106 protein-coding genes, 3 tRNA genes and 2 pseudogenes (1 of these 111 only partly in view) are annotated in these 113,927 nt (G+C 67.8%); 59 read left to right on the top strand and 52 right to left on the bottom strand.

Annotated elements, in window-relative coordinates:
• Positions 1–71 carry the 5' end (the start) of an oligoribonuclease gene (gene orn / locus HGB39_RS21440; RefSeq protein ID WP_005570251.1) on the bottom strand. Its footprint begins 529 nt before the window's first position, so 71 of the gene's 600 nt are visible here — the first part of the coding sequence; the start codon lies at positions 69–71; the stop codon falls past the left edge of the window.
• 85 nt (positions 72–156) lie between these two features.
• On the opposite strand from orn, the gene HGB39_RS21445 reads away from it, so the two are divergent.
• Complete coding sequence (locus HGB39_RS21445) at positions 157–1,893, top strand: helicase HerA-like domain-containing protein (RefSeq protein WP_064080152.1); 1,737 nt, start codon at positions 157–159, stop codon at positions 1,891–1,893.
• A 63-nt stretch (positions 1,894–1,956) separates the two neighbouring features.
• Here HGB39_RS21445 and cmrA read toward each other — a convergent pair whose 3' ends face one another.
• The 3 genes from cmrA to HGB39_RS21460 are packed head-to-tail and all read right to left on the bottom strand — an operon-like array spanning position 1,957 to position 5,350.
• Positions 1,957–2,760 (bottom strand): mycolate reductase, encoded by an 804-nt coding sequence (gene cmrA / locus HGB39_RS21450; RefSeq protein WP_005570268.1) that lies wholly within the window; start codon positions 2,758–2,760, stop codon positions 1,957–1,959.
• Positions 2,761–2,778: 18 nt separating this feature from the next.
• Complete coding sequence (locus HGB39_RS21455; protein ID WP_005570269.1) at positions 2,779–4,803, bottom strand: NADPH-dependent 2,4-dienoyl-CoA reductase; 2,025 nt, start codon at positions 4,801–4,803, stop codon at positions 2,779–2,781.
• Positions 4,804–4,816: 13 nt separating this feature from the next.
• The gene (locus HGB39_RS21460) at positions 4,817–5,350 is read right to left on the bottom strand and encodes a PadR family transcriptional regulator (protein WP_037206011.1); all 534 of its coding nucleotides are present in this window, start codon (positions 5,348–5,350) and stop codon (positions 4,817–4,819) included.
• Between the two features lie 126 nt (positions 5,351–5,476).
• Between HGB39_RS21460 and HGB39_RS21465 the strand changes: the two genes are divergently transcribed.
• Complete coding sequence (locus HGB39_RS21465; RefSeq protein ID WP_005570271.1) at positions 5,477–6,802, top strand: MFS transporter; 1,326 nt, start codon at positions 5,477–5,479, stop codon at positions 6,800–6,802.
• Here HGB39_RS21465 and HGB39_RS21470 read toward each other — a convergent pair.
• From HGB39_RS21470 to HGB39_RS21480, 3 genes are all read right to left on the bottom strand, one after another.
• Entirely contained in the window at positions 6,799–7,377 is a 579-nt protein-coding gene (locus HGB39_RS21470; RefSeq protein ID WP_005261984.1) for a hypothetical protein, read from the bottom strand. The two genes, HGB39_RS21465 and HGB39_RS21470, sit on opposite strands and share 4 nt — an antisense overlap.
• 77 nt (positions 7,378–7,454) lie before the next feature.
• The gene (locus tag HGB39_RS21475; protein WP_005570272.1) at positions 7,455–8,306 is read right to left on the bottom strand and encodes an alpha/beta fold hydrolase; all 852 of its coding nucleotides are present in this window, start codon (positions 8,304–8,306) and stop codon (positions 7,455–7,457) included.
• 26 nt (positions 8,307–8,332) lie between these two features.
• Positions 8,333–9,040 carry a TetR family transcriptional regulator gene (locus HGB39_RS21480; protein WP_005570274.1) on the bottom strand — a complete coding sequence of 236 codons (708 nt, stop codon included), beginning with the start codon at positions 9,038–9,040 and terminating at the stop codon, positions 8,333–8,335.
• Between the two features lie 118 nt (positions 9,041–9,158).
• Between HGB39_RS21480 and HGB39_RS21485 the strand changes: the two genes are divergently transcribed.
• Genes HGB39_RS21485 through HGB39_RS21495 form a run of 3 tightly spaced genes read left to right on the top strand, consistent with a single transcriptional unit; the run spans position 9,159 to position 11,696 of the window.
• On the top strand, positions 9,159–10,268 hold the full coding sequence (locus tag HGB39_RS21485) for a ferredoxin reductase (RefSeq protein ID WP_043791696.1): 1,110 nt from the start codon (positions 9,159–9,161) through the stop codon (positions 10,266–10,268).
• 33 nt (positions 10,269–10,301) lie between these two features.
• A complete protein-coding gene (locus tag HGB39_RS21490) occupies positions 10,302–11,474 on the top strand; it encodes a fatty acid desaturase family protein (protein ID WP_043791709.1) in 1,173 nt (390 codons plus the stop codon).
• A gap of 12 nt (positions 11,475–11,486) precedes the next feature.
• Positions 11,487–11,696, top strand: a complete 210-nt coding sequence (locus HGB39_RS21495) for a hypothetical protein (protein ID WP_005248259.1) — start codon at positions 11,487–11,489, stop codon at positions 11,694–11,696.
• A 55-nt stretch (positions 11,697–11,751) separates the two neighbouring features.
• Here HGB39_RS21495 and gdhA read toward each other — a convergent pair whose 3' ends face one another.
• Together gdhA and HGB39_RS21505 are read right to left on the bottom strand one after the other, a co-directional pair.
• Positions 11,752–13,095 carry an NADP-specific glutamate dehydrogenase gene (gene gdhA, locus HGB39_RS21500; RefSeq protein WP_005570280.1) on the bottom strand — a complete coding sequence of 448 codons (1,344 nt, stop codon included), beginning with the start codon at positions 13,093–13,095 and terminating at the stop codon, positions 11,752–11,754.
• Positions 13,096–13,195: 100 nt separating this feature from the next.
• Complete coding sequence (locus HGB39_RS21505; protein ID WP_005570282.1) at positions 13,196–13,699, bottom strand: winged helix-turn-helix transcriptional regulator; 504 nt, start codon at positions 13,697–13,699, stop codon at positions 13,196–13,198.
• A gap of 86 nt (positions 13,700–13,785) precedes the next feature.
• Between HGB39_RS21505 and HGB39_RS21510 the strand changes: the two genes are divergently transcribed.
• The 3 genes from HGB39_RS21510 (at position 13,786) to HGB39_RS21520 (ending at position 16,282) form a co-directional block, all read left to right on the top strand.
• The gene (locus tag HGB39_RS21510) at positions 13,786–14,502 is read left to right on the top strand and encodes an SDR family oxidoreductase (protein ID WP_005570284.1); all 717 of its coding nucleotides are present in this window, start codon (positions 13,786–13,788) and stop codon (positions 14,500–14,502) included.
• A complete protein-coding gene (locus HGB39_RS21515) occupies positions 14,502–15,062 on the top strand; it encodes a PaaI family thioesterase (RefSeq protein WP_005570286.1) in 561 nt (186 codons plus the stop codon). The genes HGB39_RS21510 and HGB39_RS21515 overlap by 1 nt, the downstream gene beginning before the upstream one ends.
• Positions 15,063–15,457: 395 nt before the next feature.
• A complete protein-coding gene (locus tag HGB39_RS21520; RefSeq protein ID WP_005261975.1) occupies positions 15,458–16,282 on the top strand; it encodes an alpha/beta fold hydrolase in 825 nt (274 codons plus the stop codon).
• Positions 16,283–16,352: 70 nt separating this feature from the next.
• Here the strand turns inward: HGB39_RS21520 and HGB39_RS21525 are convergent.
• Positions 16,353–16,425, bottom strand: a tRNA-Arg gene (locus HGB39_RS21525).
• Between the two features lie 57 nt (positions 16,426–16,482).
• Positions 16,483–16,860, bottom strand: a complete 378-nt coding sequence (locus HGB39_RS21530) for a DUF4345 domain-containing protein (RefSeq protein WP_005264310.1) — start codon at positions 16,858–16,860, stop codon at positions 16,483–16,485.
• A 104-nt stretch (positions 16,861–16,964) separates the two neighbouring features.
• On the opposite strand from HGB39_RS21530, the gene HGB39_RS21535 reads away from it, so the two are divergent.
• The 7 genes from HGB39_RS21535 (at position 16,965) to HGB39_RS21565 (ending at position 27,942) form a co-directional block, all read left to right on the top strand.
• Positions 16,965–18,995, top strand: coding sequence for a bifunctional copper resistance protein CopD/cytochrome c oxidase assembly protein (locus HGB39_RS21535; protein ID WP_005570288.1), 2,031 nt, complete (start codon positions 16,965–16,967; stop codon positions 18,993–18,995).
• Between the two features lie 168 nt (positions 18,996–19,163).
• Entirely contained in the window at positions 19,164–19,592 is a 429-nt protein-coding gene (locus HGB39_RS21540; protein WP_005570290.1) for a single-stranded DNA-binding protein, read from the top strand.
• 133 nt (positions 19,593–19,725) lie between these two features.
• A complete protein-coding gene (gene ettA / locus HGB39_RS21545) occupies positions 19,726–21,405 on the top strand; it encodes an energy-dependent translational throttle protein EttA (RefSeq protein ID WP_005264313.1) in 1,680 nt (559 codons plus the stop codon).
• Position 21,406: 1 nt separating this feature from the next.
• Positions 21,407–21,832 carry an acyl-CoA thioesterase gene (locus tag HGB39_RS21550; protein WP_037207361.1) on the top strand — a complete coding sequence of 142 codons (426 nt, stop codon included), beginning with the start codon at positions 21,407–21,409 and terminating at the stop codon, positions 21,830–21,832.
• 107 nt (positions 21,833–21,939) lie between these two features.
• Positions 21,940–26,841: an NAD-glutamate dehydrogenase gene (locus HGB39_RS21555; RefSeq protein ID WP_005570292.1), complete on the top strand. Its 4,902-nt coding sequence runs from the start codon at positions 21,940–21,942 to the stop codon at positions 26,839–26,841.
• A complete protein-coding gene (locus HGB39_RS21560) occupies positions 26,838–27,263 on the top strand; it encodes an acyl-CoA thioesterase (RefSeq protein ID WP_005264316.1) in 426 nt (141 codons plus the stop codon). The genes HGB39_RS21555 and HGB39_RS21560 overlap by 4 nt, the downstream gene beginning before the upstream one ends.
• The gene (locus HGB39_RS21565; RefSeq protein ID WP_005570295.1) at positions 27,256–27,942 is read left to right on the top strand and encodes a DUF8010 domain-containing protein; all 687 of its coding nucleotides are present in this window, start codon (positions 27,256–27,258) and stop codon (positions 27,940–27,942) included. The genes HGB39_RS21560 and HGB39_RS21565 overlap by 8 nt, the downstream gene beginning before the upstream one ends.
• A gap of 7 nt (positions 27,943–27,949) precedes the next feature.
• Here the strand turns inward: HGB39_RS21565 and HGB39_RS21570 are convergent, their stop codons facing one another.
• The 3 genes from HGB39_RS21570 to HGB39_RS21580 all read right to left on the bottom strand — a co-directional run bounded on the left by HGB39_RS21570 (position 27,950) and on the right by HGB39_RS21580 (position 30,907).
• Positions 27,950–28,861, bottom strand: a complete 912-nt coding sequence (locus HGB39_RS21570; RefSeq protein WP_005570297.1) for a DMT family transporter — start codon at positions 28,859–28,861, stop codon at positions 27,950–27,952.
• Positions 28,849–30,444: a glycoside hydrolase family 13 protein gene (locus HGB39_RS21575; protein WP_005570298.1), complete on the bottom strand. Its 1,596-nt coding sequence runs from the start codon at positions 30,442–30,444 to the stop codon at positions 28,849–28,851. Before HGB39_RS21575 ends, HGB39_RS21570 begins: the two co-directional genes overlap by 13 nt.
• Before the next feature lie 67 nt (positions 30,445–30,511).
• Positions 30,512–30,907 (bottom strand): globin, encoded by a 396-nt coding sequence (locus HGB39_RS21580; RefSeq protein WP_005264320.1) that lies wholly within the window; start codon positions 30,905–30,907, stop codon positions 30,512–30,514.
• 140 nt (positions 30,908–31,047) lie between these two features.
• On the opposite strand from HGB39_RS21580, the gene HGB39_RS21585 reads away from it, so the two are divergent.
• From HGB39_RS21585 to HGB39_RS21595, 3 genes are all read left to right on the top strand, one after another.
• Positions 31,048–31,719 carry an HNH endonuclease gene (locus tag HGB39_RS21585; RefSeq protein ID WP_164709521.1) on the top strand — a complete coding sequence of 224 codons (672 nt, stop codon included), beginning with the start codon at positions 31,048–31,050 and terminating at the stop codon, positions 31,717–31,719.
• A 75-nt stretch (positions 31,720–31,794) separates the two neighbouring features.
• Positions 31,795–32,055 (top strand): aa3-type cytochrome oxidase subunit CtaJ, encoded by a 261-nt coding sequence (gene ctaJ, locus HGB39_RS38900; protein WP_005248217.1) that lies wholly within the window; start codon positions 31,795–31,797, stop codon positions 32,053–32,055.
• On the top strand, positions 32,042–32,521 hold the full coding sequence (locus HGB39_RS21595; RefSeq protein WP_005264322.1) for a DUF5130 family protein: 480 nt from the start codon (positions 32,042–32,044) through the stop codon (positions 32,519–32,521). The genes ctaJ and HGB39_RS21595 overlap by 14 nt, the downstream gene beginning before the upstream one ends.
• 73 nt (positions 32,522–32,594) lie before the next feature.
• Here HGB39_RS21595 and HGB39_RS21600 read toward each other — a convergent pair whose 3' ends face one another.
• Complete coding sequence (locus HGB39_RS21600) at positions 32,595–33,011, bottom strand: SRPBCC family protein (protein ID WP_005264323.1); 417 nt, start codon at positions 33,009–33,011, stop codon at positions 32,595–32,597.
• Between the two features lie 99 nt (positions 33,012–33,110).
• On the opposite strand from HGB39_RS21600, the gene HGB39_RS38905 reads away from it, so the two are divergent.
• The gene (locus HGB39_RS38905) at positions 33,111–33,917 is read left to right on the top strand and encodes a helix-turn-helix domain-containing protein (RefSeq protein WP_248949722.1); all 807 of its coding nucleotides are present in this window, start codon (positions 33,111–33,113) and stop codon (positions 33,915–33,917) included.
• 37 nt (positions 33,918–33,954) lie between these two features.
• Positions 33,955–35,181, top strand: a complete 1,227-nt coding sequence (gene dinB / locus HGB39_RS21610) for a DNA polymerase IV (RefSeq protein ID WP_133984504.1) — start codon at positions 33,955–33,957, stop codon at positions 35,179–35,181.
• Between the two features lie 21 nt (positions 35,182–35,202).
• Here the strand turns inward: dinB and pepN are convergent, their stop codons facing one another.
• Positions 35,203–37,782 (bottom strand): aminopeptidase N, encoded by a 2,580-nt coding sequence (gene pepN, locus HGB39_RS21615; RefSeq protein ID WP_064080459.1) that lies wholly within the window; start codon positions 37,780–37,782, stop codon positions 35,203–35,205.
• A 93-nt stretch (positions 37,783–37,875) separates the two neighbouring features.
• Positions 37,876–39,111, bottom strand: coding sequence for an NAD(P)/FAD-dependent oxidoreductase (locus tag HGB39_RS21620; RefSeq protein WP_005570668.1), 1,236 nt, complete (start codon positions 39,109–39,111; stop codon positions 37,876–37,878).
• A 127-nt stretch (positions 39,112–39,238) separates the two neighbouring features.
• Between HGB39_RS21620 and HGB39_RS21625 the strand changes: the two genes are divergently transcribed.
• Positions 39,239–39,868, top strand: coding sequence for a DsbA family protein (locus HGB39_RS21625; RefSeq protein ID WP_037207372.1), 630 nt, complete (start codon positions 39,239–39,241; stop codon positions 39,866–39,868).
• Between the two features lie 18 nt (positions 39,869–39,886).
• Here the strand turns inward: HGB39_RS21625 and HGB39_RS21630 are convergent, their stop codons facing one another.
• Positions 39,887–40,861, bottom strand: coding sequence for a M48 family metallopeptidase (locus tag HGB39_RS21630; protein WP_043792007.1), 975 nt, complete (start codon positions 40,859–40,861; stop codon positions 39,887–39,889).
• 67 nt (positions 40,862–40,928) lie between these two features.
• Here HGB39_RS21630 and HGB39_RS21635 point away from each other — a divergent pair, with 67 nt between their 5' ends.
• Both HGB39_RS21635 and HGB39_RS21640 read left to right on the top strand, forming a co-directional pair.
• Positions 40,929–41,402: a ribose-5-phosphate isomerase gene (locus HGB39_RS21635; RefSeq protein ID WP_005248193.1), complete on the top strand. Its 474-nt coding sequence runs from the start codon at positions 40,929–40,931 to the stop codon at positions 41,400–41,402.
• A gap of 6 nt (positions 41,403–41,408) precedes the next feature.
• On the top strand, positions 41,409–42,206 hold the full coding sequence (locus HGB39_RS21640; protein WP_005570671.1) for an Fpg/Nei family DNA glycosylase: 798 nt from the start codon (positions 41,409–41,411) through the stop codon (positions 42,204–42,206).
• A gap of 7 nt (positions 42,207–42,213) precedes the next feature.
• Here HGB39_RS21640 and HGB39_RS21645 read toward each other — a convergent pair whose 3' ends face one another.
• Both HGB39_RS21645 and HGB39_RS21650 read right to left on the bottom strand, forming a co-directional pair.
• The gene (locus HGB39_RS21645; protein WP_005570672.1) at positions 42,214–43,032 is read right to left on the bottom strand and encodes a hypothetical protein; all 819 of its coding nucleotides are present in this window, start codon (positions 43,030–43,032) and stop codon (positions 42,214–42,216) included.
• A 254-nt stretch (positions 43,033–43,286) separates the two neighbouring features.
• Positions 43,287–43,360 (bottom strand) — tRNA-Gly (locus tag HGB39_RS21650).
• Between the two features lie 139 nt (positions 43,361–43,499).
• Here HGB39_RS21650 and HGB39_RS21655 point away from each other — a divergent pair.
• The 8 genes from HGB39_RS21655 (at position 43,500) to HGB39_RS21690 (ending at position 51,519) form a co-directional block, all read left to right on the top strand.
• Positions 43,500–43,576: transfer RNA gene (locus HGB39_RS21655), tRNA-Pro, on the top strand.
• A 59-nt stretch (positions 43,577–43,635) separates the two neighbouring features.
• Positions 43,636–45,030, top strand: a complete 1,395-nt coding sequence (gene tig, locus HGB39_RS21660; protein ID WP_005264332.1) for a trigger factor — start codon at positions 43,636–43,638, stop codon at positions 45,028–45,030.
• Positions 45,031–45,214: 184 nt separating this feature from the next.
• Positions 45,215–45,802 (top strand): ATP-dependent Clp protease proteolytic subunit, encoded by a 588-nt coding sequence (locus HGB39_RS21665; protein WP_005264333.1) that lies wholly within the window; start codon positions 45,215–45,217, stop codon positions 45,800–45,802.
• A gap of 48 nt (positions 45,803–45,850) precedes the next feature.
• Positions 45,851–46,513: an ATP-dependent Clp protease proteolytic subunit gene (locus tag HGB39_RS21670; protein WP_005264334.1), complete on the top strand. Its 663-nt coding sequence runs from the start codon at positions 45,851–45,853 to the stop codon at positions 46,511–46,513.
• A gap of 240 nt (positions 46,514–46,753) precedes the next feature.
• Positions 46,754–48,034: an ATP-dependent Clp protease ATP-binding subunit ClpX gene (gene clpX, locus HGB39_RS21675; RefSeq protein ID WP_005248181.1), complete on the top strand. Its 1,281-nt coding sequence runs from the start codon at positions 46,754–46,756 to the stop codon at positions 48,032–48,034.
• A 68-nt stretch (positions 48,035–48,102) separates the two neighbouring features.
• Entirely contained in the window at positions 48,103–48,543 is a 441-nt protein-coding gene (aroQ, locus tag HGB39_RS21680; RefSeq protein WP_005248177.1) for a type II 3-dehydroquinate dehydratase, read from the top strand.
• A 7-nt stretch (positions 48,544–48,550) separates the two neighbouring features.
• Positions 48,551–50,485 carry a bifunctional sugar phosphate isomerase/epimerase/4-hydroxyphenylpyruvate dioxygenase family protein gene (locus HGB39_RS21685; RefSeq protein ID WP_005570673.1) on the top strand — a complete coding sequence of 645 codons (1,935 nt, stop codon included), beginning with the start codon at positions 48,551–48,553 and terminating at the stop codon, positions 50,483–50,485.
• Between the two features lie 260 nt (positions 50,486–50,745).
• Complete coding sequence (locus HGB39_RS21690) at positions 50,746–51,519, top strand: M23 family metallopeptidase (protein WP_005570674.1); 774 nt, start codon at positions 50,746–50,748, stop codon at positions 51,517–51,519.
• Between the two features lie 27 nt (positions 51,520–51,546).
• On the opposite strand, the gene HGB39_RS21695 is transcribed toward HGB39_RS21690, so the two are convergent.
• On the bottom strand, positions 51,547–52,560 hold the full coding sequence (locus tag HGB39_RS21695; protein WP_005570675.1) for a LacI family DNA-binding transcriptional regulator: 1,014 nt from the start codon (positions 52,558–52,560) through the stop codon (positions 51,547–51,549).
• Positions 52,561–52,632: 72 nt separating this feature from the next.
• Between HGB39_RS21695 and HGB39_RS21700 the strand changes: the two genes are divergently transcribed.
• Positions 52,633–53,826: a phytanoyl-CoA dioxygenase family protein gene (locus HGB39_RS21700; RefSeq protein WP_005570678.1), complete on the top strand. Its 1,194-nt coding sequence runs from the start codon at positions 52,633–52,635 to the stop codon at positions 53,824–53,826.
• Positions 53,827–53,896: 70 nt separating this feature from the next.
• Positions 53,897–54,763 carry a sugar phosphate isomerase/epimerase family protein gene (locus HGB39_RS21705; protein ID WP_043792009.1) on the top strand — a complete coding sequence of 289 codons (867 nt, stop codon included), beginning with the start codon at positions 53,897–53,899 and terminating at the stop codon, positions 54,761–54,763.
• A gap of 44 nt (positions 54,764–54,807) precedes the next feature.
• On the opposite strand, the gene HGB39_RS21710 is transcribed toward HGB39_RS21705, so the two are convergent.
• Complete coding sequence (locus HGB39_RS21710; RefSeq protein ID WP_081276553.1) at positions 54,808–55,860, bottom strand: LacI family DNA-binding transcriptional regulator; 1,053 nt, start codon at positions 55,858–55,860, stop codon at positions 54,808–54,810.
• A 239-nt stretch (positions 55,861–56,099) separates the two neighbouring features.
• Between HGB39_RS21710 and HGB39_RS21715 the strand changes: the two genes are divergently transcribed.
• A complete protein-coding gene (locus tag HGB39_RS21715; RefSeq protein WP_005570683.1) occupies positions 56,100–57,569 on the top strand; it encodes a sugar porter family MFS transporter in 1,470 nt (489 codons plus the stop codon).
• Positions 57,570–57,895: 326 nt separating this feature from the next.
• On the opposite strand, the gene HGB39_RS21720 is transcribed toward HGB39_RS21715, so the two are convergent.
• From HGB39_RS21720 to iolC, 10 genes are all read right to left on the bottom strand, one after another.
• On the bottom strand, positions 57,896–58,897 hold the full coding sequence (locus HGB39_RS21720; protein ID WP_005570685.1) for an ROK family protein: 1,002 nt from the start codon (positions 58,895–58,897) through the stop codon (positions 57,896–57,898).
• Positions 58,894–60,279 carry an NAD(P)/FAD-dependent oxidoreductase gene (locus HGB39_RS21725; RefSeq protein WP_005570687.1) on the bottom strand — a complete coding sequence of 462 codons (1,386 nt, stop codon included), beginning with the start codon at positions 60,277–60,279 and terminating at the stop codon, positions 58,894–58,896. Before HGB39_RS21725 ends, HGB39_RS21720 begins: the two co-directional genes overlap by 4 nt.
• 66 nt (positions 60,280–60,345) lie before the next feature.
• A complete protein-coding gene (locus tag HGB39_RS21730) occupies positions 60,346–61,851 on the bottom strand; it encodes a CoA-acylating methylmalonate-semialdehyde dehydrogenase (protein WP_168442939.1) in 1,506 nt (501 codons plus the stop codon).
• Positions 61,852–61,862: 11 nt separating this feature from the next.
• Positions 61,863–62,735: a sugar phosphate isomerase/epimerase family protein gene (locus tag HGB39_RS21735; protein WP_005562833.1), complete on the bottom strand. Its 873-nt coding sequence runs from the start codon at positions 62,733–62,735 to the stop codon at positions 61,863–61,865.
• A 5-nt stretch (positions 62,736–62,740) separates the two neighbouring features.
• A complete protein-coding gene (locus HGB39_RS21740; RefSeq protein WP_005562834.1) occupies positions 62,741–63,808 on the bottom strand; it encodes a Gfo/Idh/MocA family protein in 1,068 nt (355 codons plus the stop codon).
• 26 nt (positions 63,809–63,834) lie between these two features.
• Positions 63,835–64,740: a sugar phosphate isomerase/epimerase family protein gene (locus HGB39_RS21745; RefSeq protein WP_005261336.1), complete on the bottom strand. Its 906-nt coding sequence runs from the start codon at positions 64,738–64,740 to the stop codon at positions 63,835–63,837.
• 35 nt (positions 64,741–64,775) lie between these two features.
• On the bottom strand, positions 64,776–66,734 hold the full coding sequence (iolD, locus tag HGB39_RS21750; RefSeq protein WP_081276552.1) for a 3D-(3,5/4)-trihydroxycyclohexane-1,2-dione acylhydrolase (decyclizing): 1,959 nt from the start codon (positions 66,732–66,734) through the stop codon (positions 64,776–64,778).
• Positions 66,731–67,627 (bottom strand): 5-deoxy-glucuronate isomerase, encoded by an 897-nt coding sequence (iolB, locus tag HGB39_RS21755; RefSeq protein ID WP_005562839.1) that lies wholly within the window; start codon positions 67,625–67,627, stop codon positions 66,731–66,733. The genes iolD and iolB overlap by 4 nt, the downstream gene beginning before the upstream one ends.
• A 21-nt stretch (positions 67,628–67,648) precedes the next feature.
• Complete coding sequence (locus tag HGB39_RS21760; protein WP_005562841.1) at positions 67,649–68,548, bottom strand: Cgl0159 family (beta/alpha)8-fold protein; 900 nt, start codon at positions 68,546–68,548, stop codon at positions 67,649–67,651.
• Entirely contained in the window at positions 68,541–69,530 is a 990-nt protein-coding gene (gene iolC / locus HGB39_RS21765) for a 5-dehydro-2-deoxygluconokinase (RefSeq protein WP_005562843.1), read from the bottom strand. Before iolC ends, HGB39_RS21760 begins: the two co-directional genes overlap by 8 nt.
• A 202-nt stretch (positions 69,531–69,732) precedes the next feature.
• Between iolC and HGB39_RS21770 the strand changes: the two genes are divergently transcribed.
• The 5 genes from HGB39_RS21770 (at position 69,733) to HGB39_RS21790 (ending at position 75,074) form a co-directional block, all read left to right on the top strand.
• Entirely contained in the window at positions 69,733–70,470 is a 738-nt protein-coding gene (locus tag HGB39_RS21770; RefSeq protein WP_005261331.1) for a GntR family transcriptional regulator, read from the top strand.
• Between the two features lie 31 nt (positions 70,471–70,501).
• Positions 70,502–71,863 carry an MFS transporter gene (locus HGB39_RS21775; RefSeq protein ID WP_005562845.1) on the top strand — a complete coding sequence of 454 codons (1,362 nt, stop codon included), beginning with the start codon at positions 70,502–70,504 and terminating at the stop codon, positions 71,861–71,863.
• A 188-nt stretch (positions 71,864–72,051) separates the two neighbouring features.
• Positions 72,052–73,050, top strand: coding sequence for a substrate-binding domain-containing protein (locus HGB39_RS21780; protein ID WP_005261329.1), 999 nt, complete (start codon positions 72,052–72,054; stop codon positions 73,048–73,050).
• 145 nt (positions 73,051–73,195) lie between these two features.
• A complete protein-coding gene (locus HGB39_RS21785; RefSeq protein WP_005261328.1) occupies positions 73,196–74,254 on the top strand; it encodes an ABC transporter permease in 1,059 nt (352 codons plus the stop codon).
• Positions 74,255–74,258: 4 nt separating this feature from the next.
• Positions 74,259–75,074, top strand: coding sequence for an ATP-binding cassette domain-containing protein (locus tag HGB39_RS21790; RefSeq protein WP_005261327.1), 816 nt, complete (start codon positions 74,259–74,261; stop codon positions 75,072–75,074).
• A 59-nt stretch (positions 75,075–75,133) separates the two neighbouring features.
• Here HGB39_RS21790 and HGB39_RS21795 read toward each other — a convergent pair whose 3' ends face one another.
• Positions 75,134–76,534 carry an MFS transporter gene (locus HGB39_RS21795; RefSeq protein ID WP_005562847.1) on the bottom strand — a complete coding sequence of 467 codons (1,401 nt, stop codon included), beginning with the start codon at positions 76,532–76,534 and terminating at the stop codon, positions 75,134–75,136.
• A gap of 122 nt (positions 76,535–76,656) precedes the next feature.
• The gene (locus tag HGB39_RS21800) at positions 76,657–77,334 is read right to left on the bottom strand and encodes a TetR/AcrR family transcriptional regulator (RefSeq protein WP_005562849.1); all 678 of its coding nucleotides are present in this window, start codon (positions 77,332–77,334) and stop codon (positions 76,657–76,659) included.
• A 110-nt stretch (positions 77,335–77,444) separates the two neighbouring features.
• Between HGB39_RS21800 and HGB39_RS21805 the strand changes: the two genes are divergently transcribed.
• Together HGB39_RS21805 and HGB39_RS21810 are read left to right on the top strand one after the other, a co-directional pair.
• A complete protein-coding gene (locus HGB39_RS21805) occupies positions 77,445–78,359 on the top strand; it encodes a shikimate dehydrogenase (RefSeq protein ID WP_005562852.1) in 915 nt (304 codons plus the stop codon).
• A gap of 87 nt (positions 78,360–78,446) precedes the next feature.
• The gene (locus HGB39_RS21810; RefSeq protein ID WP_005562854.1) at positions 78,447–78,938 is read left to right on the top strand and encodes a metallophosphoesterase family protein; all 492 of its coding nucleotides are present in this window, start codon (positions 78,447–78,449) and stop codon (positions 78,936–78,938) included.
• A gap of 109 nt (positions 78,939–79,047) precedes the next feature.
• On the opposite strand, the gene HGB39_RS21815 is transcribed toward HGB39_RS21810, so the two are convergent.
• From HGB39_RS21815 to pcaH, 6 genes are read right to left on the bottom strand one after another with little or no spacing between them, the layout of a single operon-like run.
• Positions 79,048–80,259, bottom strand: a complete 1,212-nt coding sequence (locus tag HGB39_RS21815; protein ID WP_064080461.1) for an acetyl-CoA C-acetyltransferase — start codon at positions 80,257–80,259, stop codon at positions 79,048–79,050.
• Positions 80,260–80,295: 36 nt separating this feature from the next.
• Entirely contained in the window at positions 80,296–81,093 is a 798-nt protein-coding gene (locus HGB39_RS21820; protein WP_005261320.1) for an IclR family transcriptional regulator, read from the bottom strand.
• Positions 81,090–82,292 carry a bifunctional 3-oxoadipate enol-lactonase/4-carboxymuconolactone decarboxylase PcaDC gene (gene pcaDC / locus HGB39_RS21825; RefSeq protein ID WP_005261319.1) on the bottom strand — a complete coding sequence of 401 codons (1,203 nt, stop codon included), beginning with the start codon at positions 82,290–82,292 and terminating at the stop codon, positions 81,090–81,092. The genes HGB39_RS21820 and pcaDC overlap by 4 nt, the downstream gene beginning before the upstream one ends.
• Complete coding sequence (gene pcaB / locus HGB39_RS21830; protein WP_054247719.1) at positions 82,289–83,641, bottom strand: 3-carboxy-cis,cis-muconate cycloisomerase; 1,353 nt, start codon at positions 83,639–83,641, stop codon at positions 82,289–82,291. Before pcaB ends, pcaDC begins: the two co-directional genes overlap by 4 nt.
• Positions 83,642–83,669: 28 nt before the next feature.
• Entirely contained in the window at positions 83,670–84,311 is a 642-nt protein-coding gene (gene pcaG / locus HGB39_RS21835) for a protocatechuate 3,4-dioxygenase subunit alpha (protein WP_005261317.1), read from the bottom strand.
• Entirely contained in the window at positions 84,311–85,024 is a 714-nt protein-coding gene (pcaH, locus tag HGB39_RS21840; protein WP_005570064.1) for a protocatechuate 3,4-dioxygenase subunit beta, read from the bottom strand. Before pcaH ends, pcaG begins: the two co-directional genes overlap by 1 nt.
• Positions 85,025–85,176: 152 nt before the next feature.
• Here pcaH and HGB39_RS21845 point away from each other — a divergent pair, with 152 nt between their 5' ends.
• Together HGB39_RS21845 and HGB39_RS21850 are read left to right on the top strand one after the other, a co-directional pair.
• Positions 85,177–85,926 (top strand): CoA transferase subunit A, encoded by a 750-nt coding sequence (locus HGB39_RS21845; RefSeq protein WP_005248111.1) that lies wholly within the window; start codon positions 85,177–85,179, stop codon positions 85,924–85,926.
• The gene (locus HGB39_RS21850; RefSeq protein WP_005570063.1) at positions 85,923–86,564 is read left to right on the top strand and encodes a 3-oxoacid CoA-transferase subunit B; all 642 of its coding nucleotides are present in this window, start codon (positions 85,923–85,925) and stop codon (positions 86,562–86,564) included. The genes HGB39_RS21845 and HGB39_RS21850 overlap by 4 nt, the downstream gene beginning before the upstream one ends.
• Positions 86,565–86,574: 10 nt before the next feature.
• Here the strand turns inward: HGB39_RS21850 and HGB39_RS21855 are convergent.
• A pseudogene (locus HGB39_RS21855) lies at positions 86,575–86,691 on the bottom strand (formate dehydrogenase accessory sulfurtransferase FdhD); the annotation flags it as partial.
• A gap of 192 nt (positions 86,692–86,883) precedes the next feature.
• Here HGB39_RS21855 and HGB39_RS21860 point away from each other — a divergent pair.
• Genes HGB39_RS21860 through HGB39_RS21870 form a run of 3 tightly spaced genes read left to right on the top strand, consistent with a single transcriptional unit; the run spans position 86,884 to position 90,672 of the window.
• The gene (locus HGB39_RS21860; RefSeq protein WP_064080463.1) at positions 86,884–87,510 is read left to right on the top strand and encodes a GNAT family N-acetyltransferase; all 627 of its coding nucleotides are present in this window, start codon (positions 86,884–86,886) and stop codon (positions 87,508–87,510) included.
• A gap of 57 nt (positions 87,511–87,567) precedes the next feature.
• A complete protein-coding gene (locus HGB39_RS21865; protein WP_005570060.1) occupies positions 87,568–88,575 on the top strand; it encodes an iron-siderophore ABC transporter substrate-binding protein in 1,008 nt (335 codons plus the stop codon).
• 48 nt (positions 88,576–88,623) lie between these two features.
• Positions 88,624–90,672 (top strand): S9 family peptidase, encoded by a 2,049-nt coding sequence (locus HGB39_RS21870; protein WP_167117316.1) that lies wholly within the window; start codon positions 88,624–88,626, stop codon positions 90,670–90,672.
• A gap of 37 nt (positions 90,673–90,709) precedes the next feature.
• Here the strand turns inward: HGB39_RS21870 and HGB39_RS21875 are convergent, their stop codons facing one another.
• The 3 genes from HGB39_RS21875 to HGB39_RS21885 all read right to left on the bottom strand — a co-directional run bounded on the left by HGB39_RS21875 (position 90,710) and on the right by HGB39_RS21885 (position 91,789).
• On the bottom strand, positions 90,710–90,970 hold the full coding sequence (locus HGB39_RS21875; RefSeq protein ID WP_005567603.1) for a WhiB family transcriptional regulator: 261 nt from the start codon (positions 90,968–90,970) through the stop codon (positions 90,710–90,712).
• A gap of 63 nt (positions 90,971–91,033) precedes the next feature.
• The gene (locus tag HGB39_RS21880; protein ID WP_005567601.1) at positions 91,034–91,585 is read right to left on the bottom strand and encodes an HNH endonuclease; all 552 of its coding nucleotides are present in this window, start codon (positions 91,583–91,585) and stop codon (positions 91,034–91,036) included.
• A gap of 63 nt (positions 91,586–91,648) precedes the next feature.
• Complete coding sequence (locus tag HGB39_RS21885; RefSeq protein ID WP_155756001.1) at positions 91,649–91,789, bottom strand: hypothetical protein; 141 nt, start codon at positions 91,787–91,789, stop codon at positions 91,649–91,651.
• Positions 91,790–92,003: 214 nt separating this feature from the next.
• Between HGB39_RS21885 and mihF the strand changes: the two genes are divergently transcribed.
• Together mihF and HGB39_RS21895 are read left to right on the top strand one after the other, a co-directional pair.
• Positions 92,004–92,315 carry an integration host factor, actinobacterial type gene (mihF, locus tag HGB39_RS21890; RefSeq protein ID WP_005248100.1) on the top strand — a complete coding sequence of 104 codons (312 nt, stop codon included), beginning with the start codon at positions 92,004–92,006 and terminating at the stop codon, positions 92,313–92,315.
• A gap of 153 nt (positions 92,316–92,468) precedes the next feature.
• Positions 92,469–92,930 (top strand): SRPBCC family protein, encoded by a 462-nt coding sequence (locus HGB39_RS21895; protein ID WP_005567598.1) that lies wholly within the window; start codon positions 92,469–92,471, stop codon positions 92,928–92,930.
• A gap of 112 nt (positions 92,931–93,042) precedes the next feature.
• On the opposite strand, the pseudogene HGB39_RS21900 reads toward HGB39_RS21895, so the two are convergent.
• The 4 genes and pseudogenes from HGB39_RS21900 to HGB39_RS21915 all read right to left on the bottom strand — a co-directional run bounded on the left by HGB39_RS21900 (position 93,043) and on the right by HGB39_RS21915 (position 96,289).
• Positions 93,043–94,319: pseudogene (locus HGB39_RS21900) on the bottom strand (D-amino acid dehydrogenase).
• The gene (locus HGB39_RS21905) at positions 94,316–94,726 is read right to left on the bottom strand and encodes a RidA family protein (protein ID WP_005567595.1); all 411 of its coding nucleotides are present in this window, start codon (positions 94,724–94,726) and stop codon (positions 94,316–94,318) included. Before HGB39_RS21905 ends, HGB39_RS21900 begins: the two are co-directional and overlap by 4 nt.
• A complete protein-coding gene (locus HGB39_RS21910) occupies positions 94,719–94,868 on the bottom strand; it encodes a hypothetical protein (protein WP_005567593.1) in 150 nt (49 codons plus the stop codon). The genes HGB39_RS21905 and HGB39_RS21910 overlap by 8 nt, the downstream gene beginning before the upstream one ends.
• A complete protein-coding gene (locus tag HGB39_RS21915) occupies positions 94,865–96,289 on the bottom strand; it encodes a sodium:solute symporter family protein (RefSeq protein ID WP_005567591.1) in 1,425 nt (474 codons plus the stop codon). Before HGB39_RS21915 ends, HGB39_RS21910 begins: the two co-directional genes overlap by 4 nt.
• 141 nt (positions 96,290–96,430) lie before the next feature.
• Between HGB39_RS21915 and HGB39_RS21920 the strand changes: the two genes are divergently transcribed.
• The 11 genes from HGB39_RS21920 to proB all read left to right on the top strand — a co-directional run bounded on the left by HGB39_RS21920 (position 96,431) and on the right by proB (position 110,292).
• Positions 96,431–97,591 (top strand): CdaR family transcriptional regulator, encoded by a 1,161-nt coding sequence (locus HGB39_RS21920; RefSeq protein ID WP_206032608.1) that lies wholly within the window; start codon positions 96,431–96,433, stop codon positions 97,589–97,591.
• Between the two features lie 138 nt (positions 97,592–97,729).
• Positions 97,730–97,882, top strand: coding sequence for a hypothetical protein (locus HGB39_RS38915; protein ID WP_231137662.1), 153 nt, complete (start codon positions 97,730–97,732; stop codon positions 97,880–97,882).
• Positions 97,883–97,937: 55 nt separating this feature from the next.
• Positions 97,938–100,646, top strand: coding sequence for a valine--tRNA ligase (locus HGB39_RS21930; RefSeq protein WP_005567585.1), 2,709 nt, complete (start codon positions 97,938–97,940; stop codon positions 100,644–100,646).
• Positions 100,643–102,070 carry a bifunctional tetrahydrofolate synthase/dihydrofolate synthase gene (gene folC / locus HGB39_RS21935; RefSeq protein ID WP_064080190.1) on the top strand — a complete coding sequence of 476 codons (1,428 nt, stop codon included), beginning with the start codon at positions 100,643–100,645 and terminating at the stop codon, positions 102,068–102,070. The genes HGB39_RS21930 and folC overlap by 4 nt, the downstream gene beginning before the upstream one ends.
• The gene (locus tag HGB39_RS21940; RefSeq protein WP_005248087.1) at positions 102,067–102,477 is read left to right on the top strand and encodes a DUF4233 domain-containing protein; all 411 of its coding nucleotides are present in this window, start codon (positions 102,067–102,069) and stop codon (positions 102,475–102,477) included. The genes folC and HGB39_RS21940 overlap by 4 nt, the downstream gene beginning before the upstream one ends.
• Positions 102,478–102,495: 18 nt before the next feature.
• Positions 102,496–102,915: a nucleoside-diphosphate kinase gene (gene ndk / locus HGB39_RS21945; protein WP_005248085.1), complete on the top strand. Its 420-nt coding sequence runs from the start codon at positions 102,496–102,498 to the stop codon at positions 102,913–102,915.
• A gap of 456 nt (positions 102,916–103,371) precedes the next feature.
• Positions 103,372–106,767 carry a translation initiation factor IF-2 N-terminal domain-containing protein gene (locus tag HGB39_RS21950; RefSeq protein WP_064080189.1) on the top strand — a complete coding sequence of 1,132 codons (3,396 nt, stop codon included), beginning with the start codon at positions 103,372–103,374 and terminating at the stop codon, positions 106,765–106,767.
• Between the two features lie 206 nt (positions 106,768–106,973).
• Positions 106,974–107,285 (top strand): 50S ribosomal protein L21, encoded by a 312-nt coding sequence (gene rplU, locus HGB39_RS21955; protein WP_005248081.1) that lies wholly within the window; start codon positions 106,974–106,976, stop codon positions 107,283–107,285.
• A gap of 42 nt (positions 107,286–107,327) precedes the next feature.
• Entirely contained in the window at positions 107,328–107,591 is a 264-nt protein-coding gene (gene rpmA, locus HGB39_RS21960) for a 50S ribosomal protein L27 (protein ID WP_005248077.1), read from the top strand.
• 143 nt (positions 107,592–107,734) lie between these two features.
• On the top strand, positions 107,735–109,195 hold the full coding sequence (obgE, locus tag HGB39_RS21965) for a GTPase ObgE (RefSeq protein WP_005572497.1): 1,461 nt from the start codon (positions 107,735–107,737) through the stop codon (positions 109,193–109,195).
• Positions 109,192–110,292, top strand: coding sequence for a glutamate 5-kinase (gene proB / locus HGB39_RS21970; protein WP_005261297.1), 1,101 nt, complete (start codon positions 109,192–109,194; stop codon positions 110,290–110,292). Before obgE ends, proB begins: the two co-directional genes overlap by 4 nt.
• Before the next feature lie 3 nt (positions 110,293–110,295).
• Here the strand turns inward: proB and HGB39_RS21975 are convergent, their stop codons facing one another.
• From HGB39_RS21975 to ectB, 4 genes are read right to left on the bottom strand one after another with little or no spacing between them, the layout of a single operon-like run.
• Positions 110,296–111,123 carry an NAD-dependent protein deacetylase gene (locus HGB39_RS21975; protein ID WP_005575168.1) on the bottom strand — a complete coding sequence of 276 codons (828 nt, stop codon included), beginning with the start codon at positions 111,121–111,123 and terminating at the stop codon, positions 110,296–110,298.
• Between the two features lie 21 nt (positions 111,124–111,144).
• Positions 111,145–112,080, bottom strand: a complete 936-nt coding sequence (locus HGB39_RS21980; protein WP_005575166.1) for a D-isomer specific 2-hydroxyacid dehydrogenase family protein — start codon at positions 112,078–112,080, stop codon at positions 111,145–111,147.
• Positions 112,081–112,090: 10 nt separating this feature from the next.
• Positions 112,091–112,489 (bottom strand): ectoine synthase, encoded by a 399-nt coding sequence (locus tag HGB39_RS21985; protein WP_005261294.1) that lies wholly within the window; start codon positions 112,487–112,489, stop codon positions 112,091–112,093.
• A 19-nt stretch (positions 112,490–112,508) separates the two neighbouring features.
• Entirely contained in the window at positions 112,509–113,771 is a 1,263-nt protein-coding gene (gene ectB / locus HGB39_RS21990) for a diaminobutyrate--2-oxoglutarate transaminase (RefSeq protein ID WP_005575164.1), read from the bottom strand.
• Between the last annotated feature and the right edge of the window lie 156 nt (positions 113,772–113,927).

Consider the following 113,927-nt stretch of genomic DNA (forward strand, 5'->3'; position numbering starts at 1 on the left):
TCGATCAGCTTGTCGGTGCCGAGCCGGAGCCCGGTCATTTCACAGTCGATCCACACAAGTTTGTCCTGCACCAGGAACACAGTAGTCACGTGAGTGACGGGATAAGGTTTGCGGTGGACACTTTCTCCCGACGTGCGTGATCCGAGGAGGGCTTGGATGACCCGGCAATCGCAGGACGGCGACGCGACCTCGACGCCGGCGGAAAGGGCGGCGGCGGCGAGGGCGGCGGCCGCCGAAGCGGCCAGGATCGCGGCGGAGGCCGCGGCAGCGGCAGAGGCGGCGGAGCAGGATGCCCGGGACGCGGAGGCTGCGGAGAACCGTGCTCCCGCAGACGTCGCCGCCCCGTCCGGTGCCGCCGCGGACATCGCGGCCGGATACTCGTCGGAGGGTGCGGCTCTGGAGCTGGGAACGGTGGTTCTCGACGGCGCCGTGGATCCGGCGGCCCGGGTGCGCATCCCGCTCGCGACGGTCAACCGGCACGGACTCGTCGCCGGCGCCACCGGGACGGGAAAGACGAAGACGCTGCAGGGTATTGCCGAGCAGTTGTCGGCTGCAGGGGTTCCCGTGGTGATGGCCGACGTGAAGGGCGACCTGTCGGGCCTGTCGCAGCCGGGTGCGGCGGGCGACAAGATCACGGCCCGAGCGTCCGAGACGGGTGACGGCGAGTGGCGGCCGGCGGGATCCCCGGTCGAATTCCTCTCGCTGGGAACGGAAGGCCTGGGCATTCCCGTCCGCGCGACCATCACGGCGTTCGGGCCGATCCTGCTCGCCAAGGTTCTCGGGCTCAACGAGACTCAGGAGTCCACGCTGGGGCTGATCTTCCACTGGGCCGACGTTCAGGGGCTCGCGCTGCTCGACCTGTTGGATCTGCGATCGGTCATCGCGCATCTCATCAGCGCCGAGGGCAAGGCCGATCTGAAGGGCATCGGCGGCGTGTCCCCGGCCACGGCCGGCGTGATCCTCAGGGCCCTCGTCAATCTCGAAGCGGACGGCGGCGACACGTTCTTCGGGGAGCCCGAGCTCGAGACCGAGGACCTGCTCCGGGTGCTCGACGGCAAAGGCGTGATCACGTTGTTCGAGTTGGGCGCCCAGGCCGCGCGCCCGGCATTGTTCTCCACTTTCCTGATGTGGGTGCTGGCCGACCTGTTCCAGACGTTGCCCGAGGAAGGCGATCTCGACAAACCCAAGCTCGTCTTCATCTTCGACGAGGCGCACCTGCTCTTCGCGGACGCGTCGAAGGCGTTCCTGCAGCAGGTGGAACAGACCGTGAAGCTCATCCGCTCCAAGGGAGTGGGGGTGTTCTTCTGCACCCAGTTGCCGACGGACGTCCCGAATGCGGTGCTGTCGCAGCTCGGCGCGCGGATCCAGCACGCGCTGCGCGCCTTCACCCCCGACGACCAGAAGGCACTGACGAAAACGGTACGAACGTACCCGACCACCGAGAACTACGACCTCGAGAAAGCTCTCACCTCACTGGGCATCGGTGAGGCGATCGTCACGGTCCTGTCGGAACGGGGCGCGCCGACGCCGGTGGCGTGGACGAGGATTCGGCCTCCCCGCTCGCTGATGGACGCCATCGGCAACGACGCGATCACGGCGGCGGCGTCGTCGAGCCCGCTGTCGGCGAAGTACCGGCAGACCGTCGACCGGGAATCGGCGTACGAGAAGCTGACGGCGAAGGTCGCCGGGGCACCGGCCACGGAACCGGGCCTCGACCTGCCCCCGCTGCCCGACCTGCCGCCACCGCCGCCCGCTCAGCCGGAGGGGCCGAACATGGCCGAGCAGATTCTCGGGAACTCCGTGGTGAAGAGCTTCCTCCGCTCGGCCGCGTCGGCCGCCGGCCGCGAGATCTCCCGCAGCATCTTCGGGACGGGAAAACGTCGCAGGCGCTAGAAACGCTGGGCGAATGTACCTTTCAGCGCCTCGGCAGGGGTGACCGGTACATTCACCCGGGGGTCATCCGCCCAGCTTCTTGTAGAACGTTCCGACGATCGGGGCGACCACCGCGCGCGGGCTGTATTGCCCGGCAACGGACATCGCCTTGCTGATGATGCCGGGCACGACGCGCATCTTGTTGTCGGCCAGCCCGTCGAGCGACACCTTGGCGGTGTATTCGCTGGAGATCCACAGGAAGTCGGGCACCAGCTTGTCCACGATCGACGCCTCCGCCGGATCGGGCTCCTCGGTGCGGACCGGGCCGGGTGCGAGCAGCGTGACGTTCACTCCCGTCCCCTTGAGTTCGCCGCGCAGCGACTCGGAGAAGGTGTTGACGAACGCCTTGCTGGCCGCGTACGTGGCGTTGTGGGGAATGGGCATGTTGCCTGCCGCGGAGCCGACCATGAGGATGGCGCCGGACTTGCGTTCGAGCATCCCGGGCAACACCGCGAGGGTGAGGTCGTGCACCGCAACGGCGTTGAGTTCCACCTGGGCCCGCTCGTACGCGGGATCGAGTCCGGCGACCGGGCCGAACGTGGCGATCCCCGCGTTGTTGCACAGGACGCTGATCTCTCGTCCGGACAGTTCGGTGACGAGGGTGGCCCGAGCGTCGCGATCCGACAGATCGCACGCGCGCACGTCGACCTCGACGCCGTGCTTGTCGCGCAGGGTCCCGGCGAGTGACTCCATCACCTCGCCGCGGCGTGCGACGAGGATCAGGGAGTGGCCCCGGGAGGCGAGATCGGTGGCCAGCGCCTCGCCGATTCCGGACGAGGCGCCGGTCACGACGGCGCGGGCACTGGGAGTGGGGTTCGGCAAGCTCACGGTCAGCAGCGTAGTGCGTCAGAGGCGCGCGGCGAGCCGGGTGCCCTGCTCGATCGCGCGTTTGGCGTCGAGTTCGGCTGCGACGTCGGCGCCGCCGATGACGTGGGTGGTGACGCCGGCGACGGTCAGTTCGTCGACGAGGTCACGCACAGATTCCTGACCTGCGCAGATCACCACGTTGTCGACGGCAAGGGTGCGGGGCTTCTCGCGTTTGGCGCCGAACGTGATGTGCAGGCCGTCGTCGTCGATGCGCTCGTAGTTGACCCCGGACAGTTCCTGCACGCCCTTGTTCTTCAGCGCTGCCCGGTGAACCCAGCCCGTGGTCTTCGCGAGTCCGGCGCCGATCCGGCCGCTCTTGCGCTGCAGCAGGTACACCTCGCGCGGCGACGGTTCGGGAATGGGTGTGGTGAGGGCGCCCGCCGCCGCTTCGGGTTCGGTGACACCCCACTCCTGCTTCCACTCCTTCAGGTCGAGCGTCGGGGAATGCTCGTGGGTGAGGAACTCGCTGACGTCGACGCCGATCCCGCCGGCTCCGATCACCGCGACCGACTTCCCGACGGGCTTGCCGCCCCGCACGACCTCCGGGTACGTGAGCACCTTCGGGTGGTCGATACCCGGAATGGACGGAACGCGCGGCGTCACACCGGTCGCGACGATCACCTCGTCGTACTCGCCGATCAGTTCGGTCGCGGTGACGCGGCTGTCGAGCCGGACGTCGACACCGGCGAGCGGAAGCTGGCGGTTGTAGTACCGGATCGTTTCCGCGAACTCCTCCTTGCCGGGGATCTTGCGGGCGATGCCGAACTGGCCGCCGATCTCCGAATCCGCTTCGAACAGGGTCACCGAATGGCCACGCTGTGCCAGGCCGAGCGCCGCGGACAGTCCCGCGGGGCCGGCGCCGACGACGGCGACACGCTTCGCGGCCCGGGTGGGGGAGAGCGTCAGTTCCGTCTCCCGGCCCGCACGCGGATTCAGCAGGCACGACACGTGCTTGCGGACGAAGGCGTGGTCGAGGCAGGCCTGGTTGCATGCGATGCACGTGTTGATCTCGTCGGGGGTGCCTGCCTCCGCCTTCCGCACCCAGTCGGGATCGGCGAGCATCGGGCGTGCCATCGAGATGAGCTGCGCGTCGCCGCGGGTCAGGATTTCCTCGGCGACCTCCGGCATGTTGATCCGGTTCGACGCGGCCACGGGGATGCTCACGTGCTTCTCGAGCTTGCCGGTGATGTCGGCGAACGCGGCCCGCGGCACCGACGTCACGATCGTGGGAACACGGGATTCGTGCCAGCCGATGTCGGTGTTGATGATGGTCGCGCCCGCGGCCTCCACTTCCTGTGCCAGCGCGACGATCTCGTCCCACGTCTGACCGCCCTCGACGAGGTCGGCCATCGACAGGCGGAAGATGATGATGAAGTTCGGGCCCACCGCCTTGCGCGTGCGGCGGACGATCTCGACGGCCATCCGCCTGCGGTTCTCGGGAGTGCCGCCCCACGTGTCGGTGCGCTTGTTGGTGCGCTCGCACAGGAACTGGTTGATGAAGTAGCCCTCGCCGCCCATGATCTCGACGCCGTCGTAGTTCGCCTGCTGCGCGAGTCGGGCGCAGCGAACGAAGTTGCGGATCTGCCAGCGGACGCCGCGGCCGGTGAGTTTGCGGGGCCGGAACGGGTTGATCGGGGCCTTGATCGAGGAGGCGGAGACGCTGAAGGGCTGGTAGCTGTACCGGCCGGCGTGCAGGATCTGCAGGGCGATTTTGCCGCCCTCGTCGTGCACCGCCTTCGTGATCGCGCGGTGCCGCCCGGCCTCGACACGGTTGGTGAGCTTGGCGCCGAACGGCAGCAGCCAGCCCGTCCGGTTGGGCGCGTATCCGCCGGTGACGATCAGCGCGACACCTCCGCGGGCACGCTCGGCGAAGTACTCGGCCAGACGGGGAACGTCCTTCGCGCGATCTTCGAGCCCGGTGTGGATGGAGCCCATGATCACCCGGTTCTTCAGCGTCGTGAAACCGAGGTCGAGGGGAGCGAGGAGCTGAGGGAACTGAGTCATTGGCGGCGTGTCCTTACTGTGCGAGCGCGTCGAGTACTTCTTGGCACCAGTCGGCGAATCCCTCTTCGACGCGGATTCCGCCGCGCAGGACGAGGTACTGGTGCAGGGCTGCCCCGGAGAGCTTGTCCGGTGCGGGAAAGTCGCGTTTTTCGATCATGCGGTAGACCTCGAGCCGGGCGGCGTGGCCGTCGCGGTGGCGAGCGACCTCGGCGGTGAGTGCGGCGATGTCACCGTGCTGAGCGGCGCGGATCTTCACTGCCAGCTCGTTACGCAGGTGATTGGGCTCGGTCGGTTCGGCGATCCAGCGCTCGAGTTCCGCGCGTCCGGCCGCGCTGACCCGGTACACCTTCTTGTCGGGTCTGCCGTCCTGTGCCACGACCTCTGCGTCGACCCAGCCGGACTCGTCCATGCGTTTGAGGACGCGGTAGATCTGCTGGTGGGTGGCGCTCTGGAAGAAGCCGATGGACTTGTCGAACCGGCGCGCCAATTCGTAGCCCGAGCCGGAGTGCTCGGTCAGGGAGACAAGAAGCGCATGTTCGAGGGCCACGAACAGAAGTATGTATGCAACGAGGTGCGTATGCAACTGAGTGCACACTAGGTCCTCCCGGTCGAACGGGACGCTCGTCGCGTCAGACCGCACGAACTCCCCGTTCGCTCGCATAGGCTCGCGGGCATGAGCACCGACGTTCATCCGCCGGCCGGGATCGGCGAGGCCGCGACGCGCAGACAGGTTGTCGCGTGGGGGCTGTGGGACTGGGGATCGGCCGCGTTCAACGCCGTGATCCTTACGTTCGTCTTCTCCGTGTACCTGACGGACGCCGTGGGGGAGGACCTGCCGGGATCGATCTCCGCGAGCACGTGGCTCGGGTGGTCGCTCGGCATCGCCGGTTTCCTCATCGCCGTGCTCGCCCCCGTCACCGGGCAGCGATTCGACGCCGCGGGACGACGCAAGTGGGCGCTCGGCGTCCTCACGTTCGCGACGGTCGGGTGCATGGCGGCGATGTTCTTCGTCCGCGACTCCTATCAGTACCTGTGGCTCGGGCTGGTGCTGCTGGCCGCCGGTTCGGTGATCTTCGAACTGGCCGGCGTTCCGTACAACGCGATGCTCAGGCAGGTGTCGACGCCGGCGAACATCGGCCGGGTGTCCGGGTTCGGCTGGGCGATGGGCTATTTCGGTGGGATCGTGCTCCTGCTGGTGTGCTACTTCGGTTTCATCTCCGGTGACGGCGACAACCGGGGGTTCCTCGGGCTCACCACGGACGGCGGCCTGAACATCCGGATGGTGGCGCTGCTGGCCGCCGTCTGGTTCGCGGTCTTCGCGATTCCCGTGCTGCTGAAGGTCCCCGAGCTACCCCGCCCGCACGCGGATCCGGGTGCGGACAAGGCCGGTTTCGTCGAGTCGTACCGGGTGTTGTGGCGCGATCTGCGCGACCTGTGGTCCGCCGACCGGCGCACCGTCTACTTCCTGGTGGCCAGTGCGTTGTTCCGCGACGGTCTGGCCGGTGTCTTCACGTTCGGCGCCGTCCTCGCCGTCAACGTCTACGGCATCGGTGCGGGTGACGTGCTGTTGTTCGGCGTCGCGGCCAATGTCGTCTCCGCGCTCGGCGCGCTCACCGCCGGCCGGTTCGACGACCGGATCGGGCCGAAGACCGTGATCATGACGTCCCTGATCGCGATGATCATCGTCGGTGTCGTCCTGATGGCCGTCTCGGGACCGGCCATGTTCTGGATCTTCGGACTGCTGCTGTGCCTGTTCGTCGGTCCCGCGCAGTCGTCCGCGCGCACGTTCCTGGCCCGGATCACCCCGCCCGGCCGGGAGGGGCAGATGTTCGGCCTGTACGCGACCACCGGTCGCGCGGTGTCGTTCCTCTCGCCCACCCTCTTCGGATTGTTCGCCTGGTGGCTCGCGGCGGATCGGGCGGGGATCCTCGGCCTGGTGATCGTGCTCGCGATCGGCCTCGCCGCGCTGACGGTGGTGAAGGCGCCCGAACGCGACTAGCGCCTCGCGCGAGTGTCGTCGATGCGAAGCTTCTCCGGGAACAGGCGCCGCTGCGTCAGCCAGCCCGCCGCCGCCACGACGATCCAGATCAGCGTGGCGAAGAACTGCTGGCCGCCCTCGTTCGGATCCTCCAGGAATCCCAGCGGGGGGACGGCCAGACCGAGCCCGGTCAGCACCATGCTGGCGCCGCCGAGCGCGGTGAGCCATAACAATGCCCGCGCCCGGTACCGGTCGGCGATGAAACCGCAGGCGACGGCGAGCGCGACGATCACGACTCCACTGAGGAGCCAGCCGGCGTCGTCGGGTTGCAGAACACGACTGAGCTTCGCTCCGATCACCGCGCCGGCGATGATGCCGATGAAGAATGCGGCGAACTTGAAGATCAGGGTCGTGGCCACCCACACCACTACCGCGCCGATCGCCGCGACCAGGAACGTCGTCCCGAGCGACAGCGACAGCAGATCGGCCAGGAGCCAGCCGAGGCCGAAACCCGAGGCGAGAACGGCGACGTGGAGTGAACCGACACCGGCGAAGCACAGAACGGCGCCGACCAGAAGAATTGCGATGCCACTCATGGTGCCCTCCCAGGGTGCACGAGACGAGTAGTGCCATCAAACCAGAACGGACGCCCCGTCGAGGGGAAGGGCGGATTTCAGTTCGGCACGGTTCCGGCACGCATGAGGATCGCGTCCGCGAGGGCGTCGGGTCGCTGTTCCGGGATCCAGTGCGTGGCACCGTCCAGGACGACGAATTCGTACGGCGCATCGACGAACTCGCCGCACCGCTCCGCTCCCGCACGCCCCAGCGCCTGGTCGCCGGTGCTCCAGACGTAGGTCGTGGGAACGGTGACGGCGGGCGTCTGCTCGAAGTCGCTCGTCATGGCGCGGTACCAGTTCAGCGCGGCGGTCAGCGCTCCCGGTTCGCTGAGCAGCGCGACGTGCCGGTCGACGAGCGCCGGCGGGACGACGTCACCGAACATTGCGCGCAGTGAGTGCGCGTTGTCGTCGAGGAGAACCCGCTCGGCCTTGCCCTCCATCCTCAGGAGCCGGATGTAGGAGGAGCGTTCCTTCTGATCGGCGTCCTCGCGCAACGCCCAGCCGAACGCGCCGGGATGTGGCACCGACACGGTGGTGAGCGAATTGATCCGATCGGGGTGCCTGGCCGCGACGACCCAGGCCACGGCGGCGCCCCAGTCGTGGCCGACGAGATGCGCCGTGTCGAGGTCGAGTGCGTCGAGCAGTCCGATCACGTCCGCGACGAGGTGGTCGATCCTGTAGGAGTCGACTCCGTCGGGTCGCGCACCGGGCGAGTATCCGCGCTGGTTCGGGGCGTACGTCCGCAGACCGGACTCGTTCAGCCGGGCGCTGACGGGTTCCCAGGACGCGGCGCTCTCCGGAAACCCGTGCAGGAGAACGACGGGGGCGCCGTCGGCCGGACCGCTGGTCGTGACGTCGAACGTCAGGTCGCCGAGAGTGATGTGCGCGTGTTCCGAGGTTGACAGCATGCCCCCACCGTACGGCGAGAGCGCGACTACTTTCCGGGATTCCACCCGCTCATGCCGAGCATGATCAGGCGCAGTTGCCGTTCGGCGCGCGCGACCACCTCGGCCTCGCTTCGGCTTCCGGGACGATCGGCCTCGAGCAGATCGACGACGACGGCGAACATGGTGGACACGATCAGGTCGGCCGCCATCTCCAGGTCGTCGTGGTCCCAGGACTGCAAACCCTCGATGCGGGACAGATCCACCGTGAGTTCGCTGACGAACAGTTTCATCTCGGTCGCGATCGCCCGGCGAATTTCGGGGACGCCGCCGTAGCGTTCACGGCTGAGGAACCGGAACTGCGCCTCGTGGGTGCGAACCTGCCGGACGAGGATGTCGAGGGATGCGCCAGCGCTCTTGGTGCTCGGGGTGCGCCGGGCGTCGCGCAGCATCTGCCGCAGTATTCGCATGCCCTCCTCGACGAGCACCACGCCGAGCTCCTCGATGGACGCGAAGTGGCGGTAGAACGCGGTGGGCACGATTCCCGCGGTGCGGGCGATCTCGCGCAGGCTCACGCCGGCGAAACTCCGATCCGCCATGAGTTCGAGCGTGCCGTCGAGAAGCGCCTTCCTCGTGCGCTCCTTGCGGGCTGCCCTGCTCTCGGGTTCGGCGCCGGTCGACTGACTCACGGCAGTGAGTGTATTCGCGACAGTGCCCACACCTGTCACCTCCGGGTGCTCGTACCCGTCATCCGGCATGCGTATCCGATCCCTGCCTCGAGTGTGCCTGCGGTCACATTCTGATTGACAACTTGCTGTCCCCCTCTGTCACACTATTGTCAGTGTACAACCGTGCACTCAAACGGAGGAGGCTGACGTGTCAGTTGCCCACACCAGTCGTCCGGCGGAGGGACGCAGGTTCTCGCTGCTGTCGTTGTTCGAGGCGATGGCCACTCCGCACCAGCTCGACCGCTACCTCGAACTCGTCACTCCCATGGTCACCGTGCGCGACCTGCGTGCAGAAGTGGTCGAGGTCCGGCGGTCCACCGCCGACACCGTCACCCTCACGCTGCGCCCCACCCGTCAGTGGCGCGGATTCCGTGCGGGGCAGTTCGTGCAGGTGGGCGTCGTGATCGACGGGGTTCGCCACACCCGGTGCTACTCGCCGGCCAATGCACAGGCGTCCGCCGACGGGCTCGTCGAGCTGACGATCAAGGCGCATCCCGAGGGTCTCGTCTCGCAGTACCTGCACGCCCACGCGAGCCCCGGTCTCGTGCTCGACCTGTCTCAGGCGGCGGGCGAATTCACCCTTCCCTCTCCTCGCCCTCGCCGGCTCCTGCTGGTGAGCGGAGGCAGCGGAATCACCCCGGTTCTGTCGATGCTGCGCACCTTGGTCGACGAGCAGCACTTCGGAAGCATCACTTTTCTGCACTACGCGTACACCGAAAACGACGTCGCGTACCTCGACGAGTTGCGCGCACTCGCGGACGCGAACGCCAACGTCTCGCTCGTGCTGGCGTACACCGATCAGGACACCGGCGGCCATCTCCACGGATTCTTCGGCCAGGAGCACCTCGACGCGGTAGCACCCTGGTACGCGGACGCCGACACCTTCCTGTGCGGGCCGCCCGGACTGATGCGTGGCGTTCGGGAGGTGTACCGCGAACTCGGCATCGAGGACCGTCTGCACACCGAGGAATTCGCTCCCACCGCAGCCCCGGCGGAGGGCGAGGCCGGTGGTGAGGTGTCCTTCACCGCCAGCGGTGTCACCGCGGACAATTCCGGAGCGACGCTGCTCGAACAAGCGGAGGCCGCCGGACTCCATCCCGAGTACGGATGCCGGATGGGCATCTGCTTCTCCTGCACCACGGTGAAGAAGTCGGGGTGCACCAAGAACGTCCGCACCGGCGACACCGACACCGATCCGGACAAGGCGATCCAGCTGTGCGTCTCGGTTCCGGTGGGCGACGTCGCCCTCGACATCTGATTTTCACTCGACATCCAACGTTTGGAGACCGACATGTTTGGACTCTCACTCTCGTTCCTCCCGTTCGTCGACGGCTCCGACGGTTCCCGTAACGACGCCCCGGTGGTGCTCAGTCACGACCAGGTCGAAGAGATCGGCCGGGAACTGGACGCCCTCCGCGACCGGACGGTTGCGGACCTCGGCGCCGAGGACCGCGAATACATCTACAAGATCATCAAGGCGCAGAGGGGATTCGAGGTCGCCGGCCGCGGGCTGATGTACCTCGGCTTCTTTCCGCCGGCCTGGATCGCCGGGGTCGGGGCCCTCGGTGTGTCGAAGATTCTCGACAACATGGAGATCGGCCACAACGTCATGCACGGCCAGTACGACTGGATGCGTGAACCGGGCCTGAACTCCCGCGTGTTCGAGTGGGACACGGTCTGCCCGGCCGATCAGTGGAAGCACTCCCACAACTACATGCACCACACGTACACCAACATCCTCGGCCGGGACCGGGACATCGGCTACGGCATCCTGAGGATCGACGAGGCGCAGAAGTGGAACCCCTACTACCTGGGGAACCCGGTCTACGCCTTCTTCCTGATGATGCTGTTCGAGTGGGGCGTCATGATGCACGACCTGGAAGCGGAGAACGTGATCCAGGGCAAGCGGAAGTGGCGCGACGTCAAGCCGCTGCTGAAGGGCTGGTGGCGCAAGGCCGGTCGGCAGGTGCTCAAGGATTACGCGATCTTCCCGGCGCTCACCGGGCCGCTGTTCGTCCCCACACTGCTCGGCAACGTGACCGCCAACCTGATCCGCAACGTGTGGGCGTACTCCATCATCTTCTGCGGCCATTTCCCCACCGGCGTGCAGAGTTTCACCGAGGACGAGACCGCGGAGGAAACCCGCGGCGAGTGGTACGTCCGGCAGATGCTCGGCAGCGCGAACATCGAGGGGAGTCCGCTGTTCCACATCATGTCGGGCAACCTGTCGCATCAGATCGAGCACCACCTGTTCCCGGACCTGCCCGCCCACCGGTACCCGGAGATGGCGCCCGCGGTGAAGGCGCTGTGCGAGAAGCACGGGCTGCCCTACAACACCGGTGGCTTCTTCAAGCAGATCGGCTCCGTGTGGGGGAAGATCTTCACGTTCGCACTGCCGCCCGGTCTCGTCTCGTCCGACACCCCTCCCGGTGTTATCGTCGAGCGGCAGAAGACTGCAGCCTGAGAGGCGAAACACATGGTGGGGAAGTTCGAGCGGCGCAAGGACACCGTGCAGGAACTGACGGAGTCCGCGGCCACGCACGTGGGCCACATCGCGACGATCATCGCGGGCGCCGTCCGGGACGTCACCCGGGAGATCGGTGACTGGGTGTCCGACGGCATCGAGATGCGCGAGGCCGCGAAGAAGGCCCGCGAAGACGAGGGCGAGGACAAGCCGGTCGACTGAGGATCCTCGCGTGGGTGGGGCGCGGCCGGCGACGGCCGCGCCCCTTTTCGCTCTGCTAGATGACGCCGAGCGAAATCATGGCGTCGGCCACCTTCACGAAACCGGCGATGTTCGCGCCGTGCACGTAGTCGCCCGGCATGCCGTACTCGGCGGCCGTGGCCACGGTGCGCTCGTGGATGCCGCGCATGATTCCGGCCAACCGCTCGTCCGTGTATTCGAAGCCCCACGAGTCGCGGGATGCGTTCTGCTGCATCTCGAGTGCCGACGTGGCGACGCCGCCCGCGTTGGCCGCCTTGCCCGGGGCGAAGGCCACCGCGGCATCGCGGAACACCTGGACGCCCTGCGGGGTCGTGGGCATGTTCGCGCCCTCGGCCACCGCCTGCACGCCGTTCGCGACCAGTGTCTTGGCGGCCGCTTCGTCGAGTTCGTTCTGGGTGGCGCAGGGGAGCGCGACGTCGCACGGCACGTCCCAGATGGAGCCGTTCGGCACGAACCGGGCGTGCGGCACGGTGTCCGTGTACTCGCTGATCCGTCCGCGTCGCACCTCCTTGATCTCCTTCAGGAGCTCGAGGTCGATGCCCTTCTCGTCGACGAGGTATCCGGAGGAATCGGAGCTCGCGATCGCGATTCCGCCGAGCTGGTGCACCTTCTCGATCGCATAGATCGCGACGTTTCCGGAGCCCGAGACGACGACGGTCTTGCCGCCCAGTGAGCTGTTCGCCGCCTTCAGCATCTCGGCGACGAAGTAGGCGACGCCGTAACCCGTCGCCTCGCGACGCACCTGCGAGCCGCCCCAGGTGAGGCCCTTACCGGTGAGGACCCCCGACTCGTAGGAGTTGGTGAGGCGCTTGTACTGGCCGAACAGGTAGCCGATCTCGCGCCCGCCGACGCCGATGTCACCTGCCGGGACGTCGGTGTACTCGCCGATGTGGCGATGCAGCTCGGTCATGAACGACTGGCAGAACCTCATGATCTCGGCCTCCGAGCGACCCTTGGGGTCGAAGTCGGAGCCACCCTTGCCGCCGCCGATCGGAAGTCCGGTGAGTGCGTTCTTGAAGATCTGCTCGAAGCCGAGGAACTTCACGATTCCCAGGTTCACGCTGGGGTGAAACCGCAGGCCGCCCTTGTAGGGGCCGAGCACGCTGTTGTACTGCACCCGGAAACCGCGGTTGACGTGCACGTTGCCGGAGTCGTCGACCCACGGCACCCGGAAGATGATCTGACGCTCCGGCTCGCACAGTCGCTCGATCAATCCGGAGTCGGCGTAGTGGGGATGGTGGTCGAGCACGACCTGGAGCGACTCGAAGACCTCGGCGGCTGCCTGGTGGAACTCGGGTTCTCCGGCGTTCCGCAGGCGGACCTGCTCGTAGATCTCTGCTACCTGGTCGCGCGTTGACACAGACCCACCTGCCTGACGTGTGAGGAATTCGTTACCTGACGTTTACTTTGGAAACTATAGACCTGGCGTCAGGCGTCCTGTATCGCGCCGTGCGGAGAGGTCAGGACTCCCGCAGTAGTGTGCGGGAATGCATTGCGACAGAGGTGTTCTCGACGGCCTCGCCGCAGTGCGCGCAGCGGTGTTCCAGCTCCAGTGAGTGCCCGCAGTCGTGCACGAGCACCGACGGTGCCTCGTCGACGGCCCACTTGCTGCCCCATTGGAACAGTGAGAGCAGCAGTGGTCGCAGGTCCTCGCCCGCCGGGGTGAGGTGGTACTCGAAACGGGGAGGGTGCTCGGAGTACTGGCGGCGCTCGATGACGCCGACCTCCTCGAGTTTGCGTAGTCGCGCGGTGAGGATGTCGCGCGAGACGCCGATGTACCCGGCAATCCGGTCGAAGCGGTGCACCCCGTAGCTCAGTTCGCGGATCACCAGCATGGACCAGCGGTCGCCGATCAGTTCCATGGTGGCGGCGATCGCGCAGGGTCTCGGCGCCAGTGGCATGCGGTCCATGACGATCTCGGGTGTCGCTCGCTCGGTGTCGCCATTGTTCATGCACTCCATCATAGAGGGTTGTGGTTTCCAACTGATAGGGGTTACTGTCGTAGCGCAGTTAGTTGGAAAAGCAGACTTACTCTCTCGAAGGGGTCGTCATGACCACGATTCAAGATCGAACGGTGCTGGTCACCGGAGCCGGCCGCGGGCTCGGACGTGCCTTCGTCGCCGAGGCGCTCGCACGAGGAGCGCGAACGGTCTACGCGTCGGCGCGTGATACGTCGACGATCGAAGGACATCCCCGGGTCGTGCCCGTCGAACTGGATGTCACGAACCCCGAATCGGTCTACGCCGCCGCGGAGTACGTCGGGGACCTCGGCGTGCTGATCAACAACGCCGGCATCCTCATCGGCGAGTCGCCGCTCACGGGTGATCTCGACGGAATGCGCCGGGAACTCGAAACCAACCTCTACGGCCCGCTCAACGTCACTCGCGCGCTGGCACCGATCATCGCCGCCAATGGGGGCGGCGCGATCCTCAACGTGCACTCCGTCCTGTCCTGGCTGGCCGTCGGTGGTTCGTACAGCGTCTCGAAAGCCGCCCTGTGGAGTGCCACCAACGCGATGCGTGCCGAACTCGCAGCGCAGAATATCCAGGTGGTCGGGCTGCACCTCGGGTACATGGACACCGACATGACGAGCGGTCTGGACGTACCGAAGATCTCCGCGGCCGAGGTCGCGCGACTGGCCTTCGACGGCATCGAGTCCGGCGCTCACGAAGTCCTCGCCGACGACACCTCCCGCACCGTCAAGGCGGCACTGTCGGGTGACCTTGACGTTCTCTATCCGCAGCCGGCGCAGCAGGGGACGGCATAGTGAGCGAGTCCGGAAACGGTGCAGTGGCGACTGTCGAGGGCGGGGCGGACGCGGAGTGGGGAGAGGTGCGGTCGAGGACCGTCGAATGGCGCGACCCGGCAGGCCCGGCGCGGAAAGCGCGAGAACTCGACGGCCTCGGCTACCTGCGGGCGATCCTCGGCGGCGAGATTCCCGCGCCCCCGATCGCGAGCCTGATGAACCTGCGGTTCCTCGAGGCCGAACCCGGAAGGGTCGTCTTCGCGCTGAACCCCGACGAGTCGCAGTACAACCCGATCGGCGCCATCCACGGCGGCGCCGTGTGCACCCTGCTCGATTCGGTCGCCGGCTGCGCCGTGCACACCACGTTGCCCGCGGGGTGGGGCTACACGTCGGTCGAGATCAAGGTCAACTACATCCGCGGAGCGACCCGGGACTCCGGGCCCCTCACGGCCACCGGAGTCGTCAAGAAGTCGGGTCGCCGCATCGCGTTCGCGGAGGGGGAGGTCACCGACTCGCAGGGCCGACTCGTCGCCACCGCCACCAGCACCCTGCTGGTGTTCGAGGTTCCACAGGAGAGCTGACGCCGGACGGCGCCCGCCGGGTGCCTCGGGGGCGTCCGGCGGGGCCGCCTGCCGACCCGAGTCGGGGGAGGGCCGGCGGCCCCTAGGTCAGGTCATGAAAAAGTAATGCGCGAGTAAAGTCAGCTGAGATGCGGGAAACCCGCCACTCGCGGAGGATCGTGGCGGGTCCCGGTGCACCGTTGCCCCGTCGGGTTGGGGCGATGCGCGAACAAGACTAATTGGTCGGTTTGTTACGCGCGAGTACGCAACTCCGGGTACGGACGAGGGGCGCAATGCCTATCGGACGGTCGTACAGGACGTCGCCGGTCGAAGCCGCCCTGTGGGGTACCGAAGTTTGATGTACTGAATTCCGTCCTCATCAGCGTCATCCCAGAGCGGTCAAGGAAGGCAACCACATGGGCACGATCACCACCCAGGATGGCACGGAGATCTTCTACAAGGACTGGGGAACCGGTCAACCCATCGTGTTCAGCCACGGCTGGCCGCTGTCGGCCGACGACTGGGACACCCAGATGCTGTTCTTCCTCCAGCAGGGCTATCGCGTCATCGCCCACGATCGGCGCGGTCACGGGCGCTCCACCCAGACCGGTGACGGCCACGACATGGATCACTACGCCGACGACCTCGCGGAGCTGACCGCGCATCTCGACCTGCAGAACGCGATCCACGTCGGCCATTCGACGGGCGGCGGCGAGGTGGTGCACTATCTCGCGCGGCACGGGGAGAGCCGGGTGTCGAAGGCCGCACTGATCAGCGCAGTACCGCCACTGATGGTCAAAACCGAGGCGAACCCGGGCGGCCTCCCCAAGGACGTGTTCGACGACTTGCAGGCACAGCTCGCCGCCAATAGATCGAAGTTCTATCGCGACCTGCCGTCGGGACCCTTCTACGGATTCAACCGACCGGGCGTGGAATCCTCCGAGGCGATCATCGAGAACTGGTGGCGCCAAGGGATGATGGGCGGGGCCAAGGCTCACTACGACGGCATCGTCGCCTTCTCGCAGACCGATTTCACCGAGGATCTGAAGAAGATCACGGTGCCGGTGCTGGTGATGCACAGCGAAGACGACCAGATCGTTCCGTACGCCGACGCCGGACCCCTGTCCGCGAAGCTTCTCGCGAACGGGACGTTGAAGACGTACCAGGACTTCCCCCACGGCATGCCCACCACACAAGCGGAGACGATCAACGCCGACCTGCTGGCGTTCCTGAAGGGCTGACGACGGACCCTCGATTCCTGTTCGTCCAGGTGATCGGGGGTTTTCGTCTGTCGGCGCTCCGTGGAATGAGTGCCCCCGGCAGGATTCGAACCTGCGACCAAGAGATTAGAAGGCTCTTGCTCTATCCCCTGAGCTACGGAGGCGCGCAGCAAATATTACCTGCCGCCTCGAGCGCTCCGACCGGGGCTGTGGTGTGCGGGTCACGAGCCCAGGCCGGCCGCCGACAGCAGAAGTCCCGCCAGAACGAGCTCGACCACGAAGTAGAACCACACGGGGTAGAAACGGGTAGGCCGGTCGGCGACGGCCGACACGATCCGGCCGAATGCCATCCCCAGCAGGGCGACGGCCACGGTCACCGAGGCGGCGGATCGGATGCCGTGGGCGTCGAAAGCTGCGAAGAACAGCAGGGCCGCCACCGCGACACCGAAGCCGCCGTAGACCGCGCGCACCTCGGCGCGGGAGGTCGCCGAATCCGCGGACAGACCGAACGGGGCGACCAGCCGGGCCGGCGCGGCGAGCCCGTACACACCCATGCCCGCGAAGAACAGCGCCACCGCGATAATCAGAAACTCAGCCATCTCAGCCTCTCGTTGCCTCGGGACACGTCCCTGTCGACGGTAACCGGAGCGGCGACGGAACCCTCGCGTCTCCGACGGCCTGTCGTAGGTCCTACCCTTGATGTATGGCTACACCCCAGCTCGCGGCGTCCGACCCGGCATCGAAACCCCCGGATCGCGCCGATTCGACCGCCCTGTTCGTCGTCGGCGGACTCATCGCCGGTCTGGTCGCGGCAATCGTCGTCGGACTTTCCGCTGCTCAGGCGCTCGTGCTGCTGGGAATTCCGGATCCCGGACCGATCACCACCTACGGACTGCCTGCGATGCGAGCCGTGTCGGAGATCGCTGCGGTCATCACCATCGGGTCGCTGCTGCTCGCGGCGTTCTTCGTACCGCCGCAGAAATCGGGTGTCCTGGACGTGGACGGCTACCGTGCGGTCCGGACCGCGTCATATGCCGCGATCGTGTGGGCCGCGACCGCCCTCGTCCTGGTCCCGTTGACATTGTCGGACACGTCCGGGCAACCCTTCGCCGAGGCGGTCGAACCGGCCAACATCTTCAATTCGATCGATCAGGTCGAACTCGCCGGCGCCTGGCGCTGGACCGCGATCATCGCGATCGTCCTCGCGATCGCATCCCGGCTCGTGCTGCGCTGGTGGTGGACGCCGATCCTTCTGGTCGTCGGCATCCTCGGGCTGATGCCGCTCGCGTTGACGGGGCACTCGTCGTCGGGCGGTTCGCACGACATGGCGACGAACAGTCTGATACTGCACCTCGTCGCGGCCTCGCTGTGGGCCGGCGGTCTGTTCGCTCTCCTCGCCCATGCGCGCCGGCGCGGCGCCTACACCGATGTGGCAGCGCGACGGTTCTCCGCGGTCGCGACGGTCTGCTTCGTCGTCATGGCGGTCAGTGGTGTGGTGAACGCGCTCGTCCGCGTCCAGATCGGTGACCTCGTCGACACCACGTACGGACGCCTGGTGGTCGCGAAGATCGTGGCGCTCGTCATCCTGGGCGTCTTCGGCTGGGCGCAGCGTCGACGGGCGCTGCCCGCGCTGCAGAAGGACCCGGCCGGCCGCGGCAACCTGATCCGTTTCGCCGGCGCGGAGGCCATGGTCTTCGCCGCCACGATCGGTCTCGCCGTCGGGCTCGGCCGCACACCGCCGCCCCCTCCGACCGCGGCACCCACCCTCACAGAGGTGGAACTCGGCTACAACCTGGCGGGGCCGCCGACGTTCGCCCGGCTGATGCTGGACTGGCGTTTCGACCTCCTCTACGGCACCGCCGCGATCGTGCTGGCCGTCGTCTACGCGCTCGGTTTGCGCAAACTTCGGCGTCGCGGCGACAGCTGGCCGGTCGGCCGGACCGTCGCGTGGATGTGCGGATGCGTGGTGCTTCTCGTCGCGACGTCCTCGGGTGTCGGCCGCTACTCACCGGCCGTGTTCAGCGTGCACATGGGCGCGCACATGGCGCTGTCGATGCTCGCCCCGGTCCTGCTGGTGCTCGGCGCACCGATCACGCTGGCCCTGCGCGCTCTCGATCCGGCGGGCAAGAACGGTGTGCCGGGACTGCGTGAGTGGATCCTGACTGCGCTGCACAGCCCGTTCTCCCGGTTCATCACCCATCCCGTCGTCGCGGCCGTGCTGTTCGTCGGCGGGTTCTACGCCCTGTACCTCGGCGGGATCTTCGAAGCGGCCGTGGACTCGCACTCCGCGCACGTCTTGATGAACCTGCACTTCCTGCTGAGCGGCTACCTCTTCTACTGGGTCGCGATCGGCATCGACCCGTCGCCGCGCAAACTGCAGCCGGTGACGAAGCTCGCGATGGTGTTCGGCTCGCTACCGTTCCACGCGTTCTTCGGTGTGGCGTTGATGAGCATGGGCGCCGTGATGGGCGAGTGGTACTACCGGTCGCTCGGACTGGGCTGGAACGCCGACCTGGTGGGTGACCAGCAACTGGGCGGCAGCATCGCCTGGGCGACCGGTGAGATCCCGCTGGTGCTGGTGATGATGGCGCTGCTCATTCAGTGGTCCCGCAGCGACGGCCGCACGGCGCGGCGGGTCGACCGGGCCGCCGACCGGGACGACGACGCCGACCTGGCAGCGCACAACGCGATGTTCGCGGAACTGGCGCGACGGGACCGAGAAGCCGGACACTGACCGCTAGCACGCGGTTCCGACACGGTCGGAGCTTCAGTCGCCGTTTCAGCTGTGTCATCCACACCCGCTCCGTTTCTCCACAGATTTCGGATGCCGCCCGACAACGGCGGTGCCGGACGGCACGCTGTGAGTGAAGGCACCTTGCCGCACTCACAGGGGGTAGAGCGAATGTACGAAACACACGGCACCGTGGTCGGAACGGTCATCACCGGCCCGGTCACCCGGTCGAATGCGGCCGGTGACGAGTTCCTCAGTTTCCGGATGGCGAGCACGGTCCGGCGCCGGGACCACGCGACGGGCGAGTGGCGCGACGGGAGCACGCTCTACCTCACGGTGACCTGCAGGCGGCGACTGATGGCCGGTGTCGTCCAGTCGATCGCGAAGGGGGATCCGGTCATCGTGACCGGCGAGTTGCGCACCACGGAGTACACGACGCGGGACGGCATCGCCCGCTCCGACCTGGAGCTGAGTGCGACCGCGATCGGACCGGATCTCGCCCGGTGCACGGTCGTCCTCGAGCGCGCGCCCAGAACCGGGGACGGGGGTGCGGCGACCCCGGCGACGGGACAGGTCGCCACTCGGTCCCTCGTCGCGTAGCGCACCAGCGGGTATCGGCGCCCATCCCGCACCCGCGGCGCCGGTACCCGCGGCTTCTTCCTACGGAGCCCTCGTTCACGTCCCCGACCCTCCGCGATGTGGGTTCATCGCACTTCACCATTAGGCTGGCCCCATGGCTGAGTTCATTTACACGATGAAGAAGGTGCGCAAGGCGCACGGTGACAAGGTCATCCTCGATGACGTCACGATGAGCTTCTACCCCGGCGCCAAGATCGGTGTGGTCGGCCCGAACGGCGCGGGTAAGTCCAGCATCCTCAAGATCATGGCGGGGCTGGATCAGCCGGGCAACGGTGAAGCGTTCATCGCTCCGGGTGCCACCGTCGGGATCCTCATGCAGGAACCGCACCTGGACGAGACCAAGACCGTTCGCGAGAACGTCGAAGAGGGCATGGGTGAAACCATGGTCCAGCTCAAGCGGTACAACGAGATCGCCGAGCTGATGGCGACCGACTACTCCGACGAGCTGATGGAGGAGATGGGCGAGCTGCAGGAGAAGCTCGACCATGCCGACGCATGGGAGATCGATTCCCAGCTCGAGCAGGCGATGGACGCTCTGCGCTGTCCGCCGCCGGAGGAGATGGTCACTCACCTCTCCGGTGGTGAGAAGCGCCGCGTCGCCCTCTGCAAGCTCCTGCTCAGCAAACCCGACCTGCTGCTGCTCGACGAGCCGACCAACCACCTCGACGCGGAAAGCGTCCTGTGGCTGGAGCAGCACCTGGCCGCCTACCCGGGTGCGATCCTGGCCGTCACCCACGACCGGTACTTCCTCGACCACGTCGCCCAGTGGATCTGTGAGGTCGACCGCGGCCGCCTGTACCCCTACGAGGGCAACTACTCGACCTACCTGGAGCAGAAGGCCGCGAGGCTCGAGGTCCAGGGCAAGAAGGACCAGAAGCTGCAGAAGCGCCTCAAGGAGGAGCTGGCCTGGGTCCGCTCGGGAGCGAAGGCCCGTCAGGCCAAGAACAAGGCCCGCCTCGACCGCTACGAGGAGATGGCCAACGAAGCCGAGAAGACCCGCAAGCTGGACTTCGACGAGATCCAGATCCCGGCGCCGCCGCGCCTCGGCGACGTCGTGGTCGAGGTCTCGAGCCTCGACAAGGGCTTCGACGGCCGGGTTCTGATCAAGGACCTGTCGTTCACCCTGCCGCGTAACGGCATCGTCGGCGTGATCGGCCCCAACGGTGTCGGTAAGACGACGCTGTTCAAGACCATCGTCGGGCTCGAGGAGCCGGACGCCGGTGAGGTGAAGATCGGTCAGACCGTCAAGCTCAGCTACGTCGACCAGAACCGCACGGGCATCGACCCCGACAAGACGGTGTGGGAGGTCGTGTCCGACGGTCTCGACCACATCGTGGTCGGCCAGACCGAGATGCCGTCGCGCGCGTACATCAGCTCGTTCGGGTTCAAGGGCCACGATCAGCAGAAGCCGGCGGGCGTCCTCTCCGGTGGTGAGCGCAACCGCCTGAACCTCGCGATGACGCTCAAGCAGGGCGGAAACCTGATCCTGCTCGACGAACCGACCAACGACCTCGACGTCGAGACCCTCGGTTCGCTGGAGAACGCCCTCGAGCAGTTCCCCGGCTGCGCCGTCGTGATCTCGCACGACCGCTGGTTCCTCGACCGCACCTGCACGCACATCCTCGCGTGGGAGGGTGGCTTCGGCGACAACGAGGCCGCCTGGTACTGGTACGAGGGCAACTTCGAGGGCTACGAGGCCAACAAGGTCGAGCGGCTCGGACCGGACGCGGCACGTCCGCACCGGGTGACGCACCGCAAGCTCACGAGGGACTGACCTGGTGGAGCCGAAGGTTTTCACGTACGAGATCCAGGTCCGGTGGGGCGACTCCGACCGGTTGGGGCACGTCAACAACACCCGCTTCGTCGAGTACATGCAGGAAGCACGTGTGCATTTCCTGTCGTCGGAGCTGGAGTCGGCGGGCGCCCGGGCGGGTGCCACGGTGGTGCGCAAGATGGACGTGGAATTCCTGCGTCCCGTCACCGACGCCTCCGGGCCGTTGACGATCGACGTGTCGGTACTCCATGTCGGTAATTCGTCGTACACGATCCGGCACGTCGTCACGAACCGCGACGGGGTCCGCTGCGCGACGGGCGACGCCCTGATGGTGGCGTTCGACGTGAAGGCCGAACGCTCGCGTCCGCTGTCCGCGGCGGAACGAGACGCGCTCGAGCGGTACCTTGCGCCGGTGACCACCGGCTGACGGATCCGGCACGCGGGTGCCCGAAGTTCACCCTCTGTTCCCATCGCCGCGGGCTAGTCTCGAGAGAGTTGCCCGCGGCGATCGGAACGAAGAGGAAGTGAGCCCCGATGACGGAATCGGCAGCACTGAAAGATGCGGAGTGGGCGCGGGATCTGCCCGAAGGTCTCCGGTCTCAGGTGCCGACCCTCGCGGCGGTGTATTTCCGTCACGTCGATCGCGGTGACAGCGAGAGCGCCGTCAACGGCGCCTCCGGGGCCGTGCTCGGCGCGCATCTGACACTCGCCCTGCATCGTCCGCCGGAACGCGCGGTCACCCGGGTCTACCGCCCGGGCGACGGGCGCGAACTCGGTGCGTCCCTGCAAATCGTGACGGACGACATGCCGCTGCTCGTCGAATCGATCACCGCGCTGCTGAACCGCCTCGGCATCGGGATCAGCGAATTCGTGCACCCCATCATCTCGGTCCGGCGCGATCCGATCGGCGCGCTGCGCGGAATCCTCATGGGAGACAAGGCCAAGGACGCCGACGAGGACGCCGTCTCCGAGTCGTGGATCCACGTCCAACTCGATCCACGTGCCGACGCCGCTGTTCTCGACACACTCGAGAAGGAAGTCGGCACCGTCCTCGCCGACGTGCGCCAGGTGGTCCGGGACACCGACATCATGCGCAAGCTCGAGCGGACGCTCGCCGACGAACTCGAAACGTCCACACCCTGTCCCGGCGTGACGAAGGACGACCTGGAGGACTGCGCCGATCTGCTGCGGTGGATGTCGCAGGGCAATTACGCGGCGCTCGGCTACCGCCGCTTCGAACTGGGGGAGCCGGACAGCTCCGGCGCCCGCAGCCTGCAGGTGGTGCCGGGCAGCGGTCTCGGACTGCTGCGCTCCGACACGGTCACCGAAGGTCCGCTGAGTCTGCCGCCGGCCGCCGAGATCCCCGACCGGCCCCTGCTCGTGCTCACGCAGGGCTCGTTCCCCGCGACCGTCCACCGCTCGGTCTACCCGTTCTTCGTCGGCGTGAGCATCCTCGACGAGAACGGCAACATCACCGGTGAGCACCGGTTCCTCGGCGTCTTCACGGTCACGGCGCTGCACGAGAACGTCCTCGACATTCCCGTGATCGCCCGCCGGGTGCGCAAGGTGATCGATCGGGCCGGGTTCCAGTTGAATTCGTACTCGGGGCAGGCGATGCTGGAGGTCATCCAGTCGTTCCCGCGCACGGAGCTGTTCTCGAGCGACGCCGACACCCTCTTCGACACGGTGACCGCCGTGCACAGCATCGGGCTCCGGCGTCAGGTGCGTCTGTTCGTGCGCGAGGATTTCCTCGGGCGATTCGTCTCCTGCCTGATCTATCTGCCCCGCGACCGGTACACCACCCGGGTCCGGCTCGCGATGCAGGACATCCTGCTGCGGGAATTCGGTGGCGGCACTTTGGAATACACCGCGCGTGTCACCGAGTCCGACCTGGCGTTGCTGCACGTGACGATCCGCAAGAGCGCCGAACAGATGGGGTCGCGGCTCGACCTCTCGGACGCCGACCGTGAGCGGGTCCAGGGCATGCTGGCCGAGGCGAGCCGCAGCTGGGACGACCATCTCGGTGACCTCCTCCCGGTGACCACCGGTGTGGATCCCGTTCTGGCGCAGCGTTATGCCGCCGTCCTGCCCGAGGGGTACAAGGAGGATTTCGACGCCACGCGCGCGTTGTCGGATCTCGCGAGGCTGGAGGCGCTCGAAGACGGTTCCATCGATCTGCTGCTCTACCGCGATCCCGGGGCGGAGGTCGGGCACTGGCGATTCACCCTGTACGTGGGCGGCGACGGCATTTCGCTGAGCCAGGTACTTCCGGTGCTGCAGAGCCTGGGTGTGGAGGTGCTCGACGAACGGCCCTACCTGATTCCGCGGCCGGACGGGTTGTCGTGCTGGATCTACGATTTCGGGCTGTCGGTGCCGGCGGAGCTGCTCCGCTCCTCGGTCGAGGACGACCTGGACGCCGAACTCGCCGCCGAGGAGGCGTCCGCCGCCGCCCCGAAGCTTCAGGAACGGTTCACCGATGCCTTCACCGCGGTCTGGTTCGGACGGGCCGAGGCCGACCGGTTCAACGAGCTGATCCTGCGGGCGGGAGTGTCGTGGCGGCAGGCCGTGATCCTGCGGGCCTACGCAAAGTACCTGCGCCAGGCGGGGTTTCCCTACAGTCAGTTCCACATCGAGGGGGTTGCGCTGGCGAATCCCCGCTCCGCGTACACGCTCGTCGAGTTGTTCGAGGCGATGTTCGACCCGGAGACGCCCTCACCCGACCTGGTCGCCGAACTCGACACCCGTCTGCGGGAGTACATCGACGCCGTGGTCAGCCTCGACGCGGACCGCATCCTGCGCGGTTTGTTCGGGCTGATCAAGTCGACGCTGCGCACCAACTACTTCGTCGTCGGCCGCACCGGGGAGCCGCCGTCGTACCTGTCGATCAAGCTCGATCCGACCTCGATCCAGGAACTGCCGAAGCCCCGCCCCAAGTACGAGATCTTCGTGTACTCGCCCGACGTCGAGGGTGTCCACCTGCGGTTCGGATCCGTCGCCCGCGGCGGGCTGCGCTGGTCGGACCGGCGTGAGGATTTCCGCACCGAGATCCTGGGGTTGGCGAAGGCTCAGGCCGTCAAGAACGCGGTGATCGTCCCGGTCGGCGCGAAGGGCGGTTTCGTCGTCAAGAATCCGCCGACACCCTCGGGCGACGCGGCGGCCGACCGCGCGGCCGCCCTGGAGGCGGGTCAGGACTGCTACCGCACATTCATCTGCGGGCTCCTGGACCTCACCGACAACGTCGATCAGGCGTCGGGGGAGATCGTGCCCCCGGCCCGGGTGGTGCGGCGCGACGGCGACGACCGGTATCTCGTCGTGGCCGCGGACAAGGGGACCGCGAAATTCTCCGACCTCGCCAATTCTGTTGCGGAGCAGTACAAGTTCTGGCTCGGCGACGCGTTCGCGTCCGGTGGGTCGGCCGGGTACGACCACAAGGGGATGGGCATCACCGCGCGCGGCGCCTGGGAGAGCGTGAAACGGCACTTCCGGGAGATGGGCGTCGACACCCAGACCCAGGACTTCTCTGCGGTCGGTGTCGGTGACATGAGCGGCGACGTGTTCGGAAACGGCATGCTCCTGAGTCGGCACATCCGGCTGGTGGCGGCGTTCGACCACCGGCACATCTTCCTCGACCCCGAGCCCGACGCCGCCAGGTCCTTCGCGGAGCGGTCCCGCATGTTCGCGCTGCCCCGGTCGTCGTGGGCCGATTACGACACCGGCATCATCAGCGAGGGCGGGGGAGTGTGGGACCGGACGCGCAAATCGGTCCCGATCAGTGCCGCCGCGCGCACTGCGCTCGGACTCGACGACGCCGTCACCGAACTCTCCCCGCCGGAACTGGTCCGGGCGATCCTGCGTGCCCCGGTGGACCTGCTGTGGAACGGTGGCATCGGCACGTACGTCAAGGCGTCCACCGAGACCAATGCGATGGTGGGCGACAAGAGCAACGACTCCGTGCGCGTCGACGGCAACGAGGTGCGGGCGAAGGTGGTGGGTGAGGGCGGCAACCTCGGGGTGACGGCGCTCGGCCGGATCGAGTACAGCCAGAACGGTGGCCGGATCAACACCGACGCGATCGACAACTCCGCGGGCGTCGACTGCTCCGATCACGAAGTGAACATCAAGATTCTGCTGGACTCGTTGGTGAGCAGCGGCGGGTTGCCACGGGAGGAACGTAATCCTCTGCTGGCGTCGATGACCGACGAGGTGGCCCAACTCGTGCTCGCGAACAACATCGCGCAGAACAATCTCCTCGGTGTCTCCCGGACCAGCGCGGTTCCGATGCTGAGTGTGCACCGCCGCCAGATCGAGCACCTGGCGTCGCGTCGCGGACTCGACCGGAAACTCGAGGCCCTGCCCACCGACGAGGAGATCGCACGACGGAGGCAGGCGGGGCAGGGACTGACCTCTCCGGAACTCGCGACCCTCACCGCGCACGTGAAACTCGCGCTCAAGGACGATCTCCTCGCGACCGACCTGCCCGACAGCGAGACGTTCGCCCCGCGGCTGCCGCGGTACTTCCCGACAGTGTTGCGCAAGCGGTTCCGCACCGCGATCAAGGCGCATCCTCTGCGCAGGCAGATCGTGGCGACGATGCTCGCGAACGAGACCATCGACAACGGCGGTATCACCTTCGCGTACCGATTGGCGGACGAGGCGGGTGCGAGCAGCACCGACGCCATCCGCGCCTACGCGGCGGTCACCGAGATCTTCGCCCTGCCCGAGCTGTGGTCGAGGATCCGGTCGGCGAACATCGCGGCGGACATCGAGGACGACCTGATTCTCGAGTCCGGCCGGGTTCTCGACCGCGCGTCCCGCTGGTTCCTGACCAACCGGCCTCAGCCCCTCGCCGTGGGCGCCGAGATCGCCCGGTACTCGGCCGACTTCCGCGCACTCTCGCCGCGAGTCCCGCAGCTCGTGCGGGGGCATCAGCTTGCCGACGTGGAGACACGGGCGAGGCCGCTCGTCGTCCGCGGAGCGCCGGAGGACCTCGCGTTCGAGGTGTTCCGGCTTCTGGACAAGTTCTGCCTGCTCGACATCAGCGACATCGCGGACATCGCCGAACGCGACATCGACGAGGTCGCCGAGCTGTACTACGAACTCGACGCGCACCTCGGCATCGACTGGCTGCTCAGCGCCGTGTCCACACTCGCGCGGGGTGACCGCTGGCATTCGCTGGCCCGCCTCGCACTGCGGGACGACCTCTACAGTTCGCTGCGTCAGCTCACGATGGAAGTGCTCCTGGGTGGTGAACCTCACGAGACGCCGCAGGAGAAGATCGACGACTGGGAGTCGACGAACGCGTCCCGGCTGGCCAGGGCGAGGTCCGCTCTCACCGAAATTTTCGAGTCTGGGACCCTTGACCTCGCGACGCTCTCGGTGGCGGCGCGTCAGGTACGCAGCATGGTGCGAGGTATGGGCACCCGATCGGAGGTATGACGTTGAGCGAGGGCTTTCACGCGGAGGTCGAAGTTCGATGGTCGGACATGGACGTCTTCCAGCACATCAACCACGCACGGATGGTGACGTTGCTGGAGGAGGCGCGGATTCCCTGGCTGTTCGAGGACGATCGGCCCACTGTCACGTTGCGTGACGGCGCGGTCATCGCGGACCTCCATGTGCGCTACCGCGGGCAACTCCGGCACAGCGATTCACCGCTCGACGTCCTGATGTGGGTGGAGAAGGTGCGCGCGGTCGATTTCACGATCAACTACGAGGTCCGCCCGAAGGGCGTCGATGTCTCGGTCGCGCCGTCCATCATCGCCTCCACGCAGATCGCGGCGTTCGACATCGACACCCAGCGACTGCGCAGAATCACCGACGTCGAGCGTGCGTACCTGGAGAGCTGGCAGCGTGCATGAGCGCGTCCTGTCGATCCCGGACGCCACGGAACGCGGTGATCTCGCCACGTTCCTCACGCGGGTGGTCCGGTTGGACGAGTCGGCGGTGGTGCGTCTGCGTCAGCGCGGACCCGGCCGCCTGACGATCTGGGCGGCAACCGGTTTCGACGCGCTGGCGGTGCGCACGGTCGCGGGGACCATCACCCCCGACGACACGTCGGCTGCCGGTGACCAACTGCTCGCCGCCCTCGAAGCGGCGACCGCCGCCGACATCGATCCCGGGTTTTCGATGGATTCGGCGTGGCGGGGCGCTCTGCCTCCGACGGAGGGCTTCGTGCACGTCGACGACGTCCCGGCGCGTGTCCTCGTGGACCTCGCGCAGCGCGGTGCGGCCCTGGCGCAGGAGCACGGCGGCGGCCACGGCCCGCCCGCATCACTCCTCGACCAGGAGGTGCTGGAGGTGAAGGGCGCGGAGCACACGGTCGGCATCCCGATGCGGGTGGTGTTCGCACTCACCGCGATGGGATTCGTTCCGCACGCGGGCTCGGATCGGCTGACCGCCGACATCGACCTCGAGCGCATCGATGCGGCCGAACTGGTCCGGGTGCGTGCCACCGCGTCGTGGCTGCGGGTGGACGCCCGGTTCGGGTCGATCTACCGGCACCGCGGTGGGGGGATTCCGTTGTCGGTCGTGCGGTAGCGCGCCGTCAGCCGGACCGCAGGGTGCTGGTCGCCAGAACGGCGAGTGACGCGACGACGGCCGCCATGCCCAGCCCCGCGACCAGGGTCAGCTGCTCGCCGAGCACCGCGGTCCCGAGCAGTGCCGCGACCACCGGTTCGGTGAGCGTCAGCGTCGCGACCGTCGCGGGTGGCAGCCGCCGCAGACCGGCGGCGAACAGCAGATACGCCAGCACGGTCGGGACGATCGCCAGATACACCGCGGCCGCAGCGCCCGGTCCGGTGTCGAGGCCGCCGGGCCAGGTCGCGACGAGCACGGGGATCAGGAAAAGTCCACCGAGACCGAACATCTGTCCCATCGCCGCCTCGGGACTCGCACCCGCGGCGAGCAGCGACGATCCGGAAACCGTGTAGGCGGCGTACCCGAGGCCGGCGAGCAGCGCAGGGAGTGCACCCGCCAGGATCCCGGACGAGTCGGAGCCGCCCGTCGTGCCCGCCACGATCAACGCCATTCCGGCGACCGCGATGACGGTGGACACGGCCCACACCGGGCCGGGACGGTGCCGGTGCACCGCCCACTGCAGTGCCCCGGTGAACGCGGGGCCCGAACCCAGCGCGATCATGGTTCCTGCCGCCACCCCGGCGCTCTGCACACCACTGAAGAAGCCGAGTTGGTACGCCGCGACTCCGATCCCGCCCCACACGGCGGGCACGTACCCGCGCATCCCGGAGCCGTCACCGAACCCGAGCCCGCCCCGCAGCGCTGCGAACGCCGCGAGGAGCGCGCCCGCGGCCACGACCCGGGCCGAGCCGACCGCCAGCGGGTCGAGGTCGTAGCCGAGGGAGCGGGACGCGAGGGCCTGCGCGGTTCCCGTCGTGGCGAACAGGATCGATGCTGCGACGACCGCCGCAACTGCGGGAGTGCGGGTCAGATGAGCCACGCAGCCGCGTTCGGTGGGAGCTGCCCCTCGACGAGCGGCGCGCTGCTGAGCAGCACCTCACCGGGTGGCAGCGAGATCGGCCCGTCGGTGGCGTTGAGGGCGCAGATCAGCCCGCCGCGCCTGCGGAAGGCGAAGCAACCCGCGGGGCTCCCGTACCAGTCGACCCCGGGCCCGGAGAACTCCGGGCGCAGCGAGCGCAGTTCGAGTGCGGCCCGGTACAGCGACAGCGTCGACGAGACGTCCTCGAGTTGCGCCTCGACGGTGAGGTCCGCCCACTCGGGTGGCATCGGCAGCCAGGGCTCGCCGGTGCTGAACCCGAACGGCGGTTCGGTGCCCTCCCACGGAACGGGCACACGGCAGCCGTCACGGCCGCGTTCGGTGTGACCGGACCGTTCCCACACCGGGTCCTGCAACGCCGAATCGGGGAGGTCGACGTTGGGCAGGCCGAGTTCGGCGCCGTTGTACAGGAACGCCGCACCCGGCAGCGCCAGTTCTACGAGGATCATGGCCCGGGCGCGTGCCGTGCCGATCTCGCCGCCGCCGTACCGGGTGACTTCCCGTTCGACGTCGTGGTTCGACAGGGTCCAGGTGGGTGTCCCGCCCACCTGGTCGACGGCGGTCAGGGAGTTCTCGATCGCCTCCCGGACCGTCTCCGCCGAGAACTCGGCCTCGGCCAGCCGGAAGTTGAACCCGAGGTGCAGTTCGTCGGGCCGGATGTACTCGCCGAAGCGTTCGTTGTCGCGAACCCAGATCTCTCCGACCGCCATCGTGCCCGGGTACTCGTCGAGGACCTTGCGGATGCCGCGGTGGATGTCGTGGACCGCGGGGTTGTCGAACCGCGGATCGTCGTCGGAGTTCTGCAGCAGTGCGTTGGCGGACCAGTCGTGGTCCGGCAGACCTTCCGGCTTCGCCATGCCGTGCGCGACGTCGATGCGGAATCCGTCGACACCGCGGTCCAGCCAGAACCGGAGCGTCGTCGTGAGATCCTCGACGACATCCGGGTTGTCCCAGTTCAGGTCGGGCTGTTCCGTCGCGAAGATGTGCAGGTACCACTGGCCGGGCTTGCCGTCGGCCTCGGTGATCCGCGTCCAGGCCGGCCCGCCGAAGATGCTCGGCCAGTTGTTGGGCGGCTCCGCGCCGTCCTCACCGCGACCGTCGCGGAAGATGTACCGGTTCCGTTCGGGACTGCCGGGCGGTGACGCCAGGGCTGCGCGGAACCATTCGTGCTCGACGCTCGTGTGGTTGGGCACCAGGTCCATCGTCACCTTGATCTGGCGCGCGTGCGCGGCCTCGATCAGTGCGGCCATGGTCGCGAGGTCACCGAACAGCGGGTCGATGTCTCGGGGATCGGACACGTCGTAACCGTGATCGGCCATCGGGGAGCGCATCACCGGGCTCAGCCAGAGGGCGTCGACACCGAGCAGTTCGAGGTATCCCAGCTTGTCCCGCACTCCGTGGAGGTCGCCGACACCGTCACCGTTCGCGTCGGCGAACGAGCGGGGATAGATCTGGTAGAAGACGGCGTCGGACCACCAGGGTGCCGGCTGTGTGTCGTCGGCGGACGTTTCGGCGGGAGTGCTCACAAACGCCCATCGTGCCAAACGATCGCCCGCACCACGACTCGACCGGCGTAATCGGCGCGGGGCGGTTTCAGAAGGCGGAGTTCACCATCGACGCCGCGGCCATGTCCATGTACTCGGAGAGGGCCTTGCGGTGGGCGTCGTCGAGGGTTCCGGTGTCGATCGACGCGATGGCCGTGTGCATGCACCGCAGCCAGGCGTCACGCTCGATCGGGCCGATCTTGAACGGCTGGTGTCGCATCCGCAGTCGTGGGTGGCCGCGCTCGTCCGAATAGGTGTGCGGTCCGCCCCAGTACTGCTCGAGGAACATCCGCATCCGGCGCTCGGCCGGACCCAGATCTTCCTCGGGGTAGAGGGGCCGCACGATGTCGTCCTTGGCGACTTCCTCGTAGAAGCGCGCGGTGAGTTTGCGGAACGTCTCCGCTCCGCCCACCGCCTCGTAGAAGGTCTGCTGCACGTCAGTCATGGCGCCCTCCATTGTGCACGTGCGGGCGCGAACGGTCTTCGTCACCGTCTGTTCACCGAACGTCCTGCATTTTTGTCGGAAATGGACGTGCACGAGCAGGCAATTCATGGTGCACTTGGTGGCAATCTCCCGGAGGTCGCATGAAGAATCGACACAGCGCCCGCGCGCACCGACAACTCGTGCCCACTGATGCCCGGAGTGCCGGGGTTTCAGGGGCGTTTGCTTTACAAGTGATCACCGAAGGCTCCGCGCGCAGCGCAGAGCCTTCTTTCCCGGGCGAGAATGCGGTTCCGCTCTGGATCAAGCGCCGGGTGCTTCTCCTGAATGTCACCTACGAGCCGCTCACCGCCCTTCCTGCCCGCCGCGCCGTGGTGTTGATGACCTGCGGTAAAGCCGATACCGTCCACGAGGATCCCCAGGCCCCGGTCGTCCACTCCGAGCAGTGGTCCGTGCAGGTGCCGTCCGTGATCCGCCTCCGGAACTACGTCCGCGTCCCGTATCGCGCCCGCGTTCCGATGACCCGCGCAGCCCTCATGCACCGGGACCGGTTCCGGTGCGCCTACTGCGGTGCCAAGGCCGAGACCGTCGATCACGTGGTTCCCCGCAGTCGAGGCGGCGAGCATTCGTGGGAGAACTGCGTGGCCTGCTGCGCACCCTGCAACCACCGCAAGGCGGACAAATTGCTGAGCGAACTCGGCTGGACGCTCAGGGCCTCCCTCGTGCCTCCGTCGGGGCCGCACTGGCGACTGCTGGCGTCCACCAAGGACTTGCACCCGTCGTGGATGCCCTACCTCGGTGAAGGCGCCGCCTGAGCGTTCCGCGCGTCCGCTTCGCGAAGTTCGGCCCTGACGCTTCCCCTCGCACGGTTCTGGGCTACCGTTTGCGTTGTGAGCATTCTCGAGACAGTGCTGATATTCGTAGGAATTCCGGCGTTGATCACCGCCTTCTTCGCGGGGATGTCGTTCGTCGGCAAGAAGACGCCGGGCCCCGTGCCGCCCGCGTTCCACCTCGGTGAGGAATGGACGCACGCGCCGGTGCTGTGGAGCGCCGTCGACGAGGTGACCACGCACGGTCATCACGGCGGACACCACGGCGCGCACGCCGGTTCGGCAGACCTGATTGGAGGCTCGGCAAGTGGCAAGTGGTGACCTGATTCCCGCGTCGGCGGTATCCGCGGACAATCTGCCTGTCGGCAGCGTCGTGACCTCCAGCGGTCGCATCTCAGGCGTGCACCGCGTCGGTGAGCCGTTCACCGACGACCTGCCGTTCACGACGGACGAACTCGTCCGCCTCGACGATGCCCTCACCGAAGGCACCCGCAAGACGAAGGTGCGCTTCAACGCGTACATCGGCGACCTCGGCGCCGACACCGCGGCCGGCGCCGACGCGCTGTTCCCGACGACGCCCGAGGCGGAACGGTCCGTGCTCATCGCGGTCTCGCCCAACCAGCGGACGGTCGAGATCCGCAGCGGCCGGGCCGTGGCCAACCGGGTCACCGACCGGGTCGCCCAGCTCGGCGCCACCGCCGCCGTGTCGTCGTTCGGCGACGGGGACCTCATCGACGGTCTCGTGAGTGCCATCCGCGTGATGAGTGCGGCGATCGCCTCGCCGTAAAACCTACACAGATCAGCATCCGCGCGGCCCGATCCGGCTCAGTCCTCCTGAACCGGATCGGGCCGTCGGTGTCTCACCGGGTGCCGACGACGCGATCGGCGCCTTCGAGGGTCCGCCGAACGGCGTCGATGCCGAGTTCCATCATCTGCGCGGTCCGCTCCGCGAGAGTTGCGGGCAGGATGTCCGCGATCCAGACGAACACGGTCGCGCCGTGGCCGTCGTCGCTCACCTGGGCGGAAGCATTGTGATGCAGGTAGGGGCCGTCGACGATCGACCAGGCCAGTCGGCGCGCGTCCTCGTCGCACGAGACGAGACGCTCCCGGACGACGGAACCGTCGAAGAACGTGATGACCCGATCTCCCCGGTCGATCACCGAGGCGGTGACGAAACCTGCGGCGAGCCGCGTGTGCAACGCACCCCAGTCGCGCAGAGCGTCCCACGCGGCAGCGGGTGTGACATCGATGTGGGTGGACTCGTAGATGTATGACATGACTGCAGCCTGCCGCGGGAACTGCCGTGAGGATTGAAGATTCTTGCAGGCCACCGTATGTGCGGGAAGGTGTCGGGCCCCACGGGTAGCGTCCCCGTTGTGGCGGTGAGCGAGGTCGCACGTCTGCCGGGCGCGAGTGTCTGGGCGGTGGACTGCTGTGGCGTGCACACGGCCTGGTCGGACGTGGAGGTGCGGGACGATCACCGGCTCGTGCTCGTCCGTGGCGGCCGATTCGTTCGCCGGATCGGCAGACGTGAGTCGGTGGCCGATCCGACCGTGGCGTATCTCGGAATACCCGGCGAAGTGGAACAGTTCGCGCACCCCGCCGGTGGAGACCGGTGCACGTCGATCAGTGTCCGGCCCGAGCTCTGGCGTGCGATCGCCGGTGACCACTGGACACTCGGCCGTTCGGATGTGTACGTCGATGCCCGCGTCGACCTTCTTCATCGGCGCCTGCTCCGTGCCGGCCGGACGGGCGACGTCCACTTCGCCCTCGCCGAGGAGGCCGTCCGGCTCGTCGCGGTCGTCGCGGTCGCCGCGTCACGGGCGCGGTCGCGTTCACACCGGCGCGGCGGCATTCCGGACCACGTAGTGGCCGCGGCGGCCCGCGCGGCGGTCCTCGACGACGAGCCCGGCTCGGACGGTTTGATACCGCTCGCCGGACGGTTCGGGGTGTCACCGTTCGCGCTCAGTCGTGCGTTCAGTGCAGTCATGGGCGTCTCGCTCACCAGGTACCGCAACAGGGTTCGGGTCGGGCGGGCGCTCGAGCGGATCGAGAACGGCGACCGTGACCTCGCCGGACTCGCCGCGGACCTGGGATTCTCGGATCAGGCGCACATGACCAGGACCATCGGGGCCCACCTCGGCGAGACACCCACCGCGCTGCGAACACTGTTGTCGGCCTGAACGACCCTCGACTTCTGTCGGTGGTCGATGCGAACATATGTTCGTGTCCGATTCGCCGCGCCCGCGCATCTCGAGTGGCGCCGAGGCGACCATCCTGCACGCCGACCTCGATGCGTTCTACGCCTCGGTGGAGCAGCGGGACGACCCCGGCCTGCGGGGTCGTCCGGTGATCGTCGGCGGCGGCGTCGTGCTGGCCGCGAGCTACGAGGCGAAGGCGTACGGGGTGCGCACGGCCAGCAGCGGTGCGCAGGCGCTGCGCCTGTGCCCGCACGCCGTCGTGGTGCGCCCACGAATGTCGGCGTACGCGGCCGCGAGCAAGGCGGTGTTCGAAGTCTTCGGCCGGACGACGCCCCTGGTCGAGGGACTGTCGATCGACGAGGCCTTCCTCGACGTCGCCGGTCTCCGCAAGATCGCTGGCGCGCCGGTCGACATCGCGGCGCGTCTGCGCCGGGACGTACGCGAGCAGGTGGGTCTGCCGATCACGGTCGGGATCGCGAGAACGAAGTTTCTCGCGAAGGTCGCCAGCGCGGTGGGCAAACCCGACGGACTGCTGCACGTGCCGCCGGACCGCGAGATCGAGTTCCTCCATCCGCTGCCGGTCGAAAGGCTGTGGGGTGTCGGCGCGGTGACGTCGGTCAGGCTCCGAGACGCCGGGATCGCCACCGTTGGGCAGCTCGCCCACCATCCCGAAGAGCTGCTCGTGTCCATCGTCGGACCCGCGGCGGGCCACCACCTCCACGCGCTCGCCTGGGCACGCGACCCGCGTCCCGTGCAGGTGGGGCGCAGGCGGAGATCCGTCGGCGCGCAGCACGCTCTGGGGCGCAGACCGAAGTCGAGGGAGGATGTGGACGCCGCTCTGGTGACGTTGGTGGACCGGGTGGCCGGCCGATTGCGCCGCGGCGAGCGGGTCGGGCGCACGGTGGTGCTCCGGCTGCGGTTCGACGACTTCACCCGGGTGACGCGTTCGCACACACTCGCGCAGCCGTCGGCTCAGACGCAGACGATCCTCACGACGGCCCGCGGCCTGCTGAACAACGCGATGCCGATGATCGAACGCAAGGGCATCACCCTCGTGGGAATCGCGGTGGCCAACCTCGAGGACGACTGCCCGCAACAGCTGGCGCTGCCGTTCGACCCGTACACGAGTAGTTCACTCGACAGCACGCTCGACAGTCTCCGCGACCGCTTCGGCTCCTCGGCCGTCACCCGCGCCGTGCTGCTGGGCCGGGATCAGGGTGTGACGGTGCCGATCCTGCCGGATTAGGCCGGCAGGATCGGCCACCGATCAGCTCGCGTCGAACTTTCGGGCCGCCAGCGACCGGACGATCCCGGCGCGGCCCTCGACCACCAGGCGGCGCAGGGCGGGCGGGTGGTCGCCGGCCAGGAATTCGTCGGCTGCCGCCACGGATTCCTCGCTGATCGACCACGACGGGTACAGACCCACGACGACGGTCTGCGCGACCTCGCTCGAACGCCGCTCCCACACCCCGGGAATGTCCGCGAAGTAGCGGGCCACGTACGGTGCGAGGATCTCGGACTGGCCGTGACCGGCGAATCCGCCGATGATCGAGCGGGCGGTGATGTTCGGCACGGAATCGTCGCCGACCACCCGGTTCCAGGCCTGTTCCTTCACCGCGGCCTGCGGGCGGACGGTGGCCGCGGCGGCGGCGTTGCGGGCACCTGCCGCGGTGGGGTCGCGTTCGGCTTCGGCGTCGATGAACGGCGTCTCGACGCCCTCGGCGTCGATCTCACCGGCCCCGGCGAGTGCGGTGACGAGACGCCAGCGCAGGTCCGTGTCGACGACGAGCCCCGGAAGCCCGACCGTCTCGGGTGCGGCGTCGAGCAGTTCCTGCAGCACCTCGGTGTGCCACGCCGACAGCTGCGCCCCCGCCAGCGCGTTGACGAACGCCAGCTGGTGGTCCGAACCCGGCTCGGCTTCCCGCGCCAGTTCGAGGAGCCGGTTCGCGAAGTCCGGCCAGCCGTGTTCCTTGGCCCACTCGGGTTCGGCGTAGCTGTGCAGCGCGGTCTGGGCCTGCATCAGCAGTCGCTGGACGACGCCGACCTCGGTTTCGGCGCCGACGCCGCGCTGCACGAGGGCGACGAAGTCCCGCGCCTTGAGTTCGGCCTGACGCGTCATCTCCCAGGCCGCCGACCACACCAGCGTGCGGGGGAGGGGCTCGTCGATGTCGCCGATGCGGTCGATGGCGGTGGCGAGCGAGTCGGGATCGAGCCGCAGCGAGCAGTACGTGAGGTCGTCGTCGTTGACGAGGATCAGCTGACCGCGTTCGACACCGACGAGTTCGGCGACGTCGGTGCGTTCGGTGGCGTCGAGGTCGAGTTCCACCCGCTTCGTGCGCACGAGCTTGCCGTCCCGGTCGTCGTACACGCCGACGGCGATACGGTGCACCCGTCGCTCACCGGCACCCGGTGCGGCGCCGGACTGCAGGACGGCGAACCGCGTGAACTTGCCGTCCGCGTCGACGTCGAATTCGGGGCGCAGGATGTTGAGCCCGGTGGTCTTGAGCCACTGGGCTCCCCAGTCGGACAGGTCGCGGCCCGACGACTTCTCGAGTGCGCCGAGGAGGTCGTCGAACGTGGCGTTGTCGAAGGCGTGGTCGCGGAAGTAGTCCCGCAGGCCGGACAGGAAGGGGTCGAGCCCGACATACGCGACGAGCTGCTTGAGGACCGAGGCGCCCTTCGCGTACGTGATGCCGTCGAAATTCACCTCGACCGCGGCGAGGTCGGGGATGTCGGCGGCGATTGGGTGGGTGGAGGGCAGCTGATCCTGCCGGTACGCCCAGGACTTCTCGACGTTGGCGAACGTGGTCCACGCGTTGGTGTATTCGGTGGCCTCGCTCTGGCAGAGCACGGAGGCGAACGTCGCGAAGGACTCGTTGAGCCACAGGTCGTCCCACCAGCGCATGGTGACGAGGTCGCCGAACCACATGTGCGCCATCTCGTGCAGGACGGTCTCGGCGCGCCGCTCGTACGACGCCCGCGTCACCTTGGACCGGAAGACGTAGTCCTCGAGGAACGTCACGGCGCCGGCGTTCTCCATCGCGCCCGCGTTGAATTCGGGGACGAACAGCTGGTCGTACTTCCCGAACGCGTAGGGGGTGCCGAAATTGCGGTGGTAGAACTCGAAGCCCTGCTTGGTTTCCGTGAACAGGCGCTCGGAGTCCATGTGCTCCCCGAGGGAGGCGCGGCAGTAGATCGCGAGGGGGATGTCGCCGTGCTCGTCGGAGTAGTTGTCGGTCCACTCCGCGTACGGGCCGGCGATGAGCGCGACGAGGTAGGTGCTCATCTTCGGTGTGGTGCGGAAGATGTGGCGGCCGGCGTCCGGCGCCACCGTCTCGACGGTCGCGGAGTTGGAGATCACCTTCCAGTCGGCGGGGGACGTGACGTGCACGTCGAACGTCGCCTTCAGGTCGGGCTGGTCGAAGCAGGCGAACATGCGCTTGGCGTCTGCGGTCTCGAACTGCGAGTACAGGTACACCGCGTCGTCGGTCGGGTCCACGAAGCGGTGTAGCCCTTCACCGGTGTGCGAGTACGCGCAGTCGGCCTCGACCACCAGTTCGTTGCGTTCCGCGAGATCGGTGAGTGTGATGCCGGTGGACTCGTCGTAGTTCGACACGTCGACGGGGGAGCCGTTCAGCGTGGCCGAATGCACACGGGCCGCGACGATGTCGACGAACGTGGACGCGCCGGGGGTAGCCCCGAACGTGACGGTGGTACGAGAGGAGAACGTCTCGACTCCGGGCTGACCTGTCCCGTCGGTGAGGTCGAGTTCGATCAGATAGTTGTCGACGGTCAGCAGTCCGGCTCGTTCGGCTGCCTGTTCGCGGGTCAGGTTCGGTGGGGCCACAGAGGTCTCCTCGTGATCGGCGGCGGTGCTCGTACTCGATGCTGCCATCCCATCACGAGTGGGCCGGGGGTGTTAACCAGTGGGCCGGGGGTGTTAACCGGACAGGTCGGCCAACGGCACCCCGGGGTCGGCCAGGCGGTCGGGATCGACCGGGGCGGACGACGACACCAGTTTCTTGATCTGATCGGTGACATCCCAGATGTTGACGTTCATGCCGGCGAGGACGTGGTTGTCCGCGTCGAGCCAGAAGGCCACGAACTCGCGTGCGGCGAAATCGCCGCGCACGACCACCCGGTCGTACGAATCGTGCGGGGCGTACCCCACATACTCCATGCCCAGATCGAACTGGTCGGTGAAGAAGTACGGCAGGTTCCCGTATTCCGCCTCGTGCCCGAGCATGGTGGCGGCGGCCACGGCCGGCTGGTTGCGCGCGTTCGCCCAGTGCTCGACCCGGATGCGGGTGCCGAGCTGCGGATGCTGTTGCGTGGCGATGTCGCCCACCGCGACGACGTCGGGGTCGCTGGTCTGCAACCCGGCGTCGACGAGAACGCCGCCGTCGACGTCGAGTCCGGCCCGCTCCGCGATCTCGATGTTGGGTGCCGCGCCGACGGCGACGAGGACCGCGTCGGCGGGCAGGACGGTGCCGTCGCCCAGCCGAACCCCGGTGGCCTTGCCGTCTTCGACGACGATCTCCTCGACCGTGGCGCCGAGGTGCAGTTGAACGCCGTGCTCGCGGTGGAGTTCGGCGAAGACCGAGCCGATCTCGGGGCCGAGGGAGCCGAGCAGGGGAACTTCGGCGGCTTCCACCACCGTCACGTCGGCGCCCTTCTCCCGCGCGGAGGCGCCCACCTCGAGGCCGATCCAGCCGGCGCCGATCACCACGAGTCGTCGGCCACCGGCGACCGCCTCGATGAGCTTGTCCGATTCGTCGATGGTGCGGAGGTAGTGGACGCCCTCGGCGTCGGACCCGGAGATCGGTGGGCGGCGCGAGCGCGAACCGGTCGCGAGGGCGAGCTTGTCGTATCCCAGCGTGGAACCGTCCGGCAGCGTCACGGTGTGGGCGGCGAGATCGAGGGCGGTGGCGGTGGTGCCGAGCCGCAGGTCCACGTGATGGTCGCGGTACCAGTCGCCGTTGTGGACGGTGAAGTCGCCGAGTGCCTTCTTGCCTGCGAAGTGTTCCTTCGACAGCGGAGGTCGCTCGTAGGGAAGATGTTCCTCCTCCGACAGGAGGATGATCGATCCGTCGAAATCCTTGTCACGCAATGCTTCTGCCGTCTTCGCTCCGGCGAGGCCGCCGCCGACGACGACGAACGTGCGAGTGGAGGACATGTGAGGATGCTCCCTTCCGGTCGACCACTTTCGACCCTACTGCCGCGAGCGGGGTCTCCGGGAAGGATTCCCGGAGGGGAGGTGTTGACTGGACGGGAATGTGTACATCACCGAGAAGGAGCATCACGTGAGTGCTGGGACTAACGCCGGGACCGCCAAGGACGTCGCTGATTTCTGGTTCGACCCACTGTGCCCGTGGTGCTGGATCACCTCGCGATGGATCCTCGAGGCCACGCAGGTGCGCGACCTGGAGGCGAACTTCCACGTGATGAGCCTGGCCGTCCTCAACGAGGGCCGGGATCTGCCGGAGGAATACAGCGAGCTCATGACCAAGGCGTGGGGCCCGGTGCGGGTGCTGATCGCGGCCGCGCAGAAGCACGGCGACGAGATCCTGCTGCCGCTGTACACGGCGATGGGCACGCTCATCCACAACGACGGCAACAAGGACTTCGGCGACGTGATCGTCAAGTCGCTCGCCGAGGTCGGGCTGCCGGCCGAACTGGCCGAGGCCGCCGAATCGGAGGAGTTCGACGCCGCACTGCGCGAGAGTCACGCCGCAGGCATGGACGCCGTCGGACCGGACGTGGGAACCCCGACCATCCACGTCAACGGTGTCGCGTTCTTCGGCCCGGTCCTGTCGCGGATTCCCCGCGGCGAGGACGCGGGCAAGGTGTGGGACGGTGCGGTCGCGCTGGCCGGCTACCCGCACTTCTTCGAACTCAAGCGCACCCGGACCGAGGACCCCCAGTTCGACTGAGCCCCGTCCCGGGCACGGTCACCGAGTGACGGGCCCGGCCGGGTCGGCCGCGTACTGCAGTTGCTGCGGATCGCGGTAGATCTGGCCGGGTTTCACGAACAGGTGACCGTGCCGGGTCCTGTTCCGCAGGGCGGCGGCGCGCCAGGTCAGCACCGGATGTCCCGACAGCAGATTCACGAACCACGGAAAGAACCCGCGTTCGGTGGTGGCCCGGTCGGCGAGTTCGTCGAAGCCGACGATGCTGACGAGGTATTTGCCCGCGCCGAGAACGCCCATCGCGCCGCGGGCGCCCTGGGGCCGCACACAGTAGCCGTGATTGTCTGCGGTGTATTCCATCGATCGGAACAGCGCCGACCCGACGACGGGAATGTAGTTGGCGGCGAACTGTCCCAGTTGCCGCCAGTAAGAGGCGTGACCGGCCGCGATGTGACCGACCTCGTGGCCGATGATGAAGGCGAGGGCGTCGGGCTCGCGGGCCTCGCCGCCGATCTCGAACAGATCGCTGTACACCACGACGAAGCGGCGGAAACCGTGTCCGGATGCGAACGCGTTGATCCGGCCGTTCCCGAGCACGACGTACGCGTCGGGCGGTTCGGTCATCCCGAACCGCGCAGCCGCCTCGGCCACCATCCGATACCCGTCGGGGAACTGGGTGGGCGTCATCTTGATCCCGTTCACCTGCTGCGAGCCGTAGAGCTGGCCGCGGCCGACGGCGATGAGGATCGGTGCGATCAGCACGATGAGCACCCAGGTGGACACCACGCCGAGGAAGAGTGCCGCGATCGCCGCGACGTAGGCGACCACGGTGAGAACGATCGCCGCCACGAGCAGCGGGATCTCCCACGAGTGCCGGGCGGGCCTGTCGTGCGGCATGAGGCCCGGCAACGGGACCGGAGGATTCCATCCCGTCCCGCCACTCCACTGGTGCTGCGCGGGGGCCTGCCGATGTCCCGGATACGCCTGTCCCCAGTTCTGTCCGTTGTCGGGATACATGCTGATCACGATAAGCGTCCCGGGCCCCTGACACGATTCGCGAGGACGCCTGACAGAATCACCAGTCATGCGCGTATACCTGGGTGCCGACCATGCCGGATTCGAACGTAAGAACGAGATCATCGAACACCTGAAGGCCGCGGGCCACGAGACCGTCGACTGCGGCGCTCATGTCTACGACGCCCTCGACGACTACCCCGCCTTCTGCATCGAGACGGCTCGTCGTGTCGTCGCCGACGAGGGCAGCCTCGGCATCGTGCTGGGCGGCAGCGGCAACGGTGAGCAGATCGCCGCGAACAAGGTGAAGGGTGCGCGATGTGCCCTGGCGTGGAGCGTCGAGACCGCGCAGCTGGCCCGCCAGCACAACAACGCTCAGCTGATCGGCCTCGGCGGCCGCATGCACTCCCTCGAGGAGTCCCTCGCGATCGTGGACGCGTTCCTCGCCGCCGAGTGGTCGAACGAGGAGCGCCACCAGCGCCGCATCGACATCCTGTCCGAGTTCGAGAAGACCGGCGTCGCCCCGGCCCTGCCCGAGGCCTGATCGTCCTTGCCCGAAGGTCACACCCTGCACCGGCTGGCCCGGCTGCACCAACGCCGGTTCGCCGGTGCGCCGGTGCGGGTGCTGAGCCCGCAGGGCAGATTCGCCGAGGACGCAGCCCTCGTCGACGGCCGCGTCCTCGTCAAGTCCGAGGCCTGGGGTAAACACCTGTGGCATCACTACGAGTCCGGACTGGTCGTGCACGTCCATCTGGGACTGTACGGAGCATTCACGGAATCGGCCGTTCCGATGGAACCGCCGGTCGGGCAGGTCAGGATGCGGATGGTCGGCGCCGAATTCGGCACCGACCTCCGCGGTCCGACGGCCTGTGAGGTTCTCCATCCGCCGCAGGTCGCCGCCATCGAGGCGCGGCTGGGACCGGATCCGCTGCGGAAGGACGCCGATCCCGACAAGGCGTGGAAACGCATCTCGGCGTCGAAGACCCCGGTCGGGGCACTGCTGATGGATCAGGCCGTGATCGCGGGCATCGGCAACGTGTACCGGGCGGAGGTCCTGTTCCGGCACGGCATCAACCCCGACCGGCCCGGCCGCGCGCTGTCCCGTGACGAGTGGGACGCGCTGTGGGCCGACCTCGTCGCCCTGATGAAGGTCGGGGTCCGCCGCGGCAAGATGCACGTCGTCCGTCCCGAGGACGATCACGGCGATCCGGCGTATGCGAAGGATCGTCCCCGGACGTACGTCTACCGGCGGGCGGGATCACCGTGCCGGATCTGCGGCACCCCGGTGGCCCACTCGGTCATGAAGGGCCGCAACCTCTTCTGGTGCCCGAGTTGCCAGCCCTCCTGACGGCCGGCTAGAAGTCGAACCCACCACCGAAGTCGAACCCGCCGCCGTCTCCGCCGCCACCGAAGTCGAATCCGCCGCCGTCGCCACCGGCGTCCCCGCCCATGTCGCCGCCGCCGTCCGCGCCTGCGTCACCGCCGTCGCCACCGCCGTCTGCGCCCGCGTCACCGGTGTCCTGGGACGCGTCGCCCGCTCCGCTCTCGAAGCCCTGCGCGTCGTACCCCACTCCGGCCATCCCGGAGAACATCGCCGAGAACAGGAACATCGAGCCCAGGCCCCACGCGCCTGCGACGAGAGCGGGCTTCCACCACGGCTCCGAGTACCAGCCGGCCGGAACCGGGCGTCCCGCGACGCGGCCGCCGGGGTAGTAGTTCGGTGTCTTCGACGACGGGTTCGGCGACGCCGCGACCTGCCGCCCCTCGAACTCGACCTCACGGTCCTCGGTGACCGCGCCCGCGGACTTCTGGCCGTCGATGGACGGAATCTCCGGGCCGGGGTCCATGCCCATGGCCGTGCGGGCGGCGCGGATGTAGTAGTGACCCTCGAGTGCCGTCTGCTTGGCGAGACGCGCCTGGACGGGCGTCGTGGCCTGATCGATCTGGGAGCCGGCGGCGGTGTAGCGCTCGGACGCGTCGGCGAGTGCCTGCTGGGAGGCGGTGTCGGATCCGGTGAGGCTGTACACCTGTCCGCCGAGCCGTTCGATGGCCTGGCGCGCGTCTGCCTTGGCGTCCTCGAGCTGGTTCGCGGTTTGCCCGGCGCGGTTGCTGCGGCTCCTCACCACCAGGAAGGCGACCGCCGCCACGATCACGAGAATGAGTAGCAGTTCCACGGTGGGCCTCCGGAGTTCTCGCGGACCGCCGGCTGCGGGGCTGCAACATCCACGAGTAGGGGACAAATCGGACATCTCCCAGAGTACTGACCGAAATCGTGGTTACGCGCTCGGCGAACGGGGGAGTGGTCCGGCGGAGGGCGAGTGGGGCCGCGCCCACCGTCCATGTGACGCATGTCATAGCGGATGCGGTCTCTGCGGCCGCCCTCGAACATGAAAAAAGGAGCGTTCCCTGGGGTGGGAACGCTCCTGTGTGGAGGGGATGACGGGAATCGAACCCGCGTAATCAGTTTGGAAGACTGAGGCTCTACCATTGAGCTACATCCCCGTGCATACGACTACCTGGGATCGCCATGCATGTCGTCTGCGATGAGTGACTGTACCCAACCTCGCTTTGGATTTCATAATCGGGGGGCCGTAGGATTCTTCCTCGGGTCCTCGCGAGGTTGGCGAGAGCCGGCTTCGACCGGGGTGTAGCGCAGCTTGGTAGCGCATCCGCTTTGGGAGCGGAGGGTCGCAGGTTCAAATCCTGTCACCCCGACCAGAACCACAGGGCAGGTAACTGCCGCACAGAAAAGCACGACCACACGAAGGAGCCAGTCCGTGAAGAGCACCGTCGAGCAGCTCAGCCCGACGCGAGTCCGTATCAACGTTGAGGTGCCCTTCGAGGAGCTCAAGCCTGATTTCGACAAGGCCTACAAGGCCCTCGCGCAACAGATCCGTCTCCCCGGCTTCCGTCCGGGCAAGGCACCGGCCAAGTTGCTCGAAGCCCGTGTCGGTCGTGGCGCAGTCCTGGAGCAGGTCGTCAACGACGCACTCCCGTCCCGCTACTCCGAGGCCGTCACCAGCGCCTCGGTGAAGGCGATCGGTCAGCCCGAGATCGAGATCACGAAGATCGAGGACGGCGAGCTCCTCGAGTTCACCGCCGAGGTCGACGTCCGTCCCGAGATCACGCTGCCCGACTACAGCGAGCTGAGCGTCACCGTCGATCCGATCGAGATCACCGACGAGGCCGTCGAGGAGCAGCTCCTGTCGCTGCGTCAGCGCTTCGGCACCCTCACCGGTGTCGAGCGTGCGGTCGAGGACGGAGACTTCATCTCCATCGACCTGTCGGCCACCGTCGACGGTGAGGCCGTTCCCGAGGCCACCGCGAGCGGTCTGTCGCACGAGGTCGGTTCGGGTCAGCTCATCGAGGGCCTCGACGAGGCCGTCGTCGGCGTCAAGGCCGGCGAGTCCAAGGAGTTCACCTCGACGCTCGTCGCCGGTGACCACGCGGGCAAGGAAGCTGTCGTCACCGTCACCGTCGGTACCGTCAAGGAGCGCGAGCTGCCTGCCGAGGACGACGAGTTCGCTCAGCTGGCAAGCGAGTTCGACACCCTCGACGAGCTGAAGGCCGACCTGCGTGAGCGCGTCGGACGCGTCCGCAAGGTCGAGCAGGCCGGTCAGATCCGCGACAAGGTCCTCGAGACCCTGCTCGAGACCGTCGAGGTCCCGCTGCCCGAGGCCGTCGTCAAGGCCGAGGTCGACGCTGCACTGCACGACGCCGTGCACGGTCTCGACCACGACGAGGAAGCGCTGAACAAGCTCCTCGAGGAGCAGGGCACGAGCCGCGAAGAGTTCGACAAGGACGCCAAGGAGAGCGCCGAGCGCTCGGTGAAGACCCAGCTGCTGCTGGACGCCATCGCCGACGCCTCCGACGTCACCGTCGGCCAGGACGAGCTCACCGAGCGCATCCTGTTCCAGGCGCAGCGCTACGGCATGGCCCCCGAGCAGTTCATCCAGCAGATCCAGCAGGCCGGCCAGCTCGGCGCCGTCTTCGCGGACGTGCGTCGCGGCAAGGCTCTCGCCGGTGTCGTCGAGCAGGCCACCGTCACCGACACCTCGGGTGCCGCTGTCGACACCGCCGAACTGTTCGGCAACGGTGAGGCCGACGCCGAGGAGGCTGCGTCCACGGACGAGGCTGCGTCGGATTCCGCCGAGGGCGAAGACCAGAAGTAATGCTGGTCGCGGGATGTTTCTCTCGCGTTCGGCTGTGAGTTGTTTTCCGCTTTGAGCGAAGTAGGGCGGCACCGGGACTCCGGTGCCGCCCTCCTTCGTTAGTGTCTGTGTCAGCAATCAACGATTTACGGAGAAGGCAGGTACCGTGACTTCCAATCACCTGGAGACTTTGCAGAGTCCCGCCATGACTTCAGCCACCGCTGGGTTGAACCTCAGCGACTCGGTGTACGAACGCCTGCTGCGCGAGCGCATCATCTTCCTCGGTACCCAGGTCGACGACGACATCGCGAACAAGCTGTGCGCTCAGATCCTGCTGCTGTCGGCAGAGGATCCCAGCCGGGACATCTCCCTCTACATCAACTCGCCCGGCGGTTCGGTCAGCGCCGGCATGGCGATCTTCGACACGATGCAGTTCGCCGAGTGCGACGTCGCGACGTTCGGAATGGGTCTGGCCGCGTCGATGGGTCAGTTCCTGCTCTCCGCCGGGGCCAAGGGCAAGCGGTACGCGCTCCCGCACGCGCGGATCATGATGCACCAGCCGTCCGCCGGAATCGGTGGTACCGCCAGTGACATCGCGATCATGGCCGAGCAGTTCGCGCACACCAAGCGCGAAATGGCCGAGCTGATCGCCGAGCACACCGGTCAGACGGTCGAGCAGATCACCGCCGATTCGGATCGTGACCGCTGGTTCACCGCACAGCAGGCTCTCGAATACGGTTTCGTCGACCACGTCGTCTCCCGCGCGGCGCAGGCGGGCGGGACGGGGCTGTAGCGGCCCGGCTTCCTCACTGACCGCTCCCACACATCCTTTGGAGAACTGATGACCAACCTGTTCGATCCCCGCAGCCTGGGAGGCCAGGCGCCCGCAGGCCCCGAGTCTCGCTACATCCTGCCGTCGTTCATCGAGCACTCGAGCTACGGCGTCAAGGAGTCCAACCCGTACAACAAGCTGTTCGAGGAACGCATCATCTTCCTCGGCGTGCAGGTGGACGACGCGTCGGCCAACGACGTGATGGCTCAGCTGCTCGTTCTCGAGTCGCTGGACCCCGATCGCGACATCACCATGTACATCAACTCGCCGGGTGGCTCGTTCACCTCGCTGATGGCGATCTACGACACCATGCAGTACGTCCGCGCCGACATCACGACGGTGTGCCTCGGCCAGGCGGCCTCGGCTGCCGCGGTGCTGCTGGCGGCCGGTAGCCCCGGCAAGCGTCTCGCCCTGCCGAACGCTCGTGTCCTCATCCATCAGCCCGCCACCGGCGGCATCCAGGGTCAGGTCTCCGACCTCGAGATCCAGGCTGCCGAGATCGAGCGGATGCGTCGCCTGATGGAGACCACCCTCGCGAAGCACACCGGCAAGGATGCCGACGTGATCCGCAAGGACACCGATCGCGACAAGATCCTCACGGCCGCCGAGGCCAAGGAATACGGAATCATCGACGACGTGCTCGAGTACCGCAAACTCAGCGCCCAGAAGTGATTTCCTGCCGCCCCGGCTCGGGCGACACGCCGTTACGGCGCGGTTGCCGCGAGCCGGGTGCGGGATCGGCAAGGCTGGCTTTCCCGGAAGATCGGTGCGCGAATCACCGACAACCAGTCGACCTCGCTCGCGATCTGCGGGTACGGTCACATAACGGGCTTTCGTTTTCGGTCGGTGCGCGCACGGCGTGGGATCGGTTCGATGGTTGCACGTAGACGAAGGAAGTAGGGACCTGACGAGATGGCACGCATCGGTGACGGCGGGGATCTGCTCAAGTGCTCTTTCTGCGGTAAGAGCCAGAAGCAGGTCAAGAAGCTCATTGCTGGGCCTGGGGTGTACATCTGCGACGAGTGCATCGACCTGTGCAACGAGATCATCGAAGAGGAGCTGGCCGAGTCCAGCGAGGTGAAGCTCGACGAGCTGCCGAAGCCGGCCGAGATCCGGGATTTCCTCGAGAATTACGTGATCGGCCAGGATGCCGCCAAGCGGACTCTCGCCGTTGCGGTCTACAACCACTACAAGCGCATCCAGGCCGGTGACAAGGGTCGTGATGCGCGCGGCGAGACGGTCGAGCTGGCGAAGTCGAACATTCTCATGCTCGGTCCCACGGGCTGCGGCAAGACGTATCTGGCTCAGACGCTGGCGAAGATGCTCAACGTCCCGTTCGCGATCGCCGATGCGACGGCGCTCACCGAAGCCGGCTATGTCGGTGAGGATGTCGAGAACATCCTCCTCAAGCTGATCCAGGCCGCCGACTACGACGTCAAGCGCGCCGAGACCGGCATCATCTACATCGACGAGGTCGACAAGATCGCCCGCAAGAGCGAGAACCCGTCGATCACGCGGGACGTGTCCGGTGAGGGTGTGCAGCAGGCTCTGCTGAAGATTCTCGAGGGCACGCAGGCCAGCGTGCCGCCGCAGGGCGGTCGCAAGCACCCGCATCAGGAGTTCATCCAGATCGACACGACGAACGTCCTGTTCATCGTGGCGGGCGCGTTCGCCGGCCTCGAGCGGATCGTGTCCGATCGCGTGGGTAAGCGCGGCATCGGTTTCGGCGCCGAGGTGCGGTCGAAGGCGGAGATCGACACGCAGGACCACTTCGCAGAGGTCATGCCGGAAGACCTGATCAAGTTCGGGCTGATCCCCGAGTTCATCGGACGTCTGCCGGTCGTGGCGTCGGTGACGAACCTGGACAAGGAATCGCTCGTCCAGATCCTGTCCGAGCCGAAGAACGCGCTGGTCAAGCAGTACAACCGGTTGTTCGACATGGACGGCGTGGAGTTGGAGTTCACCACGGACGCGCTCGAGGCCATCGCCGACCAGGCGATCCTCCGCGGCACCGGTGCTCGTGGACTCCGCGCGATCATGGAGGAAGTCCTCCTGCCGGTCATGTACGACATCCCGAGCCGTGACGACGTCGAGAAGGTCGTGGTCAGCGCCGAGACGGTCAACGACAACGTGCTTCCGACCATCGTTCCGCGCAAGCCGGAGCGGGGAGAACGCCGAGACAAGTCCGCCTAGGCGGGAGCGCGCTGTATCCTGGGTGCGAACTAACTCACTAGTTCGTACAAATGGAGGTAATGCGCGCGATGACCGCTCCCGGACCGATCTTTGTTCTCAACGGCCCCAACCTGAACCTGCTGGGGCAGCGGCAGCCCGAGGTGTACGGGCGGGAGACGCTCGACGATGTCGTGGAGTTGTGCCGCACGGCTGCCGCGAAGGCTGGACGTGAGATCGTCGCGCGGCAGTCCAATCACGAGGGCCACCTGATCGACTGGGTGCACGAGGCCCGGACCACGGCGTCGGGCGTCGTGATCAACCCCGGCGGTTTCACGCACACGTCGGTGGCGCTGCGCGACGCCCTGGTGACGCTCGAGGTGCCGCTCGTCGAGGTGCACATCAGCAACGTGCACGCCCGCGAGGAATTTCGGCACCACTCGTACGTGTCCGGGGTCGCGACCGGTGTGATCGCCGGACTCGGAATCCTCGGCTATGCGCTGGCCGTCGACTTCATCTGCAACAAGGGCTGACGCCGCCATGGGACGACAGGTTCGTACGAGCGTTGCCACGGTATCCCTGAGCGGATCGCTGGAGGAGAAGGTTACCGCGATCGCGGCGGCCGGGTTCGACGGATTCGAGGTGTTCGAACCCGATTTCGTGAGCTCGCCGTGGTCGCCGCGTGAGCTGGCTTCCCGCGCAGCGGATCTCGGACTCACACTCGATCTGTATCAGCCGTTCCGCGATCTGGACTCCGTGGACGACACGACGTTCGCGCGCAACCTGATCCGAGCCGAGCGCAAGTTCGACATCATGGAGCAGCTCGGCTGCGACACCCTGCTGGTGTGCTCGTCGCCGTTGCCCGAGGCGGTGCGGGACGACGCTCGCCTGACCGAGCAACTCCACACTCTCGCCGAGCGCGCACACAGCCGGGGTCTCCGCATCGCCTACGAGGCGCTGGCCTGGGGCACGCACGTCAACACGTACCGGCACGCGTGGAAGATCGTGCAGGACGCGGACCATCCTGCCCTCGGTACCTGCCTCGACAGCTTCCACATCCTCTCCCGCGGCGACGACCCGTCCGGCATCCGCGACATCCCGGGGGAGAAGATCTTCTTCCTCCAACTCGCCGACGCGCCCCGCATGTCGATGGACATCCTGCAGTGGAGCCGGCACCACCGGAACTTCCCGGGGCAGGGCAACTTCGATCTCGCGACGTTCGGCGCGCACGTCCAGGCCGCTGGATACACCGGACCGTGGTCGCTCGAGATCTTCAACGACACGTTCCGGCAGTCGTCCACGGGGCGCACGGCCGCCGACGCGCACCGCTCGCTGCTGTACCTCCAGGAGGAGGTCGCACGCGTGCAGGCCGAGCGCGGTGAGGACACCGGTCGCGGCCTGACGCTGTTCGAGCCGCCGCCGCGCGCACCCCTCGAAGGCATCGTGTCGCTCCGGCTCGCGGCCGGTCCGGGCAAGGATTCCGACCTTCGGCAGGCGCTGCAGCACATCGGATTCCGTCTGGTGGGCCGGCACCGCAGCCACGACCTCCAGTTGTGGCGGCACGGCCGGATGACCATCGTGGTCGATGCGACCGCGGGCACGGTGTGGACCGCTCCGGGTCTGCCTGCGCACCTGCCGGTGCTCACCCAGATCGGTATCCGGTCGAGCGATCCCGACGCGTGGGGTGAGCGCGCCGCGGCGCTCGAGGTCCCGGTGCACGAGGTCCTGTTGCCCGGTGTCGACACCGCACCCGAATCGGATGTGGTGCGTCTCAAGATCACCGACGCGACGTCGCTGGATCTGCGCGGCCCGGGCAGCGCCGCGTCGTGGCAGTCGGCGTTCGATCTGTATCCGACGGAGTCGCGCTGGCAGGATGAGGTGCCCGTCTTCACCGGTGTCGATCACGTGGCGCTCGCCGTGCCGTCCGACAACTGGGACGGCATCATGCTGCTGCTCCGTTCGGTGTTCGCGATGGCGCCGCACGAGGGCCTCGATGTCACCGACGCGGTCGGAATGATGCGCAGTCAGGCGCTGACGATGGATCAGACGGGTGCGGACGGCGTCGACCGTCCGCTGCGCATCTCCCTGAACATGGTTCCGGGTGCGGTGTCGGGCAACTCCCACATCGCCGCGGCTCGGCGCGGCGGCATCAGTCACGTCGCGTTCTCGTGCACGGACATTTTCACCGCCGCCGCGACCATGCAGTCCAACGGGTTCGAGCCCCTTGTGATTTCGCCGAACTACTACGACGACCTCGAGGCCCGCTTCGGGCTCTCCCGCGAACTCCTGGACCGGATGAGCGGGTCGGGCATCATGTACGACCGTGATGCGCACGGCGAGTTCTTCCATCTGTTCACCCAGACGGTGGGCGCCGACCTGTTCTTCGAGGTGGTGCAACGCGTCGGCGGTTACGAGGGATACGGGGACGCGAACTCCGCGATGCGTTTGGCGGCCCAGTTGCGGGCGGCTGGCTGAGCGGTCGATTCGAAGGTCACGGAGCCCGCGGTCACGACCGCGGGCTCCGTGACTTCGGACACTTTTGGAGCGTGACCACTGTCGTCGATGTGGGCCCACGGGGTGCATGTGACTGATGAGGTCGAGTAATCCAGTTCGAGACCTTGACCCCGTCCGAGTGTGTCAACGCGACGCGCAGGATTCGGCCCGATCCGTACTAACCTGTGTCGAAACCGTGACCGTTTCGTTATCGATCACGCACTCGACAGAGGAATGTGGTTTTGGCTCTACACCCGAACACCGTCCCGCAAGCCCGGCGCACCCGGCGCCTCCGTTCGACGAAGACCTCCCGTAGACGGCTGGTCGCGACCTCGCTGGCAGCCGCTGCACTGCTCGCATCCGGGGGGATCGCCTCCGCGGCCACCGGTGAGGTAGCGCAGGCGTCGACCGAGACGGGCATGTCTCTCTCGACGCCGCCCCAGTTCCTACAGGTCACGCGCCCGGTACCCGTCGACTACGCCGAGCAACTCCAGCGCGCCGCCCAGCGTGAGGTCGAGCGGCTGGCGTTCGAGAAGGCCGAGGTCGAGCGGCTGGCTCGCGAGGCCGCCGAACAGGCCGCGCGTCAGGCTGCGGCCGAGGAAGCGGCGCGTCGACCCGCCGTGCTGGTCCCGGCCGTCGGCACCTTCACCTCAGGCTTCGGCCCGCGGTGGGGCACGAACCACAACGGGATCGACATCGCGAACTCCATCGGCACCCCGATCAAGGCTGTCACCAACGGCACCGTGATCGAGAGCGGTCCGGCGTCGGGATTCGGGTTGTGGGTCCGCATCCAGCAGGACGACGGCACCACCGGCGTGTATGGCCACATCGACACTTCACTGGTGTCGGTCGGGCAGCAGGTCCGGGCCGGCGACCAGATCGCCACCATGGGCAACCGGGGTCAGTCGACCGGACCGCACCTGCACTACGAGGTGTGGGCGGTCAACGGAACCAAGATCGATCCGGCGGGCTGGTTCCAATCGCGCGGCGTCCCCGTCCCCCAGGGGCAGGGCTAGGCGCGGGCGAGTCGCCGATCCACGCCGTCACGGCTGGTTGTACGGGGTGACCACCCGGATGGGTGACGCCGCGGTCGCGACTCCACCGAGCGCGCCCCGGGCCTGCAGCAGCATGCGGCACGCCAGATGGGCGTCGGCCCGGAGGTCGTGGTGCAGCACCGCGGAGAGCGTGCCCGCGCGCAGCAGCCGCGTGTTGTCCTCGTCGAGGTCGTGGGCGATGAACACGCGGCAGGCGCGGCCGGTGCGTTCGAATGCGCGGGTGGTGGCCACGTTGCCGCCGCCGATCGAGTAGACGGCCGCGATGTCCGGGTTCTGTTCGAGGGCCCGGAGGACGAGGCTCTCGATGGTCGCGTCCAGCCCGTCGCTCTCGGCGATGTCGATCACCGCACGGTCGGTGCCGAAACTTCGCAGTGCGGCGCGGAACCCCATCTCCCGTTCCTCCTCGCCCCGGAAGGCGTTGCTGCTCAGCGTGATCAGGACGGTGGACGACACCTCGCCGAGCCACTGGTCGACGAGATAGGCGGCGGTCGCCCCCGCGGCCCGGTTGTCGATCCCGACGTAGCCGGCCCGCGAGCTGCCCGGCACGTCGGTGGCATAGGTGACCACCGGGATCCCCGCCGCAGTGAGCCGGTCGATGGCCTCGACGACCTCGACGGAGTCGGGCGCCTTGACGATCACGCCCTGCGTGCCGCGGGCCCCGATCCGATCAAGGGTCTCGACCATCGCGGGTGTGGAGCCGGTTTCCCGGAAATGGAACCGTGAGCGCACGACGGCGGGAGCGAGAGCGGGCAGTTCCGCCTCCACGGCCGCGCGGAACGCGGTGGTGAAGCGCTCGGGTGACTGCATGACGACGTCGACGAGGAACTTGCGCCCACTCAGCTTGAGCTGAGTGCGTTGTTTGTCGAGATCGCGGATCGCCTGCTGCACTTCCGCTCTCGTCGATTCCCGTACTCCGGGGCGTTCGTGGAGCACGCGGTCGACGGTCGCCTCGCTCAATCCCGACTGCTGGGCGATCTCACGGACCTTGTAGCGGTGCTTCACGGCCGGCTCCTGAGGTGAAAATGATGGATTTCTGCTGTTGTTCGGCGCTCACATCACAGCAAGACTATCCCCATGACCATCACGACTCCTCCGCCGACCGGCCGGCGTGAGTGGATCCGCGACTCCGACTCCGACTGTGACCTCGACTCGTTTCGCGCGTCCATTGACCGCTCGACGAACCTCGCCGACTACCCGTTCGCTCACTCCGTGGAACGGAACGTCCTGCTGTACCGCAGTGACTCGCTGATGCCCCACCTCGACGACGCGCAGTCCCGCCGCGCCGTGCAGACCGAACTCGTGCGCGCGCTCACCGACGGACCCGGAATCGTGGTGTTCCAGAACGCCTTCAGCGATCTCGCGGTGGTGGATCGCGCCACGGAACAATTCGATCTCCTCATCGCGCAGCAGCACGTGTCGGGTGGCGTGGTGGGTGACCACTTCGGCAAGGCGGGCGCCAACGACCGCATCTGGAACGCCGCGCAGAAGCTGGCTCTCGGCGCCCCGGAGGTGTTCGCCGAGTACTACTCCAACGACATTCTCGCGCTGATCTGCCAGAGCTGGCTGGGGCCGCTGTATCAGGTGACGTCGCAGGTCAACGTGGTCAACCCCGGCAGTGCCGCGCAGGTGCCGCATCGGGACTACCACCTCGGCATCGTGCCCCGGGACGAGCTGACCGAGTATCCGGCGCACCTGCACCGGATGTCGGCCACCTTGACACTGCAGGGCGCGGTGGCGCACTGCGACATGCCCGTCGAGAGCGGACCCACCCTGTATCTGCCGTACTCGCACCTGTTCGAGGCGGGCTACCTGGCGTTCTCCCGGCCGGAGTTCGTCGAGTTCTTCCGCGACAGTCACGTTCAGCTGCCGCTGCGGAAAGGCGACGCGGTGTTCTTCAACCCGGCGCTCTACCACGGTGCAGGCCACAACCGTTCGGACGCGATCCGGCGGACGGCCAATCTGCTGCAGATCTCGTCGCCGTTCGGCCGGGCGATGGAGGTGCTGGACCGGGAGGCGATGGCGAACGCCGTATATCCGGCCCTGTTGGCACGGCAGAGTGCCGGAGCGAGCGAGTGCACCCTTCGCAATGCCGTCGTCGCGACGGCCGAGTGCTACCCGTTCCCCACCAACCTCGACCACGATCAGCCGGTGCACAGTCTCGCGCCGGCCACTCAGGTGGACACGGTGTGGGAAGCATTGCGGGCAAACGCCGATCCGGCGGTGCTCGCCGAGCGTCTGGCCGAGCAGACCACCCGGCGGCGGCCGTGAGCGGGATTGTCGACACGGCCACACTGTCACTACAACAGCACCGTCCGGTGCGATGGGATGAAACACGACGATGACGATTCGACTTGCAGGCGCACCGATTTCGTGGGGAGTGTGTGAGGTGGAAGGCTGGGGCCACCAGCTCGGCCCCGACCGGGTGCTCACCGAAATGCGTGACGCCGGCCTCGCTGCCACCGAACTCGGTCCGGACGGATTCCTCCCCTCGGAGCCGCACGAGCTGACGAACACTCTCGCCCGTTACGACCTGACTGCGGTCGGGGGCTTCGTCCCGGTACTGCTCCACGATCCGGATCACGACGCGGTCGCTGCTGTCGGCGGGGCGATCGACTCACTCCTCGCGTCGAGGTCGGAGGTGATGGTCCTGGCGGCGGTGACGGGAGCCATCGGTTACGATTCACGACCGGAACTCGACGACTCGGGATGGAAGACGTTGTTGCGCAACCTGGACCGCGTGTCGTCGGCCGCTGCCGACCGGGGGCTCCGGGCGGTGATCCACCCCCACGTGGGGACGATGATCGAGAACCGCGCCGAGGTGGACCGCATCCTGGACGGCTCGTCGATCCCGCTGTGCCTGGACACCGGACACCTGCTGATCGGCGGCACCGACCCCCTCGACCTCGTCACCACGGCCCCCGAGCGGATCGCGCACGCGCACCTGAAGGACGTCGATGCGGCGCTTCTCGGGCGGGTCCGGGCGGGCGAACTCACCTACACCGAGGCCGTCGCGCAGGGGATGTACACGCCACTGGGCACCGGAGACGTGGATATCGCCGGGGTGGTCGAGCGGCTGCAGAATCAGGGTTACGACGGTTGGTACGTCCTCGAACAGGACACCATCCTCGCGTCGGAACCGGAAGGCGAAGGCCCCGTGCGGGACGTCGTCCGGAGCGTCGAATACCTGAGGAGCATCACGAAGTGAGGCCATTGCCTCTGCGCTGAATCGGGGTGCCGGCGGGGACGCGGCTACGACCGGGCCGGACCGGTCGTGCCGCGCACCACCAGGTGGGGGTCGATCACGAAATCCTGCGGGACGAGGTCCTCGTCCTCGAGTCGCCCGATGGCGAACTGCACGGCGCGCCGCGCCAGACCCTCCGTGTCCTGCCGCACGGTGGTGAGGTCGATCCGCGACAACTGTGCCAGGTGGCTGTCGTCGTACCCGACGATCGAGATGTCGCCGGGCACGTCGACGTGGGCGCGGGTGAACACGTCCATGAGGCCGATGGCGCAGCGGTCGTTGCCGGCGAGCACCGCGGTCGGCAGGCGGTCCTCCGCCAGTAGGGTGTTCGCGGCGGCGACACCTGCGTCCTCGGTGTGCTGACCGGGAATGACGCGAATGTGGTCGGAGAGGTCGTGCTTGCGCGTCGCCGCGAGGTACGCGCGACGACGCTCGGGTGACCCCGGGTCCGCTCCGCCGTCGACGTGCACGATGTCACGATGTCCCAGTTCGACGAGGTGGTCGACGGACTGCCTGATGCCCTTGGCGTCCGCGGTCCGCACGGTGTCGACGGCGGTGTGGGGGAGTGCGCGGCCGACGACGGTGACGACGGCACGGTCCGCGAGCGTCCGCAGATAGTCGGCCTCGGACAGCGGACCGAGCAGGATCAGGCCTTCGCACCGGTGACTGAGAAGCGCTTCGATCGCCTTGTGTTCGTCCCGGGCGGGTGCGCTCGCGGAGAGCAGGACTTCGTATCCGGCGGCCTCGGCCTCCGCGTAGATGGTTCCGATCAGGTCGGCTTGGAAGGTCTGGTGGACGTCGATGAGCACACCGAGGGTGCGACTGCGCCCACGGGCGAGCATGCGGGCGGCCCGGTCGAGCCGGTAGCCGAGTTCGTCCGCGGCCTGGAGGACGCGTTCCCGCGTCTCGTCGGAGGCGCCGGGTTTGTTGCTGAAGATCAGTGACACGAGGGTGCGCGACACCCCGGCCCGCGTCGCGACATCGGCCATCGTGGGGCGTCGGTGCAGGCCGGCGGGTAGCCGTTCCGCACCGTCGTGCGCGGTGGCTCGATCGTCGAGCATCTCGATCTCCCTCGGTCGCGTCGTCAGGGACATTCTCACGCATCGCGTCATCTGCCCTTGACACCCTCTGTGATTCACATCATAGTAGGTAACTGAAGCGCGTTAGTGAAGCGCTTCAGTCCAGGAGAGAACGCCCCGTCGGCTGCATCGAGCCGAGCGCACTCGGGCGATATCGACACACGTGAACCGATCTTCCGTGTCGCGATGCGTGAGCATTCCCCAGAAAGGCCATACACCTGATGTCGACAACCCACTCGGCTGCCAGTGCCCGCGGAAGCGGCGGCGCTGCGCGTAACGAGCGCAGTCACAAACGCTTCCTGACCAAGCTCACCGTCATCTCCACGCTCGGGGGACTGCTGTTCGGCTACGACACCGGTGTGATCTCCGGTGCGCTGCTCTACATGAAGGACGAGCTGAACCTCAGCGCGGTCGGCGAAGCCACTGTCGTGAGCTCGCTGCTCTTCCCGGGTGCCGCCGTCGGTGCGCTGCTCGGAGGCCGGTTGTCGGACGCTCTCGGTCGCAAGCGCACGCTCCTCGTCTGCGCGGGACTGTTCCTCGTCGGCGCCCTCGGGTGTGCGATGGCCCCCAACGTGGAGATCATGGTGCTGGCCAGGATCGTCCTCGGGCTCGGTGTGGGCGCCGCCGCCGTCACCTGCCCGCTCTACCTGGCCGAGATGGCGCCGGTCGAGCGCCGCGGTCGGATGGTCACCATCAACGAACTGATGATCGTCACCGGTCAGATGCTCGCCTTCTCGATCAACGCGCTACTCGATCACCTGATCGAGGATCCGACGGTGTGGCGGTACATGCTGGCCATCGCCTCGGTGCCCGCGGTACTCCTGCTGCTCGGCATGCTCGCGCTCCCGGATTCGCCGCGGTGGTACGCGTCGAAGGGCCGGTTCGCCGAAACCCGCAGGACGCTCGAATTGAGCCGCAGCGAGTCGGAGGCCGCAGTCGAGTACGCCAGCATCAGCGTCCACGCCGCCCGCGACCGGAACTCGAAGGTCAGTGGAGCCGTCCACTATCTGCGCGACTATCCCTGGATGCGCCGGATCCTCTGGATCGGCTGCGGTCTGGCCATCGTCCAGCAGGCAACGGGTATCAACACGGTCAACTACTACGCCCCGACGATCCTGGAACAGAGCGGGTTGGGTGTCAGCGCGTCCCTGGTTGCCACCATCGCGGTCGGTGTCACGTCGGTGGTCATGACGATTGTCGGAATCATCCTGCTGGGCTTCGTGAATCGTCGCACGATGCTGCTGACCGGATTCATCGGTGTGGCATCCTCGCAGGCCGCGCTGTCCCTGGTGTTCCTGCTGCCCTCGTCCACCGGCCGCAGCTACATCATCCTCGCCGCGATGATGGTGTTCGTCGCCTTCGTGCAGTGCTTCATCGGAACCTGCGTGTGGTTGCTGCTCTCGGAGATCTTCCCGATGGCCATCCGCGGGTTCGCCATGGGCCTCGCGGTCTTCGTGCTCTGGACGACGAACGCCTTGATCTCGTTCGTCTTCCCGATCCTGAACTCGGTCCTCGGATCCACCGGAACCTTCGGCCTGTTCGTCCTCGTCAACCTCATTTCGGTGTACTTCGTGTACCGCTTCGTCCCGGAAACCAAGGGTCGCAGCCTCGAAGAGTTGGAGGACCGCCTCGGCGCAGGCAAGCCCGACGCGTCGGCTGCGGGAAGCACCGCCGCCGTCGCCACCCACTGATCGCTGGATCTCAGGCACCGGCGCCGCCGCCTTCGGGTGGTGGTGCCGGTGCGTGGTGGTGTGTGGCCCGCCTCCCGAGCAGGTCGTGTAACAATTTCGCGTCCTGCTGGTCGTGGGAGCGCTCGATGAGCAGTCGGAGGGCGCGGGGAGGTCTGCACCGATTGTGGGTGAGGTGAGATCGTCGCCTGCACCGCGCTTTTCCGGATGGCAGCGAGGACCGGCAACGCTTCCTCACCGAGGCGCGCACGCAGTTCGTTGCTTTCCCGATCGCTCACGGCCCGAATCCTCGACCGCGCCCGTGAGTGCCCGACGAGCCCAGAGACTCCTCAACCACGCACGGGGAGCGGAGCTCCGTTCAGTAGTGCGTCCCTGGCCATCGTCGCGGCCCCGATCCGCTGGGCCGATTCGCCGAGTTGGGTTTCCCGGATGCGGGCGAGGGGACGGTGCCCGGAACCGGTTGCGAGAGAGGCGTAGACGTCTCGCGCGTGGTCGAGGAACAGCGGAGCCGAACCACTGACACCACCGGAGACGACGACGAGATCGGGGTCGTAGACGTCACCGACGATGGCGAGTCCGACGCCCAGCCACCGTGCGAACTCCTCCATGGTGCGCACGGCGAGCGGGTCGCCGTCCCGCGCGGCGCTCGCGATGCGGCGGCCGGTGAGCGATCCCGGGTCGCTCGCGACCTCGCGTGCGAGCAGCGTGGAAGTCGCCGGGTCGGCGGCGAGGAGCTCGATTGCCGTGTCGACGAGAGCTGTTCCGCTGCAATACCGTTCCCAGCACCCCCGTTTACCGCACGCGCACGGTCTGCCGCCCGGCACCACCTGGAGGTGACCCAGCTCGGGGGCGACGCCGTAACTGCCCCGGTAGAGCGTGCCGTCGATGAGCAGAGCCGCACCGATGCCGGTGCCGATCGCGACCATCACGACATTGCGACCACCGGCGGCGGCACCGAACCGGTGCTCCGCCCACGCCGCCGCGTTCGCGTCGTGTTCGAGGACTACCGGCAGTCCGAGCCGGTCACTCAGATCGTTCGCGACCGGCACGTTCTTCCACGGCAGGTGCGGGGCGAATCGCACCGTGGTGAGGTCGGAGCTGATGAATCCGGCCACGGCGAGACCGACGGCGGCGATCCGATGACGGGACGCGAGCTCGCGGACGGCACGGTCGAGCGCGTCCTCGAGGGCTTTCGCCGACTGCGGTGTGGGTGCCTGGACGGAGTCGAGTACCTCGCCGGTGTCGTCGACCACACAGGCACGGATACTGGTACCACCGACGTCGATGCCGACGGTGAGAGCGGAAGCAGGCACGGAGGCGACGGTACTCACCGTGCCGAGGCCGTCGCCGCCTCGGGTACCGCCCGGGAATCTTCCCAGGCGTCGAGCCGGTTGATGGCTGTCCTCGCGACCACCTGTTGCTCCGTGACCGCCAGGTGTCCCCGGGTCCTGCCCAGGAACGACCAGGTCCAGGAGATGGCGGTCGCGAGTCGGCTCTTGAAGCCGACGATGTAGACCAGGTGGATCAGGAGCCAGCGCAGCCAGGCGAGCAGCCCGGTCAGTTGGAGGCGGCCGACCTTCGCGACCGCGTGGAAGCGGGAGATCATGGCCATGCTGCCCTTGTCCGTGTATCGGAACGGGGCGCGTTCGGGCTTGTCGCGACCTTTCCGGTGGGCGCGCACCTCCGCGGCGATCAGCTGCGCGGCGTAGCGGCCGCCCTGGATCGCGACCTGGGCGACGCCGGGAAGGCCGTCGCGGTTCATCATGTCCCCGACGACGAAGACGTTGCTGTGGCCGGGGAGGGTGAGGTCGGGTTCGACGAGGACACGGCCCGCGCGGTCGGTGTCGGCGCCGGTCTGTTCGGCCAGTTGCCGGCCCAGCGGGCTGGCTGCGACGCCGGCGGACCAGATCTTGCAGGCGGCCTCGATCCGCCGCTCCCCGTCCTGGTCGCGGACAGTGAGTCCGTCGTCGTCGACGTCGGTCACCATCGCGCCGAGCTGGATCTCGACGCCGAGATCCTCCAGCGTGTCGGCGGCAGCTCGACGCAGTTTGTCGTCGAAGGGCGGGAGCACCGTGGGCGCCGCGTCGAGCAGGATGATCCGCGCGTCACGGGGATCGATGGTGCGGTAGGCGCCGGCGAGAGTGCGGTGTGCGAGCTGGGCGATCTCGCCGGCCATCTCGACTCCGGTGGGCCCGGCGCCGACCACGACGAACGTCAGGAGTCGCGCCCGCTCGGCGGGATCGGTGCTCACCTCGGCGCTTTCGAAGGCGCCGAGGATGCGGCCGCGCAGCTCGAGGGCGTCGTCGATCGTTTTCATTCCGGGTGCGTGCTCGGCGAAATGGTCGTTGCCGAAATAGGATTGGCGGGCGCCCGCCGAGACGACGAGGCTGTCGTACTCGGTGACGGTGGTGCGGCCGCGATGTGTGGAGGTGACGGTCCGATCGGCGACGTCGATCTTCTCGACTCCGCCGATCAGGACGGACGCGTTCTGCTGGTCCTCGAGGACGAGCCGGGTCGCGGGCGCGATCTCACCCTCGGACAGGATTCCCGTCGCCACCTGGTACAGCAACGGCTGGAACAAGTGGTGTGTCGTGCGATCGATCAGAGTGACATCGACGTCCGTCCGTTTCAGAGCCTTGGTGGCGAAGAGGCCGCCGAATCCCGATCCGATGACCACGACCCGATGACGGCGGGCGAGAGAGGTGTCGCTCATGAAGTTCCTTTCGATCGAACGGACTCCGCGCCGGACCGCGGACGGTCCGGCGCGGAGAACCAGTACCTATGCGTTCTGGGGGAAGCCGAGGTTGAGTCCGCCGTGGCTGGGGTCGAGCCAGCGGGTGGTGACGACCTTGCCACGGGTGAAGAAGTGGACGCCTTCGGTGCCGTGGGCGTGGCTGTCGCCGAAGAGGGAGTTCTTCCAGCCGCCGAAGGAGTAGTACGCCATGGGGACGGGGATGGGGACGTTGATGCCGACCATGCCGACCTCGACCTCGTTCTGGAACCGTCGGGCGGCGCCGCCGTCGTTGGTGAAGATGGCGGTGCCGTTGCCGAACTGGCTCGAGTTCACCAGTTCCAGGGCCTCGTCGTAGGAGTCGACGCGGATGACGGAGAGGACGGGTCCGAAGATTTCGTCGGTGTACACGCTCATGTCGGTGGTGACGTGGTCGATCAGGGTCGGTCCGAGCCAGAACCCGTCTGCACCGCCGTTTGCCTGCACGGTGCGCCCGTCGACGACGATGGTGGCCCCGTCGTTTTCGCCGGCGTCGATGTAGGAGGCGACCTTGTCGCGGTGCACCTTGGTCACCAGCGGTCCCATGTCGGAATCCTGGGTGCCGTCGCCGATCTTCAACGTGTCGGTGCGGTCCTTGATCTTGGCGACAAGTTCGTCGGCGATGTCGCCGACCGCGACCAGGGCACTGATGGCCATGCAGCGTTCGCCGGCGGACCCGAAGCCGGCGTTGACCATGGCGTCGGCGGCGAGGTCGAGGTCGGCGTCCGGCAGGACGATGGCGTGGTTCTTCGCCCCACCCAATGCTTGGACGCGTTTGCCGTGGGCGGTGCCGGTGGCGTAGACGTACTGGGCGATGGGGGTGGAGCCGACGAAGCTGATGGCCTTGATCGCGGGGTGGGTGAGGAGTTCGTCGACGGCGGTCTTGTCGCCCTGCAGCACGTTGAACACCCCGGCCGGGAGTCCGGCTTCGGCCCAGAGTTCGGCCATCCAGATCGCGGCGGTCGGGTCCTTCTCGGACGGCTTCAACACCACGGTGTTGCCGGCGGCGATGGCGATGGGGAAGAACCACATCGGGACCATGGCGGGGAAGTTGAACGGGGAGATGACCCCGACCGGGCCGACGGGTTGGCGGAGGGAGGAGACGTCGATGTTGGTGGAGGCGTTTTCGGTCATGCCGCCTTTGAGCAGGTGGGCGATGCCGCAGGCGAATTCGACGACTTCCTGGCCGCGGCTGACTTCGCCGAGGGCGTCGGAGACGACCTTGCCGTGCTCGGCGGTGATGATCTCGGCGAGTTCGCCCTTGCGGGCGTTGAGCAGTTCCCGGAATGTGAAGATCACCTGGGTGCGCTTGGCGAGGGAGGTGTCGCGCCAGGCGGGGAACGCGGCGGCGGCGGCGTCGATGACGGCGCGGGCGTCCTCGACGCTGGCGAGGGCGACCTGACCGGTCACGGCACCGGTCGCCGGGTTCGTCACCGGGGCGGTGTTGCCGCTCGTACCGGCGAATCCCTTGCCGTCGGACCAGTGTGCGATCTCGCGAGTGATGTTGGTGCTCATGTGTTGTCCTTTCACCGCGTGCGCGCGATGTAATCCTTCATGGTCTTCAGTTGGTAGCGGGAGACGTCGTGAGCGTTCTCGTCTTCGGCGAAAACGCTCGACACCATCACCGTGTCGGGTTTGTCGTAGAAGCCGAGTTCGCCGAGCCCGCCGAAGAACTCGTCCCAGTCGAGGTCGCCGTCGCCGATCTTGAGGTGCTGGTGCACACGCACCGGGTTGCCGGGCGGGTTGGTGATGTACCGCAGTCCGTGGGAGCGGTGGTGATCCATCGTGTCCGCGACGTGGACGAGCCGCAGCATGTCGCCGGCCGCGCGCATGATCTCGAGCATCCAGGCGCCCATGTGGTACGAGTGGCACGCGACGTACACCAGTCCGAAGTTCTTCGAGTTGATGCCGCGGATCATCCGGATGGCGTCCAGACCGTTCTCCACGAAATCGTCGGGGTGCGGGTCGATGCGAACGTCGATGCCTTCACGCTCGATGATGGGGACGAGTTCCTCCATCGACCGGTAGAAGGCGCGCTCCGATTCCTCGGCCTTCTCCGGGCGGCCGCTGAACTCGGTGTTCATCACGTTCACACCGAGGTCGACGGTGATCTGAATGGCGCGCTTCCAGTACCGCACCGCCGCCTCGCGGGCGTCTTCGTCGGGGCCCGACCACCGCAGGACCGGCAACACGGAGGCGATTCCGACGCCCGCATCGCTGCAGGACTTGCGGAACTGCCGAACCAGCTCGTCGTCGGCCTTCGGGTGGTTGAAGAACGGGATCATGTCGCGATGAGGGGTGAGCTGTAGGTGTTCGAAGCCGAGTTCGGCAACCACCGCCGGCAATTCGAGGAGGGAGTAGTCGTGGTGGAAGGGGGTGGGGTCGAGTGCAATCTTCATCGTGTTCATGCCCCCGGAATGGAGGAACGGTCGACCATGTCGACGGCCACGCGCTCGCCGGTCTCGAGCGACTGCACGCCGGCAGCGCACACGGCGGCGGCGGCGTAGCCGTCCCACGCACCCGGTCCGTCGATGTAGTTGCCGGTCTCCGCGCCCGTGCGGGCGGCGTTGACCCAGCGCTGGATCTCGACGTCGTACGCCTGGCCGAAGCGTTCCTTGAACGACGGGGTGATCTCCCCGCCCGACATACCTGCGCCCGAGCGGCCATTGCCCGCGCCGGTGCCGTACTTGCGGACGAGTCCGACATCGAGACCGATGAACGCCGAACCCTTCTCGGCGACGATCTCGGTGCGCACCTCGTACGCGACACCTGTGGTCACGAAGACCTCGACGTCGACGTGGCGACCGGATTCGGTGCTGAAGAACGCGATCTGCGGATCCTGCAGTCCCTCGGGTGCACCCGGGTTCGCGGCGGGGCGGAGGATCTGTACCGAGGTTATCTCCTCGTCGAACAGGAATCGGGTGACGTCCACCTCGTGGACCAGCGAGTCCTTGACGATCATCGAGCTGTCGAAGCTCGGCGGCACGGCGGGGTTGCGGTGCACGCAGTGGGCGAGAAGCACCTGCCCGAACACACCATCGTCGATGAGCGACTTCAGCTGCTCGTACTCGTGGTCGAAACGTCGCATGAAGCCGACCTGGATCAGCTTCTTACCGAGCTCGGCTTCGCGCTTGACGATCTCGAGGGACGTGGCGACGTCGGTGGTCAGCGGCTTCTCACACATCACCGGCTTGCCGTGCTCGAGGCAGGCGAGAAGCTGCTTCTCGTGCGTCGGGCCGGGGGTGGCCAGGACGACGGCGTCGACACCCGGGTCGGCGATCGCGTCGAGCGGGTCGCCGATCACCCGGCAGCCGGGGATCCCGGCCGCGATCTGCTCGGCCTTCTCGACGAAGTAGTCGTTGACGACGGCGACGGTGGCGCCCTTGATGCGTTCGGTGATGCGTGCGACGTGGTCGGCACCCATCATTCCGACACCCAGGACGGCGATGCGCAGGTCGTTGCTTCCGGACATAGCTGACTAGCTCCTGACGTGATCGGTTAGACGAACTTGACGGACGGGATCCCGCAGGACCCCAGGTACTTACGGGTGCGCTGGGCGATCGGCAGCGGAACGTCCACAGCGCAGGGGTAGAGATCCTGCTCGACGATCGCGAACACGTCGATGTCGAGCTTCTCGATTGCGGCGAGCAGCGGCGGCAGGTCGGGGATGCCGAGCGGCGGCTCGATCATCGCGCCGAGCTTGACGGCCTCGCCGAACGGCAGGTCCTCGGCCTCGACCTTGGCGCGGACCTCGGGATCGACCTGCTTGAGGTGCAGGTAGCCGATCCGCTCGGGAGCGCGCTCGATGATCGCGAGGTTGTCGCCGCCGCAGTAGCTGATGTGGCCGGTGTCGAGGCACAAGTTCACGTACTCACTGTCGGTGCCGTCGAGGAAGCGGTACACATTCTCCTCGGTGTCGACGTGGCTGTCCGCGTGCGGGTGGTACTGCGCCTTCACGCCGTACTGCTCGAACATCTTCTTGCCCAGCTCGTTCATGCCGCCGGTCTTCTTCTTCCACTGCTCCGCAGTGAGATTGCGGTCCTCGAGCACCTCGCCGCTGCTCGGGTCGCGCCACATCTCCGGGATCACGACCACATGCTTGCCGCCGGCGGCGGCGGTCAGCTTCGCGACGTCCTCGATCTGGGTCCACACGGCATCCCAGGAGTCGTCCTGGTGCAGGTGCTCGAACACGGTGCCGGCCGACAGTTTCAGATTGTGGGCCGCGAGTTCGTCACGGAGCTGCTGCGGATCGGTCGGCAGGTAGCCGTACGGGCCCAGCTCGATCCACTCGTAACCGGACGCGGACACCTCGTCGAGGAACCGCCCGTACGGGGTCTGCTGCGGGTCTTCGGGGAACCAGACACCCCAGGAGTCGGGGGCGGATCCGACGCGAATAACGCTCATCGGGAAATCCTTTCGAAAGTTCTACTGAGGGAGAGTTAGTTGCCGGACGGGCGCAGGAACGGACGCTGGATCTTCTTCCACTGCGCGTACGTCTCGTAGGCGGCCCGGGTGGAGTCGAGGGTGCTGGTCGAGCTGACCGGCACGTCCCACCAGGATTCGCTGTCCGGGGCCGCGATTCGCGGGTCCGTCTCGACGTGGATGACGGTGGTGTTGTCGCTGGCCTTCGCCACCTTGACGGCGTCGGTGAACTCGGCGGCCGTGTTCGCGCGGATCACGTCGGCGCCGAGGCTCGCGGCGTTGGCCGCCAGGTCGACGGGCAGGATGTCGCCGTCGAGCCGGCCGGAGTCGCCGCGGTAGCGGTAGTCGGTGCCGAACCGCTGCGAGCCGAGCGACTCCGACAGCGATCCGATGGACGCGAAGCCGTGGTTCTGCACGAGGACCACGATGACCTTGACGTTCTCCTGCACGGCCGTGACGAGTTCGGTGGCCATCATCAGGTACGAGCCGTCGCCGACCATGATGAACACGTCGCGGTCGGGGCAGGCCATCTTGGCGCCGATGCCGCCGGCGATCTCGTAGCCCATGCACGAGAACCCGTACTCGACGTGGTAGCCCTTGGAGTCGCGGGTACGCCACAGCTTGTGCAGGTCGCCGGGCATGGAGCCGGCGGCGCACACGACGACGTCCCGCGGATCCGACAGCGTGTTGGCGAGACCGATGACCTGGTTCTGGTTCAAGCCGAGCGAGTCGTCGTCGATCTTGTAGACCGCGTCGACCGTGGACTCCCAGTGGTCCGCGAGTTCGGTTGTACGCGAGCGGTACTCGCCGGAAACCTGGTAGTCGCGCAGTGCCACGGCGAGTGCCTCGAGCGCCTCGCGGGCGTCTGCGACGACGCTGACGCCGCCTTGCTTCACCGAGTCGATCGACGCGACGTTGATGTTGACGAACCGCACGTCGGGGTTGTTGAACGCGGTCCGCGACGCCGTGGTGAAGTCGCTGTAGCGGGTGCCGATGCCGATGATCACATCGGCCTCGGTGGCGAGCGCGTTGGCCGCCGTGGTGCCGGTCGAGCCGATCGCGCCGACCGACTGCGGGTGGTCGTAGGGCAGTGAACCCTTGCCGGCCTGACTCTGACCGACCGGAATTCCGGTCGCCTCGGCGAACGAGGCCAGTGTCTCGGTGGCGCCCGAGTAGATCAGGCCACCGCCCGCGACGATCAGCGGCTTCTTCGCCGTCCGGATCACGTCCGCGGCCCGCTCGATCACCGACTTCTCGGGGAGCGGCCGGGCCAGGTGCCACGTGCGCTCCGCGAACAGCGACTCCGGCCAGTCGAAAGCCTCCGCCTGCACGTCCTGCGGAATGGCGACGGTGGCCGCACCCGTCTCGACGGGGTCGGTCAGCACGCGCATCGCGCCGAGCAGCGCCGAAGGCAACTGCTCCGGCCGCCACACCCGGTCGAAGTAGCGCGACAGCGGTTTGAACGCGTCGTTGACGGTGACGTCGCCGCTCGAGGGCAGTTCGAGTTCCTGCAGCACCGGTGCGCTCGCGCGGGTGGCGAACGTGTCGGCGGGCAGGAGCAGGACGGGCAGCCGGTTGATGGTGGCGAGCGCCGCGCCGGTCAGCATGTTGGTCGAGCCGGGGCCGACGCTGGCCGACACCGCCCACGTCTGCAGGCGATCCTTCTGGCGTGCGTACGCGACCGCGCTGTGCACCATCGCCTGCTCGTTACGCCCGAGGACGTACGGCAGTTCGGATTCGCTCCCGGCTTCGACCGCGTCGATCTCGGCCTGCAGCAGTGCCTGACCGAGTCCGGCGACGTTGCCGTGGCCGAAGATGCCGAAGCATCCGGCGAAGAACTTGGTGCGTTCGCCGTCCCGCTCGACGTACTGGTTGGCGAGGAATCGGATGGTTGCCTGAGCCACCGTGAGGTGGACGGTGCCCTCGGCGTTGGGGTTCTTGCTCGCCGACATCGGCGCGGTGGACACCACGGTCATGCTCCTTCGGACGGTGCGTGGAGGGGGAGGCGGGGATCGACGGTCTGGTGTTCCCAGCTGCCGCGCAGCCAGGTGTGGGCCGGGTCGTCGCAGATGTTCCAGGCGCGGTCTTCGCCGGGCCCGGCCATGACGTTCAGGTAGTACATGTGATGTCCGGGGGCGGCGATCGACGGTCCGTGATAGCCGTGCGGCACGAGCACCACATCACCGGAGCGCACCTCCTCGAGCACCTCGATGGGCCGCTCGGGAGTGCCGTACACGCGATGGTAGCCGAATCCGGTTCCGCCGAAATCCACTGCGGTGGAATTTGCTTCGGCGATTTCGAAGTAGTAGATCTCCTCGAGCTGCGACTCGACGTCGCGGTTCTCGTCGTGCTTGTGGCTCGGGTACGACGACCAGTTGCCGCCGGGAGTGACGACCTCGCACGCGATGATCGAATCGGCCTCGAAGCGATCGGCGGTGCCGAAGTTGTGCACCTGGCGGCTGCAGTTGCCCGCGCCGCGCAGTTCGACGGAGATGTCGGCTGCCGGGACGTACCGGAACGGGAACTTCTGCCGCGCGCGGGCCCCGCACAGGGCGAATCGTCCACCGGTCGCGCTCGTCACCGTGTAGGCCGAATCCCGGCCCACGTAGGCGAAGTCGCTCGGTCCGTCGAACACGGATCGCCGCCCGGTGAGGGCGAACTCGGTGCCCTCGCTCGACACCGCCGCGGACCCGGCCAGTGGCACGACGATGATCTCGTCGTCACCGGACGCGAGTTCGGCCGAGCCACCGGGGGCCAGGGTGAGCACCCGCAGACTCGATTCGGTCCAGCCCGCCGATTCGGGGGTGACCTCGAGGTCGAACGGCCCGGTGGCCGCGGAACCGATCGGCACGTAGTACTTGCTGTTCATCGTGGGCCTCTCCGGTGTGCGTCAGTGAACGAGGGATACGGCGGTGTCGACCGCGGCGGCGACGTCCTCGTCCCGCGGGTACAGCAGGGTGCGTCCGACGATCAGGCCGCGGACCGACGGCAGCGCGAGGGCCTTGGCCCAGCTCGCGAACGTTTCCTCGGGGGCTGTCTGCGGGTCTCCGCCGAGCAGTAGCGTCGGAAGCGTCGTCGCGTCCATGACGCGTTCCATCTCGTCGACCACCGGAAGCTTCATCCAGGTGTACGCGGACGTGGAGCCCAGGCCCTGGCTGATATGGATCGACTTGATCACGGCGTCGGCGCCGAGATCGTTCTTGACCTTGCCGTCGACCCGTCGCGACAGGAACGGTTCCACCATGGCCATCAGTCCGGCCTCGGCGAGCGAATCGACCGCCTGGGCGCACGCGGTGAGGGTGGAGAGCGTTCCGGGATCGTTGAGATCGATGCGGCACAGCATCTTTCCGCCGTTCATGCCTGCCTTCGCGGTGCCGGCCGCGGTGTAGCCGGTCATCCGGTCGTCGAGTTCGAAACTGGCGCCGGCCAGGCCGCCGCGGTTCATCGACGAGATGACCACCTTGTCGTCGAGCGCGCCGAGCAGCACCAGATCGTCGAGGATGTCGGCGGTGGCGAGCACACCGTCCACGCCGGGGTTGCGCAGGGCGGTGCGGAGGCGGTCGAGGAGGTCGGTGCGACTGTTCATCGCGGTCGGACGGTCGCCGACCGAGAGCGCGCCGCGGGCGGGATGGTCGGCGGCGACGATCATGAGCCGGCCGTTACCGCGCATCGTGGGCCGGGTGATCCGGGTCGCCCAGGCGCGGTCTATGGCGCCCGGGTCGTTCGCGCGTACGTCGGTGACGTCGGCATACGACGTGCAGGCTGCGCGGTGAGCGAGAGTTTCAGACATTGACAGCCTCCGAAGTGGTGGAATCGGCGAGCGCCCGGACCTCGTCGGCCGTCGGCATCGCGGTGGAGCATTCGAGGCGGGAGGCGACGATCGCCCCCGCGGCGTTGGCGTAGCGCAGGATCTTCTCGAGCGGCCACCCCGCGAGCAGGCCGTGGCACAGCGTGCCGCCGAAGCTGTCGCCGGCACCGAGCCCGTTGACAACCTGGACGTCGTTCGGGGGCACTGTGATGCTCTGGGTGCGTGTCTTCCCGAGGACCCCTTTGGGGCCCTGTTTGACGATGGCCAGTTCGACGCCGAGATCGAGCAGGGCGTCCGCGGCCTTGTGTGCGTTGGTCTCGCCGACCGCGATCTCGCATTCCTCACGGTTGCCGACCGCGACGGTGACGTGCTGGAGGGCCCGCTGCACCTGAGCGGTGGCGTCGGCGGGGGAGGACCAGAACATCGGGCGGTAGTCGAGATCGAGGACGGTGTGGGTGCGGCGTCCGCGGGCCTCCCAGGCTGCGAAATGCGCGCTGCGGCTGGGCTCTTCGGACAGCCCGGTGACGGTCGACCAGTACAGCTTCGCGTCGCGGACCGCGTCGAGATCGATGTCCGCCGGCGTCACCTGCAGGTCCGGGGCGACAGGTTTGCGGTAGAAGTACAGCGGAAAGTCGTCCGGCGGGAAGATCTCACAGAACGTAACGGGAGTCGGGTGCTCGGTGTCGATGCCGACGTAGCGGTTCTCGACGCCGAGGTCGGTGAGTGCCGTGCGGACGAAGCGTCCGAACGGGTCGTTGCCGACGCCCGAGATGAGCGCGCTGCGGCAGCCGAGGCGGGCGGCGGCGACGGTGACGTTGGCCGCGCTTCCGCCGAGGAACTTGCCGAACGTCTCGACGTGTTCGAGTCCGACTCCGGTCTGCAATGGGTAGATGTCCACACCGCAGCGCCCGATGGCGAGGACGTCCAATCCGTTCCGGTTGGTATGCGTCTGGATGGTGGTCAAGGCTGACTCCCGAATAGGTCGTTGTGGGTGGTCTGCGCAGGGCGCCGAGGTCTGATTGAAACTGTGCTCCACCTCACCGACTCCTGTCAAGACTTTGTCCTGACATTATTACTTGAAGTCAATCTGGTGTTAGTGTTCGCATACACTGCCGGAAAGATCGGCGACGGCGACGTCGCCCCGCGCACGAGGATCGGAGTTGTCCGTGGGTGCACCACTCGCAGTCGAGCTCGACAGGTCGAGCCCGGTTCCGCTGTATTTCCAGCTCGCGCAGACGATCGAGAACGCGATCATCGGCGGGGAACTCGCCCCCGGTGACCGCTTCGAGAACGAACTGGCGCTCGCCAAGCGGCTGAACCTGTCGCGCCCCACCACGCGCCGCGCCATCCAGGAGCTCGTCGACAAGGGGCTGCTCGTCCGCAAACGCGGGGTCGGAACCCAGGTGGTGCAGAGCGCGGTGCACCGGCCGGTCGAACTCACCAGCCTCTTCGACGACCTCGCGCGGGCGGGGCAGAGCCCGACCACCAAACTCCTCGACTACCAGGTGGCCGTGCCGGCCGAAGACGTCGCCGCCGAACTCAACCTGCAGCCCGGCGCCGAGGTCGCGTCCATCCGGCGCCTCCGCAGCACCAACGGCGAACCGCTGGCGCTGATGACCAACCACATCCCGGTGGACCTCGCGCCGGATCCCGAGGAACTGGAGGCGCACGGCCTCTACCACGCACTCCGGGCCCGCGGCGTGCACATCCGGCTGGCACGGCAGCGCATCGGCGCGAAAGCGGCGAGCAAGGCGGAGGCGTCGCTGCTCGACGAGAAGACCGGGGCGCCGCTGCTGACGATGAACCGGACCGCGTTCGACGACTCGGGAAGCGCCGTCGAGTTCGGCAGTCACTGCTACCGCGCGTCGCGGTACTACTTCGACACGACCGTTGTCGATCGCTAGAACCGCGCGCGCGACGTCGTTCCCCCGCGGAATGGCCCTGCTGGTGGCAGGTGCCCTGTTCATGGAAATTCTCGACGCCACCATCATCGCGCCCGCCGTCCCGCTGATCGCCGAGTCCTTCGGTGTCGACGCAGTCGACGTCAACATCGCGATCTCCGCCTACCTGGTGACGGTCGCCGTCCTCATTCCCGCGAGCGGGTGGGTGGCCGACCGGTTCGGGACGCGCCGGGTGTTCGTGGCCGCCATCGCCGTGTTCACGCTGGCGTCCATCGGGTGCGCGGCGAGTGTGTCACTGCCGATGCTCGTCGCGATGCGGGTGCTGCAAGGAGTCGGCGGCGCGATGATGGTGCCGGTCGGGCGGCTCGCGGTGCTGCGGTCGAGCACGAAGAGCGACCTCGTCCGCGCGATAGCCCTGCTCACGTGGCCCGCGCTGGCAGCGCCCGTCATCGCGCCCCTGCTCGGCGGTGCGATCGCCACCGTCGGCTCGTGGCGATGGATCTTCGTCATCAACATTCCCATCGGCATTCTCGGAATCCTGCTGTCCCTGAAGCTGGTTCACGGGGTGGGCTCGCGGTCGACGAGCAGGCTGGACTGGCGGGGCCTCCTCGGGGTCGGAACAGGGATCGCGGCAGCCCTGATCGCGCTGGAGAGCATCCGCGTGACGGGCACGGACTGGCGGCGGGTCGCGATCGGGGGAGTGGTCGCGGTCGTTCTGCTGGCGTCCTCGGTGCGCCATCTCGCCCGCACACCCCACCCGCTCGTCGACTTCCGCGTGCTGCGCGTCCGGACGCTACGGACCACCGTCACCGGGGGTTCGCTCTACCGCCTGATCGTCACGGCAGTGCCGTTCCTGCTGCCGCTGCAGTTCCAACTCGGCTTCGGCTGGACGCCGTTCCTCGCGGGTCTGCTCGTCGCGGCGCTGTTCGCCGGCAACATTGCCATCAAGCCCTGTACGACGCCGCTGATGCGGCGCTTCGGGATCAGGCCGATCCTGCTGGTCAACGCCCTGCTGTCCGTCGGCTGCTTCGGGCTCCTCGCCGCCCTGAGTTCGTCGACCCCGATGCCGGTCATCGCGGGGGTCCTGTTCGTGAGCGGAGCCCTGCGCTCGGTCGGATTCACCGCGTACAACAGTCTCGCGTTCTCCGACGTCGATCGTGCCGACCTCACGCACGCGAACACCCTCAACGCCGCCGTGCAGGAACTGGCGGCCGGTCTCGGGATCGCGGTCGCAGCGCTCGCCCTCACCGCGTTCACGCCGTTGGCGACGTCGTCCGAGCACGGATTCGGGTCCGAATATTCCTGGACCTTCGTCCTTTTGGGGCTGCTGATGCTGTGCACGGTGGTCGACACCCTGCGTCTGCCGCGCGACGCCGGGGCAGCGGTCACGCGCTGAGCGCGCCCGCACCCGCCCACGCATCTGCTCGATTTCCGGGCCGTCTGCGGGACACCCGTGTCCGCTCATTTGATATGTGGTCCTAATGTCCAGACAAACTATTGACTTTCGGGTGTGACGCGTATTACATCTAAGGCACACGGCCGAGACGTCACCGGGCCGTTCGTCCCCCCCGAGAGGAAAAGCAGATGAACTTCCCCAACCGGCGTCGCGTGGCGGTACTGGCCTGCGCGAGTGCCCTGGTGATGAGCCTCGCGGCGTGCTCGAGCACCGGAGGCAAGCCGGACAGCAGTGGGTCCGGGATCGGCGCGGGCACCGCCGACACCCCGCGCATCACGATCGCAATGGTCACGCACGCGGCACCGGGCGACACGTTCTGGGACCTGATCCGCACGGGCGCGCAGGACGCCGCGGACAAGGACAACGTGGAACTGAAGTACTCCTCCGATCCGCAGGCCCCCAACCAGGCCAACCTCGTGCAGACGGCCATCGATTCCAAGGTCGACGGACTCGCGCTCACCCTCGCCACCCCCGAGGCGATGGCTCCCGCCGTCAAGAGCGCGCAGGAGGCAGGCATCCCGATCTCCGCGTTCAACGCCGGATACGGAGCCTGGAAGGACATGGGGGCAACCCAGTACTTCGGGCAGGACGAGACCATCGCCGGCCAGGCCGCGGGGAACCGGCTCAACGAGGACGGCGCCAAGCACGTCATCTGCGTCATCCAGCAGCAGGGCCAGATTCAGCTCGAATCCCGTTGCGCCGGCGCCAAGCAGACCTTCCGCGGCACGTTCGAGACACTCAACGTGAACGGGGAGGACATGCCGTCGGTGAACTCGACGATCGCCGCCAAGCTCCAGCAGGACCCGTCCATCGACGGTGTGCTCGCGCTCGGCGCCCCGATCGCCCTGACCGCCGTGCAATCGGTCGGTAACGCGGGCAGCCCGGCCAAGGTCTACACGTTCGACACCAACGCGGCACTCGTCGATGCCATCTCCGACGGCAGCGTGCAGTGGGCCATCGACCAGCAGCCGTACCTCCAGGGCTACCTGGCCATCGATTCGCTGTGGCTCTACCTGAACAACGGCAACGTCATCGGCGGCGGCGGGCCCACGCTGACCGGGCCGTCGTTCATCGACAAGTCCAACATCGACAAGGTCGCCGAGTACGCCAAGGCCGGCACCCGCTGATCGGCGGCCGATCACATGTCAGGGCACACGATCCGGACCCCGGTGGGTCCATCTCATGCACACACCATCACCGTCACCATCGACCCGGCCGCACGGCCGGCCGGCACTGCACAACGCTGAGATCCACCGGCGCGGAGAGGAAATCATGTCCACACAGCAAGATCTGGACCTTGCCAGTCACAAGGTCGTCCACGACGAGCGGGTGAAAGAACAAAAACGCCTGCAGCGTCTGCTGGTCCGCCCCGAGATCGGTTCCCTGTTCGGTGCGATCGCCATCTTCGTCTTCTTCATGGTCGTCGCACCCCCGTTCCGCAGCCCCGAAGCGTTGGCCACGGTGCTCTACGCCTCGTCGACGATCGGGATCATGGCGTGCGCGGTCGCACTGCTGATGATCGGCGGGGAATTCGACCTCTCCGCCGGCGTCGCCGTCACCACCAGCTCCCTCGCGGCGTCGATGATCGCCTACAACCTGCACCTGAACCTGTGGGCCGGCGCCGCCCTCGCCCTGGTCGTCTCGCTGGCGGTCGGGTTCTTCAACGGGTACCTGGTGATGAAGACGAAGATCCCCAGCTTCCTGATCACGCTGAGCTCGTTCTTGATGCTCACCGGTATCAACCTGGCGGTCACCAAACTCGTCACCGGCCAGGTCGCCACCCCCAGCGTGTCCGACATGCAGGGTTTCGACTCGGCGAAGAAGGTGTTCGCGTCCTCGTTCGAGATCGGCGGGGTGTCGGTGCGGATCACCGTGGTGTGGTGGCTGCTGTTCACCGCGATCGCCACCTGGGTGCTGTTCAAGACCCGGATCGGGAACTGGATCTTCGCCGTCGGCGGCAACCAGGACTCCGCCCGCGCGATCGGCGTCCCGGTCACCAAGGTCAAGATCGGGTTGTTCATGACCGTCGGGTTCGCCGCCTGGTTCGTCGGGATGCACCTGCTGTTCTCGTTCAACACCGTCCAGTCCGGGCAGGGTATCGGCAACGAGTTCCTCTACATCATCGCCGCGGTCATCGGCGGCTGCCTGCTCACCGGCGGGTACGGCACCGCGATCGGCGCCGCGATCGGCGCGTTCATCTTCGGCATGACGAACCAGGGCATCGTCTACGCCGGCTGGAACCCGGACTGGTTCAAGTTCTTCCTCGGCGCGATGCTGCTGTTCGCGGTCATCGCCAACAATGCCTTCCGCAACTACGCCGCCAAGAGGTGACCGCATGAGTACCATCGAACAGATGCCCGTCGATACCGAACCCGGTGGTGGCGACAAGATCCCGCTGATCGAGCTCAAACACGTCGGCAAGCGGTACGGCAACATCATCGCCCTGCAGGACATCAACCTGCGGGTGCGGGCCGGGGAGGTCACCGGTGTCCTCGGCGACAACGGAGCCGGCAAATCCACCCTGATCAAGATCATCGCCGGCCTGCACCAGCAGAGTGAGGGTGAGTTGCTCGTCGACGGCGAGGCCATCACCTTCGGCTCACCGAAGGAAGCGCTCTCCAAGGGCATCGCCACGGTCTACCAGGATCTGGCGGTGGTGTCGCTGATGCCGGTGTGGCGCAACTTCTTCCTCGGCCAGGAACTGCGGAAGGGACCGCTGAGGTCCCTCGACGCGAACGGGATGCGTGCCACCACGATGTCCGAGTTGTCGAAGATGGGCATCGAGTTGCCCGATGTCGACGCCCCCATCGGCTCGCTGTCCGGCGGTCAACGCCAGTGCGTCGCGATCGCCCGGGCGATCTTCTTCGGCGCCCGCGTCCTGATCCTCGACGAGCCCACCGCCGCCCTCGGCGTCAAGCAGTCCGGGATGGTGCTGCGCTACATCTCCGCCGCCAAGGAACAGGGCTTCGGAGTCGTGTTCATCACCCACAACCCGCACCACGCCTACATGGTCGGCGACCACTTCGTCCTCCTCAACCGCGGCCGCCAGAAACTGGACTGCACGTTCGACGAGATCAGCCTCGAAGAACTCACCCAGCAGATGGCCGGCGGCGACGAACTCGAAGCACTCACCCACGAACTGCGGCGTTAGGCACCGACACGACGATGCGCCCGGCACACGTGCCGGGCGCATCGTTCGTTTCGAGTGGATCAGACCTTCGCGTTCGCTTTCGCCTTCGTGAGCGCGACATCCTCCTTGTCGAGGTCGATCAGGGGAGTGCGGGAGTTCTCCTTGGCGGTGGAGGCAGAAGCCGCGGCGATGAGCGCGCAGACGGCGGTGAAGATCGCCACCGGCACCCAGTTCTTCGGGTCGGCGCCGCGCAGTGCCTGGGCGATGGTCGGAGCGAATCCGGCGAGAGCGAAACCGAGCTGCGTGCCGATCGCCATACCGGAGTAGCGAACCCGCGACGAGAACATCTCGGCGTAGAACGCCGGCCAGATGGCGTTGGTCCCGGCGTAGACGCCACCCATCAGCAGGATGCCGGCGAGGAAGATCATCGCCACGTTGCCGGTGCCGATCGCGGCGAAGTACAGGAAGATTCCGGCGGCCGAACCGATCGCGCCACCGATGAACACCGGCTTGCGGCCGATCCGGTCGGACAGCATGCCGAGCAGCGGCTGCGAGACCAGGGCCACCGCGTTGGCGGCGATCGCGACCCACAGCATGGTCGTGCGGCTCATCCCGATCTCGGGGGTGGTGGCGTAGGCGAGGCCGAACACGGAGAACACGGTGCTGACGACGGCGATGAACGCGCAGAAGACCACACGGAGAACGTCACGCCAGTGCGTGCGGAAGAGGTCGACGACGGGCAGCGGGGCGGGCGTCTCGTCCAGTGCTTCCTTGTTGGCGATGAAGATCTCGGGCTCTTCGAGCTTGCGACGCACGATGTAGGCGACGACGAGGACGAGGAGGCTGCACCAGAACGGGACGCGCCAGCCCCAGCTGTAGAGGGTCTCGTCGGGCAGCGCCGCGACGGGGATGAACGCGAGGCTCGCGACGATGAAGCCGGCCTGGGTACCGGTGAGCGTCCAGCTGCAGAAGAAGCCGCGACGGTGGGCGGGGGAGTGCTCGAGGGTGAGTGAGCCCGCACCCGACTGTTCGCCGGCCGCGGAGACGCCCTGGCAGATGCGCAGGAGCACCAGTAGCACCGGGCCGACCATTCCGGCCTGCTCGGACGACGGCAGACAGCCGATCAGGAACGTGACGACGCCCATGAGAACCAGGCAGAACATCATCACCTTCTTGCGTCCGGCCCGGTCGCCGAAGTGTCCGACGAACACGGCGCCGATCGGACGCGCGATGTAGGAGATGCCGAAGGTGGCCAGCGACAGCAGCAGCGGATTCTTCGATCCCTCGAAGAACACGTGCGGGAAGACCAGCGCAGCAGCCGAGGCGAAGATGTAGAAGTCGTAGTACTCGAGCAGGCTGCCGAAGAAGGCGGCCTTCGCGGCCTTCTTCGCGTTGGTGGGATCAGCGTTGGGGTCGACGGAGGAGCGGCCTTTGCCGTCACCGTTTCGACCGGAGACGCCGGTGCCGTAGTCGATGGTCATCGATACTCCTGGGGAGCGAGGAAAGTGAACACGGGCGGCTCGGAAGAGCAGGTGTTCGTAGGTCGTAGAAGCAAGGTAACCCCGGTCACAGCCTCGAGTCAATAATGGTCGAAATGGTTAGTTCATAATTTCCCGGGCTGCTGCAGGTACGCCAGGACGACGTCGCCGATCATTGCGCGCAGGTGGGGGCGGTTCTCCGCGCCGGTGAGATCCCAGTCGAACAGCGCCTTGAACGTGTACCGATTCGCCACCCGGAAGACGCAGTACGAGCTGATGAGCATGTGGATGTCGAGCGCCGTCGTGTCGGTGCGGAAGATGCCCGCCTCCTGTCCTCGCTGGAGGATCCGCTCGAGCGTGCGAATCGCCGGAGCCTGCGTCTCGGGGAGCCCCTCGGCCTGGACGAGGTTGGCGCCGCGATTCGTGTTCTCGATCGCGACGAGACGGATGAAGTCCGGGTGGGCCTCGTGATGGTCGAACGTCAGCTCGGCGAGCGCGCGGATCGCCTCGGTCGGCTCGAGGTGGTCGACGTCGAGCTGGGACTCCTCGTAGCGGATCTCCTCGTAGGCCCGCTGCAGTACTGCCCGGTACAGCCCCTCCTTGTCGCCGAAGTAGTAGTAGAGCATCCGCTTCGTGGTGGCGGTCTTCGCCGCGATCTCGTCGATGCGGGCCCCGGTCAGGCCCTTGTCGGCGAATTCCGTCATCGCCACCCGCAGGATGTTCTCCCGGGTCTTCTCGGGGTTACGGGTCCGTTTGACCGTTTCCTTCTCGGAGGTCGCGCCCGTCGTCTCGCTTCGTGTCATCGGTGAAACTCCTGCCTGTGCTGTCTTCCGCGCGGTATGGAGGTATGCTACCGTGACATAACTCACTAGATAGTTAATTAGCTCCCAGTCCTCTCCCGGAAGTGATCGCCATGACCTCTCGTGACCTCGATGCCCCCACCGCTCGCCCGTCGTACCTGTGCGGTCTGATCGGCACCGGGATCTCGAAATCGCTGACCCCGCCGCTCCACGAGGCCGAGGGTCGCGTGCAGGGCGTCGGGTACGTCTACCGGATCCTCGACCTCGACACGTTGGGCGTGGGCGTCGAGGGACTGCCGCAGCTCCTCTCGGCCGCCAAACTCCTCGGGTTCAACGGGCTCAACATCACGCACCCGTGCAAGCAGGCCGTCATTCCGCTGCTCGACGACCTCTCCGACGACGCGCGCAAGCTCGGCGCGGTCAACACGGTCCACATCGACGGCGGGCGCCTGATCGGCCACAACACCGACTGGTCCGGATTCGCGCGCAACATGGACGAGGGTCTCGAAGGCGCGCCCATGAACCGCGTCGTGCAACTCGGGGCCGGTGGGGCCGGCGCGGCCGTCGCCTATGCCGCGCTGACCCGGGGTGTCGGACACTTCACGATCATCGACGCCGACGCCGCGCGCTCGAAGGATCTGCGCGATTCGCTCGCCGAACTGTTCCCGGACCGGGAAATCGCTGCCGGCGACCTCTCCGCCGTTCCCGCCGCCGTCGGTGCGGCCCAGGGCCTCATCCACGCGACGCCGATCGGCATGGCGGCCCACCCCGGCATGGCACTCGACGCCGCGCTGCTGCGCCCCGACCTGTGGGTCGCGGACGTCGTCTACCGTCCCGCCGAAACCGAACTCCTCCGCCGCGCCCGCGAGATCGGCGCCCGGACTCTCAGCGGAATCGGCATGACCATCGGTCAGGCCGTCGACTCCTTCCGGATCTTCACCGGCCTCGAGCCGGACGCCCAGCGGATGCGTGAGCACATGGGTCTGCTGTTGCAGGCAGAGGACGCCGCCGCGCTCGCCGGCGCGTAAAGCACCTGCACCCCATTTCTGCACCCGCACCGCTTTTCGCGAAAACGGGTGCGGATGCAGAGAAAGGGATTCGCGCAGACTGTGACCGTGAGGTTATTGCTGCTGGCCGACACCCATGTCCCGAAGCGGGCACGAGACCTGCCCGCCCGGGTGTGGGACGAGGTCGACCGCGCCGACGTGGTGATCCACGCCGGCGACTGGGTCGATCTCCCCACTTTCGAGGCCTTGCAGGCGCGATCGGCGCGGCTCGTGGCGTGCTGGGGCAACAACGACGGCGAGGAACTGCGCGCCCTGATGCCCGAGCGGGCGGACGTGAGCCTGGCCGGGGTGCGCATCACCGTCGTGCACGAGACCGGGGCCTCCGCCGGCAGGGAGAAACGGATGTCGGCCGCCTACCCGGACACCGACGTCCTGATCTTCGGGCACAGCCACATTCCCTGGGACACCACCACGGAAACCGGACTGCGACTGCTGAACCCGGGATCACCGACGGATCGGCGACGGCAGCCGCACTGCACGTACATGACCGCCACCGTCCGCGACGGTGAACTCGGCGACGTCGAATTACACCGGCTGTGACGAGCCCGACTGCTCCGTGGCAGCCGTGGACGTCCATTCTCGGCCCAGAATGGGCATCGGCGGGCAGGCACGAAGCCTGCCCGCCGATGCGTGCATTCGAGGCGCTGGATCAGACCCGCTCGAACACCGCGGCCAGTCCCTGGCCGCCGCCGATGCACATGGTCTCGAGCCCGTAGCGGGATTCGCGACGGTCCATCTCCCGCAGGAGGGTGGCGAGAATGCGGCCGCCGGTGGCGCCGACGGGGTGTCCGAGGGAGATGCCGGATCCGTTGGGGTTGAGGCGTTCGTCGGTAGGGTCGAGGTCCCAGCTGCGGAGGACGGCGAGGGTCTGTGCGGCGAAGGCCTCGTTCAGTTCGATGACCCCCATGTCGGACAGCGACAGTCCGAGCTGACCGAGGGCCTTCTCCGTGGCGGGCACCGGGCCGATGCCCATGGTGCGCGGCGGGACGCCGGCCACGGCCCAGGACGCCATGCGAGCGAGGGGCTTCAGTCCGAGTTCCTTCGCCTTCTCGGCGGTCGTCACGATGCACACGGCGGCACCGTCGTTCTGCCCGCTGGCGTTGCCTGCGGTGACGGTGGAGGCGGAGTCGATCTTGGAGCGGATGGCGCGGAGCTTCGACAGCGACTCCACCGTGGTGTCGGCGCGGGGGTGCTCGTCCTTGTCGACGACGAGCGGGTCCGACTTGCGTTGCGGCACCGTCACTCCGACGATTTCCTCGGCGAAGCGTCCCGATTCCTGTGCGGCGACGGCACGCTGGTGCGACTGCACGGCGAGCGCGTCCTGGTCCTCACGGCTGATGTCGAACTCGGCGCGCAGGTTCTCGGCGGTCTCGATCATGCCGCCGGGCACGGGGAAGTTCGCACCGCCGGCGGTGACGCGGGCGCGGGCGAGCCGGTCCGCGAGTTGCACCCCTTCGCCCTTGACGCCCCAGCGGATGTTCGGGTTGGTGTAGAACTCGGCCTGGCTCATGGATTCGGCGCCACCGGCGAGGACGAGGTTGTTGCCGCCGGACGCCACCTGGAGCACTGCGGTGATGACGGCTTGCAGACCGGATCCGCAGCGGCGATCCACCTGCATGCCGGGGACGTCGATGCCGAGTCCGGCGTCGAGGGCCGCGATCCGGCCGATGGCCGGGGCTTCCCCGCCCGGGGACGCCTGGCCCAGGATGACGTCGTCGATCTGGCTGCCCTCGATGCCGGTGCGTTCGACGAGCGCCGTGATGACGGTGGCCGCGAGGCTCTGAGGGGTGATGTCCTTGAACATTCCGCCGAAGCGCCCGACCGGCGTTCGCAGGGGCTCGCAGATGACGACGTCACGCATGGAAAGACCTTTCATGAAGTTTCCTCGGGCACTGCGTCAGCGATTGACGGTGGCGAGGTCCTGTTCGATGTCGGTTGCGGTGACCCGCAGCGACGGGATGAGATCGGAATGCAGATCCTCGAGGCTGTATCGCGCGGCCGGAGTGGAGATGTTCACCGCGGCGACGGTCAGCCCGGAGGCGTTGCGGATCGGGGCGGCCATCGACCGCAGGCCTGCCTCGAGTTCCTGGTCGAGAACGCAGATACCGTCCGCGCGGACCGCGAGAATCGCAGCCTTCAGGTCGTCGCGGGCCGTGATCGTGCGTTCGGTGAGCCGCTGGATGTCGAGCTTCTCGAGGTAGGCGTCGAGTTCGTCGTCGGGCAGTCCCGCCAGCAGGACCCGGCCCATCGAGGTGGCGTACGCGGGGAGCCGGGTACCGATGGTGATGCCCACCGTCATGATCCGGCTGACGGGCACCCGGGCGACGTAGACGATGTCGGCACCGTCGAGGATCGACACCGACGACGACTCGTGGACCTTGTGGCTCAGCCTCTCGAGGTGCGGCTGCGCGACCTCCGGCAGCGACAGGCTCGACAGGTAGCTGTATCCGAGTTCGAGCACCCGCGGGGTGAGCCAGAACGCGGAACCGTCCGTGGCCACGTAGCCGAGCTCGACGAGGGTGAGCAGAAATCGGCGTGCGGTGGCACGGGTCAGGTCGGTGGCGCGGGCGACGTCACTGAGCGTGCGCCGCTGATTCCGGTTGTCGAAGCAGCGGATCACGGCGAGGCCCCGGGCCAGCGACTGCACGTAGTCGGGGGACGGGAGGATCTTCTCCGTCGGTTCGGTAGCGGTCATGTCTGCGAATTCTCCTCCGTGGCCCCGGTGTCGGTGGAGGACAGGTCGGCGAGGGCCTGTTTGCCGAGCGCGAACCCGAGATTGCTGTTGGGCACTCCGGCGTAGACGGCGGTGTGCAGGAGCACCTCGCCGATGGTGTCGGCGTCGACACCCGCGCGGAGGGCGGCGCGGATGTGCATGTCGAGTTCGTGCTCGTTTCCGACCGCGGTGAGGACGGCGATCGTGAGCAGCCGCCGCAACTCGTGGTCCAGCCCGGGGCGCGACCAGATGTCGCCCCACGCGGTGCGGGTGATGAAGTCCTGGAACGGTGCCGTGAAGTCGGTGGTTCCCGCCACGGAGCGATCCACATGCGCGTCGCCGAGAACCGAGCGGCGCACCGTCATTCCCTGTGCGTGCGCGGCGCGACGTCCGCGCGCGTACCCGCCGCCGGCGATGTGTTCGCGCAGCAGCGCCGTGACGGCGCCTGCCTGCTCGAGGTTCGCGACGTGGGCGGCGGGGGAGAGTACCTCGAACCGGGCACCGGTGATGCCGTCCGCGAGGATCTGCATGACCGACGGCGGGGTGGACGGATCCTCCTCACCCGCGATCACCAGCGTCGGCGCGCTGATGCGGGACAGGTCGGCGGTGAAATCCCAGTCCGCGAGGGCGTCGCAGCACGCGGCGTATCCCTCGGGGGACGTCGACGCGATCATCTCGCGGTAGTGCCGGACGAATTCCGGATCACGCTTGGCGAGCCCCTCGCTGAACCACCGGGCGACAACGGCGTCCGCGAGCGACTCCGGACCGTCGGTGCGCGATGCCGCTGCCCGCTCGGTCCAAGCCTGCGGTTCACCGAATTTCGCGGCGGTGCACAGCAGCGACAGCGACAGCACCCGGCGCGGAGTGTGCGCGCCGAGCCACTGGGCGATCGCACCGCCCATGGACAGTCCGACGAAGTGGGCGGCGTCCACGCCGAGCGAGTCGAGCAGGGCGAGAACGTCCTCGGACAGGTCGCGGACGGAGTACGGGCCGTCCGGTGCCGGCGACTCGCCGTGGCCGCGTTGATCGACGGCGACCACCCGGCATTCGTCGGACAGCGCCGCGATTTGCGGGTCCCACATGGACCGGTTGGAACCGAGCGATCCGAGCAGGACCACGACGGGGGCGTCCGCCGCGCCGTTTCGGGGTCCGGAGATTTCGTGTGCGAGTGCGACTGTCATCGCGTTCCTTCCCGGCCGCGGGCCACTGTCTCCAGTGCGCGGTCGACGATGTCGTGGGCGTGGCCGAGGTATCCGGCGGGGTCGAGCAGGGCGCGGATCTCGTCCGCCTGCAGGTATTCGAGGAGCCCCGGATCCTCGTCGAGAGGGCTTCCGGTCTCGCACGCGGCGGTCACGAGGTCGCGCGCGTTGTCGGTGCGGGCGGACAGGGCGCCGGTGACTCGTTCCGCGAGGAGCAGGCCGCCGGTGATGTCGAGGTTGCGGGCCATCGCATCGGGGTGGACGTTCAGTCCGCCGAGCGAGTCGGCGATGCGCGCGACGGCTCCGCCGGTGAGGCGCAGCAGGTCCGTGAGCGTTTCCCACTCGGCGTGCCAGGCACCCGCGGCGCGCTGCTGCTCGTGATCCATCGAGCCGAGGATCGTCGCGACGAGTCCCGGGGTGCGGCGAGCCGCGGCACGGGCCGCGATCGCGGCGACCGGATTGCGCTTGTGCGGCATGGCCGACGAACCGCCGGGTGACCCTTCGCTGACCTCACCGACCTCGGTGGACGACAGGAACACGATGTCGGTGGCGATCTTGGACACCGCGCCCGCGGCCGTTCCGAGCGCCGACGCGAGCAGTGCGATGCGGGTGCGATCGGTGTGCCAGGGCACGTCCTGACGTGCCAGCCCGAGTTCGTCGGCGAGCACGTCGGCGACGTCGAGGCCGTGCGGGTAGAGCGCAGCGGACGTGCCGGCCGCACCTCCCAGTTGCACGGGGAGGCCGTCCAGTGCGTCGAACAGCGCGCGAGAAGCCCTGTGCAACGCCGTCATCCACCCGGCGGCGAGCACGCCGAACGTGGTGGGGAGGGCCTGCTGGCCGAGTGTGCGGCCGGCGGTCGGGGTGTCGCGCTGGGCCCGTGCGAGCGCCTCGGCGCACAGCACCGCCTCGTCGAGGGACGCCAGGATGTGCGCCCCCGACCGGCGGCACAGCAGCATCAGGGCGGTGTCGAGAATGTCCTGACTCGTGGCGCCCTTGTGCACATGGCTTCCGGGCGCTCCGAGATCGGCGGCAGCGACCTCGCCGCGGAGCAGTTTCACCAGCGGGATCACGGGATTACCCCCCGCTGCGGCCGCCTCGCCGAGGGCGCCCACATCCACGGATCCCTCGGCGACGACGCGCGCGAACACCGACGAAATGGCGTCGGCGGACGCGGCGGGGATGACGTCGCATTTCGCTTCCGCCCGGGCCAGTGCGGCCTCGACCTCGACCATCGCGGTGACCCACGCCCGGTCCGAGAGCAGTGCCGACAACTCGCCGGCACCGAACGTCGGATCGAACAGGGCACCCCGGGAAGGCTCCGGAGAGTTCACGCGCGACACCTTTCTGGGTTGTGAACGGTTACAGGGCGAAGAACGGGGTTTCCCGTCCTTCTGTGTTCTGCACGTGGATCGTCAGGTGGTATCCGCGATCCGTCTTCTCCGCGATCAGCTTGGGGCGATCTGCTTCCGGGACGGCGGAGAGCACGGGGTCCGATGCGTGCGCGTCCGTGTCCTCGGGGAAGTAGAGCCGCGTGTACAGCCGCTCGAGCATGCCGCGGGCGAACAGTCCGACGTTGATGTGCGGAGCCTCGACGGCGCCGTCCTCGGCGGGAAGTGCGCCCGGCTTGACCGTGTGCACCACGATAGTGCCGCTCTCGTCGGCGAACACGCGTGCCAGGCTGCGGAATCCGGCGGGGGTCGCCTCGGCGGCACCGCGGGGATCGGTCGGGCTGTTGAACCGGCCGGCCGCATCCGCCTGCCAGGTTTCGATCATCGCGTCGCCGATGGGCTGTCCGGCGCCGTCGATGACGTTGAAGGACACGTCGATTCGTCCCGGCGCATCCTCGGGGACGGCCTCGCCGCTGTTCTCCCACGTGGGGAACAGGCCGATGTGGACGTACGGGCCGACGGTCTGGGACGGGGTGACGCCGAACGGCACCTCGTCCTGGCTCTTGGCGAAGACCGGGTAGCGGGGGGCGTCGGGGTTCTGGGTGTCGATCATCAGTGGCCCTCCGGGTCCTCGAACGGGGTGGCGTCCTGACCGCGCAGGACGATGTCGAACTTGAATCCGACGGCCCAGTTGTCGCGGGTGTGGTCGTAGTCGAACGTGCTGATCATCCGCTCGCGGGCGGCTTCGGGTACGGAGTTGTAGATCGGGTCCTGGAAGAAGAACGGATCGTCCGGGAAGTACATCTGCGTGACCAGCCGCTGGGTGAACGCCTGACCGAACAGGGAGAAGTGGATGTGCGCGGGCCGCCACGCGTTGTGGTGGTTGCCCCACGGGTAGGCGCCGGGCTTGATGGTCGTGAACTCGTAGTGGCCGTGCTTGTCGGTCAGGCAGCGGGCGACACCGTTGAAGTGGGGGTCGAGCGGGGCCGGCCAGGAGTCCATCTTGTGGCGGTAGCGGCCTCCGGCGTTGGCCTGCCACACCTCGATGAGGGTGTCGGGGATGGGTTTGCCCGCACTGTCGAGGACGCGGCCGTGGACGATGATGCGCTGTCCCTGGGCCTCGCCGCCGTTGGCGTGGGTCATGTCGTTCTCGCCCTTGGCGATGTCGGCGTCGCCGAAGACCGGACCGGTGATCTCGCCGAGTCGCTGCGGGACCAGGATCAGGTCGTTCTTGGGGCTGCGCAGCCGAGTCGTCTTGTACTCGGGGAACAGCAGCGGGGCATTCGCTTCGTGCCCGGCGTGGTGGTGGGCTGGCAGATGCAGCATGGAAAAAGATCCTCACGTTCTCGATGTGAACAGTCGGCCGCTATTCGCACATAGTAGTCGCGTTCTGTGATGGGGCCAACAGGCAGGGCGTAATTTGTTCGCAATGTGGATGGGTGTTCACTACTCGAACATTTTGCGGTAGCCTGGGTCACATGGTCAACAAAGTCTTCGCAACGGCGGCCGAGGCCGTTGCCGATGTCCCCGACGGAGCGTCCCTCGCGGTGGGCGGCTTCGGCCTCGTCGGTATCCCCTCGGTCCTCATCGACGCCCTCCTCGCACAAGGTGCCACCGACCTCGAGACGGTCAGCAACAACTGCGGCACCGACGGTTTCGGTCTGGGTCTGCTCCTCGAGCAGCACCGGATCCGGCGCACGATCAGCTCGTACGTCGGCGCCAACAAGGAATTCGCGCGGCAGTACCTCAGCGGGGAGCTCGAGGTCGAGCTCACTCCGCAGGGCACGCTTGCCGAGCGCATGCGCGCCGGGGGAGCGGGCATCCCCGCCTTCTACACCCCCGCCGGTGTCGGGACGCAGGTCGCCGACGGCGGTCTGCCGATCCGCTACGACGGCCAGGGCGGCATCGCGGTGGCGAGCAAGCCCAAGGAGACCCGCGAGTTCGACGGGGAGGCCTTCGTCCTCGAACGCGCCATCCGAACCGACTTCGCGCTGGTCCACGCGTGGAAGGGTGACCGCCTCGGCAACCTCGTGTACCGGGAGACGGCCCGAAACTTCAACCCGGACGCCGCCGGCGCCGGTCGCATCACCATCGCGCAGGTCGAGTACCTCGTCGAGCCCGGCGAGATCGACCCCGCCGAGGTGCACACCCCCGGCATCTTCGTCCAGCGTGTGGTCGAGGTCGGCAAGCAGGAAACGGGAATCGAGAACAGGACGGTGCGGGCATGAGCTGGACGCGTGACGAGATGGCGGCCCGGGTCGCGGCCGAGCTGGAGGATGGGCAGTATGTGAACCTCGGCATCGGAATGCCCACCCTGATCCCCGGTCACATCCCGGCCGGCAAGGACGTCATCCTGCACTCGGAGAACGGCATCCTCGGCGTCGGGCCGTACCCGACCGACGACGAGGTCGATCCCGAACTGATCAACGCGGGCAAGGAGACCATCACCGTGGTCCCCGGCGGCGCGTTCTTCTCCTCCTCCGACTCCTTCTCGATGATCCGCGGCGGCAGCGTGGACGTGGCCGTTCTCGGCGCCATGCAGGTCAGCAGCCACGGCGACCTGTCCAACTGGATGGTCCCGGGCGCCATGGTCAAGGGCATGGGCGGCGCGATGGACCTCGTCCACGGCGCGGGCAAGGTCATCGTGATGATGGATCACGTCACCAAGAAGGGTGAGCACAAGATCCTCGAGGAATGCACGCTGCCGTACACCGGCAAGCGCTGCGTGCAGAAGATCGTCACCGATCTCGCCGTCATCGACGTCACCCCCGATGGCCTGCGGCTCGTCGAGACCGCTCCCGGCCACAGCGTCGAGGACGTCCAGGCGGCCACCGGCGCGAAGCTCCTCGTCGACGCCACCGTCTAGAAGGGCCCGCTCAGGCCCCGGTCTTCACGCGCTGGGCTCCGGCATAGACGCTCATCGACTCCCCGCGGAGGAAGCCGACGAGCGTCGTGCCGGATTCCAGTGCCAGGTCGACGGCCAGCGAAACCGGTCTGCGTGTCGTTCCGTGCTCGGTGATGCGGACGACCGGGCGTCGCGCGGTGACGCGCCCCATCACCTGCCGCCGGATTCGGGCGGACTGCATGTGGACGAGGGGCGGGTCATGAGTCCACAGCGGCCCCGAACCGGGCACGACGGCCAGTCGTTCCGCCGCGCCGCCGCGGTGTGCCCGTACCCTCTGGGCATGGGTGTGAGCGTGCGTGCTGCGACCGGATCCGACATCCCCGAACTGTCGCGCGTCCTGGCCGACGCGTTCTTCGACGACCCCGTGATGGTGTGGATGTGGCCGGATCCCGACGGCCGGCGGCGCGGCCTGCCGAGACTGTTCGCGGTGGAGATCCGCCATCACCATCTCGCCGGGGGCGGAGCCGAATTGGCCGAGGACGACGACGGCGTGGTTCGTGGGGCCGCCATGTGGGATCCGCCCGGTGGCTGGAAGCAGTCCACGTTGTCGTCGCTCCGCAGCCTGCCGGGGCTGGTCCGCGCGTTCGGCTCCCGGCTGGGCGTCGGGGCCGCGGTGAGCGGAACCGTCGAGGACGCACACCCGGTCGATCCCGTGCACTGGTATCTGGCGACGATCGGAACGTCGAGCGCGGGACGGGGCGGCGGCTACGGGAAGGCGCTGTTGCGGTCGCGGCTGGACCGTTGTGACGCCGAGGGGCTCCCGGCGTATCTGGAGTCCAGCAAGGAAGACAACATCTCCTACTACCAGCGATTCGGCTTCGACGTCACCGGCGAGATCCGGATCCCGGACGGCGGGCCCACGGTGTGGGCGATGTGGCGGGAACCCGTCCGCGACCCCTTAGGCTAAGCTCGGCAAGCCTTACCTAAGTGGATCGTAGTACCTGGTAGACGAGAGGGTCGCCGCATGAACATGGGTCAACAGAGGATCGGCCTGAGCCGACGCGGATTCCTCGTGGGCACCGGGGGAGCGCTGCTCGCGTTCGCCGCGGCCTGCAGCAGCTCGGACGGCGACGGCTCCGGCAGCGAGCCGTCGGGCCCCGTCATCGCCCACAAGTACGGCGAAACCCAGGTGCCGACCGACCCGCAGCGCATCGTCAGTGTGGGCTACAACGACCAGGACGCGATCCTCGCGCTCGGCGGCACGCTGGCCGGCACGTTCGACTGGTACGGCGACTACCCCTACGGCGTGTGGCCGTGGGCGCAGGACCTCCTCGGTGACGCGCAGCCCGAGATCGTGGGCACGGCGTCCACCAACATCGACTTCGAGAAGGTCGCGGCCGTCGCCCCGGACCTGGTGGTCGGCACCTACTCCGGCCTCACCCAGGCCCAGTACGACAAGCTGAGCGCCATCGCGCCGACGGTGGCGCAGCCCGCAGACTTCGCCGACTACGGTGTTCCGTGGCAGGACCAGACGAGGATCCTCGGCGACGCGCTCGGCAAGAAGGACAAGGCGGCCGAGCTCGTATCCTCCGTCGAGACGCAATTCGACGACGTCCGGGCCGCCAACCCGGCGTTCGCGGGAAAGACCGTCCTCGTCGGCGCGCTCAAGGGTCCGGGGCAGTTCGGTGTGTACGGCCCGGAGGACCCGAAGGTCCGCTTCTTCACCGAACTCGGCTTCGTGAATCCCCCTGTGACGGAGCAGATCACCGGCAACTTCGCCGAGATCAGCACGGAGCAGCTGTCGCTCGCGAACGTCGACCTCCTCGTCTGGTACGCGGGCGGCGGCTACGGCGACAAGCTGCGCGCGGAACTCGACAAGACGCCGATCTATCAGGAACTCGAGGTGGTGAAGGCCGGACGCACGATCACGCTCGAGGACGCCGCCGCCGAGGCGATGGCGTGGAGCACTGTATTGAGCCTGCCGTACGCATTGAACGAGATCCCGCCGCGGGTCGCGCCCCTGCTCGCCTGAGACGCGGATGTCCGACGGTGTGGGCCCGGTTCGTGATACCAACGACTCGTGACCGCGATTCCTGAACTCCACGCCGGAACTCCTTTCGACGACCTCGACGACTACCTCGCGCTCGGCCGCATCGGAAGCCTCGCGCTGTCCGCGGACGGGCGAAGGCTCGTCGTGGCGCAGTCGACGCTCGGCGAGAAGGCGACGAAGTACGTCACCGCCCTGTGGGAGATCGATCCCACCGGCGAGTTCGCGGCGCGCCGGCTCACCCGTGGCCGCAGCGGGGAGTCCAACCCGACGTTCACCAGCGACGGCGATCTCCTCTTCACGTCCTCCCGTCCGACGCAGGACGAGGACGACCTTCCCGACGACCTGTGGCGACTGCCCGCGCGGGGCGGCGAGGCGGTGGTCGTCGCGCGCCGAGGCGGCGGCATCACCGGGGTGCGCGCCGCACGGTGCGCGCCGCGTTTCGTCGTGACCACCGGGGTTCTGGGGAGATCCGGCGAGTCCGCCGACGACGAGCGGGTGCGCACCGAGCGCAAGGAGAAGAAGGTCTCGGCGATCCTGCACACGGGCTACCCGATCCGCTACTGGGACCACGATCTCGGTCCCGACGTGCCCCACCTGCTGTCCGCCCCACTGGACGCGCTCGCGGAGAACGGGCAGGAGCCGGAGCTGACCGACCTCACCCCGATGCCGGGTCCGGCACTGCGGGAGGCCAACTACGCGCTGAGCGACGACGGCGCGTTCGTCGTGACGTCGTGGACGGTTCCCGGTCCGCTCGCGTCGATCCGGAACATCCTGGTGCGCGTCGACACCGAGACGGGGGCGCGCACGGTCCTCGTCGACGACGCCGACGCCGATCTGTCGGACCCGGTGATCTCCCCGGACGGACGGCACGTCGTATTCACGCGGGAATCGCATGCGACCCCCGACTCCGCGCCCCGATTCACGCTGCACCGCTACAGCTTCGACAGTGGCACCGTCACCGAGGTGGCGCCCGGGTGGGATCGGTGGGCCACGTCCGTGGTCTGGCTGTCCGACGGTTCTGGGCTCCTCGTCACCGCCGACGACCGTGGGCGCGCACCGATCTTCCTGCTCCGTGACGGCGCGGACCCCACGCGGGTGACGACCGACGACTGCGCGTACACCGACCTGCAGGTGGCCCCCGACGGGTCGACGGTGTTCGCGCTGAGGGCGTCGTACGCGGCGCCGCCGCACCCGGTGCGCATCGACATCACCACCGGTGCCGTGTCACTGCTGAAGGCGCCCGCCGACCTCCCCGAGCTGCCGGGCGCGCTCACGGAGGTCGAGACGGTCGCCGCCGACGGCGCGGCGCTGCGCGCCTGGCTCGCGGTGCCGACCGGCGCCTCCGCCCACGCGCCGGTGCCTCTCGCGCTGTGGGTGCACGGCGGCCCCCTGGGTTCGTGGAACACCTGGTCGTGGCGATGGAACCCGTGGCTCCTGGTCGCGCGGGGATACGCCGTGCTGCTGCCGGATCCGGCGTTGTCCACCGGCTACGGGCAGGAGTTCGTCGAGCGGGGCTGGGGTAAGTGGGGCAAGGCCCCGTTCACCGATCTCATGGCGATCACCGACGCCGCGGTGGCACTGCCGGAGATCGACGAGAAGCGCACCGCGGCGATGGGCGGATCGTTCGGCGGTTACATGGCCAACTGGATCGCCGGACACACCGACCGGTTCAAGGCGATCGTCACCCACGCCAGCCTCTGGGCGCTGGACCAGTTCGGCCCCACCACCGACGCCGCCTGGTACTGGCAGCGGGAGATGACGCCCGAGATGGCGGTGGAGAATTCGCCTCACCTGTACGTCGCGGACATCGTCACTCCGATGCTGGTCATTCACGGCGACAAGGACTTTCGCGTACCGATCGGCGAGGGGTTGCGGCTGTGGTTCGAGCTGCTGTCCGAGTCGGGGTTGCCCGCGGACGACGACGGTCGCACCGAACACCGCTTCCTCTACTTCCCGGACGAGAACCACTGGATCCTCACCCCGCAGAACGCGAAGGTCTGGTACCAGGTGGTGCTGTCGTTCCTCTCCGAGCACGTGCGGGGCGAGGACGTCGCGCTGCCCGAGATCCTGGGCCGGTAGCCGGTAGCCGGCGGGCCGGGGCCGCGCCCAGGCGGATTCACGTCCGCTTCTCGCGGCCCCGATCGAATTCCTTGCCACCCCACACGCCGGTCTGACCGGTGGCCCTGGCGAACAGCTCACAGCGCATCCGCAGTGGGCAGTGATGACAGACGTCGCGGGCGTACGCGAAATCCTCCGTCGGGAACGGGAACCACCGGTCCGGCTCGGGGTCGGCGCGGCACGCGGCGTCAACCCAGCCCGTGGGGTCGTCGGAGGCAGGCAGCAGGGTGGACAGGGTCGTGTCCAGGACGTCGGTCATCGGGAAATCTCCCCTTCCCGGGAGAAGGTCGGTCGGGTGGCGGCGGGTGCGGGGATCTCGCGGCTAGACCGCCGCGAGATCCCTCCAGATCTGCCGCTGCGCCTTTTCGATGTGCCGGGGCGCCTTCGGCTCCCAGAGGAGCGGCATTCCCGCCTCCTCCGGTGTGCGGTCGGCCTTCCTCTGGTTGCAGGGGATGCAGCAGGCCACGAGGTTGGCCCACGTGTTCGGGCCGCCGCGGCTCCTCGGCAGCACGTGGTCGATGGTCGTCGCGACCGGCTCGGCGCAGTAGCCGCACCGATTGCGGTCGCGCCGGAACACGCCCGCGAACGTCGCGCGGCTGCTGTCGGTCACCAGCACGGAATGCGGGACGTGGACGTAGCGCAGCAGACGAATGGTCCGCGGCAGGCTGATCTCGACGTGCTGCGAGCGAATCGGGAACGGCGGCTCCCGATCCGCGACCGTCTCGGCCGCACCGACACTGATCAGCACGACGGCGCGCTCCGCGGGGATCCCGCAGAGGGCCTCGTACGTGACATTGAGGACCAGCACATCCGCGCGCGACCAACTGCGGGCGTCGAGGGTGCTGCCGGGCGGGTTACGGGAGAAGTGCCTCACGGGAGATCTCGGTTCTGTCGTCGGTTCGCGGCGGTGGGGGCACGCCGGGCAACGGAAGTCGAGTCAGGCGTGCCGGGTGGAGCGGTAAGTCTTCGGGGCGGGCATGATCCCGCATTCGCCTTGCCGGCCGGCGGGGAAGGAGGAGGCGGCGCCCGTGCGTGACGGCTGCAACCGGGGTGCGTGGGCTGCGGGCAGTGCGCGCATCGCTACGTCCTTCCTGAACTCGACGTGTGAACCGAACAGAACACGTCGAGCATGACACAGCGCGCCGCCCGCGTCCTGGCATTTTCCGCGTCGTCGGACCCGTGAGCCGGGGCGTGTCGAATCGGACAGGACGCGCGACACGTCCGATGGATGCGGTGAAGTAGCGGTTCTCTCGCTACGGTGTTCGATACGTACCCCGAATGAAGGAGACATCGTGGCACTTCCCCAGCTCACTGACGAACAGCGGGCAGCAGCTCTCGAGAAGGCCGCCGCCGCTCGTAAGGCACGCGCAGAGCTCAAGGACAAGCTCAAGTCCGGTGACATCACCCTCAAGCAGGTCCTTTCCAAGGCAGATGTCGACGACATCATCGGAAAGACCAAGGTCAGCGCCATTCTGGAAGCCCTGCCGAAGATCGGCAAGGTGAAGGCCCAGGAGATCATGGCCAACCTGGAGATCGCTCCGACCCGCCGCCTCCGTGGCCTCGGCGACCGTCAGCGCGACGCCCTGCTGGCGCACTTCAGCTGACACGTTCCCCGGGTGCCCGCCCCATCGCCTTCAGGCGACGGGCGGGCGCCCGGACGCGTCTTTCCTGCCCCCACCCCCGCTAGTGCAACCGGAAGGTTGCGCAAGTAGCCGCCGATATGCAACCGTAAGGTAGCACATTGTCGAGAGGTGAGGATGATCATGAGCGTTCCGGACGCATCCCAGGACAGGATCGAGCGCGAGATCCAGATCGACGCCCCCATCGAGCGGGTGTTCCGGCTGGTGAGTGAACCCGGCTGGTTCATCGGCGACGGCGAACCCGGCAAGACGACCACCACACGCGAAGGCGACGTCTTCGTCGTGGACTTTCCCCCGTACGGGCGCTTCCCGATACTTCCCGTCAAGTCCGACGCACCGCACTACGTCTCGTTCCGTGGGGGAGACGATCCCGCGCAGCCGCTCGTGGAGGGCACGTCCACCCTGGTCGAGTTCTTCCTGTCGGAGCGGGACGGCGGCACGCTCCTCCGCGTAGTCGAGACCGGATTCGCCGCCCTGTACCCGAATGCCGAGCGCCGCGCGGCCGCCTACGAAGGCAATATCGAGGGCTGGGAAATGCAACTGGCGTTCGCCAAGCGTCACGCCGAACGCGGCGAATAGAGCATCTGTCGTGTCGACCTCGCTGACCGCAGTCGGGGGTTGCGGTCAGCGAGGTCGGTGCGCCGCCGTTTCCGGAGGCACGCTCGGATAGTCGTCGGGTCAGTGCACTTCGTTACGCGCCTCGTCCGCTCGGATGCCGGCGCGACGAAATCGGGGAGTACGGACTCGGGTCGATGTCCGGTCGCCGTTCGTCCACGAGATCCGCGAGGATGCGGGCCGAGCCGACCGCCATGGTCCAGCCGACGTGACCGTGACCGGTGTTGAAGTACAGGTTGTCGTGACGCCCCAGCCCGATCATCGGCGGGCCGTCGGGCGTCATCGGGCGAAGGCCCGTCCGGTATCTGGCCGTGCCCAGTCCACCGCGCCGGGGAACAGTTCGTTCCCGGCGTCCACGATGCCCGCGTAGTCGGCGGGCGAGTGACTGCGGTCGTACCCGACGAATTCCGCGGTGGCCGACATTCTCAGCTCGTCACCGAACCGCGACCAGGCGACGAGTGTCTTCTCGTCGATGCCGCCGACCACCGGCGCGCGTTCGGGGTCCTTGACGGTCGCGGTCAGCGTGTATCCCTTGGCCGGGTAGACGGGCAGTCGCAGACCGACACTCCTCGCGACGAGAGCACTCGCGGCCCCGGCGGCGAGGACGAAGGCATCCGCGCGGATGTGGCCCCGATCGGTGTCGGCCGACGTGATGGCCGCACCGTCGGACTCGAGGGCCACGACGGACGTGCCCAGGTGGAACCGGACCCCCAGCCGACCGCATTCCTCGGCGAGCCCCACCGAGAATCGGTGCGGGTCGCCGGTGCCGTCGGTGCGGTCGTGGATCGCACCGGCGAACGTGGCCGTCCCGTGCCGGAGGGCGGGCTCCGCGGCCGCGATCTCCTCGGGTCCCAGCACGTCCTGCAGCTGTCCGTGGTCGCGGAGCAGCTGCGAGTTCACCCGCGCTTGCTCGAGTTCCGCTTCCTCCCGGTACAGGTACAGCACGCCGTTCCGTGTCTGGCAGTACTCCAGGTTCTCGCGGGCGGTGAGTTCGTCCATCAGCTGCTGGCTGTACCGGGCCAGGCGGAGCTTCGCGAGAGTGTTCGACCGCGCCCGGGAGGCCGTGCACTCGCGGAGGAATCGCACACCCCACCGGGCGAGTTCGGCGTCCGCCCGGGGACGGACGCGGATCGAGGTCGACGCGCCGAGCAACGATCGGACCAGCATGGTGGGAGCCGACGGCGACGCCCACGCGTAGGAGTGACCGGGGGCGATCAGTCCGGCGGTGCTCGCGCTGGTGTCGGACGCGACCTCGCTGCGCCGGTCGTACACATGAACCTCGTGTCCGCGTTCGGCGAGAGCGTGGGCGGTCGCGACTCCCACGACCCCTGCTCCGAGTACTGCCACCTTCATTCCGCTTCCTTTCCTTCGGTCGATCCCCGGCCCGTGACGGCGACGGCCTGTATCTCCACGAGCAGCTGCGGGTCCAGCAGGGCCGCGACCACGGTGGCCCTGGCCGGGCGGTGGTCGGCGGCGAACCAGCGCCTCCATTCCTCGTTGAAACGCGGGGCGTCGTCGGCGTTCGCGAGATACACCGTGGCCGAGGCGATGTCGTGCAGGGTGGCGCCTGCCGCGGCGAGGACCCTGTCGAGTCGTGTGAGGGAGTGACGGGTCTGCTCCACCACGTCGGTGCCGACGACGTTGCCGGTGTCGTCGAACGAGACCTGGCCGGAGACGAACACGAGGTCGCCGACCCTGCGCGCCGACGGGTACGGGCTGGTGCCGGTGGTCACCCCGGGCACGTCCACGATGTCACCCATGGTCGGGCTCACCCGCTGTGGTGTCGCCGCGGTCGCCGCGCAGCACTTCCTTGACGTAGAAGCGCCAGCCGAGAAATCCGACCCAGAGGGTGACGGTGACGACGGCGGTGGGTACCCCGTAATAGAGGAGGGTGGGAATCATGCGAATTCTCCTTCGGTGACGCGGACAGCAGGCTGCTGTCGGCGCGGATAGCGGGACGAGGTGGCCATGGCGACCGTGACGAAGACGAGCAGGTTGGCGACGACGCCGGGCACCAGCCCGTCCAGTCCGAACGGAGCGTCGAGGCCCCACTGCCACACCGCGGTGACGATCGCGCCCGCCGTGATCGCCGACAGTGCCGCCGGAGCGGACCGCACGCCGAACAGCACGGCGCCGAACAACGGGACGATGACCGTCGGAGCCCACAGGGTGTAGCTGTAGAGAAGGGCGTCGACGATGGACGGGACGCTGAGGGCGAAGATGGTCGCTCCGGCACCGACGACGACGCTGGTGGCCCGCTCGACGGTGAGCCGCCTCGACGGTGGCAGCTCGGTGGGGCTGAGCGGCTGGTAGATGTCCTTGGTCAGGACGACGGCGGTGGAATTGAGGTAGGAACTGGCCGTCGACATCACGACCGCCATCAGCGCCGCCACCACCAATCCGAGAACGCCGACCGGCATCAGATTCATCACCACGGTCGGAAGCGCCTGATCGCTTTCGATGTCCGGGTACAGGACGAGTGCGATCAACCCGAGAGACGCCGAGGTGAAGAAGAAGAAGAACGAGAAGAACCCGGCCAGTGCGTAGCCCTTACGGGCGTGCCGCGAGTCGGGGGTGGAGAACGTCCGCTGCGCGTACGGCGGGACCAGCGTCTCGCCGAGCAGTAGTGCCGCGAAGAGCGTGAGGAACTGTGCGGGGGAGTAGTCGCCCATGAACGAAAGATGCTCGGCGGGAACGTTGTCCAGGAGAGCCGACGGTCCGCCGACGGCGTCGAGCCCGATGAGGAGCGCCACCGGCAGGAGCACTCCGAGGAAGACGAACTGCAGCAGGTCGGTCTGGATCACCGCCCACGCCCCACCGAACGAGGAGTAGAGAATGACCACTCCCATCCCGATGATCACCGCGGGCACGGTGGGCACGTCGAGGGTGGCGTTGACGACGGTGCCGATGGCCAGGGCCTGGGCGCCGAGGATGCCGGCGCACAGGACGACGGACAGTACGCCGGTGACCAGTCTCGCAGGCCGGCCGTAGTGGGTCTCCATGATGTCGCCGAGGGTGTGGGCGCCGATGTAGTTCTTGAGTCTGGGCGCGACGAAGTAGCCGACGAGCACCGTCTGAACGCCGAACGCGCAGAAGGCGAACATGTACACGTATCCGTCACGCATGGCGGCGCCGGCGACGCCGAGCGATGCTCCGCCGCCGAGGAAGGCTGCGGCCAGGCTGCCGAAGAAGACCGGCCAGATGATCCGGTTGCCTGCCACGGCGAAATCGTCCGGCGACTTGACGCGTCGCATGGTTTGGACGCCGATCAGGACGAGTAGCAGGAAGTAGGCACCGAGAAGTATCCAGTCGAGGATTGCCATGTGAACTCCTAGTTGGGATGAACCCATCGTAGGAACGTCATGTGACCGTAGTCACTAGGCGAGTTGCCCTTGATCTACACTGAGATCGATACCCAATTGTGCGATGTGCACAACTCCCACAAGCGTTCGGAAGGGCAGTCGATGCTGAGTGAGGCTCTGGCGCAACAGATCGCGAACGAGATCACCGACGTCATCGGGTTCAACGTGCTCATCACGGATGCGGCCGGAACGGTGGTCGGCAGCGGGGACGAACGTCGCATCGGCCAGTTCCACGAGGCATCGATCGAGGTGATCCGTGCACGGCGCATGATCGCGCACTCGGCAGCGGACGTCCGCGACCTCGTCGGCAGTCTGCCCGGCGTCACCATTCCGCTCGTCATCGACGGTGACGTGGTGGGCACCATCGGGCTGTCCGGTTCACCCGAGCAGGTCGAACAGTTCGGGCTGGTGGTCAAGCGGCAGACCGAAATCCTGATGCAGGAGGCCTCGCGGATCGGTACCCGGCTGACCTACGAGCGGGCAGCGGAAGAATTGCTCCGCGACATCTGTGACTGGCATCGCTCCACGTTCACCGAGGCCCAGATCTCCCGGCGGGCAACGGGTCTGGGATACGACCTGCGCCGTCCCCGGGTCATGGTGCTGATCAGCTACGACAGTCACACCGACGACGCCGCCGTGGAGGGACGGCCCGTGTCCCTCGAGGTCCTGCGCGCCGTGCAGGACACCTTCGACTCCGCGACCGATCTGGTCGCACCGCTCGCCCGACAGGTCATCGCGGTCACCACCGTGGTGACCGCACCGATCCCGGCTGCGGATTCGGCTTTGACGGACCGGTGCCGGAAGTATGTGTCCCAGATCCGGGAACGAGGATGGGACACCCGCGTGGGGATCGGCTCGATCGCGCACGGGGTCGAGCACCTCAATCTGTCGTCCCAGGACGCGTACGACGCGCTCCGGCTCGGCGCGGTTCTCGACCCACGCGGCCAGGTCTACGACATCGACCGGTTCCGCCTCCATCAGGCCGTCTCGGTGATACCTGCGGAGACCCGTGACAGGCTGTCACGGGCCGTGCTCGGCGCGTTGGCCACCGACAACGACTGGCCGCAGTTGCAGGAGACGCTGATCGCCTGGGGGGAGTGCGGGTTCAACTCCAGCCGGGCGGCGAAGCGGCTGCACGTCCACCGCAATACCCTCGCCAACCGGCTCGACAAGATCGCCCGGCTCCTCGGTCGCCCGCTGGACGAACCGGGTCTGGGCATGACGCTCTACCTCGCCTGTGTGGTGGCGCGGCGGGCCGGCTGAGCCTTCAGCCGGCGTGTGGGTGAACACCACCGGCGCGCCGATCGCCGTGTCGCCGCCGATCGGCGGCATTCTCGATGCATACTCGACACTCTCGAGTGGTTGCTGCACTGGATGCGGCAGACGAACCGGAGGAATCCCTTGAACGACCACCACGTGCAGCTCTTCTCCGAGCTGCACACCACCGCAGGATCCCAGGCAGGCGGCGAGGACGCAGGCGAGGCGCTGCGCCCCGTCGACCCGGAGCATCGCACCGCCACCGAGGTGCACCGCGCGCTGTTCAGCGACCAGTAGCGAGGCGGACGGTAGCCCCGTCGTCGGTCGTCCGTGCGTTCATTAGACTCGACGGGTGACCAGTGCAGCTCCAGAATATCCCCAGAACCGTGCCGATGCCCTCCCGAAGAGCTGGGACCCCAGTTCCGTCGAGGACGATCTGTATCAGGGCTGGGTAGACGCCGGTTACTTCCGCGCGGACCCTCACAGCGACAAGCCGGGCTACTCCATCGTCCTGCCGCCGCCCAATGTGACCGGCAGCCTGCACATGGGTCACGCGCTCGACCACACGTTGATGGACGCGCTGAGCCGCCGCAAGCGGATGCAGGGCTACGAGGTGCTGTGGCTGCCCGGCATGGACCACGCGGGCATCGCGACGCAGACCGTGGTCGAGAAGCAGCTCGCCGTCGACGGCAAGACGAAGGAAGACTTCGGCCGCGAGCTGTTCATCGACAAGGTGTGGGACTGGAAGCGCGAGTCCGGTGGCACCATCGGCGGCCAGATGCGCCGCATCGGTGACAGCGTCGACTGGAGCCGCGACCGGTTCACCATGGACGACGGGCTGTCCCGCGCCGTCCAGACCATCTTCAAGCGCATGTACGACGACGGCCTGATCTACCGGGCCGAGCGTCTCGTCAACTGGTCGCCAGTGCTGCAGACGGCGATCTCCGACATCGAGGTGAAGTTCGAGGACGTCGAGGGCGAGCTGGTCTCGCTGCGGTACGGCTCCCTGAGCGACGACGAGCCGCACGTCGTGGTCGCGACCACCCGTGTCGAGACGATGCTCGGCGACACCGCCGTGGCCGTCCACCCCGACGACGAGCGCTACAAGCACCTGATCGGAACGACGCTCGAGCACCCCTTCACCGGGCGCGACATCCCGATCATCGCGGACGAGTACGTCGATCCCGAGTTCGGCACCGGCGCCGTCAAGATCACGCCTGCGCACGACCCCAACGACTTCGAGATGGGCCTGCGGCACAACCTGCCCATGCCGACCATCATGGACAAGACCGGCAAGATCGCCGACACGGGAACGCAATTCGACGGTCTCGACCGCTTCGAGGCACGGGTCAAGGTGCGTGAGGCGCTCGCCGAGCAGGGTCGCGTGGTCGCGGAGAAGCGGCCCTACCTGCACAGTGTCGGACATTCCGAGCGCACCGGTGAGTCCATCGAGCCGCGCCTGTCGTTGCAGTGGTGGGTGAAGGTCGAGTCCCTCGCGAAGGCCGCCGGCGACGCGGTGCGCAACGGTGACACGGTCATTCACCCGGCCAGTCAGGAACCGCGATGGTTCGCCTGGGTCGACGACATGCACGACTGGTGCATCTCGCGTCAGCTGTGGTGGGGTCACCGGATCCCGATCTGGTACGGCCCCGACGGCGAGGTCGCATGCTTCGGACCGGACGAGACCGCGCCCGAGGGCTGGGTGCAGGATCCCGACGTCCTCGACACCTGGTTCTCCTCCGGGTTGTGGCCGTTCTCGACCATGGGCTGGCCCGAGAAGACGCCCGAGCTCGAGAAGTTCTATCCCACAAGTGTTCTCGTCACCGGTTACGACATCCTGTTCTTCTGGGTGGCGCGGATGATGATGTTCGGCACGTATGTGTCGGAGGACGACGCCATCACTGGGCGGGGCGAGCGAAGCGACGGGGTGTTCAGCGAAGGCAAGTCCGGACCGCAGATGCCGTTCCAGGACGTGTTCCTGCACGGCCTCGTCCGCGACCAGTTCGGCAAGAAGATGTCGAAGTCGCGGGGCAACGGCATCGACCCGCTCGACTGGGTCGACCGCTTCGGCGCCGATGCGCTCCGCTTCACGCTGGCCCGCGGCGCCAACCCCGGCAGCGACCTGTCCGTCGGCGAGGACCACGCGCAATCGTCGCGGAACTTCGCGACCAAACTGTTCAACGCGACCAAGTTCGCCCTCATGAACGGGGCCGCGCCGGCACCACTGCCCGGACGCGGCGAACTGACCGACGCCGACCGGTGGATCCTCGACCGCCTCGAGCAGGTGCGCGGGGAGGTCGACGCCGCATTCGACCGGTACGAGTTCAGCAAGGCGTGCGAGGCACTGTTCCACTTCGCGTGGGACGAGGTCTGCGACTGGTACCTCGAGCTGGCCAAGGTGCAGTTCGCCGAGAACGACACGGTCGCGGCGAACACGCGGGCCGTGCTCGGCAACGTCCTCGACGCCCTGTTGCGCCTGCTCCACCCGGTGATCCCGTTCGTCACGGAGACCCTGTGGAAGGCGCTCACCGAGAACGAATCCGTCGTCGTGGCGGAGTGGCCGCAGTCGAGCGAGACCGCCGCGGATGCGGTTGCGGCGCAGCGTGTCGAGGACATGCAGCGACTGGTGACCGAGGTGCGCCGATTCCGCAGCGACCAGGGGCTCAAGCCCTCGCAGCGGGTGCCCGCGCGGATCAGCGGCATCGCCGAGGCCGATCTGGACACGCAGCTCGCCGCGGTCACGTCGCTGGCGCGTCTGACGGACCCGGAGGACGGTTTCGCGGTGTCCGCGTCGGTGGAGGTGCGCTTGAGCAAGGCGACCGTCACCGTCGATCTCGACACGTCGGGCAACGTCGACCTGGGCGCCGAGAAGGCGCGGCTGGAGAAAGATCTCGCGGCCGCGCAGAAGGAACTCGCCGGAACCACCGCGAAGCTGTCCAACGAGGCGTTCCTGGCCAAGGCCCCCGACGCCGTCAAGGAGAAGATCCGTACGCGTCAGCAGATCGCGACGGAAGAAATCGAACGCATCACCAAGCGATTGAAGGAGCTGGAAGGCGCGTGACCTCGCCCGACTTCACGCCGGAGGAAGTCAGTCCTGTCGACCTCGCGGAGCTGACACTGGTCGAGGCGGAACTCGACAAGCGGTGGCCCGAGACGAAGATCGAGCCGTCCCTCACCCGGATCGCGGCCCTGATGGACGTGCTCGGTTCGCCGCAGCACGGCTATCCCGCCATCCACGTCACCGGCACCAACGGTAAGACGTCGGTGACGCGGATGATCGACGCGCTGCTCACGGCGCTGCACCGGCGCACCGGCCGCACCACCAGCCCGCACCTGCAGCTCGCCACCGAGCGCATCAGCATCGACGGGCGCCCGGTGTCGCCCCGCCGGTACGTCGACACGTACCGGGAGATCGAACCGTACGTGCAGATGATCGACCAGCAGTCGCAGGCGGCCGGCGGCCCGGCGATGAGCAAGTTCGAGGTGCTCACCGCGATGGCGTACGCCGCGTTCGCGGAGGCATCCGTCGACGTCGCCGTCGTCGAGGTGGGTCTCGGCGGGCGTTGGGACGCAACCAATGTCATCGACGGCGAGATCGCGGTGATCACCCCGATCAGCCTCGATCACGCCGAGTATCTCGGCGATGACCTGGCCGGGATCGCCGAGGAGAAGGCCGGCATCATCAAGAAGGGCCGCGAGGACGCGCTCGTGCCCCGCGACGCCGTCGCGATCCTCGCCGAGCAGACGCCGGAAGTGATGGAGGTGCTGCTCCGCCGGGCCGTCGAGGTGGATGCCGCGGTCGCGCGGGAGGGCTCCGAGTTCACGGTGCTGGCCCGGCAGATCGCGGTCGGCGGCCAGCAGCTCGAACTCCAGGGCCTCGGCGGGGTCTACACCGACATCTTCCTGCCCCTGCACGGGGAGCACCAGGCGCGTAACGCGTCGCTCGCGCTCGCGGCCGTGGAGGCGTTCTTCGGTGCGGGCCCGGAACGGCAGCTCGACCAGGAGGCCATCCGGGAGGCGTTCGCCTCGGTCGTCAATCCGGGCAGGCTCGAACGTGTGCGCAGCGCCCCGACCGTCTTCCTCGACGCCGCGCACAACCCGGACGGGGCTCGTGCGCTCGCCGCCGCCCTGACCGCCGAGTTCGACTTCCGCAAGCTGGTCGGCGTCGTCAGCGTGATGGGGGACAAGGACGTCGACGGCATCCTGTCGGCGCTGGAACCGGTGTTCGACGAGCTCGTCGTGACGAACAACGGTTCGGCGCGGGCCATGGACGTCGACGATCTCGCCAATCTCGCGGTCGCCAAGTTCGGCGACGAACGCGTCGTCGTGGCGCCCACACTCGCGGACGCGCTGGAAACGGCCATCGGACTGGCCGAGGAGGTCGCCGAGCCGGGTGAAGCAGTATCGGGGGCGGGCGTCGTGGTCACCGGATCCGTGGTGACCGCCGGTGCGGCCCGCACCCTCTTCGGAAAGGACCCAGCGTGAGCGAGCCAGACTCGAGTGCTTCGGAACCGGAGTTCGGGCCGCCGACCAAGGACCCGTGGAAGGGATTCCGCGGTGTGGTCGCGGGATCTCTGATTCTGGAAGCGATCGTGGTGCTTCTCGCCCTGCCGGTCGTCGCGACGGTCGGCGGCGGACTGACCTGGTGGTCCGGAACGTACCTCGTGGGGCTGGCGGTGCTCATGATCCTCGGGGCGGGCCTGCAGGGCCGCCCCTGGGCGATGAAGTACAACCTGTTGTTGCAGGTGGGGCTCCTGCTCGGGTTCTTCGTCCACGTGTCGATCGGCTCGGTCGGAGTGGTCTTCGCCATCCTGTGGGGATACCTTCTCTACTTCCGCCGGAATGTCCGCCAGCGAATGGAGCGGGGCCTGCTGCCGGGGCAGCGGGGCTGACCATTTAGGCTGTGCGCCGTGACTGAGCGCACCCTTGTACTGATCAAGCCCGATGCCGTTGCCCGCGGATATGTAGGAGAAATCCTCGGTCGTATCGAGCGGAAAGGTCTGACGATCTCCGCGCTCGACCTGCGCACCGCTCCCGGCGACATCGCAGCCGCCCACTACGCCGAGCACGAAGGCCGCCCGTTCTACCCGGGCCTGCTGGAATTCATCACGGGCGGCCCGCTCGTCGCGGCAGTGCTCGAAGGTCCGCGGGCGATCGCGGCGTTCCGTCAGCTCGCCGGCGGCACCGACCCCGTCGAGAAGGCCGTTCCGGGCACGATTCGCGGTGACTTCGGGCTCGAAGCCCAGGAGAACCTGGTGCACGGCTCCGACTCGGTCGAGTCCGCCGAGCGCGAGATCGCCCTCTGGTTCCCGCACCTCGCCGCCAACTGATCTACCTCTCCACCCACCCCTCGACCCACCGGCCTGCCCTCCGGGCCGGCGGCGCCCTCGCGTGCGGAACATGTTCCAGACCGATACGTGCGCCGCTGGCACGGACTGCGGCACACGTGTGGGATACTGAGGGTGGTCGGACCGCAATTTGTGCACCACGTGGCTTCGACCGGATGGCACCACGGCTCGATGCCCTTCATCGCTGCCCCTACGTCAACAGGAAATACCTGGGCGTTCGGCACGCTGGATGATCAGGCGCTCGCGCCACGGACGACGGCCATCCGCAAGGCACTACACGGGCGTGCAGTGAAAACGGACACTGCACGCGCTGTGTGGAGCGAGACCAGACAATCTCGCGCTCACATCTGGGGCGCGAGTACACATACTGCGCCCTCGCGTGGCCGCGTGACACCCCCAGACACGGGAGTGGACGCGCCCGGGGGCTGAGGAGACTACGTGGCCGATCAAGCGCCGCCCACAAATTCAGAGCCGAACGAATCGGCCACCGCCGGGAGCGCGGTTCCCGCTCTTCCGGAGAAGATTCGCGTTCACGCCCTCGCGAAGTTGCTGGGCGTGACGAGCAAGCAGGTTCTCGCCGAGGCTGCGGCCCTCGGAACCGAACTGCGCAGCGCGCAGTCGAGCCTGCAACGCGACGTCGCCGAGCGTGTGCACGCAGCTTTCACCGCTGCGCAGAACGCTCCCACCGAGCCACCCGCAGCGGCCGAACCGGCCGCGGAGACCCCGGCCGCCGAACCGGTCGCGGAGACCCCGGCCGCCGAACCGGCCGTCGAGGTCGCGCCGGAACCGGTCGCGGCTGCCGACGTCGAGGAAGCGGCGGTCGAGCAGACTCCCGCTCCGGCGGTTCCCGCCGAGGAAACTCCCGCCCAGGAACCCGTCGCGGAGGAGGCCGCGGTTTCCGAGCGCGACCTCGGACGTGACCTGTTCACCACCGCGTCCTACCAGGTCGAGGCGCCCGCCGCCGAGCCCGCCGTGGAGACCCCGCCCGCCGTCTCGCAGGTCCCGCTCTTCCTGCAGCCCGACCTCGCGGCGGTCGAGACCCCGCCGCGTCGCCGCCGCAGTCGCCGGGACGCCGGGACCCCGGAACCCACCACCGAGCAGCCGCCCGTCGTCGAATCGCACGACGAGGTGCCCGAGACCGCGAAGGCCACGGACACCGGAACCGCCGAGACCGAGACGGACGAGTCCGACGTCGACGGCGACCAGCCGCGTCGTCGTCGCCGCGGCCGTCGCGGCCGTGGTCGCGGACGGGGCGAACAGCAGAACGAGCAGGACACCGACACCGACACCGAGGGTCCCGAGGCCGAGGAATCCGCGCGGGAATCCGCGCGCGAGGAGAAGGTCGCCGAGACACCGGCTCGGGAGCTCGAAGAGAAGCCGAAGAAGGAGTCCGAGGAGAAGCCCGCTGAGGCCGAGCAGGCCGAGGCGGAGTCCGGTGACGAAGAGGCCGGTGAGGGCGACTCCGACGGGTCGAGCCGTCGCCGCCGTCGCCGTCGTCGTCGCAAGTCCGGTGGCGAGGGGGCGGGAGAGGCCACGTCCGAGGACGATCCGCCGAACACCGTCGTCCACGAGCGTGAACCTCGCAACAAGAGCCGCTCGAAGGACGAGGTCCAGGGCATCACCGGTTCGACGCGGCTCGAGGCGAAGCGTCAGCGTCGCCGTGACGGCCGGGATGCCGGCCGCCGGCGTCCGCCGATCCTGACGGAATCGGAGTTCCTGGCCCGCCGCGAGGCCGTCGACCGCGTGATGGTGGTGCGCGACCGCATCGCCACCGGGCAACCGCACGCGACGACGCAGGTCGCCGTGCTCGAGGACGGCGTCCTCGTCGAACACTTCGTGACCACGTCGGCGTCGGCATCGATGGTCGGCAACGTGTACCTCGGACGCGTCCAGAACGTGCTGCCCAGCATGGAAGCCGCGTTCATCGACATCGGCCGCGGCCGCAACGGCGTGCTGTACGCGGGTGAGGTCAACTGGGAGGCCGCCGGGCTCGGCGGCAACTCCCGCAAGATCGAGCAGGCTCTCAAGCCGGGCGATCAGGTGCTGGTTCAGGTCAGCAAGGACCCGGTCGGGCACAAGGGTGCGCGGCTGACCACGCAGATCAGTCTCGCGGGCCGCTTCCTGGTGTACGTGCCGGGCGGCACGTCCACCGGCATCAGCCGCAAACTCCCCGACACGGAGCGCAAGCGCCTCAAGGACATCCTGCGCGACATCGTGCCCTCGGACGCCGGAGTCATCATCCGGACCGCGTCGGAGGGTGTGAGCGAGGAGGAACTCGCTCGCGACGTGAAGCGCCTGCAGGACCAGTGGGCCGGGATCGAAGCGCAGGCCGCGAAGGCGGAATCCGGCAAGTCCGGTAACCCGCAGGCCCTGTACGAGGAGCCCGACCTTCTCGTGAAGGTCATCCGCGACCTGTTCAACGAGGACTTCTCCAAGCTCGTCATCGAGGGCGAGAAGGCCTGGTCGACGGTCGAGTCGTACATCAAGTCCGTGGCCCCCGATCTCATGCCGAGGCTCGAGCAGCACACGTCGGACAACGGTGTCGACGTCTTCGTGGCGCACCGCATCGACGAGCAGCTGGCGAAGGCGCTCGACCGCAAGGTCTGGTTGCCGTCCGGCGGCACGCTCGTGATCGACCGCACCGAGGCCATGACCGTGGTCGATGTCAACACCGGCAAGTTCACCGGTGCCGGCGGAAACCTCGAGGAGACCGTCACCCGGAACAACCTCGAGGCGGCCGAGGAGATCGTCCGGCAGATGCGCCTGCGCGACATCGGCGGCATGATCGTCGTCGACTTCATCGACATGGTGCTCGAATCGAACCGCGACCTCGTGCTGCGACGGCTGACGGAAGCCCTGGGCCGGGATCGCACCCGCCACCAGGTGTCCGAGGTCACGTCGCTCGGTCTGGTCCAGATGACGCGGAAGAAGTTGGGCACCGGACTGGTCGAGGCGTTCTCGACGACGTGTGAGCACTGCCACGGCCGGGGCATCCTCGTCCACGCCGAGCCGATCGAGGTGAAAGCCTCCGAGGACAACGGTGCGCGCGGCGGGTCGTCCCGCGGCGGCGACTCCGGTGGCTCCCGCAAGAAGCGGGGACGCGACAAGTCGTCCGGCGGGGAGACGTCGCAGCCTCCCGTGCACGAGGAGACCCCGACGGTGGACGCCACCGTCAAGCGGGCCCACCCGGTCGCTCTCGCGATGGCACACCACCATCACGAGGAGGAGGCCGCGCACGCACACAGCGGGCACGAGGCGGAATCCGCCGCGCAGCCCGCGGCGGCGGTTCCCGAGCCCGAGCAGCCGGTCGCCGTGGAGGCGGAGACGCCGGCGGCTGACCTGCCCGGCATCGAAGAAGCCGTGGCCGAGGCCCCGGCAGCGGTCGCCGCGGAAGCCGTCGTGGCACCCGAGGCGGAGGAAGTCGTCGTCGAGGAAGCTGTCGTCGAGGAAGCCGTGGCCGAAGAGCCGGTCGTCGAACCTGCGCCGGCCGAAGAGGCTCCGGTCGCCGAGACCCCGGAACCCGTCGTGGAGCGCGAGCCCGAGCCCCAACCGGAGCCGGTGGCCCCGCCGCGGCGCAGGAGTCGTCGGGTGTCGAGGGCAGCGGCCGCGCCGGTGTCCGAAACCCCGAGCGCCGGGACCGTGTTCGTGATCCCGACATCGGAGACCGGCGCGGAGCACGCACCGGAGCCGGAACCGGCCATGTCGGCTTCGGCCGTGAGCGGACCGCCCGCGTCCTCGCCCGACGGCGCGGATGCGCAGGCAGCGCCGCGCAGGCCGCGGCGCCGCCGGGCGGCGGCACGTCCCGCCGGCCCGCCGGTGGACGCCGACAACTGACGAGGGAGCGCGGGAAGGCAATCGACGCCGGTTTGTACGGAACGGTTGCCTTCCTGTAACCTTGACCAGTCGCTACTCGGCGATGAAGGTCAGCTGTGCCCTCACCTGTGAAGGCTGCGCGATCTCGACCGAGCTAGCCGTCACACCAGACCAGTCGCGCACACTGTGGCGCGAGCAAGTTCGAAGAAGCAAGGGGTAGCCCTCCGATGGCAACGTACGCGATCGTCAAGACCGGCGGAAAGCAGTACAAGGTCGCTGTTGGTGACCTCGTCAAGGTCGAGAAGATCGAGGGTGAGCCCGGCACTGCTGTCTCGCTTGCTCCCGTTCTCGTCGTCGACGGATCCGATCTGACGACCGACGCCGACAAGCTGGCCAAGATCTCGGTCACGGGTGAGGTCGTCGAGCACACCAAGGGCCCGAAGATCCGGATCCACAAGTTCAAGAACAAGACCGGCTACCACAAGCGTCAGGGCCACAGGCAGAAGCTGACGGTCCTCAAGGTCACCGGCATCAAGTAGCTAGAGCTTCAGAGCTGATTTCACCCGAGGAGGGTCAAGAACATGGCACATAAGAAGGGTGCATCCAGCTCCCGTAACGGTCGCGATTCAAATGCTCAGCGACTCGGCGTGAAGCGTTTCGGCGGCCAGTCCGTCAGCGCCGGCGAGATCCTGGTGCGTCAGCGCGGAACCCACTTCCATCCCGGCGTCAACGTCGGTCGTGGCGGCGACGACACGCTCTTCGCGCTCTCTGCCGGTGCCGTCGAGTTCGGCACCAAGCGTGGACGCAAGACCGTGAACATCGTTCCGGCGGCGGCAGAGGCCTAGTCCTGCCGCGAGTATGCATCGTCCCGTGAGGGACGTTTCAAGCTCCCAATAGGGGCGGACCTGGGTCGAGATACCCGGTCCGCCCCTATTGTTTTTTTCAAGAGTGAGATCAACACAATTGGCTGAGGAAGGATCCGGCAGTCATGTCCCGATTCATTGACCGCGTCGTGCTGCACGTCAGCGCCGGAAAAGGCGGCAATGGCTGCGCCTCCGTACACCGGGAGAAGTTCAAACCACTCGGTGGCCCGGATGGCGGCAACGGCGGGCGTGGCGGTGACGTCGTGCTCGAGGTGGACGGCAACGTCCACACCCTCCTCGACTTCCATTTCCACCCCCACGCGAAGGCCACCAACGGCAAGCAGGGGATGGGGAGCAACCGTGACGGCGCCCAGGGCGACGACCTGATCCTGAAGGTCCCCGACGGCACCGTCGTCCTCGACGAGGACGGGCGTATCCTCGCCGACCTCATCGGTGTCGGCACCCGCTTCGAGGCCGCCCAGGGTGGCCGCGGCGGACTCGGCAACGCGGCCCTGTCGTCGAAGGCGCGCAAGGCGCCGGGCTTCGCGCTCCTCGGTGAGGACGGTGTCGAGCGGGAACTGGTCCTCGAACTGAAGTCCGTGGCCGATGTCGGGCTGGTCGGGTTCCCGTCGGCGGGTAAGTCCTCACTCGTGTCCGTGCTGTCGGCGGCGAAGCCGAAGATCGCCGACTACCCGTTCACGACGCTCGTGCCGAACCTCGGTGTGGTGTCGAGCGGCGACACCACGTTCACGGTGGCCGACGTGCCCGGGTTGATCCCCGGCGCGAGCGACGGCCGCGGGCTCGGACTGGACTTCCTGCGCCACCTCGAGCGGTGCGCCGTGCTGGCCCACGTCGTCGACTGCGCGACGCTCGACCCGGGCCGCGACCCGATCTCCGACATCGACGCACTCGAGGCGGAACTCGCCGCGTACAAGGGCGCGCTGTCCGGCGACGCCGGGCTCGGTGACCTCGCGGACCGGCCCCGCATCGTGATCCTGAACAAGGCGGACGTGCCGGAGGCGGCCGAGCTGGCCGAGATGGTCACCCCCGATCTCGAGGCCCGCGGGTGGCCTGTCTTCACGATCTCGGCTGTCAGCCGAGAGGGATTGCGCCCGTTGACGTTCGCGCTGGCGAAGCTGGTTGCGGACTACCGTGAGGCGCACCCGAAGGCCGAGCCGAAGCGTCAGGTGATCCGCCCGGTGATCGCGAACGAAAACAGCTTCAGCGTCGTCGCCGACCCCGAGATCCCCGGTGGGTTCATCGTCCGCGGCACGCGGCCGGAGCGCTGGGTGCGGCAGACGCAGTTCGACAACGACGAGGCCGTGGGCTACCTCGCCGACCGCCTCGCGCGACTCGGCGTGGAGACCGAGCTCGTCAAGCAGGGTGCGGAGCCGGGAGCGTCCGTCACGATCGGCAACGTGAGCTTCGACTGGGAGCCCCAGACACCGGCCGGCGTCGATCTCACCCGCACCGGCCGCGGTACCGACCCGCGTCTGGATCAGGTCGAGCGCATCGGCGCGACCGAACGCAAGCACGCATCCAGGGTCCGTCGCGGTCTCGAAGGCCTCGACCCCGAAGACCAGTGAGCGCCACCCGGCGCACGATCGCGTCGGCGGGCAGCATTGTCGTGAAGATCGGATCGTCCGCGCTGACCAGTCTGGTCGGCGGGCTCGACGTCCGTCGCCTCGACGAGCTGGCCGATGCGATCGAGGCACGGATGCGTGCCGGTTCCGACGTGGTCGTCGTGTCGTCCGGGGCCGTGGGCGCGGGTCTGGCTCCGTTGGGGCTGACCAAGCGGCCGCGGGACCTGGCGACGAAGCAGGCCGCCGCGAGCGTCGGCCAGCTGGCGCTGGCCCACGCCTGGGGCACGTCGTTCGCCCGATACGGGCGCACCGTCGGGCAGGTGCTGCTCACCGCGGACGACATCGCCCGCCGCGCGCAGCACCGCAACGCGCAACGCACTCTCGACCGCCTGCGCGCGCTGCACGCGGTCGCGATCGTCAACGAGAACGACACCGTCGCGACGGCGGAGCTGCGCTTCGGCGACAACGACCGGCTCGCGGCGCTGGTCGCGCACCTGGTCGGCGCCGACGCGCTGGTCCTGCTGTCGGACGTCGACGGGCTGTACGACGGCGACCCCCGCAAGGGCAATGCGACGCTGATTCCCGAGGTGAACAGCCCTGAGGATCTCGACGGGGTGGTCGCAGGCTCGGGCGGCGCTCTCGGCACCGGCGGGATGGCGTCCAAGCTGTCGGCAGCGCGCCTCGCGGCCGATGCCGGCGTGCCCGTGCTGCTCGCCGCCGCCTCGGACGCCGGGGCAGCGCTACGGGACGCCGGGGTGGGGACGGCATTCGCGGCCCGGCCGTCCCGGTTGTCGGCGCGCAAGTTCTGGGTACGCCACGCCGCGGACGAGCAGGGGATCCTGCACATCGACGAGGGCGCTGTGCGTGCCGTCGTCACCAAACGGCGGTCGTTGCTGCCCGCGGGGATCAGCGCGGTGTCGGGGCGGTTCTACGGCGGCGACGTCGTGTCGCTCCTCGGCCCCGACGAGCGTCCCGTGGCCAGGGGTGTCGTGGCGTACGACTCCGCCGAGATCAGCGACATCCTGGGCAAGTCGACCCAGGAACTGCCCGCGGAGATGCAGCGCCCCGTCGTCCACGCGGACGATCTGGTGCCGCTCTGACGGTCACGCGGGCAGCGCGGAGGACGCGTCGAGCAGTGCGGTGAGTGCCTCCGAGCAACCGGCGTGGAGGGTGAGGGTGGCGAACTCGTCGCCGCGTGTCGTCCCCCTGTTGACGATGACGATGGGGATTCCGCGCTTGGCGGCGTGCCGGACGAACCGCAGTCCCGACATGACGGTGAGCGACGAGCCGGCCACCAGGAGCGCCTCGGCCTCGTCGACCACGTCGTAGGCGGCGGCGACCCTCGGTTTCGGGACGGATTCGCCGAAGTACACGATGTCGGGTTTGAGAAGTCCGCCGCACGCCTCGCAGTCGACCATCCGGAAATGCCCGGTGCTGGTGATCACCGCGTCGGCGTCCGGTGCGATCTCCACTCCCCGTGCGGCAGAGACGGTTTCGGCGAAACCGGGGTTCGCACGCTCGAGCCGGTCGGCGAGCGTCGCCCGCGAGATCAGGGCGTCGCACGCCAGGCACCGGACTTGGGCGTACGTGCCGTGCAGGTCGATCACCCGGCGACTGCCGGCCTTGGTGTGCAGCAGGTCGACGTTCTGGGTGATGACGGCACGCGCGACACCGGCCCGTTCGAGCCCCGCCAGCGCGCGGTGGCCCGTGTTGGGCCGGGCGGCGTCCATGTGCCGCCAGCCGAGGTGGTTGCGCGCCCAGTAGTGGCGGCGGAAGTCGGAGTCCCCGGTGAACTGCTGGTACGTCATGGGATTGCGCGGCGGCGACTCCGGACCCCGGTAGTCGGGAATTCCGGAGTCGGTCGAGATGCCGGCGCCGGTGATCACACACAGGCGCCGGCCACCGAGTACGTCGATCAGTCGGGCGAACACGCACTCCAGGGTAGCGCCGGCTCAGTACCCGACGACAGGATCGATCAGAGCGGTGAGATTCTCACCTGCGACGAAGCGGGCGACGTTCAGCGCCACGTGCTCGGCGAACGCCGGGGGCCGGACCGCAGGCGGGTTGGAATCGTGGGGGGTGATGATCACGTTGGGCAGATCCCACAGCGGGTGGCCGTCGGGAAGCGGCTCGGGATCGGTGACGTCGAGTCCCGCACCGCCGATCGTTTTGTCCCGCAGCGCTTTCACCAGTGCGTTGGTGTGCACGAGCGAGCCGCGCGCGACGTTGATCACCCACGCGGTCGGCTTCATCTGCGCGAACTCCGCCGCCCCGACCAGATGGTGCGTGGCGTCGGTGGCGGGAGCCCCGATCACGAAGTGGTCCGCGCGGGCCCACACCTCGCCGAGACGGGTGGTGGGGAGCGTCTCGATCGCGCCCGGCACCGGGCTTCCGGAGCGATTCACCGCGATGACGTCGGCCCCGACACCCGCGAGCATCGGGATCAGTGCCCGGCCGATTCCGCCGGCACCCACGATCGCGACCGTGGTGCCCCGCAGGGTGCCGATCTTCGAGAAGAACTCCTGCTGACGCCAGGTCTTCGCCTCGAGGTGCTCCGGTAGTGCCCGCACCCCGGCCAGCAGCAGCGTCAGAGCGTGCTCGGCGACGGTGGCGGCGAACGCGCCCGCCGCCGACGTCCACAGCACGGTGGTGTCAGGTCTGATCACCTTCGCGGCGAACCACTCCTCGACACCCGCGGAGTTCAACTGCACCCAGCGGATGTTCTCGGGAAGCGGGTCCGGGAACCCGATCGGACCCGCGGTCCAGACCAGGGCGTCCGCGGACTCGAAGGGTGCCACACGGGCGCCGCCCCGGCGCACCGCATCCTCGAGGAGCGGGTCCGGGGCGGGTCCGATGGCTATAGCTGGAACAGCAGCGTCGTCGGCCATGGGGTCGAACTTACGCGGGAACCTCGACCAACGGGTAGACACCGTTTTCGTCGTGGACCTCACGCCCGGTGACGGGCGGGTTGAACACGCACAGCATGCGCATTTCGGTGTCGGGCTCGACACGGTGACGCTCGTGACCGTTGAGCAGGTACATCGAACCGGGGCCGAGTTCGTAGACCTTGTCGTTGTCGAGGTCGATCAACTTGCCGGTTCCCTCGACGAGCCAGACGGCCTCGACGTGGTTGGCGTAATGGAACTCGTTGACCGAGCCCGCCTTGATCGTGGTCTCGTGGAACGAGAAGCCCACTTTGTCGCCGCCGAGGATGATGCGCTTGCTGCGCCAGTTTCCGTCCTCGCTGGTGATGTCGCGCTCGGTGTCGGTGATTTCTGCGGTGGTGCGAACGATCATGTGAGTGTCAGTCCTCTCTCTAGCTGCAAACCTTGCCGGTGGCGTCGGCGAGAATCGCGAGTCCGTGGTCCAGTTCCTCGTCGGTGATGGTGAGCGCCGGCAGGAGCTTGACCACCTCGTCCGACGGTCCGGAGGTCTCCGCGAGCAGGCCCTCGTCGAAGGCGAGCTTGCAGACCTTGCCCGCGTTCTCCGGCTCGTCGAACACGAGGCCCTGGACGAGGCCGCGACCGCGGGTGGAGATGGAGCCCTCGAACTGGTTCGCCAGATCGGTGAACGCCTGGTGGATCTTCTCGCCCTTTTTCAGCGTCGACTGGTGAAGGGTGTCGTCGGACCAGTAGTGGTCCAGCGCCACCTTCGACGTGACGAACGCCGGGTTGTTGCCGCGGAACGTGCCGTTGTGCTCGCCCGGTCCCCACACGTCGAGCTCACGCTTGAACAGCGTCAGCGCCATCGGCAGGCCGTAACCACCGATCGACTTCGACAGGCAGACGATGTCCGGGGTGATGCCGGCGATCTCGAAGGAGAAGAACGGCCCGGTGCGTCCGCAGCCCATCTGGACGTCGTCGACGATCAGCAGGATCTCGCGCTCGGCGCACAGGTCCGCGAGGGCGCGCAGCCACTCGGCGCGGGCGACGTTGACGCCGCCCTCACCCTGCACGGTCTCGACGATCACGGCGGCCGGACGGTTCAGGCCACTACCCGAGTCGTCGAGCACGCGGCGGAACCAGTGGAAGTCCTCGGTGACTCCGTCGAAGTAGTTGTCGAACGGCATCGGGGTGGCGTGCACCAGCGGGATTCCGGCGCCGGCGCGCTTCATCGAGTTACCGGTGACAGACAGGGCGCCGAGCGTCATTCCGTGGAAAGCGTTGGTGAAGTTGATGATCGACGAACGACCCGTCACCTTGCGCGCCAGTTTCAGTGCGGCCTCGACCGTGTTGGTGCCGGTGGGTCCGGGGAACTGGACCTTGTAGTCGAGACCGCGGGGTTTCAGGATCTTGTCCTGGAACGTCTGGAGCAGGTCGCGTTTGGCCACGGTCGACATGTCGAGACCGTGCGTGATGCCGTCGCTGACGATGTAGTCGACGAGCGCCGACTTCAGGACCGGGTTGTTGTGGCCGTAGTTCAGCGAACCGGCACCGGCGAAGAAGTCGAGGTAGTCGCGACCGTTCTCGTCGCGGATCCACGATCCGGACGCCGACTCGAAGACGGCGGGCCAGCCGCGGCTGTAGCTGCGAACCTCGGATTCGAGGTTGTCGAAAATGTTCGTATCGAAGTTAGTCATGTTGCTGCATTCCTCCGGGGCATGCTCTTAGAGCGTGTCTCATGTGGATGAAGTGATGTGTGGGACATAATGTGACGCGTGGTAGATGAGTTGTCACTGAGGTTGGTTCCGGATGTGTTGTGGGAGATAGTCGCACCGTTGATTCCTCCTTTTGTC

Source organism: Rhodococcus opacus (assembly GCF_012396235.1).
Classification (GTDB): domain Bacteria; phylum Actinomycetota; class Actinomycetes; order Mycobacteriales; family Mycobacteriaceae; genus Rhodococcus_F; species Rhodococcus_F opacus.

Excerpts from the sequence above, each read along its gene's own strand:
- HGB39_RS21445 (WP_064080152.1), top strand. The coding sequence starts at position 157 with ATGACCCGGCAATCGCAGGACGGCGACGCGACCTCGACGCCGGCGGAA.
- HGB39_RS21455 (WP_005570269.1), bottom strand. The coding sequence starts at position 4,803 with ATGACTCAGTTCCCTCAGCTCCTCGCTCCCCTCGACCTCGGTTTCACG.
- HGB39_RS21465 (WP_005570271.1), top strand. The coding sequence starts at position 5,477 with ATGAGCACCGACGTTCATCCGCCGGCCGGGATCGGCGAGGCCGCGACG.
- HGB39_RS21470 (WP_005261984.1), bottom strand. The coding sequence starts at position 7,377 with ATGAGTGGCATCGCAATTCTTCTGGTCGGCGCCGTTCTGTGCTTCGCC.
- HGB39_RS21475 (WP_005570272.1), bottom strand. The coding sequence starts at position 8,306 with ATGCTGTCAACCTCGGAACACGCGCACATCACTCTCGGCGACCTGACG.
- HGB39_RS21480 (WP_005570274.1), bottom strand. The coding sequence starts at position 9,040 with ATGCCGGATGACGGGTACGAGCACCCGGAGGTGACAGGTGTGGGCACT.
- HGB39_RS21490 (WP_043791709.1), top strand. The coding sequence starts at position 10,302 with ATGTTTGGACTCTCACTCTCGTTCCTCCCGTTCGTCGACGGCTCCGAC.
- HGB39_RS21495 (WP_005248259.1), top strand. The coding sequence starts at position 11,487 with ATGGTGGGGAAGTTCGAGCGGCGCAAGGACACCGTGCAGGAACTGACG.
- HGB39_RS21505 (WP_005570282.1), bottom strand. The coding sequence starts at position 13,699 with ATGATGGAGTGCATGAACAATGGCGACACCGAGCGAGCGACACCCGAG.
- HGB39_RS21510 (WP_005570284.1), top strand. The coding sequence starts at position 13,786 with ATGACCACGATTCAAGATCGAACGGTGCTGGTCACCGGAGCCGGCCGC.
- HGB39_RS21520 (WP_005261975.1), top strand. The coding sequence starts at position 15,458 with ATGGGCACGATCACCACCCAGGATGGCACGGAGATCTTCTACAAGGAC.
- HGB39_RS21530 (WP_005264310.1), bottom strand. The coding sequence starts at position 16,860 with ATGGCTGAGTTTCTGATTATCGCGGTGGCGCTGTTCTTCGCGGGCATG.
- HGB39_RS21535 (WP_005570288.1), top strand. The coding sequence starts at position 16,965 with ATGGCTACACCCCAGCTCGCGGCGTCCGACCCGGCATCGAAACCCCCG.
- HGB39_RS21540 (WP_005570290.1), top strand. The coding sequence starts at position 19,164 with ATGTACGAAACACACGGCACCGTGGTCGGAACGGTCATCACCGGCCCG.
- ettA (WP_005264313.1), top strand. The coding sequence starts at position 19,726 with ATGGCTGAGTTCATTTACACGATGAAGAAGGTGCGCAAGGCGCACGGT.
- HGB39_RS21555 (WP_005570292.1), top strand. The coding sequence starts at position 21,940 with ATGACGGAATCGGCAGCACTGAAAGATGCGGAGTGGGCGCGGGATCTG.
- HGB39_RS21560 (WP_005264316.1), top strand. The coding sequence starts at position 26,838 with ATGACGTTGAGCGAGGGCTTTCACGCGGAGGTCGAAGTTCGATGGTCG.
- HGB39_RS21580 (WP_005264320.1), bottom strand. The coding sequence starts at position 30,907 with ATGACTGACGTGCAGCAGACCTTCTACGAGGCGGTGGGCGGAGCGGAG.
- HGB39_RS21585 (WP_164709521.1), top strand. The coding sequence starts at position 31,048 with ATGAAGAATCGACACAGCGCCCGCGCGCACCGACAACTCGTGCCCACT.
- HGB39_RS21600 (WP_005264323.1), bottom strand. The coding sequence starts at position 33,011 with ATGTCATACATCTACGAGTCCACCCACATCGATGTCACACCCGCTGCC.
- dinB (WP_133984504.1), top strand. The coding sequence starts at position 33,955 with ATGTTCGTGTCCGATTCGCCGCGCCCGCGCATCTCGAGTGGCGCCGAG.
- HGB39_RS21620 (WP_005570668.1), bottom strand. The coding sequence starts at position 39,111 with ATGTCCTCCACTCGCACGTTCGTCGTCGTCGGCGGCGGCCTCGCCGGA.
- HGB39_RS21630 (WP_043792007.1), bottom strand. The coding sequence starts at position 40,861 with ATGTATCCCGACAACGGACAGAACTGGGGACAGGCGTATCCGGGACAT.
- HGB39_RS21635 (WP_005248193.1), top strand. The coding sequence starts at position 40,929 with ATGCGCGTATACCTGGGTGCCGACCATGCCGGATTCGAACGTAAGAAC.
- HGB39_RS21665 (WP_005264333.1), top strand. The coding sequence starts at position 45,215 with ATGACTTCAGCCACCGCTGGGTTGAACCTCAGCGACTCGGTGTACGAA.
- HGB39_RS21670 (WP_005264334.1), top strand. The coding sequence starts at position 45,851 with ATGACCAACCTGTTCGATCCCCGCAGCCTGGGAGGCCAGGCGCCCGCA.
- clpX (WP_005248181.1), top strand. The coding sequence starts at position 46,754 with ATGGCACGCATCGGTGACGGCGGGGATCTGCTCAAGTGCTCTTTCTGC.
- aroQ (WP_005248177.1), top strand. The coding sequence starts at position 48,103 with ATGACCGCTCCCGGACCGATCTTTGTTCTCAACGGCCCCAACCTGAAC.
- HGB39_RS21685 (WP_005570673.1), top strand. The coding sequence starts at position 48,551 with ATGGGACGACAGGTTCGTACGAGCGTTGCCACGGTATCCCTGAGCGGA.
- HGB39_RS21700 (WP_005570678.1), top strand. The coding sequence starts at position 52,633 with ATGACCATCACGACTCCTCCGCCGACCGGCCGGCGTGAGTGGATCCGC.
- HGB39_RS21705 (WP_043792009.1), top strand. The coding sequence starts at position 53,897 with ATGACGATTCGACTTGCAGGCGCACCGATTTCGTGGGGAGTGTGTGAG.
- HGB39_RS21710 (WP_081276553.1), bottom strand. The coding sequence starts at position 55,860 with ATGCTCGACGATCGAGCCACCGCGCACGACGGTGCGGAACGGCTACCC.
- HGB39_RS21715 (WP_005570683.1), top strand. The coding sequence starts at position 56,100 with ATGTCGACAACCCACTCGGCTGCCAGTGCCCGCGGAAGCGGCGGCGCT.
- HGB39_RS21725 (WP_005570687.1), bottom strand. The coding sequence starts at position 60,279 with ATGAGCGACACCTCTCTCGCCCGCCGTCATCGGGTCGTGGTCATCGGA.
- HGB39_RS21730 (WP_168442939.1), bottom strand. The coding sequence starts at position 61,851 with ATGAGCACCAACATCACTCGCGAGATCGCACACTGGTCCGACGGCAAG.
- HGB39_RS21735 (WP_005562833.1), bottom strand. The coding sequence starts at position 62,735 with ATGAAGATTGCACTCGACCCCACCCCCTTCCACCACGACTACTCCCTC.
- HGB39_RS21740 (WP_005562834.1), bottom strand. The coding sequence starts at position 63,808 with ATGTCCGGAAGCAACGACCTGCGCATCGCCGTCCTGGGTGTCGGAATG.
- HGB39_RS21745 (WP_005261336.1), bottom strand. The coding sequence starts at position 64,740 with ATGAGCGTTATTCGCGTCGGATCCGCCCCCGACTCCTGGGGTGTCTGG.
- iolD (WP_081276552.1), bottom strand. The coding sequence starts at position 66,734 with ATGACCGTGGTGTCCACCGCGCCGATGTCGGCGAGCAAGAACCCCAAC.
- iolB (WP_005562839.1), bottom strand. The coding sequence starts at position 67,627 with ATGAACAGCAAGTACTACGTGCCGATCGGTTCCGCGGCCACCGGGCCG.
- HGB39_RS21760 (WP_005562841.1), bottom strand. The coding sequence starts at position 68,548 with ATGTCTGAAACTCTCGCTCACCGCGCAGCCTGCACGTCGTATGCCGAC.
- HGB39_RS21775 (WP_005562845.1), top strand. The coding sequence starts at position 70,502 with ATGGCCCTGCTGGTGGCAGGTGCCCTGTTCATGGAAATTCTCGACGCC.
- HGB39_RS21780 (WP_005261329.1), top strand. The coding sequence starts at position 72,052 with ATGAACTTCCCCAACCGGCGTCGCGTGGCGGTACTGGCCTGCGCGAGT.
- HGB39_RS21785 (WP_005261328.1), top strand. The coding sequence starts at position 73,196 with ATGTCCACACAGCAAGATCTGGACCTTGCCAGTCACAAGGTCGTCCAC.
- HGB39_RS21790 (WP_005261327.1), top strand. The coding sequence starts at position 74,259 with ATGAGTACCATCGAACAGATGCCCGTCGATACCGAACCCGGTGGTGGC.
- HGB39_RS21795 (WP_005562847.1), bottom strand. The coding sequence starts at position 76,534 with ATGACCATCGACTACGGCACCGGCGTCTCCGGTCGAAACGGTGACGGC.
- HGB39_RS21800 (WP_005562849.1), bottom strand. The coding sequence starts at position 77,334 with ATGACACGAAGCGAGACGACGGGCGCGACCTCCGAGAAGGAAACGGTC.
- HGB39_RS21805 (WP_005562852.1), top strand. The coding sequence starts at position 77,445 with ATGACCTCTCGTGACCTCGATGCCCCCACCGCTCGCCCGTCGTACCTG.
- HGB39_RS21815 (WP_064080461.1), bottom strand. The coding sequence starts at position 80,259 with ATGCGTGACGTCGTCATCTGCGAGCCCCTGCGAACGCCGGTCGGGCGC.
- HGB39_RS21820 (WP_005261320.1), bottom strand. The coding sequence starts at position 81,093 with ATGACCGCTACCGAACCGACGGAGAAGATCCTCCCGTCCCCCGACTAC.
- pcaDC (WP_005261319.1), bottom strand. The coding sequence starts at position 82,292 with ATGACAGTCGCACTCGCACACGAAATCTCCGGACCCCGAAACGGCGCG.
- pcaG (WP_005261317.1), bottom strand. The coding sequence starts at position 84,311 with ATGATCGACACCCAGAACCCCGACGCCCCCCGCTACCCGGTCTTCGCC.
- pcaH (WP_005570064.1), bottom strand. The coding sequence starts at position 85,024 with ATGCTGCATCTGCCAGCCCACCACCACGCCGGGCACGAAGCGAATGCC.
- HGB39_RS21845 (WP_005248111.1), top strand. The coding sequence starts at position 85,177 with ATGGTCAACAAAGTCTTCGCAACGGCGGCCGAGGCCGTTGCCGATGTC.
- HGB39_RS21850 (WP_005570063.1), top strand. The coding sequence starts at position 85,923 with ATGAGCTGGACGCGTGACGAGATGGCGGCCCGGGTCGCGGCCGAGCTG.
- HGB39_RS21860 (WP_064080463.1), top strand. The coding sequence starts at position 86,884 with ATGGGTGTGAGCGTGCGTGCTGCGACCGGATCCGACATCCCCGAACTG.
- HGB39_RS21865 (WP_005570060.1), top strand. The coding sequence starts at position 87,568 with ATGAACATGGGTCAACAGAGGATCGGCCTGAGCCGACGCGGATTCCTC.
- HGB39_RS21875 (WP_005567603.1), bottom strand. The coding sequence starts at position 90,970 with ATGACCGACGTCCTGGACACGACCCTGTCCACCCTGCTGCCTGCCTCC.
- HGB39_RS21885 (WP_155756001.1), bottom strand. The coding sequence starts at position 91,789 with ATGCGCGCACTGCCCGCAGCCCACGCACCCCGGTTGCAGCCGTCACGC.
- HGB39_RS21895 (WP_005567598.1), top strand. The coding sequence starts at position 92,469 with ATGATCATGAGCGTTCCGGACGCATCCCAGGACAGGATCGAGCGCGAG.
- HGB39_RS21905 (WP_005567595.1), bottom strand. The coding sequence starts at position 94,726 with ATGGGTGACATCGTGGACGTGCCCGGGGTGACCACCGGCACCAGCCCG.
- HGB39_RS21910 (WP_005567593.1), bottom strand. The coding sequence starts at position 94,868 with ATGATTCCCACCCTCCTCTATTACGGGGTACCCACCGCCGTCGTCACC.
- HGB39_RS21915 (WP_005567591.1), bottom strand. The coding sequence starts at position 96,289 with ATGGCAATCCTCGACTGGATACTTCTCGGTGCCTACTTCCTGCTACTC.
- HGB39_RS21920 (WP_206032608.1), top strand. The coding sequence starts at position 96,431 with ATGCTGAGTGAGGCTCTGGCGCAACAGATCGCGAACGAGATCACCGAC.
- rplU (WP_005248081.1), top strand. The coding sequence starts at position 106,974 with ATGGCAACGTACGCGATCGTCAAGACCGGCGGAAAGCAGTACAAGGTC.
- rpmA (WP_005248077.1), top strand. The coding sequence starts at position 107,328 with ATGGCACATAAGAAGGGTGCATCCAGCTCCCGTAACGGTCGCGATTCA.
- obgE (WP_005572497.1), top strand. The coding sequence starts at position 107,735 with ATGTCCCGATTCATTGACCGCGTCGTGCTGCACGTCAGCGCCGGAAAA.
- HGB39_RS21980 (WP_005575166.1), bottom strand. The coding sequence starts at position 112,080 with ATGGCCGACGACGCTGCTGTTCCAGCTATAGCCATCGGACCCGCCCCG.
- HGB39_RS21985 (WP_005261294.1), bottom strand. The coding sequence starts at position 112,489 with ATGATCGTTCGCACCACCGCAGAAATCACCGACACCGAGCGCGACATC.
- ectB (WP_005575164.1), bottom strand. The coding sequence starts at position 113,771 with ATGACTAACTTCGATACGAACATTTTCGACAACCTCGAATCCGAGGTT.